This window comes from Thaumasiovibrio subtropicus (assembly GCF_019703835.1).
GTDB classification, from domain to species: domain Bacteria; phylum Pseudomonadota; class Gammaproteobacteria; order Enterobacterales; family Vibrionaceae; genus Thaumasiovibrio; species Thaumasiovibrio subtropicus.
Genome location: NZ_AP023054.1, coordinates 1729524 through 1844866, shown reverse-complemented (window position 1 = coordinate 1844866; position 115343 = coordinate 1729524). Strand labels below are relative to the sequence as shown.

Annotated in this window: 116 protein-coding genes and 2 pseudogenes (2 of these 118 cut by a window edge); 70 read left to right on the top strand and 48 right to left on the bottom strand. The window is 46.2% G+C overall.

Going from position 1 to position 115343, the window contains the following annotated elements:
* From TSUB_RS08315 to TSUB_RS08285, 7 genes are all read right to left on the bottom strand, one after another.
* Positions 1-290, bottom strand: partial view of a manganese-dependent inorganic pyrophosphatase gene (locus TSUB_RS08315; protein WP_087016081.1) — the beginning only. The gene continues 616 nt to the left of window position 1, outside the view; 290 of the gene's 906 nt are visible here — the first part of the coding sequence; it begins with the start codon at positions 288-290; the stop codon falls past the left edge of the window.
* Between the two features lie 130 nt (positions 291-420).
* On the bottom strand, positions 421-1929 hold the full coding sequence (locus tag TSUB_RS08310; RefSeq protein ID WP_087016079.1) for an EAL domain-containing protein: 1509 nt from the start codon (positions 1927-1929) through the stop codon (positions 421-423).
* Positions 1930-2002: 73 nt separating this feature from the next.
* Positions 2003-2641 (bottom strand): response regulator transcription factor, encoded by a 639-nt coding sequence (locus tag TSUB_RS08305; protein ID WP_087016077.1) that lies wholly within the window; start codon positions 2639-2641, stop codon positions 2003-2005.
* Positions 2638-3990: a cache domain-containing protein gene (locus tag TSUB_RS08300; RefSeq protein WP_087016099.1), complete on the bottom strand. Its 1353-nt coding sequence runs from the start codon at positions 3988-3990 to the stop codon at positions 2638-2640. The genes TSUB_RS08305 and TSUB_RS08300 overlap by 4 nt, the downstream gene beginning before the upstream one ends.
* Positions 3991-4138: 148 nt before the next feature.
* Positions 4139-5422, bottom strand: a complete 1284-nt coding sequence (locus TSUB_RS08295; RefSeq protein ID WP_087016075.1) for a TRAP transporter large permease — start codon at positions 5420-5422, stop codon at positions 4139-4141.
* A 12-nt stretch (positions 5423-5434) separates the two neighbouring features.
* Positions 5435-5959, bottom strand: a complete 525-nt coding sequence (locus tag TSUB_RS08290; protein WP_087016074.1) for a TRAP transporter small permease subunit — start codon at positions 5957-5959, stop codon at positions 5435-5437.
* Positions 5960-6075: 116 nt separating this feature from the next.
* A complete protein-coding gene (locus tag TSUB_RS08285; protein ID WP_087016072.1) occupies positions 6076-7155 on the bottom strand; it encodes a TRAP transporter substrate-binding protein in 1080 nt (359 codons plus the stop codon).
* A gap of 484 nt (positions 7156-7639) precedes the next feature.
* Between TSUB_RS08285 and TSUB_RS08280 the strand changes: the two genes are divergently transcribed.
* Positions 7640-8239, top strand: coding sequence for a GTP cyclohydrolase II (locus TSUB_RS08280; protein ID WP_087016070.1), 600 nt, complete (start codon positions 7640-7642; stop codon positions 8237-8239).
* Between the two features lie 122 nt (positions 8240-8361).
* Here the strand turns inward: TSUB_RS08280 and TSUB_RS08275 are convergent, their stop codons facing one another.
* Together TSUB_RS08275 and efpL are read right to left on the bottom strand one after the other, a co-directional pair.
* Positions 8362-8685: an HI1450 family dsDNA-mimic protein gene (locus tag TSUB_RS08275; protein WP_087016068.1), complete on the bottom strand. Its 324-nt coding sequence runs from the start codon at positions 8683-8685 to the stop codon at positions 8362-8364.
* Positions 8686-8772: 87 nt separating this feature from the next.
* Positions 8773-9342 carry an elongation factor P-like protein EfpL gene (gene efpL, locus TSUB_RS08270; RefSeq protein ID WP_087016066.1) on the bottom strand — a complete coding sequence of 190 codons (570 nt, stop codon included), beginning with the start codon at positions 9340-9342 and terminating at the stop codon, positions 8773-8775.
* A gap of 261 nt (positions 9343-9603) precedes the next feature.
* Here efpL and TSUB_RS08265 point away from each other — a divergent pair, with 261 nt between their 5' ends.
* From TSUB_RS08265 to TSUB_RS08210, 12 genes are all read left to right on the top strand, one after another.
* Positions 9604-9747 carry a hypothetical protein gene (locus TSUB_RS08265; RefSeq protein ID WP_159064737.1) on the top strand — a complete coding sequence of 48 codons (144 nt, stop codon included), beginning with the start codon at positions 9604-9606 and terminating at the stop codon, positions 9745-9747.
* A gap of 3 nt (positions 9748-9750) precedes the next feature.
* Positions 9751-10011 carry a hypothetical protein gene (locus TSUB_RS08260; RefSeq protein ID WP_087016065.1) on the top strand — a complete coding sequence of 87 codons (261 nt, stop codon included), beginning with the start codon at positions 9751-9753 and terminating at the stop codon, positions 10009-10011.
* A gap of 94 nt (positions 10012-10105) precedes the next feature.
* Positions 10106-10684 (top strand): nucleoside deaminase, encoded by a 579-nt coding sequence (locus TSUB_RS08255; RefSeq protein WP_087016063.1) that lies wholly within the window; start codon positions 10106-10108, stop codon positions 10682-10684.
* A gap of 128 nt (positions 10685-10812) precedes the next feature.
* Positions 10813-11238: a GFA family protein gene (locus TSUB_RS08250; RefSeq protein WP_087016061.1), complete on the top strand. Its 426-nt coding sequence runs from the start codon at positions 10813-10815 to the stop codon at positions 11236-11238.
* Positions 11239-11344: 106 nt separating this feature from the next.
* Positions 11345-12151, top strand: coding sequence for an AraC family transcriptional regulator (locus TSUB_RS08245; protein ID WP_087016059.1), 807 nt, complete (start codon positions 11345-11347; stop codon positions 12149-12151).
* Between the two features lie 105 nt (positions 12152-12256).
* The gene (locus tag TSUB_RS08240; protein ID WP_087016057.1) at positions 12257-12871 is read left to right on the top strand and encodes a LysE family translocator; all 615 of its coding nucleotides are present in this window, start codon (positions 12257-12259) and stop codon (positions 12869-12871) included.
* Between the two features lie 140 nt (positions 12872-13011).
* On the top strand, positions 13012-13482 hold the full coding sequence (locus TSUB_RS08235) for a GNAT family N-acetyltransferase (protein ID WP_087016055.1): 471 nt from the start codon (positions 13012-13014) through the stop codon (positions 13480-13482).
* 157 nt (positions 13483-13639) lie between these two features.
* Entirely contained in the window at positions 13640-13981 is a 342-nt protein-coding gene (locus TSUB_RS08230) for a zinc ribbon domain-containing protein YjdM (protein WP_087016053.1), read from the top strand.
* Between the two features lie 491 nt (positions 13982-14472).
* Positions 14473-15222, top strand: a complete 750-nt coding sequence (locus TSUB_RS08225) for a hypothetical protein (RefSeq protein WP_087016051.1) — start codon at positions 14473-14475, stop codon at positions 15220-15222.
* A gap of 93 nt (positions 15223-15315) precedes the next feature.
* The gene (locus TSUB_RS08220) at positions 15316-16257 is read left to right on the top strand and encodes a DMT family transporter (RefSeq protein ID WP_087016049.1); all 942 of its coding nucleotides are present in this window, start codon (positions 15316-15318) and stop codon (positions 16255-16257) included.
* 119 nt (positions 16258-16376) lie between these two features.
* On the top strand, positions 16377-18725 hold the full coding sequence (locus TSUB_RS08215) for a DNA polymerase II (RefSeq protein ID WP_087016046.1): 2349 nt from the start codon (positions 16377-16379) through the stop codon (positions 18723-18725).
* 61 nt (positions 18726-18786) lie between these two features.
* Positions 18787-19050: a DUF1289 domain-containing protein gene (locus TSUB_RS08210; RefSeq protein ID WP_087016044.1), complete on the top strand. Its 264-nt coding sequence runs from the start codon at positions 18787-18789 to the stop codon at positions 19048-19050.
* A 76-nt stretch (positions 19051-19126) separates the two neighbouring features.
* Here TSUB_RS08210 and rplY read toward each other — a convergent pair whose 3' ends face one another.
* The 3 genes from rplY to TSUB_RS08195 form a co-directional block, all read right to left on the bottom strand.
* Positions 19127-19405 carry a 50S ribosomal protein L25 gene (gene rplY, locus TSUB_RS08205; protein WP_087016041.1) on the bottom strand — a complete coding sequence of 93 codons (279 nt, stop codon included), beginning with the start codon at positions 19403-19405 and terminating at the stop codon, positions 19127-19129.
* A 105-nt stretch (positions 19406-19510) separates the two neighbouring features.
* Positions 19511-21292 (bottom strand): DNA repair helicase RadD, encoded by a 1782-nt coding sequence (gene radD / locus TSUB_RS08200; protein ID WP_087016039.1) that lies wholly within the window; start codon positions 21290-21292, stop codon positions 19511-19513.
* A 68-nt stretch (positions 21293-21360) separates the two neighbouring features.
* Positions 21361-21855 carry a GNAT family N-acetyltransferase gene (locus TSUB_RS08195; RefSeq protein ID WP_087016037.1) on the bottom strand — a complete coding sequence of 165 codons (495 nt, stop codon included), beginning with the start codon at positions 21853-21855 and terminating at the stop codon, positions 21361-21363.
* A gap of 223 nt (positions 21856-22078) precedes the next feature.
* Between TSUB_RS08195 and rsuA the strand changes: the two genes are divergently transcribed.
* The 3 genes from rsuA (at position 22079) to TSUB_RS08180 (ending at position 24866) form a co-directional block, all read left to right on the top strand.
* Positions 22079-22771: a 16S rRNA pseudouridine(516) synthase RsuA gene (rsuA, locus tag TSUB_RS08190; RefSeq protein ID WP_087016034.1), complete on the top strand. Its 693-nt coding sequence runs from the start codon at positions 22079-22081 to the stop codon at positions 22769-22771.
* A 258-nt stretch (positions 22772-23029) separates the two neighbouring features.
* Entirely contained in the window at positions 23030-24214 is a 1185-nt protein-coding gene (locus TSUB_RS08185; RefSeq protein WP_087016032.1) for a Bcr/CflA family multidrug efflux MFS transporter, read from the top strand.
* Complete coding sequence (locus TSUB_RS08180; protein ID WP_087016030.1) at positions 24204-24866, top strand: DUF2913 family protein; 663 nt, start codon at positions 24204-24206, stop codon at positions 24864-24866. Before TSUB_RS08185 ends, TSUB_RS08180 begins: the two co-directional genes overlap by 11 nt.
* A 65-nt stretch (positions 24867-24931) precedes the next feature.
* Here TSUB_RS08180 and TSUB_RS08175 read toward each other — a convergent pair whose 3' ends face one another.
* Positions 24932-26371, bottom strand: a complete 1440-nt coding sequence (locus tag TSUB_RS08175) for a DUF2867 domain-containing protein (RefSeq protein WP_087016028.1) — start codon at positions 26369-26371, stop codon at positions 24932-24934.
* Between the two features lie 362 nt (positions 26372-26733).
* On the opposite strand from TSUB_RS08175, the gene TSUB_RS08170 reads away from it, so the two are divergent.
* From TSUB_RS08170 to TSUB_RS08130, 9 genes are all read left to right on the top strand, one after another.
* Positions 26734-27405 carry an ABC transporter ATP-binding protein gene (locus tag TSUB_RS08170; protein WP_087016026.1) on the top strand — a complete coding sequence of 224 codons (672 nt, stop codon included), beginning with the start codon at positions 26734-26736 and terminating at the stop codon, positions 27403-27405.
* A complete protein-coding gene (locus tag TSUB_RS08165; protein WP_087016024.1) occupies positions 27386-29830 on the top strand; it encodes an ABC transporter permease in 2445 nt (814 codons plus the stop codon). The genes TSUB_RS08170 and TSUB_RS08165 overlap by 20 nt, the downstream gene beginning before the upstream one ends.
* Complete coding sequence (locus TSUB_RS08160) at positions 29827-30915, top strand: lipocalin-like domain-containing protein (RefSeq protein ID WP_159064736.1); 1089 nt, start codon at positions 29827-29829, stop codon at positions 30913-30915. Before TSUB_RS08165 ends, TSUB_RS08160 begins: the two co-directional genes overlap by 4 nt.
* 1 nt (position 30916) lies before the next feature.
* Entirely contained in the window at positions 30917-31300 is a 384-nt protein-coding gene (gloA2, locus tag TSUB_RS08155) for an SMU1112c/YaeR family gloxylase I-like metalloprotein (RefSeq protein WP_087016020.1), read from the top strand.
* Between the two features lie 168 nt (positions 31301-31468).
* Entirely contained in the window at positions 31469-33022 is a 1554-nt protein-coding gene (locus TSUB_RS08150) for an acyl CoA:acetate/3-ketoacid CoA transferase (protein WP_087016097.1), read from the top strand.
* Between the two features lie 176 nt (positions 33023-33198).
* Positions 33199-34833: a glycoside hydrolase family 19 protein gene (locus TSUB_RS08145; RefSeq protein ID WP_087016018.1), complete on the top strand. Its 1635-nt coding sequence runs from the start codon at positions 33199-33201 to the stop codon at positions 34831-34833.
* Positions 34834-34998: 165 nt separating this feature from the next.
* Positions 34999-35706 (top strand): tRNA-uridine aminocarboxypropyltransferase, encoded by a 708-nt coding sequence (locus TSUB_RS08140; RefSeq protein WP_087016016.1) that lies wholly within the window; start codon positions 34999-35001, stop codon positions 35704-35706.
* 181 nt (positions 35707-35887) lie between these two features.
* Positions 35888-36799 carry an N-acetylglucosamine kinase gene (nagK, locus tag TSUB_RS08135; RefSeq protein ID WP_087016014.1) on the top strand — a complete coding sequence of 304 codons (912 nt, stop codon included), beginning with the start codon at positions 35888-35890 and terminating at the stop codon, positions 36797-36799.
* Positions 36800-36954: 155 nt separating this feature from the next.
* On the top strand, positions 36955-38277 hold the full coding sequence (locus tag TSUB_RS08130) for a GGDEF domain-containing protein (RefSeq protein ID WP_087016012.1): 1323 nt from the start codon (positions 36955-36957) through the stop codon (positions 38275-38277).
* A gap of 97 nt (positions 38278-38374) precedes the next feature.
* On the opposite strand, the gene TSUB_RS08125 is transcribed toward TSUB_RS08130, so the two are convergent.
* The 4 genes from TSUB_RS08125 to TSUB_RS08110 form a co-directional block, all read right to left on the bottom strand.
* The gene (locus TSUB_RS08125) at positions 38375-39454 is read right to left on the bottom strand and encodes a ketoacyl-ACP synthase III (RefSeq protein ID WP_087016010.1); all 1080 of its coding nucleotides are present in this window, start codon (positions 39452-39454) and stop codon (positions 38375-38377) included.
* Between the two features lie 232 nt (positions 39455-39686).
* On the bottom strand, positions 39687-41057 hold the full coding sequence (locus TSUB_RS08120; protein WP_087016008.1) for an SLC13 family permease: 1371 nt from the start codon (positions 41055-41057) through the stop codon (positions 39687-39689).
* A gap of 204 nt (positions 41058-41261) precedes the next feature.
* Positions 41262-42044: a SanA/YdcF family protein gene (locus TSUB_RS08115; protein WP_087016006.1), complete on the bottom strand. Its 783-nt coding sequence runs from the start codon at positions 42042-42044 to the stop codon at positions 41262-41264.
* A gap of 263 nt (positions 42045-42307) precedes the next feature.
* A complete protein-coding gene (locus TSUB_RS08110; protein ID WP_087016004.1) occupies positions 42308-43996 on the bottom strand; it encodes an NAD-dependent malic enzyme in 1689 nt (562 codons plus the stop codon).
* Between the two features lie 735 nt (positions 43997-44731).
* Between TSUB_RS08110 and TSUB_RS08105 the strand changes: the two genes are divergently transcribed.
* From TSUB_RS08105 to TSUB_RS08095, 3 genes are read left to right on the top strand one after another with little or no spacing between them, the layout of a single operon-like run.
* A complete protein-coding gene (locus tag TSUB_RS08105) occupies positions 44732-45364 on the top strand; it encodes a hypothetical protein (RefSeq protein ID WP_221274583.1) in 633 nt (210 codons plus the stop codon).
* Between the two features lie 9 nt (positions 45365-45373).
* The gene (locus TSUB_RS08100; protein ID WP_221274582.1) at positions 45374-46009 is read left to right on the top strand and encodes a leucine-rich repeat domain-containing protein; all 636 of its coding nucleotides are present in this window, start codon (positions 45374-45376) and stop codon (positions 46007-46009) included.
* 35 nt (positions 46010-46044) lie between these two features.
* Positions 46045-47322 (top strand): leucine-rich repeat domain-containing protein, encoded by a 1278-nt coding sequence (locus tag TSUB_RS08095; RefSeq protein WP_159065054.1) that lies wholly within the window; start codon positions 46045-46047, stop codon positions 47320-47322.
* A gap of 95 nt (positions 47323-47417) precedes the next feature.
* On the opposite strand, the gene TSUB_RS08090 is transcribed toward TSUB_RS08095, so the two are convergent.
* The 5 genes from TSUB_RS08090 to TSUB_RS08070 form a co-directional block, all read right to left on the bottom strand.
* Positions 47418-49808: a helicase-related protein gene (locus tag TSUB_RS08090; protein WP_087026416.1), complete on the bottom strand. Its 2391-nt coding sequence runs from the start codon at positions 49806-49808 to the stop codon at positions 47418-47420.
* Between the two features lie 81 nt (positions 49809-49889).
* Positions 49890-50051, bottom strand: a complete 162-nt coding sequence (locus TSUB_RS08085) for a hypothetical protein (RefSeq protein ID WP_159065055.1) — start codon at positions 50049-50051, stop codon at positions 49890-49892.
* A 53-nt stretch (positions 50052-50104) separates the two neighbouring features.
* Entirely contained in the window at positions 50105-50275 is a 171-nt protein-coding gene (locus tag TSUB_RS08080; RefSeq protein ID WP_159065056.1) for a hypothetical protein, read from the bottom strand.
* Positions 50276-50526: 251 nt separating this feature from the next.
* Positions 50527-50985, bottom strand: coding sequence for a tellurite resistance TerB family protein (locus TSUB_RS08075; protein ID WP_087026420.1), 459 nt, complete (start codon positions 50983-50985; stop codon positions 50527-50529).
* A 137-nt stretch (positions 50986-51122) separates the two neighbouring features.
* Positions 51123-51962, bottom strand: a complete 840-nt coding sequence (locus TSUB_RS08070) for a helix-turn-helix domain-containing protein (RefSeq protein WP_087026481.1) — start codon at positions 51960-51962, stop codon at positions 51123-51125.
* Positions 51963-52073: 111 nt separating this feature from the next.
* Between TSUB_RS08070 and TSUB_RS08065 the strand changes: the two genes are divergently transcribed.
* The 13 genes from TSUB_RS08065 (at position 52074) to TSUB_RS08005 (ending at position 67507) form a co-directional block, all read left to right on the top strand.
* Entirely contained in the window at positions 52074-53474 is a 1401-nt protein-coding gene (locus tag TSUB_RS08065; RefSeq protein WP_087026423.1) for an MATE family efflux transporter, read from the top strand.
* A 635-nt stretch (positions 53475-54109) separates the two neighbouring features.
* A complete protein-coding gene (gene mbhE / locus TSUB_RS08060; RefSeq protein WP_246616451.1) occupies positions 54110-56632 on the top strand; it encodes a hydrogen gas-evolving membrane-bound hydrogenase subunit E in 2523 nt (840 codons plus the stop codon).
* Positions 56632-56985 carry a Na+/H+ antiporter subunit C gene (locus tag TSUB_RS08055; protein ID WP_087026429.1) on the top strand — a complete coding sequence of 118 codons (354 nt, stop codon included), beginning with the start codon at positions 56632-56634 and terminating at the stop codon, positions 56983-56985. The genes mbhE and TSUB_RS08055 overlap by 1 nt, the downstream gene beginning before the upstream one ends.
* Positions 56986-56987: 2 nt before the next feature.
* Complete coding sequence (locus TSUB_RS08050) at positions 56988-58481, top strand: proton-conducting transporter transmembrane domain-containing protein (RefSeq protein ID WP_087026432.1); 1494 nt, start codon at positions 56988-56990, stop codon at positions 58479-58481.
* Positions 58478-58954 (top strand): Na+/H+ antiporter subunit E, encoded by a 477-nt coding sequence (locus tag TSUB_RS08045; RefSeq protein WP_087026435.1) that lies wholly within the window; start codon positions 58478-58480, stop codon positions 58952-58954. The genes TSUB_RS08050 and TSUB_RS08045 overlap by 4 nt, the downstream gene beginning before the upstream one ends.
* Entirely contained in the window at positions 58947-59225 is a 279-nt protein-coding gene (locus TSUB_RS08040) for a cation:proton antiporter (protein ID WP_087026438.1), read from the top strand. The genes TSUB_RS08045 and TSUB_RS08040 overlap by 8 nt, the downstream gene beginning before the upstream one ends.
* Complete coding sequence (mnhG, locus tag TSUB_RS08035) at positions 59225-59548, top strand: monovalent cation/H(+) antiporter subunit G (RefSeq protein ID WP_087026441.1); 324 nt, start codon at positions 59225-59227, stop codon at positions 59546-59548. Before TSUB_RS08040 ends, mnhG begins: the two co-directional genes overlap by 1 nt.
* 99 nt (positions 59549-59647) lie before the next feature.
* On the top strand, positions 59648-59980 hold the full coding sequence (locus tag TSUB_RS08030) for a DUF4144 domain-containing protein (protein ID WP_246616424.1): 333 nt from the start codon (positions 59648-59650) through the stop codon (positions 59978-59980).
* Positions 59981-60099: 119 nt separating this feature from the next.
* Positions 60100-60948 carry an AraC family transcriptional regulator gene (locus tag TSUB_RS08025; RefSeq protein WP_087026444.1) on the top strand — a complete coding sequence of 283 codons (849 nt, stop codon included), beginning with the start codon at positions 60100-60102 and terminating at the stop codon, positions 60946-60948.
* 123 nt (positions 60949-61071) lie between these two features.
* A complete protein-coding gene (locus tag TSUB_RS08020; protein ID WP_087026447.1) occupies positions 61072-61821 on the top strand; it encodes an AzlC family ABC transporter permease in 750 nt (249 codons plus the stop codon).
* Positions 61818-62135, top strand: a complete 318-nt coding sequence (locus tag TSUB_RS08015) for an AzlD domain-containing protein (protein WP_087026451.1) — start codon at positions 61818-61820, stop codon at positions 62133-62135. Before TSUB_RS08020 ends, TSUB_RS08015 begins: the two co-directional genes overlap by 4 nt.
* A 170-nt stretch (positions 62136-62305) precedes the next feature.
* Complete coding sequence (gene hrpA, locus TSUB_RS08010) at positions 62306-66202, top strand: ATP-dependent RNA helicase HrpA (RefSeq protein ID WP_087026454.1); 3897 nt, start codon at positions 62306-62308, stop codon at positions 66200-66202.
* Positions 66203-66580: 378 nt separating this feature from the next.
* Positions 66581-67507 (top strand): alpha/beta fold hydrolase, encoded by a 927-nt coding sequence (locus TSUB_RS08005; RefSeq protein WP_087026458.1) that lies wholly within the window; start codon positions 66581-66583, stop codon positions 67505-67507.
* A 252-nt stretch (positions 67508-67759) separates the two neighbouring features.
* On the opposite strand, the gene TSUB_RS08000 is transcribed toward TSUB_RS08005, so the two are convergent.
* From TSUB_RS08000 to TSUB_RS07985, 4 genes are all read right to left on the bottom strand, one after another.
* On the bottom strand, positions 67760-68176 hold the full coding sequence (locus TSUB_RS08000) for a hypothetical protein (RefSeq protein ID WP_246616423.1): 417 nt from the start codon (positions 68174-68176) through the stop codon (positions 67760-67762).
* Between the two features lie 256 nt (positions 68177-68432).
* On the bottom strand, positions 68433-69206 hold the full coding sequence (locus TSUB_RS07995; RefSeq protein WP_087026461.1) for a heme ABC transporter ATP-binding protein: 774 nt from the start codon (positions 69204-69206) through the stop codon (positions 68433-68435).
* Positions 69203-70249 (bottom strand): FecCD family ABC transporter permease, encoded by a 1047-nt coding sequence (locus TSUB_RS07990; RefSeq protein ID WP_087026464.1) that lies wholly within the window; start codon positions 70247-70249, stop codon positions 69203-69205. Before TSUB_RS07990 ends, TSUB_RS07995 begins: the two co-directional genes overlap by 4 nt.
* A complete protein-coding gene (locus TSUB_RS07985; RefSeq protein ID WP_087026466.1) occupies positions 70246-71136 on the bottom strand; it encodes a heme/hemin ABC transporter substrate-binding protein in 891 nt (296 codons plus the stop codon). The genes TSUB_RS07990 and TSUB_RS07985 overlap by 4 nt, the downstream gene beginning before the upstream one ends.
* Before the next feature lie 316 nt (positions 71137-71452).
* Here TSUB_RS07985 and hutW point away from each other — a divergent pair, with 316 nt between their 5' ends.
* The 12 genes from hutW (at position 71453) to TSUB_RS07925 (ending at position 83293) form a co-directional block, all read left to right on the top strand.
* Positions 71453-72808, top strand: coding sequence for a heme anaerobic degradation radical SAM methyltransferase ChuW/HutW (hutW, locus tag TSUB_RS07980; RefSeq protein ID WP_202819790.1), 1356 nt, complete (start codon positions 71453-71455; stop codon positions 72806-72808).
* A 100-nt stretch (positions 72809-72908) separates the two neighbouring features.
* A complete protein-coding gene (hutX, locus tag TSUB_RS07975; RefSeq protein ID WP_087026472.1) occupies positions 72909-73430 on the top strand; it encodes a heme utilization cystosolic carrier protein HutX in 522 nt (173 codons plus the stop codon).
* Positions 73427-73957 (top strand): heme utilization protein HutZ, encoded by a 531-nt coding sequence (gene hutZ / locus TSUB_RS07970; RefSeq protein WP_087026476.1) that lies wholly within the window; start codon positions 73427-73429, stop codon positions 73955-73957. The genes hutX and hutZ overlap by 4 nt, the downstream gene beginning before the upstream one ends.
* A gap of 149 nt (positions 73958-74106) precedes the next feature.
* Positions 74107-75906 carry an ABC transporter ATP-binding protein gene (locus TSUB_RS07965; RefSeq protein WP_246616422.1) on the top strand — a complete coding sequence of 600 codons (1800 nt, stop codon included), beginning with the start codon at positions 74107-74109 and terminating at the stop codon, positions 75904-75906.
* A gap of 205 nt (positions 75907-76111) precedes the next feature.
* Entirely contained in the window at positions 76112-76873 is a 762-nt protein-coding gene (locus TSUB_RS07960; protein ID WP_087021019.1) for a DUF3450 domain-containing protein, read from the top strand.
* Positions 76870-78216, top strand: a complete 1347-nt coding sequence (locus tag TSUB_RS07955) for a MotA/TolQ/ExbB proton channel family protein (protein ID WP_246616421.1) — start codon at positions 76870-76872, stop codon at positions 78214-78216. Before TSUB_RS07960 ends, TSUB_RS07955 begins: the two co-directional genes overlap by 4 nt.
* Positions 78213-78779 (top strand): MotA/TolQ/ExbB proton channel family protein, encoded by a 567-nt coding sequence (locus TSUB_RS07950; protein WP_087020965.1) that lies wholly within the window; start codon positions 78213-78215, stop codon positions 78777-78779. The genes TSUB_RS07955 and TSUB_RS07950 overlap by 4 nt, the downstream gene beginning before the upstream one ends.
* The gene (locus tag TSUB_RS07945) at positions 78770-79174 is read left to right on the top strand and encodes an ExbD/TolR family protein (RefSeq protein WP_087020968.1); all 405 of its coding nucleotides are present in this window, start codon (positions 78770-78772) and stop codon (positions 79172-79174) included. Before TSUB_RS07950 ends, TSUB_RS07945 begins: the two co-directional genes overlap by 10 nt.
* Positions 79175-79810, top strand: coding sequence for an energy transducer TonB (locus TSUB_RS07940; protein WP_087020971.1), 636 nt, complete (start codon positions 79175-79177; stop codon positions 79808-79810).
* Positions 79807-80970 carry a tetratricopeptide repeat protein gene (locus TSUB_RS07935; RefSeq protein WP_087020974.1) on the top strand — a complete coding sequence of 388 codons (1164 nt, stop codon included), beginning with the start codon at positions 79807-79809 and terminating at the stop codon, positions 80968-80970. The genes TSUB_RS07940 and TSUB_RS07935 overlap by 4 nt, the downstream gene beginning before the upstream one ends.
* Before the next feature lie 253 nt (positions 80971-81223).
* The gene (locus TSUB_RS07930) at positions 81224-81754 is read left to right on the top strand and encodes an NADPH-dependent FMN reductase (protein WP_087020977.1); all 531 of its coding nucleotides are present in this window, start codon (positions 81224-81226) and stop codon (positions 81752-81754) included.
* 210 nt (positions 81755-81964) lie between these two features.
* Positions 81965-83293, top strand: a complete 1329-nt coding sequence (locus TSUB_RS07925) for an MATE family efflux transporter (protein WP_087020980.1) — start codon at positions 81965-81967, stop codon at positions 83291-83293.
* Between the two features lie 69 nt (positions 83294-83362).
* Here the strand turns inward: TSUB_RS07925 and TSUB_RS07920 are convergent, their stop codons facing one another.
* Both TSUB_RS07920 and TSUB_RS07915 read right to left on the bottom strand, forming a co-directional pair.
* Positions 83363-84070 carry a DUF445 domain-containing protein gene (locus TSUB_RS07920; RefSeq protein WP_087020982.1) on the bottom strand — a complete coding sequence of 236 codons (708 nt, stop codon included), beginning with the start codon at positions 84068-84070 and terminating at the stop codon, positions 83363-83365.
* A 13-nt stretch (positions 84071-84083) separates the two neighbouring features.
* A complete protein-coding gene (locus TSUB_RS07915; protein ID WP_087020985.1) occupies positions 84084-84437 on the bottom strand; it encodes a hypothetical protein in 354 nt (117 codons plus the stop codon).
* A 383-nt stretch (positions 84438-84820) separates the two neighbouring features.
* Between TSUB_RS07915 and TSUB_RS07910 the strand changes: the two genes are divergently transcribed.
* Positions 84821-85285 (top strand): GNAT family N-acetyltransferase, encoded by a 465-nt coding sequence (locus tag TSUB_RS07910; protein WP_087020988.1) that lies wholly within the window; start codon positions 84821-84823, stop codon positions 85283-85285.
* A gap of 225 nt (positions 85286-85510) precedes the next feature.
* Positions 85511-86431, top strand: a complete 921-nt coding sequence (gene argC / locus TSUB_RS07905; protein WP_087020992.1) for an N-acetyl-gamma-glutamyl-phosphate reductase — start codon at positions 85511-85513, stop codon at positions 86429-86431.
* Between the two features lie 349 nt (positions 86432-86780).
* Here argC and TSUB_RS07900 read toward each other — a convergent pair whose 3' ends face one another.
* On the bottom strand, positions 86781-87137 hold the full coding sequence (locus tag TSUB_RS07900; RefSeq protein WP_087020994.1) for a hypothetical protein: 357 nt from the start codon (positions 87135-87137) through the stop codon (positions 86781-86783).
* Between the two features lie 113 nt (positions 87138-87250).
* On the opposite strand from TSUB_RS07900, the gene TSUB_RS07895 reads away from it, so the two are divergent.
* From TSUB_RS07895 to TSUB_RS07860, 8 genes are all read left to right on the top strand, one after another.
* On the top strand, positions 87251-87526 hold the full coding sequence (locus TSUB_RS07895; protein ID WP_087020997.1) for a hypothetical protein: 276 nt from the start codon (positions 87251-87253) through the stop codon (positions 87524-87526).
* Positions 87523-89463, top strand: a complete 1941-nt coding sequence (locus tag TSUB_RS07890) for a replication endonuclease (RefSeq protein WP_087021000.1) — start codon at positions 87523-87525, stop codon at positions 89461-89463. The genes TSUB_RS07895 and TSUB_RS07890 overlap by 4 nt, the downstream gene beginning before the upstream one ends.
* A 99-nt stretch (positions 89464-89562) precedes the next feature.
* Positions 89563-89874, top strand: a complete 312-nt coding sequence (locus tag TSUB_RS07885; protein ID WP_087021003.1) for a hypothetical protein — start codon at positions 89563-89565, stop codon at positions 89872-89874.
* 9 nt (positions 89875-89883) lie between these two features.
* Entirely contained in the window at positions 89884-90168 is a 285-nt protein-coding gene (locus TSUB_RS07880; RefSeq protein ID WP_087021005.1) for a hypothetical protein, read from the top strand.
* Positions 90165-90374, top strand: a complete 210-nt coding sequence (locus tag TSUB_RS07875; protein ID WP_087021008.1) for a major capsid protein — start codon at positions 90165-90167, stop codon at positions 90372-90374. Before TSUB_RS07880 ends, TSUB_RS07875 begins: the two co-directional genes overlap by 4 nt.
* 80 nt (positions 90375-90454) lie before the next feature.
* A complete protein-coding gene (locus TSUB_RS07870; protein WP_087021010.1) occupies positions 90455-92110 on the top strand; it encodes a hypothetical protein in 1656 nt (551 codons plus the stop codon).
* Positions 92111-92118: 8 nt separating this feature from the next.
* Positions 92119-92517, top strand: coding sequence for a DUF2523 family protein (locus TSUB_RS07865; protein ID WP_087021013.1), 399 nt, complete (start codon positions 92119-92121; stop codon positions 92515-92517).
* A 9-nt stretch (positions 92518-92526) separates the two neighbouring features.
* Positions 92527-93822, top strand: a complete 1296-nt coding sequence (locus TSUB_RS07860; protein ID WP_087021016.1) for a zonular occludens toxin domain-containing protein — start codon at positions 92527-92529, stop codon at positions 93820-93822.
* 574 nt (positions 93823-94396) lie between these two features.
* On the opposite strand, the gene TSUB_RS07855 is transcribed toward TSUB_RS07860, so the two are convergent.
* The 9 genes from TSUB_RS07855 to TSUB_RS07815 all read right to left on the bottom strand — a co-directional run bounded on the left by TSUB_RS07855 (position 94397) and on the right by TSUB_RS07815 (position 100737).
* Positions 94397-94969, bottom strand: coding sequence for a hypothetical protein (locus TSUB_RS07855; RefSeq protein ID WP_221274581.1), 573 nt, complete (start codon positions 94967-94969; stop codon positions 94397-94399).
* A 178-nt stretch (positions 94970-95147) separates the two neighbouring features.
* Positions 95148-95948 carry a restriction endonuclease gene (locus tag TSUB_RS07850; RefSeq protein ID WP_221274580.1) on the bottom strand — a complete coding sequence of 267 codons (801 nt, stop codon included), beginning with the start codon at positions 95946-95948 and terminating at the stop codon, positions 95148-95150.
* Positions 95949-96223: 275 nt separating this feature from the next.
* Entirely contained in the window at positions 96224-96520 is a 297-nt protein-coding gene (locus TSUB_RS07845) for a hypothetical protein (protein ID WP_221274579.1), read from the bottom strand.
* A 302-nt stretch (positions 96521-96822) separates the two neighbouring features.
* On the bottom strand, positions 96823-97158 hold the full coding sequence (locus TSUB_RS07840; RefSeq protein ID WP_221274578.1) for a DUF2726 domain-containing protein: 336 nt from the start codon (positions 97156-97158) through the stop codon (positions 96823-96825).
* Positions 97158-97436, bottom strand: a complete 279-nt coding sequence (locus TSUB_RS07835; protein WP_221274577.1) for a hypothetical protein — start codon at positions 97434-97436, stop codon at positions 97158-97160. Before TSUB_RS07835 ends, TSUB_RS07840 begins: the two co-directional genes overlap by 1 nt.
* A 93-nt stretch (positions 97437-97529) precedes the next feature.
* Positions 97530-98099, bottom strand: coding sequence for a hypothetical protein (locus TSUB_RS07830; RefSeq protein ID WP_221274576.1), 570 nt, complete (start codon positions 98097-98099; stop codon positions 97530-97532).
* Between the two features lie 549 nt (positions 98100-98648).
* Entirely contained in the window at positions 98649-98957 is a 309-nt protein-coding gene (locus TSUB_RS07825; RefSeq protein ID WP_414718376.1) for a DUF6985 domain-containing protein, read from the bottom strand.
* Positions 98958-99649: 692 nt separating this feature from the next.
* Positions 99650-99919 carry a hypothetical protein gene (locus TSUB_RS07820; RefSeq protein ID WP_221274574.1) on the bottom strand — a complete coding sequence of 90 codons (270 nt, stop codon included), beginning with the start codon at positions 99917-99919 and terminating at the stop codon, positions 99650-99652.
* A gap of 530 nt (positions 99920-100449) precedes the next feature.
* The gene (locus TSUB_RS07815) at positions 100450-100737 is read right to left on the bottom strand and encodes a VOC family protein (RefSeq protein ID WP_246616420.1); all 288 of its coding nucleotides are present in this window, start codon (positions 100735-100737) and stop codon (positions 100450-100452) included.
* 870 nt (positions 100738-101607) lie between these two features.
* Here TSUB_RS07815 and TSUB_RS07810 point away from each other — a divergent pair.
* Positions 101608-102273, top strand: coding sequence for a hypothetical protein (locus TSUB_RS07810; protein WP_087021090.1), 666 nt, complete (start codon positions 101608-101610; stop codon positions 102271-102273).
* 283 nt (positions 102274-102556) lie between these two features.
* Here TSUB_RS07810 and TSUB_RS07805 read toward each other — a convergent pair whose 3' ends face one another.
* The 5 genes and pseudogenes from TSUB_RS07805 to TSUB_RS07790 all read right to left on the bottom strand — a co-directional run bounded on the left by TSUB_RS07805 (position 102557) and on the right by TSUB_RS07790 (position 104867).
* Positions 102557-102976, bottom strand: coding sequence for a pentapeptide repeat-containing protein (locus TSUB_RS07805; protein WP_087024429.1), 420 nt, complete (start codon positions 102974-102976; stop codon positions 102557-102559).
* A gap of 78 nt (positions 102977-103054) precedes the next feature.
* Positions 103055-103465: a GNAT family N-acetyltransferase gene (locus tag TSUB_RS07800; protein ID WP_087024427.1), complete on the bottom strand. Its 411-nt coding sequence runs from the start codon at positions 103463-103465 to the stop codon at positions 103055-103057.
* A gap of 199 nt (positions 103466-103664) precedes the next feature.
* Complete coding sequence (locus tag TSUB_RS25020) at positions 103665-103949, bottom strand: bacteriocin immunity protein (RefSeq protein WP_281422931.1); 285 nt, start codon at positions 103947-103949, stop codon at positions 103665-103667.
* Between the two features lie 15 nt (positions 103950-103964).
* Positions 103965-104345 (bottom strand): annotated as a pseudogene (locus TSUB_RS25015) (NUDIX hydrolase); the annotation flags it as partial.
* Between the two features lie 151 nt (positions 104346-104496).
* Positions 104497-104867, bottom strand: a pseudogene (locus TSUB_RS07790) (nuclear transport factor 2 family protein).
* Positions 104868-105307: 440 nt separating this feature from the next.
* Here TSUB_RS07790 and TSUB_RS07785 point away from each other — a divergent pair.
* The 4 genes from TSUB_RS07785 to TSUB_RS07770 all read left to right on the top strand — a co-directional run bounded on the left by TSUB_RS07785 (position 105308) and on the right by TSUB_RS07770 (position 110047).
* On the top strand, positions 105308-106297 hold the full coding sequence (locus TSUB_RS07785) for a sensor domain-containing diguanylate cyclase (RefSeq protein WP_087017668.1): 990 nt from the start codon (positions 105308-105310) through the stop codon (positions 106295-106297).
* A gap of 237 nt (positions 106298-106534) precedes the next feature.
* Entirely contained in the window at positions 106535-108061 is a 1527-nt protein-coding gene (locus tag TSUB_RS07780) for a phospholipase D-like domain-containing protein (RefSeq protein WP_221274572.1), read from the top strand.
* Positions 108062-108079: 18 nt separating this feature from the next.
* Complete coding sequence (locus TSUB_RS07775; RefSeq protein ID WP_087017671.1) at positions 108080-108421, top strand: hypothetical protein; 342 nt, start codon at positions 108080-108082, stop codon at positions 108419-108421.
* Positions 108422-108628: 207 nt separating this feature from the next.
* Positions 108629-110047, top strand: a complete 1419-nt coding sequence (locus tag TSUB_RS07770; RefSeq protein ID WP_087017673.1) for a GGDEF domain-containing protein — start codon at positions 108629-108631, stop codon at positions 110045-110047.
* On the opposite strand, the gene TSUB_RS07765 is transcribed toward TSUB_RS07770, so the two are convergent.
* The 3 genes from TSUB_RS07765 to matP all read right to left on the bottom strand — a co-directional run bounded on the left by TSUB_RS07765 (position 110044) and on the right by matP (position 111658).
* The gene (locus TSUB_RS07765; RefSeq protein ID WP_159064811.1) at positions 110044-110754 is read right to left on the bottom strand and encodes a PilZ domain-containing protein; all 711 of its coding nucleotides are present in this window, start codon (positions 110752-110754) and stop codon (positions 110044-110046) included. The two genes, TSUB_RS07770 and TSUB_RS07765, sit on opposite strands and share 4 nt — an antisense overlap.
* Before the next feature lie 158 nt (positions 110755-110912).
* The gene (locus tag TSUB_RS07760; protein ID WP_087017677.1) at positions 110913-111209 is read right to left on the bottom strand and encodes a DUF3634 family protein; all 297 of its coding nucleotides are present in this window, start codon (positions 111207-111209) and stop codon (positions 110913-110915) included.
* 2 nt (positions 111210-111211) lie between these two features.
* Positions 111212-111658: a macrodomain Ter protein MatP gene (gene matP / locus TSUB_RS07755; RefSeq protein WP_087017679.1), complete on the bottom strand. Its 447-nt coding sequence runs from the start codon at positions 111656-111658 to the stop codon at positions 111212-111214.
* Positions 111659-111937: 279 nt separating this feature from the next.
* Here matP and TSUB_RS07750 point away from each other — a divergent pair, with 279 nt between their 5' ends.
* Both TSUB_RS07750 and fabA read left to right on the top strand, forming a co-directional pair.
* Positions 111938-113587 carry a S16 family serine protease gene (locus tag TSUB_RS07750; RefSeq protein WP_087017841.1) on the top strand — a complete coding sequence of 550 codons (1650 nt, stop codon included), beginning with the start codon at positions 111938-111940 and terminating at the stop codon, positions 113585-113587.
* Positions 113588-113659: 72 nt separating this feature from the next.
* Entirely contained in the window at positions 113660-114175 is a 516-nt protein-coding gene (gene fabA, locus TSUB_RS07745; RefSeq protein WP_192867822.1) for a bifunctional 3-hydroxydecanoyl-ACP dehydratase/trans-2-decenoyl-ACP isomerase, read from the top strand.
* Between the two features lie 287 nt (positions 114176-114462).
* Here the strand turns inward: fabA and rmf are convergent, their stop codons facing one another.
* Together rmf and TSUB_RS07735 are read right to left on the bottom strand one after the other, a co-directional pair.
* Complete coding sequence (gene rmf, locus TSUB_RS07740; protein WP_087017683.1) at positions 114463-114636, bottom strand: ribosome modulation factor; 174 nt, start codon at positions 114634-114636, stop codon at positions 114463-114465.
* 162 nt (positions 114637-114798) lie between these two features.
* Positions 114799-115343, bottom strand: partial view of a DUF3466 family protein gene (locus TSUB_RS07735; protein WP_087017685.1) — the final stretch only. 1282 nt of this gene lie beyond the right edge of the window; only the last 545 of its 1827 coding nucleotides appear in the window; its start codon lies off the right edge, out of view; its stop codon occupies positions 114799-114801.

The window sequence follows — 115343 nt, the reverse complement described above, 5'->3', positions numbered from 1 at the left end:
CCAAGGCGGTGGTGATCAACGATACCTAGAATCTCAGCTTGTGCGATATCGTCTGGGCCTTGTGCCAGATCTGAGTAGTCAACCAACCAAATGTTCTCACCAGCCACTTCCGTGCGAAGCTCAGGTTTATCCATACCTGCTTTCTCGAGGATGAATTGCGTTTCGCGGTTAATTTCACCTTGGCGAATCGCTTTCGCTTCCAAACCACGTGCTTTAAGTAGTGCTTCTGCCACTAGAGCAGAACAGATGCTGTCACTATCTGGGTTTTTGTGTCCGACAACGAGAATCATTTTGTGTCCTTTGTTTGGGTGGGCTTTCGCCACTTAACTCAATTTTAATCGGACACATTCTAGAGGGACGCCCTTAAATAACAACTTTTTTCGTAGGGTATTAGCGTCAAAGGGCGATTTATGGTGGCTTTTACGTCGATTGCGAATGAAACTTTGCGAAGTCGTTAAAATTCATCGGTTTGGCAAAGTAGAAACCCTGCATAAGCGTTACGCCCTGCGCAATGAGATAGTCGACTTGTTGTTTTGTCTCGACGCCTTCTGCAATGAGCGTGAGGTTTGCAGTATGACCAAATTGAATGATTGATTGAAGAATGTTGCGCTTCAAATCTTCTGTGCCAACGGTATCAACAAACATTTTGTCAATTTTCAATGTTTGAATAGGCAGTGTCTGAAGATAGCTAAACCCGCCATAGCCTGTGCCTGCGTCGTCCAACTTAATTTCGATGCCTTTCTTGTCGAGGCGATTCATCGCTTCTGAAGCGGCACTTATGTTTTTGAAGGGTGTCCGTTCCGTCACTTCAATCGCGACGGCAGAGGCACGCATCTCATGCTTGTCGATAATACTGAGCACATAGCTAATAAACTGTGCATCTTCTAATTGTGCTGGAGTGACATTAATACTGGCGAACAGGGTATTGTTTTCCCAGTTTAACGAAGAGATATCGCTCAGCACTTGCTGAAACAATGACTCAGTGATGGCGGCAATTTGCCCATTCTCTTCTGCAAAAGGAATAAACGCATTGGGTGGAATGAGTTCGCCATTGGGTTTAATCCAACGAACTAGCACCTCACAACCGACCATGTCACCACTATTGGCATCCACAATGGGGTGGTAGTAAGGGACAAATTCGTTGTTCTCAATCCCTAGCTGAATAAGTTCTGCTAATGATTCGGCTTTTGAGCGAAAGAGCGCCCAGAGTCCACATACTAGAAACGACGCCGCCAACAGGTACCAGAAAAAGCGTTGTTGTGGTCGCCCCGCGTAATAGTGAACAGCATCATCGTTGGCTTCTACGAGCAGATCAAAACCTGTCACCAATGGTAAGTTTGCCAATACCTTATATTCTCGGGCGCTATGTTTTGGATAAATAGGCAGCGTGTTGCCTGATTCATTGACTAAGGTAAGGCTGACGCACGCGGGACAGTCATTATAATCAATGAAAATGTGCGGAAACGGATCGGTGAGTACCCGATATAGGCGGTCGCCAAACGTGAGTTCGATATAAAAGCGTTTGTCATGATACAAACCAAGCCGATAAGAAATGGTTTCATCCTCGTCGAAGGATGCCACGACGACTTGAGGGTCAACGACGGGCGTCAAGCCATATTGATTACAGATACCGTTATTCATCACCACTTCAATCATCTTTATGCCAGATGACGATTCGCTGACGTCACGGATCATATCAACGGTGTTAATCATGCACTCATTAGGGAGCTGTTGATCAAGCGCTTCCACTTCGTCATAGATGGAACTGAAACGCCCTTGATAAAAGTAGGTGAGGGCATCGAGTTTCGATTTTACGTCTTGCTTTAAGACATAGTTACCATATGGCTCTTTGGTGAAGTAAAGAGTCAGCGTACAGAGTAGCAATAGCCCTAGCGCTTCAAGCCAACGGCGATAATTCCGGATTCGCATGGCAACCTATTGAAAGTAAGACGATACCTAAGTCTACTGAATTTTCACTGATTGTTCTATTTGTCGGCTGTATTTATTCGGTTAAGCCATGTTTTGACGCATATTGGGCGAGCTCCGCGACTGACTGAATATCCAGCTTATGACGGATATTTTGTCGATGGGTCTCAACGGTACGGCAACTGATCTCTAAAAGCTGTGCGATTTTCTTATTGCTTAGCCCCTTGGATACCAGAGCAAGAACCTTTTCTTCCCTGCGGCTGAGTGGTGTTGCTTGTCGTGTGGGTTGCGTTGTCACATTGGGTTGAAAAAGTGTTTTTGTGACCGTTTGGCAGAAATAAGTCGCACCTTGGTAGACCGTTTGAATCGCGTTTACCATCTCTTCAGCAGAGATCTCTTTGAGAATGTACCCCATCGCGCCTGCTTCCATGACTTGGACAATGTACTCGCGATTATCATGCATGGTGAGCATGAGTATTTTGATATCGGGTTGCGTTTGCTTGAGGTGTTTCGTGGCTTCGAGTCCATTCATAACGGGCATGCTAAAGTCCATCAGCACGACATCGGGCTGATGTTCTGCTACCGCTTCAATTGCCTGCTGCCCGTTGTTGGCAGTGGCCACAACGTCGATAGAGGCTTCGTTGGTTAATCGCGCAACAAACCCTTCTAGCACTACCTGATGGTCGTCAACGATGAGCACACGGATACTACTCATAAGGCCTCCTTTTCTAATTCTAATGTCACGGTGATCTCTGTACCGTAGTTTGCTTCTGTGACTATCTCAAACTCGCCACCGATAAACTCAATACGTTCTCGCATATTGCGTAAGCCAATACCGTCGCCATCTAAGGCTTGGCTCAGTGAGAATCCGCGTCCATTGTCGCGGATAATCAACTGTAGTAGCTCCCCAAAGCGTTCAACGATCAGTTCGACCTGTGTCGCTTGGGCATGCTTCTGAATATTGGACATGGATTCTTGTATGACACGATACAGGGTCGTGACCCAATCGTTACTCAAGGGTAAGGGGGCATCGGTCAGCATTAAGTTGACTGGCAGTTCCGTATGGGCAGAGAAATCGTCAGCGAGTGTCTTGATCGCAGCGGCGAGACCGATGTCATCAAGGGAACTGGGACGTAAGCTGTGAGAAATTTGCCGAAGATCTGTGATGGCTCGAACGAGTGCATGTTGACCTTTTTCAAATGCGCTGTGATCGAGTTCGCCATCAAGTTGTTTTTGATAAAGCTCGAAATGGCATTTACTGGAGATAAGCAGTTGATTAATTCCATCATGTAGCTCGCGGGCTAAGTGCTTTTTCTCACTTTCTTGAAACATGACTGTTTTGTGGGCGAGCGCCTTAAGATTGCTGTCTGCCAAGCGATGTTCGTGCAGATTAATGGCCAGCGTCACCACGATGATGACCAGTACGGTAACCCCGAGTAAGGCACACACCGTGACGAATGTTGTGCGAATATTACTCTTTACCGTGGTGCGAATATCATCGAGCTGCTCATGAATATCTTCAATGTATAGGCCAGTGCCTATCATCCAGTTCCATTCATCGAGCCAGCGTGCATAACTGAGTTTTGTGACAACGTCACCTGTCGACGGCTTTCGCCATTCATATTGATGAAAACCACCGCCTTCACGAGCGGCCTCAATAAGATACTGGATGAGAAAGTTGCCTCTCTCATCCTGCAAGTCATACAGATTTTGCCCTATGAGTTCAGGCATGATGGGGTGAACGAGATTTTTTCCTTGCTCATCGTAGACAAAGAAATAGCCATCTTCACCATAACTCAATGAATTGAAGACCTCTTTAACAGCCACTTGCGCTTCGCTATCGCTTAGGGAGGGGTCGGTTAAAATGTGGTTGATGCTGTCAAAAGCTAAGTCGAGATGATCTTTAAGTGCTTGCTCGCGATTGGCGAGCAGGTTTTTTTCGAAGGTCGCGATCTCTTTTTCACCTAGCTGAGAAATTTGGTGCACAGCGATCCACGCCACGGTGAGAGAAATCAACACCAAGGGGAGTAGGGTTAGCACAATAAGTTTCAGCTTAAGTGACATTTCAAACGACCAAATTCCACTATTAACCATTATTTAACAATTTCTTGCGGTGGGATGCTACGACTGAAGTTACAAAGCGTGACTGCGGTAGTGATGAACTAAAAGCAGGAGCCAAGAGTGGCCTCCTGCTTTTTGTGGCAAAGGCGTGTTACATGCCGAAGAAACCCGGGAAGGCGAGTAGCGACGCGACAACCAAGACTTGCAGAATGATAAACGGCATGACACCACGGTAAATATGGCGAGTGGTTACCCCTTGAGGCGCGACACCTTTCAAATAGAACAAACTAAAGCCGAAAGGGGGTGTTAAGAACGACGTTTGTAAGTTCAGTGCGATCAAGATGGCAAACCATGTCATGTTGATATCGAGGATCTGTGCAACAGGTGCCAAGATGGGCACGATGATGAAACAGATCTCTACGAAATCGATAAAGAAACCGAGGATTAAGATAACCAGCATGGTGATGATGAGGAAGCCCCATTTCTCACCTGGGATAGATAGCATCCACTCTTCTACCAAATAATCGCCGCCTGTGTAGGTGAACGCCATCGAAAAGGCGGTAGCACCGAGCAAGATCGCGAAAACCATGGCAGTCACTTTCACTGTCTCATACGCACTGTCATAGAGCATTTTGAACGAGAACTGCCTGTAGACGAGAGCCAAAATGATCGCGCCGACGCCACCAAGTGCGGCTGACTCGGTAGGGGTGGCGATGCCCGCAAAAATTGAGCCGAGTACGACAACAATCAAAGCGAGTGGAGGAATGATCGCCTTTAACGCTGTTTTTACTTCTTCACTGCGGCTGATACTCTCATCGCGTGGAATCGGCTGCGCTGCCTCTGGATTGAAATGGGCATAGATCATGATATAGGCAATGTAGACCCCCACTAACACGAGACCAGGAATAACCGCGGCTTTAAATAAGTCGCCAACAGGGATACCGAGTACGTCGCCGAGTAAGATCAAGACAATAGAAGGAGGGATGATCTGGCCTAATGTGCCCGATGCACAGATGGTACCGCAGGCTAATCCTTTGTCGTAGTTGTACTTCATCATCACAGGCAGAGAGATGAGCCCCATGGCGACGACAGATGCACCAACAACACCGGTAGAGGCCGCTAAAAGAGAGCCAACTAGCACCGTTGAGATAGCTAAACCACCGCGAACACCACCAAAAAGGCGTCCCATTGAAACAAGGAGTTGTTCTGCTAGCTTGGTTTTTTGCAGCACCAAACCCATAAAAATGAAGAGAGGAACCGCCATGAGCACGGTGTTTTGCATGATGCTCATGATACGGAATGGCATAAAGGCGAAGATGTCTGGCCCTTCAGCCCAAACACCGAAGAGTAGGGCGATACCGCCGAAGGTAAACGCAACCGGGAAACCCAGCAGTAGAGCAACCAGTGCGACGATAAACATTATGATACCAACCATGGTAAGAACTCCTTATTTACCGTGCATCAGTTGCGGGTTGAAAATGCGATTGAGCGAATGAAGTAACAGGCCAATGCCGCTAATCGCCATTGAGATAAAGGCCACAGGAATCATGGCTTTGATAATCCAGCGATATCCCAGACCACCGGGGTCGCCGCTCGACTCACCAAGTGCATAGGATTCTTTTGCAAAATCAATCCCATACCAAAATACCAGTAAGCAAAATGGCAACAAGAAGAAGAGGGTGCCGAGGAGATCAATAATGGCTTGTGCTCGATGGCTCAAGCGTTCATAGATGAGGTCGACCCTGACATGTCCCCCTGCTTTCAAGGCATAGGGGACGCCGAGCAAAAAGACCGTAGAAAATAAGTGCCACTCCATTTCTTGGAGAGCGATAGAAACGCTACTGAAGGCGTAGCGTGCGATCACGTCGTAAGTGACATTGACGACGAGAAGCAGAAAAAGCGTGGCTGAAATCCAGCCTAATAGGTCAGAAAAACGGTTAAAGAGCCGCTCTAACATCACCAAATTTCGCATTGAACTTCCTTAATTGCGACACTGGGGTCACTGTTATCCGATGTTGTCACGTTGCGCTAGCAACGATTGCGGTGAGAGATGAAAAAGGGGGCGTTGCCCCCTTTGGTTTGCGGTGTTTATTCGCTGTCGAGATAGGCTTGGGTTGAAATTTCTGTCCATTGACGGATAGTTTTCAAGTATTCAGCTTGAGACTCTAAAATTTCTTTAGCGAGTGGGTCAGCAGCGGCGCGTTCTGCCAATAGCTCATCGTTAGCTTTGCGAATTGCCGCCATGACTTCTGCTGGGAACTGCTTCACTTTAATATTCGGATACTCTTCAAGCATTGAAGCCCAGTTCACGCCGCTCGCATGATTGTTGTGGGTGTACATGTCATAGGCTGCGGTGCGCATTGCCACGCGAAGGATCTCTTGGAGATCTTCAGGTAGGCGCTCCCAAGTACGCTTGTTGACCAAGAATTGCAGTTCGGTCGCTGGCTCATGCCAACCAGTGTAGTAGTACGGCGCGATCTTGTGGAAACCCATGCGAAGATCAAGACCAGGACCGACCCATTCGAGTGCGTCAATCGTACGGCGCTCTAGTGATGTGTATAGCTCGCCGGGAGCGATGTTTGTTGGGCTTGCACCAAGTTTAGCCAGTACTTCGCCTGCAAAACCCGGGATACGCATTTTGAGACCTTTCAAGTCATCCACTGAGTTGATTTCTTTTTGAAACCAGCCGCCCATTTGTACACCTGTATTACCACCAGGGAAGGAAAGTAGGTTGTGAGGACCATACACCTTCTCCATCAGTTCCATTCCACCACCGTGGTAGAACCAAGCGTATTGTTCAGAGGCGACCATACCGAATGGCATAGTGGTAAAGTAAAGCGTATTCGGCACTTTACCTTTCCAGTAGTAAGACGCGGAGTGGCCAAGGTCATATTGACCTGCTTTTACCATGTCAAACACACCTAACGGCGCTTTGTGTTTGTTAGCAGAATCGATACGGATTTGAAGACGTCCATTTGACATCTTTTCGGCCATTTCAGCCATGTTTTTTGTCGCATCACCAAAGATAGGAAAGTTGGGGCCCCATGTTTCGGCAAGTTTTAGGCGGTACACTTTGTCCGCCGCCATCGCGGTTGCAGAGGTGAGTAGAGCGGCACAAGTGCCAAGGGTAATCAGAGTTCGCTTAAGCGAGAAACAGCTAGTTGTCATTGTTATGTCCTTTTGAGACTCGTTATTCGCGACTAAGAATGGGCAATTAATCAGCAATGCGATACCCGCAACAACACGTAGTTGTTAAGAGATTGTTATCGCAATGATAGTCTTTGGTCGTACGTAGTTTTGAGGGTTTTGTACAGTCTGGTCGACGTATCTTATTGAATAAGTGAAATCAGGCGCTAGAAATCAGTACTTTTTGCGCGGTAATTACGTACGTAGTGTTAGCACTCGCTTTGTAACTAAAGTGTGATCATCTTAGAAAAAATAATTGTTATGTTATAACAATTACTGGTTGCGGTTAGGGTGTGATTCTGGTCTACTGCGTATGGAAGTTAATGTCTCAGGCCCCATATAAAAGAAGTGGTTATTTGCTTACCTCCTAGCGTAACTCGTAGAGAAGTTACTTGGGAAAACAGCACCTTTTCGGTATTATCACTCTCTTCTTTTTAGAGTGGCCCTCAGTAGTTTTAGGTAAGTCATGGCAAATGTAAGGGCGCGCGTCGCCTTCAAAGTTGGTAAAAAAAGTCACATTCCCGCAGAGCTTTTGTCCTTTAACGGTCTAGCAACGGACAAAGAGCATGTTGCTATTATCTTTAAAGAAGCAGATAAGTCTGATCAAGCGCCGCTGGTCCGAATGCATTCAGAGTGTCTAACTGGAGACGTATTTCATTCATCTCGATGTGATTGTGGCGAACAACTTGATGAGACGATTGAACGCATGGGTGAGCATGGCGGTATTTTGCTGTACTTACGTCAGGAAGGGCGTGGTATCGGCTTATACAACAAAATTGATGCCTATAAACTGCAAAGCCAAGGTATGAATACGTACGAAGCGAACAATCATCTCGGTTTTGGCGATGATCTTCGTGATTTTACGGAAGCCGCGCAAATGCTACAGGCATTGAGCGTCGACAATGTGCGATTGATTACCAATAACCCTAAGAAAATTCGTGAGTTACAAGAGCATGGCATTGAGATTGATGAAGTTTTAGGGACGCTAGCTCACGTCAAAGACGGTAACGAGCACTACTTGAAAGCAAAAGCGTCTCACGGTAAACACAGACTTAAGTTTGATTAATATACGCTATTACCTCACGTTGCTTGCTCACGCGACTTCTCAGCAAAGCACTTTTTTGAATATATATCGACAGCTTTAAATAAAAAAACCGCCAATTGGCGGTTTTTTTATGCTGGGTGATATCAATCGCGCTTCCACAGGATGTGGCAGAATTTTTCGTCTGGCGTGCGGCTGATCAGCAAGCGAGCAAATACATCATCCAATTCGTCGGTTTCTTCATTAACAAGGCCGATACGGACTTCGCTGTATGCTTCAGCATCGACTTCAAAACCCACATGTTGTGGCCAGTCGGCGCCGGTTTCAATCATTTCAGCGGCACCACGCTCGTCAAACTGTAAAGTGAACAACGCGACATCGGCTGCTTCTAAGTTGTCCGGTGCCATTTCCAAGAAAATGTCGTAGGCAACGTCGATGACTTCATCAACGGATAGTAAATTTTCAGACATAGTAAAGCCTTTATGGAATTGAAACCCCATTATACGCAAGTCATATCAAGATGCACGATGACTTACTTTTGACGGATGAGAAATGCGTTAGTCAGCTCGACTCATGAACTTACGCTCGCCGGTATTAATGCGCACTTTGTCGCCTGTGGCGATATACTCAGGCACTTGCACCGTAAGGCCAGTGGAAAAGCGAGCAGGTTTGGTACGCGCACTGGCAGAGGCCCCTTTAATCGAAGGATCGGTTTCTTCAATCACCAGTTCAACTGACGCGGGTAGTTCTAAACCCACCGCTTGATCGTCGATAGCGAGCACCGATAACCCTTCGATGCTTTCGGTGATAAACAGCAGCTCTTCTTCGATATCTTGGCCGTTGAGCGTGTATTGGGTGTAGTCTTCGACATCCATGAAGATGTACTCTTCGCCATCGATGTATGAAAAGGTGACTTGACGACGATTTAAGTCAACAGCCTCAATCATATCGTCGCCCTTAAAGCGTTCTTCTACTTTGGCTCCCGTTGAGACGTCTTTAAAACGCATCCGATAGAGCGTGGCAGCACCACGTGCGCTCGGGCTTTGTACGTCGATACTCTTCACAATCAGCAGTTTACCGTTGTGAGTCACAGCGGCACCCCGTTTAATTTCACTGGCTTTAGGCATACAAATGTCTCGTTATCATTGAATGGGTCAGACACCGCATCGGGTGTGTGAAACGACAGAAATTAGCATGAAAGCAATTGGCTGCCAATTGTCATATACGTATTTCAACTCACGTTTTTTCAATAACATAGCTCGAAGTTTATCAAAGGTAATCGCCACTATGGTTAAAAATTTCAACCATATAACATTCAGGTATGGTTCATCGTTTTCCTCATAGACTTCGCTGTAACACTCTTCGTCAGTCAAAAAGGATAATTGAAAATGAAAATATGCCTATTACTCACTTTATCACTTGTGCTTGCCAATGCGGCTTATGCCGCATCACGCGATATATGTGGGGAGTTTCAACGCGCAGGAGAAGAGCAACAGTCCCTCATCAATGTGATTGAGTGTCGCAGGAGGTAACAAGTGAGAAGAAAAGGTCTCGCGGTTGGTATCTTATGTGTTGGTATCGTCGCTGGGGGCATGACAGAGGCTAAGTTAGCGCAAGCGAGTGAAAGTCCTTTCGTGGTGTTAAAAAAAACGGCAACGGCACACTATACTGCGCTAATAGAAGCACCTAATGCTGATCCCCATCTTGTTAAAGAAGCAGAGTTACACCTTCTCGCTGCGATGGCATGGCTCGGACTATCTGAATCCAGTCTTGTGATCGGCGGAACAGTGAAGTAATGCCAATTGGGCATTCTTTAGCGTGTAAGTTTGAGTCTCTAGAGAATGCCTGATAAGTTTATCAATTCAGGCTCTAATGAAATGAGAAAGAGTAATGCCGTTACTTTCTGCTGATGCAAAGATTGATGATATTGCGCTCAACGCGATAGCCCACATGCCAACGACGAGTTTATCGGTGCTAACAACGCCTGAATTTAATCGAAAGCTGAGTGACCGAGACTTCATGCGTATTGCCGTTTTGTTAGCGCAAAAAAGTTACGATGAAGGAGGCTGTCCGATAGGGGCAATTATCGTTGATAATGACACTCAACGTATTCTTGGCAAAGGGCACAACACCTTGGTACAAGAAAACCATCCCTATAACCATGGAGAAACGTCGGCGATTCGTGATGCCGGGCGAATTGATTTCAGTAAGACGACACTCTACACCAGTTTGAGTCCATGCGATGTGTGCGCCACGTTACTCTATATGCGTGGTTTTTATCGTGTCGTGGTGGGGGACGTGACGAATGCGTCTGGCAATGAGCCCATGCTGCGCGACAAAGGCCTAATCGTTGACATCCTTGAAGATGAGGTAGGGATTGCGCTTTACGGAAAGTTTCGTAAAGAAAAACCCGATCAAGATATGGAGGACTGGCAAGGTCTGGCGGCGGTATCAAAATCATCCTCCTGACAATACCTGACATTGGACGCCGATATCCTGTTCATGCTGATACTCAAATCTAAAAACTCTCGCTGAACAAGTATCGAGAGATGGTTTGAGCATCCACATCAAAGATAGGGCAAATAAGGGATTGAGCGATGAATAATACAATTGAGTTGAAAGGACAATGCATGTGCGGCAAGGTAAAGGTACATGCACGCCAAGCTAATCCTCACTACACCGTCTGCCATTGTAGTATGTGCCGAACATGGGGAGGTGGCCCTTATTTCGCCATACAGTGTGGAACAAACATCACCTTTGATGGTGAGGAACACATCGTAGAGTACGACTCATCAGATTGGGGAAAGCGAGGGTTCTGCCAATCTTGTGGTACGCACCTTTATTACTTTTTCAAGCAAACGGCGAGTTACAATGTCCCGCTGGGATTAATGGAAGAGAATGATGCCCTTGTAATGTCCATGCAGTACTTTAGTGACCGTCGTCCTGACCATTACTGCTTTACTAATCAAACATCAACACTGACTAGCGAAGAGATCTTTGCCTATTTTGCGGATAAGAGTTAGTCAGTGTCGGACGGCATGGTTCTCTATGAGTCACTATGCCTTCAAGGGTATTCATTGAGCGCGGTGGCATGAGCGTATAGCGCATTAGGGAGAGAGTCGACTTTACGTGTTGAGAGAAGAATCTAAAATCTGGCGCAACCCAACCTTTGAAGGCGTTGAGTTGCTTTCAGCGCATTATCAAACCTTTTCTTTTTCTAAGCACTGGCATGATGAACTTGCTATCGGTGTTATCGAGGACGGGGCGGAAGGGCTATTTTATCGTGGTCAGAATATTGTGATCCCGAAAAGGCAGATTGTCGCAATAAACCCTGCCGAAGTGCACACGGGGTTTTCGGGAGGCTCGGATGGATGGCGCTATCGCATGTTCTACTTTGATCTCTCGGCCTTAGAGGCGCAGTTTCAACATCGTGATTTGCCGATTAACCCCGTGATTGAGGCGGTACAAATTGATGATTCAGCGCTATTTGATACTTTACTTCAGCTACATCTTTCACTAGAGCAATCTGCTTTTGAAATCACTAAGGAGTCGCTTTTCACGCTCGCTTTGGAGAGGCTCTTTACGCAACACGGCAGCAGCAAAAAGACCAATGACAACGCATTTTGCGCTAAGGCGGGTTATCTAGCACGCGATTTTTTGCGGGATAACTTTCGCGAAAACCCATCGTTGACCGAGTTGGAACACTTGACTAACTGTACAAAGTTTCAACTGATAAAGAGTTTCAAGCAGCTGTTCGGCGTGACTCCGCATCAATATTTGCTGCTGACAAAGGTTAACCATGCCAAACGATTATTGTCACAAGGACAGAGTTGCCTTGATACGGCATTAGCCTGTGGCTTTTACGACCAGAGTCATTTTAATCGTAACTTTAAAAAGGCCTTTGGGATTACGCCGACTAACTTTCAAATCCTGTAGTTCGAAACGATCAATTTCATACAAGACCCTTAGCGTCACTCTCCTTACCATCATGTCTCTCACACAGTACAAGGTAATGTGCTTAGGACTATAAAGGAGAGAAGTATGAGTCTGTTTGTTGTCTGGGTTGGGGTGATGTTCCCTTTGGTTTTTAGCCCAGGTCCCGCCAATATTGTATTTGCTGCATCTGGCGCCAAGGTGGGTGTTAAGCGCTCGCTTCCATTGATCGCGGGTGTCGATACCGTCTTTTTGCTGAAATCAGTGATGGTGGGCTTTGGGTTGGGTGAGTTGCTATCGCGTTTCCCAAATACGTTGAATGTGATGCAACTGTTAGGGTCGCTGTACTTGGTTTATATGGCGATTCAGTTTGCTAAACCGAATACACAAGACGCACGAGAAACGAGGTCATCGCTAGGGTTTGTCGACGGCGTCATCGTACAGGCCTTGAATAGCAAAGGTTGGCTTATGGTCCTACTCATGTTCACCCTCTTTTCTGAGCAAGCGACAAATGAGTTTGGACAATACGGCATCGTAATGCTCATTGTATGGCTGGCAATATTGAATATTGGTACTCATATCATCTGGGTTGCATTAGGGGATTTGTTGTCCAGAGTGTCTCAAAGCCCACGCTATGAGAAAGGCTTGAACTATGCCTATGCCACGTCACTCTGCTTGGTGAGTGGGTGGCTATTGTATGAAAACCCGTTATTTCAGCATTAACGAGAGAAGTAAATTATTGCCACAGGTTTTCTGTGGTAATAACATCGTTCTAATTATAATTCATTGATTATATTGGACAGAGCTTTCCCTTGTTGTGCTAGAGTGAGTGCGGATGTTTGATGTCTGAAGTAGGAGAGAATATGACTTTAAGCTTTCGAACCGCGAAGTCTAGCGACCTTGACGCACTTGTTTCATTACTGGCCAATGATGTCTTAGGCAAACAGAGAGAAGATATCACTGAGCCTCTTAATGCGCGCTATGTGTCCGCGTTTGAGGCTATTGAGCGCGACCCTAACAATCAGTTGCTTGTTGCCGAAAAAGCGGGCCGCGTTGTTGGTATGTTGCAGCTGACTTATATTCCCTACTTAACGCATATTGGCAGTTGGCGCTGTCTTATCGAAGGGGTGCGTGTTGCTGAAAATGTCCGTGGAGAGGGCGTGGGTGAAGCGCTATTTAAGTACGCGTTTGGCCTCGCTGCGGACAAAGGTTGTCGTCTTGTACAACTAACGAGTGATAAGCAGCGCCCCGATGCGATTCGGTTTTATGAAAAGCTAGGTTTTACAGCAACGCATGAAGGCCTAAAGTATCCACTTGCAATTGAAGAGGAGTAAGCCGTCGAGAGCGTTGTTTTCACAAGCGTTGCGTGACACGGGGATCGGGCTGTCTAAAAAATGTGCGAAAGCGGTAAGATATTCCGGTAAACTCTCGCGAAATGGACATGAAACGATTACCATAGCGGCCCAAATAAACTCGAAGAAGTAGAAGCGTATGTCATTACCTCCTTGTCCTCAGTGCCAGTCTGAATATGTCTATCCTGATCAAAACAACCTTGTTTGTCCTGAGTGTGCGTTCGAGTGGAACCCGGAAGAGCTAGCAGCTGAAAAAGAAGCGAATGCGATTAAAGACGTAAACGGCGCGGTGCTCGAGTCAGGTGATAAGGTCACATTTATCAAAGATCTCAAGGTCAAAGGTAGCTCGCAGGTCCTAAAAATTGGCACGAAAGCGATGATTCGTCGAATTGTTGAAGGCAAGGATCATCAGTTAGATTGTAAGTTAGATGGCGGCGGTGACATGATGGTAACGGCGAAATACGTAAAGAAAGCAAATTAAAGCAATATACTCAAACCACCTCAAGATGCAGGATTCAGAAGCGGCCTAGCGCGTCGAGTTCAAGGCAAAGGTGTGAAGGAATGGCTTCCCCCTTTCAAACACCTTTAACGCAGAAATCGGGGCGCTAGTCGCTTCCCGAAGGGCGAGTTTTCTAGGCTCGCCACCGTCGTCACTGTTTTTTGATTTAGTCCACTAGATCTTCAAAACAGTGTCTTGTTGACAAGCCTAGAAACTCTCGCTGAACAAGCATCTTGAGGTGATTCGAGTATATATTGAATCCATCTCGATATGCAGGATTCAGAAGCGCCTAGCGCGTCGAACTCAAGGCAAAAGGGTGAAGGAAAGGCTTTGCCCTTTCAAGCATCTTGAGGTGGCGTGAGTAAAAAGTGCGAATGAGCGGGTTTGCCGCTTTTTCGTAAAACGCATATACTCAAGCAATCTTAAGTCGCTTGAACTTATCCCGAAACCGCTGTTTTTATTCATTTATCATCATGACCAATGCGCCTTTTCAACCTGAATATATGCCCATCTTGACCTTGGCGGTTAAGCAGATCAATAGTGGTTTATCCTCGGTTATTCATAGTCTCTATCTCAATGGCAGTGTGATGCGGGGAGAAGCCAAACCTGGTCAATCCGATGTTAACATGACCCTGCTGCTAAAGCGGCCGCTCAATGCGCAAGAAGAGAGTGTGCTAAAGTCTATTCAGCTACGCATTGAATCCCGATTCTCATATCTAAAACGGCTCTCATTCAACCATACAACCCTGAATCAAGTGTCTGATATAAAAAATATTTTTTATTGGGGCTTTTGGTTTAAACACTGCTCACTTTGTTTAAGTGGTAGCAACATAGGTGAAGAGTTTGGGAGCTTTGAACCGAGCTGGGAAGTGGCGAAAGCGTTTAATGGTGATGTTGAAGAGTGGATAACAGAGTACAAGGCTAAGATTCAAGCTGCGACGATTACTGGGCCCTACTTAGAGGCGTGTCATGAAATTGCGAAAAAGCTGATTTTCTCTAGTTTTTCGCTCGTGGCACATAGGGATAAATGCTGGGCATTTACCATCGAAGAGTGCTTAGAGCATTTTCTGTTCCGTTATCCAGATAAATACGTCGAGACTGAGCGCCTGTTGATTCTCTATCACCGCAAAAAAGTCCCAAAGCGAGCCGCGTTAGGTCTACTTAACATGTATGGCGATTGGTTGGTCAATGAGTTCAAACGAATAGATAGAAAAATAGGCTAACATTGCTCGCTAGAGTGGCTAACGTTGCAATATTTCTCAGTTGGGTGCGGTCTTTGATTATGTTCGCCAAAATCAACTCAATAGTGATGAAACATGAAGCCATTAGCCGAGGTTGTCACCTTGTATCCAAAAGCGCCGACAGAAACACGTATTGCTTGGCCATTGCTGGTCAAAACCTTCATTGCGTTACTCTTCTTTGCGGGAAACTCGATACTCTGTCGTTGGGCAATCAAAGATGAGATTATCGACCCCTCGTCGTTTAGCGCAATTAGGCTACTTTCTGCCGCCGTCACTCTCGTCATTCTATACCTGTTACGTTTTAAACAGTGGAAACCATTAGTGACAGATAACAGTATTGAGCAATGGCTTGGTGCTGGGTTACTGTTTCTCTATGCTGTTTGTTTCAGTTTTGCCTATCTCAAATTAGATGCCGGTCTAGGGGCATTGATTCTGTTTAGTTGTGTTCAGTTAACCATGCTGGTCTATACCTTTTCACATGAAGGAGGTTTGAACAGTCGACAGTGGGTGGGTTTGATCATCGCCATGGCGGGGTTAGGGTATCTATTGTCGCCTTCAGCCATGCGCCCTGATATTCAGGGGGTACTCTTGATGGCGACTGCTGGAGTGGCGTGGGCAGGTTATACGTTGCTTGGCAAACGCGCGAAGGTCAGTGCAACATTGCTGACCACTAAGCAGTTCTTGCTCACCCTCTGTTTAGTCGTGCCATTTTTTATTCTTAACTTACCTATGATGATGTTATCGCCAAGCGGGGTGGGACTTGCTATCGTCAGTGGCGCTGTCACCTCTGGCGTGGGTTATTTAGTTTGGAATAGTGTGCTACCACAACTGCAGGCTTTGACGGCGGGTGTGATACAGCTGACTGTCCCTGTCATGGCCATGCTATTAGGCGCAATCATGCTGACTGAATGGCCGTCGCTTCACAACTTACTCGCGAGTATCGTGATTATCATTGGGGTGGGCTGTATTGTTTGCGCCAATGTAAGCTTGGGTAAGCGAGCGCAACGCTCTGCTTAAAGGGGCGTAAATTTAGTCAATTACTGCCAGTCTTTGTCAGGAGTGTATCCAGTAACGTAGCGATTGAATCGCGCTCGCGGTAAAATTGGTAGGTTATTACATGATGTTATGGTGCACTTTTGGTACAAGACGGGTTTATTTTATCTCGCCATTTTAGGGATAGAGGGCAGCAAACTGAGCTGGTGTTTTGGGTTAAAACCGATCAAGGTCCAGCTAAGTTAGTCATTGAAGGGGAGCAGCCTGTTTTTTTTGTGTTGCAGAAAGATCTCCCCCAAGTTCGTCCATTGCTGCCAGAAGCGCGCATTGAGTCAATCGCCCTCAAGACGTTTGATGACGAGCCTGTTGCCGCGTGTTATTTCTCGACACTCTCAGCATCACAAGCCGCTATCCAAAAGTTAGAGTTGGCCGAGATTGTCTGCTTTGAAACCGACATTCGACTCGCAGATCGATTTCTCATGGAGAGATTTATTTGTGGGGGGATCACTTTCACTGGTCACCCTCGCCAACAGAAAGATTTCATGTTGGTGCATGGGGCGAAAGCAAAAGCGGCAGACTATCAACCGACCTTGTCTGTTGTATCACTGGATATCGAATGTTCTGAAAAAGGTGTGCTTTATTCTGTCGGCTTGGATGGTGATGGCGAGAGTGTGGTTTACATGGTTGGTGAGCCACAGCCCGATGCGCCAGATTTTATTGAGTGGGTACCGCATGAAAAGGCCTTGCTCCAAGCGCTTGAGCGATGGTTCGAACGCGTTGATCCCGATGTGATCATTGGTTGGAATGTCATCGATTTTGATATGCAGTTGCTCGCCAAGCGAGCGAACGTTCATCGTATGTCACTTCGAATCGGCCGCGGAGGAGAAGCGCTCTATGTTCGCCAATCGCCACAGCAACAAACCTTCGTCACTTTACCCGGTCGCGTGGTATTGGATGGTATTGATAGCCTAAAAACGGCGACTTACGGTTTTCGCTCATGGTCACTGGAAGCGGTATCGCAAGAGTTACTCGGCAAAGGCAAATCCATCGATAATCCTTATGACCGCATGGAAGAGATTAATCGTCAGTTTCGAGAAGACAAGATCGCCTTAGCCACATATAACTTGCAAGACTGCAAGTTAGTGAATGAGATCTTTGATCATACCCATTTGCTCGAGTTCATTATCCAACGCACCCGTCTGACAGGGGTTGAATTAGATCGAATTGGCGGCTCTGTCGCTGCTTTTACCAATCTCTACCTCCCGAAACTGCATCGCGCTGGGTATGTTGCGCCTAATCTGTCGAAAGATGACTGGATTGCCAGCCCCGGCGGCTATGTCATGGATTCAAAGCCGGGACTCTATGAGTCGGTATTGGTGCTAGATTTTAAATCACTTTACCCCTCTATTATCCGCACATTCAAGATTGACCCTATGGGGTTGATAGAAGGCCTTAAGCAAGCGGTTGGCAAAGAAAGCCATGAGGCTATCGCGGGCTTTCGAGGTGGTCAGTTTCATCGTGAACGTCATTTTTTACCCGCGTTAATTGAGCAACTTTGGACGGCCCGCGATGCAGCTAAACGTCAAGGAGAGAAAGCCTTTTCCCAAGCGATTAAAATTATCATGAATTCCTTTTATGGCGTACTGGGCTCTTCCGGGTGTCGATTTTTTGATTTTCGTTTGGCGTCATCGATCACCATGCGAGGGCATGAAATCATGAAGCAGACCAGTGTGTTGATACAAGAGCAAGGTTATGAAGTCATCTATGGTGATACCGATTCGATATTTGTCGCGCTACATAAAACGTGTACTCAACAAGAAGCTGATCTGATTGGCGTTAAACTTATGCAAGATATCAACGCGTGGTGGCAGGCGCATCTCGCTGATGAATATCAAGTGGATTCCGCTTTAGAGCTAGAGTACGAAACCCACTACCATCGATTTTTAATGCCGACCATCCGCGGGCAAGAAACCGGTAGTAAAAAACGTTATGCAGGTTTGCTCGGATTTGGTGAACAAGAAACCTTAGTCTTTAAAGGATTAGAAACGGTGCGTACCGACTGGACACCGTTGGCGCAACACTTCCAAAAACAGCTTTATAGTAAAGTGTTTCATGATGAGCCGGTGCGCGAATTTGTTCGAGAGTATGTCGATAAAACGCGTAATGGTGAGTTAGATGATCAATTAATCTACCGTAAACGACTGCGTAGGAAGCTGGTCGAATACACGAAGAATGTGCCTCCCCATGTACGAGCAGCGCGTTTAGCGGATGAATACAACCGCGCACATGGTCGCCAAGAGCAGTATCAACGAGGCGGATGGATTGAGTATCGTATGACGACGATTGGCCCAGAACCTCTTGAGATAGCGAAGAGCCCTATCGATTACGACCACTATGTTGAAAAGCAGATCAAGCCCATTGCTGATGCAATTTTGCCTTTTATTGGTGAAGACTTTGACAATTTAACCCAGCCGCAGTTAGGCTTATTCTAAAGGTCAGAAATATAGGCAGTATTCTTCATTCCAATTAAACTGACCTGAGGAAGGATGCAGTTTGGAGCAATTGGATTTTTTCGCGGTTCCGAGCCCATGTCGGCGGATCTGTGTAGTGAACAATCGGGGATACTGCAAAGGGTGTTTTCGCAGTCGCGAAGAGCGCTTCGAATGGCTGAACCTGACCAATGAGCAAAAACGCAACGTGATTCGCTTGTGTGAGTTACGCCGTAAACGTGTCGAAAGCCGCCGATATCAGCAAGCCAATGCAACCAATGAACCGACCTTCTCTCAGGGCGATCTTTTTAGCGAGTCAGAAGAGTAGGGTGTCGGACTAAGGAATGCACAAAGACAAAAAAGCGCCATGAAGGCGCTTTTTAGTACAGTCAAGTATCCAGCAATTAGATGCGGATGAAGTCCATGTGCTGAACTTTTGGCTTGTAAGCGTGACGTTGGATGTCTTGTGGCTTAACTTTAACTTCTTGACCGTCGATAACAAGAATGATTTCTTGGTAGAACTCAGGCTTGTCGATTTGGTTGATGATTTCGCTGTGGTTCAGAACGATAGCGACTGGCGCAGCTTCGCCACCGTAAACGATTGCTGGGAACTGTTCAGCGTGACGTAGGCGGCGGCTCGCACCTTTACCTAGATCTGTACGTACAATTGCTTCAAATTTCATAATAGATTCACTCTATAAGTTATGCACTATGCAATGCGACCTTGCACAATGTCGTTTAAATCGAGCGCGGATATTATATTGGCATTGCTTAAAAAGCAAGGGATATTAACGCGTTCGGAACATTTCCAGTGCGCTTGACTGATTTTTCTCCATTTCATTGACTTCAACGGCGAAAATCTTGCTGCGCAGTTGCCAAAAACGGCCATTTTTCTGTGCTACAATAATGGCTGGTGGCTGCAGCCGATGCGCTTGCTTGCTGACTTTCGAGGGAGCAGTATCCGTGAAAGGGCGATGTCTGTCGACTAGCATAGGTTGGATAAACTGATTCAAGAACGTCTCTTTCTGCTTTTTTGTACTTAACTGCCAAACTTCCGTAAGCGGGAAGTTAGCTTCAGTTTCGTAGCTGACTTTGAGTTGTGGTTTGCCGTATTGGTTTTTGCCCGCTTCTAACTGCATATCATGACACAGCAGCATCATCGCGTCTTTGAGGTTGAGGGCATCCCGAAGCTTTTTGTCCGGATCGACAAGTATGTGATCGCATTCGTGACAGCGTCGTGCTGCAATGTCATTGTCAGCGCCACACATTTCACAAAACTTGGCACGAAAGCGATAGCCACAGATTTCTCTTTCACCATCGTCCTCCTCGAAATAGCCTTGGCATTGTCGACCATAGTGTTCAATTAAAAAGCCATTATCATCCAACTTACCCCAAAAATTGTTGTTAAATCCGCATGCAGGGCAGGGAACGGTGACAATCTCACTACTGCTATCGGGTTTAGGATCGCCGACTTCCGGCTGATAAAGGTCGAACTTATTACCTGCATAATCCAGCACTAAGCAATCCGTTTTGCCCTCTGCCAAGCGGAGGCCTCGCCCTACAATTTGTTGATACAAGCTGACGGATTCGGTCGGTCTGAGGATCGCGATGAGATCAACATGGGGTGCATCGAACCCTGTGGTCAATACGGAGACGTTGACGAGGAACTTAATTTCTTGCGCTTTGAAGGCGCGAATTAACCGATCTCGCTCCTCTCCGGGGGTATCGCCAACGATCATGGCCGCACTCTCGTTAGATAGGTAGCCCATGATTTCTTCAGCATGGTGGACGGTTGAGGCAAAGATCATCACGCCTTTGCGTCCTTTTGAACGCTGTATGACTTGGGCGATTATCTGCGGCGTGACCCGCTTGGCTTTGTCGATCACCGTGTCTAACTCGGCTTCTCGATAGTTCCCTGAGGCTGTCGGTGTGAGTGATGAAAAGTCATACCCTTCTACCGCCATATCGAAAAGTTTAGGCTCAGTGAGAAAGCCTTCGTCGAGCAAGTAACGGATGGGCAGTTCAAAAATGCAGTCGCGGAAAAAACGCGGTGTGGTAGAGCGAACTTGACCACGCGTATGATATTGGTAAAGCCAACCGAGCCCAAGACGATAGGGTGTTGCGGTAAGCCCGAGCACTTTTAACCCAGAGTTCACTGATTGAAGGTGGCTGATCACGCGGCGATAGCTACTCTCTTTGTCTTCTGGGACACGGTGGCACTCATCAATCACAAGAAGAGAGAACTGGTTTGCAAACGCGTCAAGATTACGGACAACGGATTGCACTGAGGCGAAGACCACTTTTTGCTCTGACTCTTTACGGCCTAACCCGGCAGAAAAGATGCCACCAGTGAGGCCATAGCCTTCATATTTTGCATGGTTTTGCTCAACGAGCTCTTTTACATGGGCAAGTACCAGCACCCGTCCGCGAGCCAATCGCGCGAGCTCAGCGATGACAAGGCTTTTTCCCGCGCCCGTAGGCAGCACAATAACTGCTGGATCACTACGTTGACGAAAGTAATGGAGAACCGCATCGACGGATTGTTGTTGGTAGTTGCGCAGGGTATACATAGAGGTCGCTAGAATAGAAAAAACGGCAGCAGTGTAACACTGCTGCCGTTTCGGAAATAGGGGCGTTGTTAAGAGACCATATCAAGATCAGGTGATGGAACCGTGATGGTTTTCGCCATGATACAGTGCTGCCTGCGAGGGACATAGCCCATGCGCTCATAAAAACGGCGAGCGCCGGCATTGCCAATGTTCACTTCCATTGACAGTGCGTCGATACCTTCTTCTCGCAAGGCAGCTTCGACGGCAGGAATGACGAGTGTACCGACGCCCTGAGATCGCCAGTCTGGATCGAGATAGAATTGATCGACGATAGCCACTCGGCTTGCTAGCTCTAGGCTGAAACTGTAGCTGAGAGCGATGTGTCCAACAACGGTGTTTTTACCGTCTTTATTGACTTCGATAAGCCAAACCTTGCCCATTGCAGGACTGTTGATTAACAGATCCAACGCCTTTTGAATCTTCGCTGCTTCGTAGGCGAGCACCTCATGCTCAAAGAACTTTTCAACGAGGTTCATTAAAGTAGGGAAGTTGGCAGGGGTGGGAGTCAACAGAGAAACGTTCATTACACTTGACCTTTGATTACGACGTAAAAGCATTACGTATTGAATGCGCCAATATTTCATCATTGAGACAACAGGAACATGAAATTGTTCTACGAAATATCACTGCTTTAAGCTTTAGTTATAGTGCCGATGTCTGCAACGCGCCATCAATTGTAGCGGAAAAATAGGCGAAGACTTGAGAGCTAGTTATAATGCGATGCTTCAATACCTGACATTGATCACTATGAGACTCGATAAGTATCTGACAGAAACCCTAGGGGTGACACGAAAACAGGCAACTAAGTTGCTTAAAGCAGGCGAAGTTACCGTCGATGGCGCGGTAGTTAAACAAGGCGCGACAAAGCTAGCAGACGACAGTGAGGTGGTTTTTCGAGACCGAGAGCTAAACTTAACTGGGCCTCGTTATATTATGCTGAACAAGCCGAGCGGGTTTGTTTGTTCCCACGTTGATGACTATAACCCAACCGTCTTCGTGCTTTTGGACGAGGTAAGTCCAGAGAAGCTACATGTCGCAGGTCGTTTAGATGGCGATACGACAGGCTTGGTTCTAATGACGGACGACGGACAGTGGTCACATCGAATCACCTCACCAAAACATGTCTGTGAAAAGACCTACTTTGTTGAACTCGCAGACCCAGTGCCAGAAGAAACCATTGCGACCTTTGCAGAGGGCGTGATGCTGCGTGGGGAAAAAGAGCTGACGCGTCCAGCAAAGTTAGTGCTGATTTCCGAGACGGAAGCGCGCCTTACGATTACTGAAGGCAAGTATCATCAGGTGAAGCGTATGTTTGCGTCGGTCGGCAATCGCGTGATTGGCCTGCATCGCGAGCGCATTGGGGCTATCGAACTTGATGACGCGCTAGAACCTGGCGATTATCGAGAACTGACCGAAGAAGAAGTCGCCTATTTTCTGTAGCAGGCGCGTGATTTGTTGGCTAAGCACCGATTTTAGCTGATTAGTTTGTTGTTAGGGCTTCCTTATGGGAAGCCCTTTTTCGTTGAGGTCTGCTAAGAAAGCATACCTAAAACTGTTAGTTTGAATGCTATTGATTCATCCAGGATATTCGCAGCGAGTTATCTCCTAATTCTTTGCAAAAAATTGTAATTTTAAGGTGCTATCAAGCCAATACGGGGTATGATGTGTGACTTGCCGCACGCTTTTTGGAATGTTTATATGCGCACCTCTCCGCACTTTATCCTGATTTTTATTTTAGGTGCAATTTCAGCGTTAACACCGCTGGCTATTGATATGTACCTGCCAGCGATGCCAACCATTGCTGACGATCTTGGCGTTACTGCCAGTGCCGTTCAAATTACCCTAACAACCTATACTGCCGGTTTTGCTATCGGACAGATCTTTTTTGGTCCTTTAGCGGATACCTTTGGGCGTAAGCCAGTCCTGATTGGTGGTATCGCCTTTTTTGCGGTAGCGAGTGTCTTTTGTGCCTTCAGTAAAGGGATCGTAGAGCTTACTTGGATTCGAGGCATACAAGGTTTTGCTGGCGCAGCCGCCGCTGTGATCGTTCAGGCATTAGTGAGGGACATGTTTGAGCGGGATGACTTTGCTCGAACCATGTCTTTTATTACCTTAGTAATGACGGTAGCGCCGCTTATTGCGCCGCTTATTGGTGGCTATGTAGCCGTATACCTCGGCTGGCAGGCGATTTTCACAGGTTTGGCGCTCTTTTCTTGTGTCATCATTGTTGCGGTAATTATCAAAATTCCTGAAACATTAAGCGTTGAAAATCGACAGCCCCTGAAAATCTCGACCACATTACGTAACTACTACTATTTGTTGAAGAGCCCGGTGGCTATCGGCTACATCTTTTGTGGGGCGTTCTCCTTTGCGGGTATGTTTACTTTTCTTACCGCAGGCCCGTTCGTTTATATCGACTATTACGGAGTGTCACCAGAGCACTTTGGTTATTTGTTTGGCCTTAATGTGGTTTGCTTAATCATCTTTACCACCTTCAATGGCCGAATGGTCAAGAAGCTCGGCTCACATAACATGCTGCGTATTGCGCTTACGATACAATTCACTGCGGGTGTCTTGCTGATCCTTGGTCAGGTTTTCGAGCTCGGTTTATGGGGTACTGTGATTCCTGTCATGATGTATGTGGGGATCATTTCCATCATAGGTAGTAACACCATGGCGTGTTTGTTGAATGGCTACCCTCAGATGGCAGGCACCGCCTCTGCGATCGCGGGGACATTACGCTTCGGTACGGGAACTGTCGTCGGGGCGATTATTGCGATCATTCCAGATAGCACACCGCTACCAATGGCATTGACAATGGCAATTTGCGCACTAATATCAGCAGGTTTTTATTGGTTATTGGCATTACGATATGAAAAGTGAACCACGCGTGTTTAATCAGCATTTGTTAACCATGGTCGAACTTGGCCTTGGTGAGTTGCAAGATTCTATTGAGAGTGGCAAAACATCGGCAACGCCCGTCAGTGAGACCTATTTCCTGAGTAGTTGGGTAACGAAAGCGATTAAACAGCAACGTTTTCACCCTTGCTTGAAAGCTGTGCTTCTGCAATGGCAACAGCAATCTCGTAGTATGGGTAAAAATGCAGCACTTAAAAAACAATTTGCTGATATTCAGACCGCATACCGCCAGCAGTTAAAAGGGCGCGAGGCGTTTGAGCCACTGAAAGAGGCGCAACTACGTGCTTTATTTGATGAGTTAGTGCAGCTAGATTGGGAAGTCACGCTTGAGTACCCAGTGTTGCGTAAAGTCTCACATTTTACCGAAGGGCAAGCGTCCTTAGTGGTGTGCTGTGAACAACAGACCGCTGCTTTTAAGGACGGAGAGGTGATAAAGCCATTATCGCTCTACGTACGCGGTGATAAGCATCAGTTAATCGATCTCGCTGCGAAACATGATGTATTGTTGCACAAAGTGACCGATTATAAGTCCAAGGTGAAATATCACGGCGAGTACTTGGTGTATCCAACGAATGATGGCCCGATTATCGCCGAGCTTCCTTCGATAGCAGACTAATCAAGAAAAAGCAGCCTCGGCTGCTTTTTTACTCTGCTTGTTAGCATTCCCAATGGATTGCTTTTTCAATGCCCCGATTGCTCGGCGCGCTCACACACCGCCTTCACCATGCCTTTAAAGATAAACAGATGCGCGGGCATCATGGCAAACCAGTAGAGGAGCCCCGGAAACCCCGCAGGATGCCACCAAGCACGGATATCCAAACGTCGTTTATCGCCTTCATCAGAAATCGTAAACTCGAGGCGGCCAAGACCGGGTGCTTTCATACCGAACAGTAGCGATAAGAAACGATTTTCCTCGACAGCAATTACCTTCCAAGAGTCTATGTAGTCTCCGATCGCGAGTTGATTTTTAGCGGTGCGCTGTCTTTTTCGCGCACTACCACCGATGGCATAATCCATCCACTCACGAATGCGCCATAACGCGTTGGCATAGAAGTAGCCCGGTTCCTCGCCGAGCTGATTCACAATGCGCCAAAGCTGTTCTGCGGAGGCATGTGTTGTGTGAGAAAACCCCGCGTTTTTAGGGTAATAGCCATAGCCTTTATGCCAGCGCTGTAGGGCGTCTGGATCAAAGCCCCACACGTCACTGCGTACGACATCTTCTTCCTGTTCTAAGGTTTTTGTGACGGCGTCACGATAAGTGATCAGTGTTTGTGGGAAACGCTCGCGAATCGCTTTGTCATCGGCTGGTAGATGGTAGCGCAAGCCGCTAACAAGGGCCTTGGCGATATTGGATGGAACCGAGGTAATAATGCCGAAGAAGTGCGCGGTCATTTCTGGGGTTAAAAAAGGTAGCTTGATGAGGTGGACTTTCTTACCCATCGCATCACCGAGTTGCATCATTTGCGATTGATAGGTGAGGACTTCAGGGCCAGCAATATCATAGATTGGATTACCCGTTGTCGGGTTATCGACAAGTTGAGTGATGTAATACAGCAGGTTATCCAAAGCTATGGGTGAAGACGTAGAGTTAACCCATCGCGGTGTAAACAGCAAAGGGAGGTGATAGATAAAATCACGCATCACCTCAAATGCCGCTGAACCGGGGCCAACAACGATGCCGGCACGTAGTTCGACAATCGGCACCTTTGATTTACGTAATTCTTCGCCGGTCTTTTGGCGTGCAACGAGGTGCTCACTGGCGGCATCCGTTTGAGGCTGGAGCGCACCAAGATAGATGACTTGCTTTACTTGGCTCCGATCTAACGCCTTGCGCAGTTGCTGGGTAGCGTTGAGTTCATAATCGATAAAGTCATGGCCATGGGCCATACCATGAACAAGGAAGATGACGATATCAATGTCCTCAAGTAAAGGCGTGATATCGTCAGAAATCAGATCCAATTGCTTAAGGGTAATGTTTTCCGCATCACCCCAAGCGCGCTTCTTCAACACGCGCAAAGCGCGTCCCGTCGCCGTAATTTCATGGCCACGTGCAGCGAGGTGGGGAACGAGGTGATTACCAATATAACCAGACGCGCCAACAATGAGAATTCGTTCTGTCATAGCGCAATGCTTCCTTGATTGCGAAAGAGGGGCATATGAAAAGCTTAGAGAAGTATAACGAATTTGTATTGATTTCAAATGGCTTTCATTGATATCTCGATGGCATTGCCTGACGATTGGCGCCCAAAATGATCAATGTTTATGGTGAATAAGTAATTTAATAGAGAGCAAACTAGAATCCTAGCAATTTCCCTGCACGCGTAAAAAGCGCAGAAAGTGGCGCTTTTTGCGTTGAAATAGCGGCTGTTAATTGATTCGTTACATGATTTCCTCAATTCTCTCTGTGTGACCTCTTCCGCAAAAAGTGCGAATAGGGTAAATTGCCTAACTGTCAGAGTGTTACCCGGGCGACGGAACGAACAATGTTAATTATTAATCGGCTTTGTAAAGGGTATCGAGATGGAGATGATTTCCATCCGGTGTTACAGAGCGCTGAGCTACATATAGAGCGCGGAGCGCAAATCGCCTTGATGGGGGAAAGTGGTTCAGGAAAAAGTACGCTGCTTAATCTTATTGCTGGTTTGGATACCCAAGATTCAGGCGAAATTTGGTTCGATGACCTGCCTCTTCACGAGCGAACAGAAAGGGAGCGGACACATATTCGTCGTGAGAAGATAGGGATGATCTTTCAGCAATATAATTTGCTGCCGACGCTAACGATCGCCGATAACATTCGGTTTTGTCGTCAGCTACGTGGTTTGCCCGAAAATGACAAAATCTGGCGCCAAATCCTCTCTAACCTCGATTTAATGTCGCTCCTTTCGCGCTATCCCGAAGAGCTTTCGGGGGGACAACAGCAACGCGTTGCGATCGCCCGTTCACTCTATATGGAACCAAAGTTGCTGCTGGCGGATGAGCCAACGGGCAGTTTGGATGAGAAAAATGAAGCGGCTGTGATGCGCTTGTTGATCAGCTTAGCGAAGGAACTCCGTTGTACCTTGTTGCTCGTCACGCATAGTGCGACAGTCGCGAACTATATGGAAGGTCAAGTTCGACTGCAGGGAGGCTGTCTCGATGTTCGTACCGGTAGCTAATGCTGTCTGGGGACACTATCGAAAGCACAAACTGCAATTAGTGTTAGTCTGGTTTGGTTTGACGTTAGGCATCTCTCTGCTGGTCGGTGTTTTAGCCATCAATTACCAAGCGCGGTTGAGTTACACCCAAAATGCGCAAATGCTAAACAATCCTTTCCCCTATTACGTCGTTAACAAGCAGCTCGGCAAGCGTGTCGAAGACGCGACCTATATTGCGATGCGCCGCGAAGGGTTCTCACAATGTGTGCCGTTGGAACGGACTATAGTGTCGTCTGAGGGGCACGTGCTAGAAATACTCGGCCTAGATCCTGTCGCGCTATTGAACATGCCTTCTGTCAATACCGCCCAGTTTAACCCAGCAGAATTGATTCAATCGCCTTATCCCATTCTTATTAGCCATAGCTATGCCAGTTTTTTGCAGATTGAATCGGGGCAGTATCTTGTCACCAACCGGGGAGAGATAGGCCCATTCCAGATTGTCAGTGATAACCTGCTCGGTGGCGCCCGTCTGATCACCGACATTTCTATGGTGAAGTCGCTCAACCATGCCCGCGGATTATCCGCAGTGGCGTGCGGCGAAATGACCGATGAGCAGCTTGCTAGGCTTAACGCCTTTCTGCCTGATTATCTGCGATTCGAGATACGCACCGGGGATAAGCTGGCACCCTTGACGCGCGCGTTCCACAGTAATTTGTTAGCCATGGGGTTACTGGCCTTCGTGGTGGGTATGTTTATTTTCTTTCAAGCAATGTCGTTGAGCTTTACGCAGCGCCAACCGTTAATAGGTCAACTGCGACAACTTGGTGTAGCAGGGCGTCAGATCTTTGCAGTATTGACGGTTGAAGTGATGACATGGCTAGTCATTGCGGTGATCAGTGGCAATATTTTCGGGTTATTCCTTGCTAATCAATTGATGCCCTCTGTCGCCAACACCTTGAGTGACCTTTATGGTGCATTAGTACAGAGCCGGGTGGAATGGCATTGGCAATGGGGAGTTTCCAGTATTGGTGTCGCCTTTGTGGGGACGATTTGCGCCTGTGGTTGGCCAATGGTTCGCTTGCTCCGCACGCCTCCGGCACGATTGTCTCGTCAGTTGTCTTTGCATCGCTTCAGCGGAAAAGAGTTTCGTTGGCAAGCCTTAATGTCGATTGCGTTAGCCTTGGTTGCGTTGGTGGTTTACCAACAGCCCGCGACTGAGGCATCGGGTTTTGTGCTGATTGGCTTAACCTTGCTTTCGGCTGCGTTAATCATGCCGTATCTCATCTGGTTGCTTTTCTCATCGCTTGCTCTGCTTTTGCCGAGTCCCAAACTGCGCTGGTTTTTCACCGATGCCGCAGCGAGTTTGAGTTATCGTGGTGTGGCTTCGATGGCATTCATGTTGGCGATTGCTGCCAATATTGGTATGGATACCATGGTCGGTAGCTTTAGAGAGGCAACCTCAGACTGGTTGAAGGCACGCATCGTTGCTGACATCTATGTACGCCCAAACCCTTCACAAGCGGAAGAGATCAGCCGTTGGCTACGTCAGCAAAATGGCGTTCAGGATGTATGGTGGCAATGGGTAACAGAAACCAATAGTGAACAGGGTGTGCTGCAGGCGATCAGTGTTGGCACAAGTCGGGCCGAGCGTGAAGCCATTACGATGAAAGTCTCCGCACCCGATTTTTGGTTTGAATTTCACAGTGGCCGTAGCGTCTTGGTCAGCGAATCACTGGCGCTAAAGTGGGACTGGAAGCCGGGGCAAACGGTCCACTTACCCGCGCCATTTGAAGGCCTATGGCACATCGCAGGCATTTATTACGATTACGGTAATCCCTATGGGCAGGTGATGCTACCGCATAAACGCTGGCAAGAAACGTACGGCGCGCAAGGAAGAGTGGGGTTAGCGATTTTATTGAGTGATGATCGCGTCTCTCACCCCATTACACAGTCGCTTAAAGCGCGTTTTAATCTCAATGATGGCCAAACCATCAATCAACATGCGTTACTTGAGCAAGCCATGAAAGTCTTTGAGCACACCTTCAAAGTGACGGATGCACTGGGGGCGCTCACACTGATTATTGCGGTAACGGGACTCTTTTTTGCCACAACCGCAGGCGAGCTGTCGCGAGCCAAGCAGTTTTCACTACTGCGTTGCATGGGGATGTCGGGTAAGGAGTTGGTACTACTCGGGGGTGGGCAGTTGTTAGTCATAGGTTTACTGACCGCTATTATCGCCTTACCGCTAGGGATCACACTGGCTTATCTGTTGATTGAGCGCATCTTAATGCACTCCTTCGGGTGGACTATGGACCTCATTTTATTCCCACTGCAATACGGATTTATATTAGGTATTTCACTGCTCTCGTTGTTGTTGGCTGGGGGATGGCCCGTTGTGAGGTTAGTGAGGCGCTCAGCAATTCGTTCATTCCGGGAGGCTCAATGAAGAAAACCTTGTTGCTATCTACCAGCGTTGTCGCCGCCGTTGGCTTCGGTATTCACTATCGTCTAGAAGAGTCAAAAGCAACAGGGTTTGTTGCCCAGCTTGATAGCGTCGGCACGCAGCAACAAGGGTTTGAGCGTGTCAGTCGAGATAATCCCGTCACATTACCTCGCGATCATGGTGCGCATTTGGGTTTTCGTAATGAATGGTGGTATTTCACTGCCAATCTAAACGACGACAAAGGAAATCAGTGGGGTGTTCAATGGACACTCTTTCGCTATGCCTCATCGTCCAAATCGGATACCGGTTGGGACAGTCCTCAACGCTATATGGCACATTTCGTTTTATCTGGGCGCGAAAATCAAATAGCCCTGCAACGTTTTGCGCGTGGTGGGATTGGGCAAGCAGAGGTGCAAAGTGAGCCCTTTGAAATGTGGATTGACAACTGGCTTTGGCAGGGAACAGATCAATCTCCTTTTCCGGGCCAGCTGACCATTGAAGAAGAGAATGTCTCTGCCCATCTCGATATTGTTGATTTAGGAAAAGCGGTCCCACAAGGGGATCAGGGGTATAGCCAAAAGACCGCCAATGGCGACCTTGCATCGCATTACTTTTCTCATCCACACCTCGCTATCGACGGTAACATTTCGTGGCGTGGTTTTCACTATCAGGTCGAAGGGCAAGGTTGGTATGACAGAGAGTGGAGTTCTGACCAATTAGTACCGGGCGCCGAGCTGGGTTGGGACTGGTTTGCGCTCCACCTATCAGATGACGAAAAACTAATGGTGTCTCGCGTTCGCCAAGGTAAATCACACCATTACATTGGTGCATTGATGACTAAGGAAAAGACGTACCATCTTCAGCATGAAGACATTCGATTGCTGCCAGTGCGCTATCATCGTGTTGATGGGACGTTGTGGCCGATGGTATGGGGAGTTCAGGTCGATAAGCTCGGCATTAAGCTCACGGTTACCGCATCAAAAGCGTATGACTCTTTGCCTTTCGCGATCGCCTATTGGGAAGCGCTAGTGAGTTTTGAAGGTAGCCATAAAGGCCAAGGGTTTATGGAGCTCACGGGGTATAAGTAGCATGTTAAAGGGCGTTCATCATGTCGCGATAATTTGTTCTGATTACGCGAGATCGAAACACTTCTACACGAAAGTTCTCGGATTGGACATCGTTCATGAGGTCTATCGTGAAGCCCGTGATTCCTACAAACTCGACCTTGCATTACCCGATGGCAGTCAAATAGAGCTGTTTTCCTTTCCGCTTGCGCCTTCGCGTCCGAGCTATCCAGAAGCCCAAGGCTTACGCCATCTCGCATTTTGTGTCGAAGATATCGACGCAGTGGTGTCCAAGTTGGTTGCTCGCGGTGTGGCTTGTGAGCCTATTCGGGTGGATGAATATACACAACGCCGTTTTACTTTTTTCGCTGATCCTGATGGCCTGCCGCTAGAGCTCTATGAGTCTTGAACTTCAGTTTCGCCTTGCTGACCCGCCTATTTTTCTAACCACGCCTGCTGTTAAATTTCTGTTAATGTGATCTCGGTGAATATTGCCTCCTGATCAACATCTATACTCAACGTTGAATGTTCGATGACAAGTGGAAGAACAAGGAGTGTTCCATTGGAAAAGCCAGTCATGTCCGCGCCTGAAGCGGTCGAGATGATCAACGACGGTGATGGCGTTTTTTTAGGGGGATTCATCGGGTCCGTTGTCGCGGAAAGCTTGGCGAAAGCGGCAGCAGAACGGTTTGAAAAAAGTGGCCACCCCAGACAACTGACCTTGGTCTTTGCTGCTGGTCAAGGTGATGGCGAAGGCAAAGCAGCAAATCATTTTGCGCTTCCTGGCATGATTAAACGCGTGATTGGCGGTCATTGGGGCTTGGTGCCCAAACTCCAACAACTGGCCTTAGATGAACAGTGCGAGGCCTATAACTTACCGCAGGGTATTATTTCTCATATGCTGCGAGATAGTGCGGCGGGTAAACCCGGCACCTATTCTCATGTTGGCTTAGATACCTTTGTCGACCCCCGCATCGAAGGGGGCAAAATCAATGCCATATCTAAAGACGACTTGGTCAAAGTGATCGAAATAGAAGACCAAGAGTTTCTGTTCTACCACCGCTTAGACCTTAATATCGCGCTTCTTCGCGGCACGACGGCAGATCCTCAAGGCAACATCACCATGGAAGAAGAGTGCTTGGTGGTTGAAAACTTAGCCGCAGCACAAGCAGTAAAAGCCAATGGCGGGAAGGTGATTGTGCAAGTAAAGCGCATGGTAGGCCGGGGGGAGTTGTCGCCGCATACCGTCAAGATCCCCGGTATTCTTGTCGATGCCATCGTGATTGCGCATCAAGCGGAAGAACACATGCAGACATTTGCGGAGTTATACAATGAAGCGTATGTCGGACTTGGAGAGCGTCATTCACATCAACATGTTCATCGAGACTTAGACCCAAAGAAAGTGATTGCCCGTCGAGCTGCGCTATTTTTGCAATCTAATGCCGTTTTAAATCTAGGGATAGGTGCACCAGAGGTGATCTCTAACGTGGCGGAAGAAGAGGGTATCATCGATGACTTTGTACTGACCGTTGAACCCGGAGGCATAGGCGGTGCGCCTTCTGGTGGTTTAAGCTTTGGTGCCAGTGCATTTCCTGATGCCATTATCACTCAAGATCAACAGTTCGATTTCTATGATGGCGGTGGTGTTGATCAGGCATTTCTTGGTCTGGCGCAATGCGATATCCATGGCAACATCAATGTGTCACGCTTTGGTAGCAAAATCGCCGGCTGCGGTGGGTTTATCAACATCACACAGAATGCCAAAGCGGTGTATTTTTGTGGCACTTTTACGGCTGGGAAACAAGATATTCAAGTTCAAGAGGGAAAACTCGTTATCCATCGTGATGGTGAGGCACTCAAGTTTGTTGAGCAAGTCCAACAAATCACCTTCAGCGGCCGTCGCGCGATGAAGCATAATAAGCCAGTTTTCTATATCACAGAGCGTGCGGTATTTCAGTTAACAGAGCTGGGTATGACACTGATTGAAATTGCGCCAGGGGTTGATCTTGAGCGAGATGTATTAGCGAAAATGGCCTTTAAACCGCACTACCAATTACCGCTGAAACTCATGGATGAGCGATTATTCAAAACGATTCCAATGGGGCTCAAGTTGGAACCCACCTCACGCTAGGAAAAGGGGGAACAGGAGTTGTAACAAAATGTTCCCCTGAACCAGCGTCTAATTTACTGAAAATAAAGCGTATTTTACTGATTGTTTGCTCACGTCATAGCCAACTTATTGACGAAACGCTGACGTAATTTAATTAGGCTTGGTAATAACAAATTGTTTTCCAAGGAGAGTTATTTATGTTCCGTTTCGGAAGTGCGCTGAACTCAGCGTTTGTTGTCTCTGCAATCGGCATGTCTGTTTCGGCGTTTGCGAGTTATCCTAATTACAGCGACAGTGCGGTGTATGTGGGTGGGGATCAGGTTGTTTATCAAGGCGATGTTTATCGAGCGAAATGGTGGACACAGTATGAACCACCTGTCAGCGAAAACCCAACGGGTGTCTGGGAGTATGTCGGGGCGAATGTGCCTCCGTCAGAGCCGCCGATTGAGCCACCTATTTATCTACCTCCCGAGAGTGCGCCAGCCTATGACGACAGTAAAGTGTATGTCGCGGGCGATCGTGTCTACTACGAGAGCAGCATTTATGAAGCAAAATGGTGGACGCAAGGTGAAGCGCCTAACGCGGAAAATGGTACAGGGGTTTGGGATCATAAAGGCGATGGCTCTGATGGTGGTGATGGCTCTACACCGCCTCCTGAGGATTCAGATAACGGTATCATAGGCCAGAATCCGGATGGCTCTTACATCATGAGCGCTGAGTTCCTTGCTAACAAAGAAGCGGAGCTGACAGACTCTCCAGAGTTTGACGCGGTGAGAGCATCTATCGCAACGCGTGACAATGCCATTGTTGAAGCGGTGCGTCCCGGAGCGGCAGGAAATCCTGAGAATGTCCGTCGCGTTGAAGAGATGATCGACCAGTCAAAGTGGGACTACTTATTCCCGGAGCGCGATGCTGCTTACACTTACGAGAATTTCCTTAAAGCCATTGCCAAGTTCGAAGGCTTTTGTGCGACTTATACCGATGAACGCGCCGCTGAGTCCGATGCGATTTGTGCTAAATCGCTGGCGGTTATGTTTGCGCACTTTACCCAAGAGACCGGCGCACATAATCCTCATTCACCCAATGAAGAGTGGCGACAAGGGCTTTACTTTGTCAGAGAAGCTGGCTGTGGCGATGATCCTAACAGTTGCGGTTATAACAGTGAATGTGCCGTCGATAATTGGCAAACTCAAGCTTGGCCATGTGGCACAACACCAGAAGGTCATTATGTGAAATATTTTGGCCGCGGTGCCAAGCAGCTTTCATATCACTATAACTACGGGCCTTTTTCTGATTTTATCTTTAACGATGTGAAAGTGTTGCTCGAGGATCCGGAGCAAGTGGCCGATAGCTGGCTAAACTTAGCATCGGCGATCTTCTTCTTCGTCTATCCGCAACCGCCTAAACCATCAATGCTGCATGTTATCGATGGTACATGGCAACCGACAGAACAAGATATCGCGGAAAAACGCGTGCCGGGCTTTGGGGTCACAACCATGATCATTAATGGTGGGATTGAATGCACGGAAGAGCAAGAGAAGCCGCAGTCGGTGAATCGAATCAAATATTACCGAGGTCACGCAGCCGCATTGAGTGTCGAGATTCCAGCTGACGAGCAATTGGGGTGTGCTGGTATGAAGCCATTCCGAAATCAAGGTGACACAGGATTTGGATTGTACTGGGAAAATGATTGGTCTTATGTGGCCGACAATCCGGAAGGCGCGAGCTTTGCGTGTAAAATTGTGAGCGGTTATCAGACGGCGCATACCACCCTGAAAGAGGGTGATTACGCGAAATGTGTTCAGGAATATTACGGCGTTACGGTCGAGTAAGGATATTAACAATAGAGGCATAACAAAAAACCGATGCATTGGCATCGGTTTTTTGTTTCTATGCTCGCGCTATCCCTAGAATGTTTGTTCTATACGCACGCTGAAAGTGACTTGCATAGCGAGTCAGCGTATGATGCCGCGGTTATTTCGAAATAGAGTTTTACCATGCGTATCCATGCCATTCATCGTCTTCACAAAGCGCGTCTTGCCAGAGCGACTAAGCCTTTCAATGCGAGGGGAGGCAGCGTAGATCGCTGTGAGTTTTGCATGGTTAACCGTCATCTTTGCATCTGCGAGCATAAACCTAGTTTAACCTCTCAAGCGGCGTTCTTATTAATCATGTTTGATGATGAAGTCCTGAAGCCCAGTAACACAGGGCGCTTAATTGCGGATTTATTTGAAGATAGTTTCGCCTACATTTGGCATCGCACTGAACCCGACTGCGATATGCTCGCTGTGTTACGTGATCCGCAATGGCAACCCTATCTTATTTTTCCGTCGGAATATGCGCCGGAGAGAGAAGTGACGAACATCCACGTGCAGCACGGCAAGCGCCCGCTCTTTGTTTTGCTTGATGGTAGCTGGAAAGAAGCAAAAAAGATGTTCCACAAAAGTCCATATCTTGCTGATCTGCCATTGCTGTCAATATCCCCGCAAGAAATGTCACGTTTCAGATTACGAGAAGCAAGTAAGAAGAACCAACTCGCAACCGCAGAAGTGGCAGCCAAGATCGTTGCTCGCTATGGTGAAACCCATAATGCACAGTTACTTGATTTGTGGTTTGATGTGTTTCGCGAGCATTACGAAACAGGTAAAAAGCAACGCCAATTACCTGTGCCGGGCGCGTTAGAACGACTAAAATCGGCTCAGTAAAGGTGTATTTTGGTGACGGCGTCACGTATATGGCGGTGAAATGTAGTTGCTTTTTAACCAACTAAGCTATGTTGTGATAAATAACCACAGTTTCTTTGCTGTTCATCACGGACTGTACAGAGTCACTTAGCGATAATTGTCACAATTTTTTATATTTTGCTTATTTTTCAGGGAGAACAGGATGTATTACGGCTTTGATGTCGGTGGAACAAAGATTGAGTTTGGCGCATTTGATAACGATCTAAATCGTGTCGCGACTAAGCGTGTTCCAACCCCTACAACAGATTACCAAGAATTGATTGATACATTAGCGACACTCGTCCGTGAGGCGGATGAAGAGTTCGGTGTTGAAGGTAAAATTGGTATCGGTCTTCCTGGAATGGAAGAAGCGGAAACTGGTGCGGTACTCACGGTAAATATCGGTGCTGCAAAAGGAAAAACGCTTCGCAAAGATCTAGAAGCAGAACTTGGTGGCCGACATGTTGCACTAGAGAATGATGCAAACTGTTTCGCCCTGTCTGAAGCGTGGGACGAAGATCTCCAGCACTACCCATCCGTTGCAGGCCTTATTATGGGGACTGGCTTTGGTGGTGGTTTGATTTACAACGGCAAAGTTTTTTCTGGCAAGAACAATGTTGCTGGTGAGCTCGGCCATATGCGTCTCCCCCTAGATGCATGGTTACACCTTGGCGAAAATGCGCCGATGTTTGACTGCGGATGTGAAAACAAAGGCTGTATTGATAATTATCTATCTGGCCGCGGGTTTGAAATGCTTTATGCACATCAGTATGGTGAGTCACTTAAAGCGATTCAGGTGATTGAAAACTTTTATGCGGGCGAAGAAAAAGCCGTCGAGTTTGTCGATATGTACCTCGAGCTGGTTGCCATCTGTTTCGGTAACATGATGACGGCACTCGATTCGCACGTAATTGTGCTGGGTGGCGGTCTATCAAACTTTGATGAAATCTATCGCCAAGTTCCTGAGCGTATGCAGAAACATTTATTGTCTGTCGCAAAGCCACCCGCGATTTTGAAAGCGAAACATGGCGACTCAGGCGGCGTACGTGGTGCAGCCTTTTTAAACATTGAGTAAACAAATGTTTGTATATTGATTGATAGGAAGCCTGCTGTTTGCAGGCTTCTTTGTTTGCTATCACTAAAATCCGTAACAGTTATGGAAACCATTGCTTAACTTATTGTTATCTGAGATTATTTTATTTAGGTAGTAAAGGAACATTTGGATGAGTTATGACTGAGTTCGTACCTATGTCATCACAGGGTGTTTTCAAGAAGCTGATATTGACAATGCTGGTCGTGTCGATCTTCTTGATCGGTTGGCATCATATGGGTGGGGCGAATCGCGATTTACGTGTCACTGTGCCTGACTGGCGTTTTGAGAAGGTGGATGACAGCCTTCAAGGCGGGAAGACGGAAGTCAGTATCGTTGAATGGAAGGAAGGGGCGAGTATCACTTGCCGTATTGTAAATGCTGCACCATACCCTTTTTGTGAGATTGCCATTTTTCCGCAGCAAATCGGCGAATCCCTCGACCTGACTAAGTATCACTCGGTCAGCTTAGATATAGATTATCACGGTCCTCTGCCGGAAGGCCGTGTGCGTGTCTATTTACGGAACTCCAACCCTGCCTATACCGATGAAAGTGACCCTGTATCCTATAAGTTTAACGCGATTGAATATGCGCCAGGGATTAATCAAGGCCCGCTAACCATTCCACTGAAATCCTTCCATGTCCTGTCGTGGTGGATTGCAGATTACAACATCGACCTTGATCATGCAGGTGTCGATCTTTCCAATATCGTTCATATTGAAGTTGCAACGGGTAGTCATGTTGAAGAGGGGGAATATACTTTAACCCTGCGAGAAATGACGTTTCATGGGTATTGGATAACGGAAGCAGAGCTATTTAAGCTCGTCATGGGGATGTGGATCCTTGCCGCGATATGCTATCTCGGTTACGAGTACATTTTAGTTCGCTATCAGTATCAAGTGGCATCGCGCCGCGAAGAACGTTTGCGTAAAAACAATATCACTTTGAGCTTACAAGCGAAGAAATTTGCCGCACTGGCCGAGCGCGATACCCTGACGGGGGTAAAAAACCGCGCTGCTGTACAAGAATGGGTGGCGCAAGCGGTGAAACAAAGTCAACGATATCAGCGTCCATTCTCTGTGGTGTTCATGGATATTGACCACTTTAAAGAGGTCAATGATACCCATGGTCATTATGTGGGAGATGATATCCTTCGCGCGTTTAGCCATTTGGTAGTGGAGTGGTTGGATATTAACGATGTTTTTGTGCGTTGGGGGGGCGAAGAATTTATTATCTTTTGTCCAGACAGAAACATTCAGTCTGTTACCGATCTGGCGGAGACGATTCGCTACCAAGTAGAAAGTGCCCATTGGAGCCATGATGCGAAAATCACCATCAGTGCCGGTGTCGCCCAGCTCGAAGACGAAACGCCAACGGAACTGATTCAACGTGCAGACGAAGCGCTTTATAAAGCCAAACACGCGGGCCGGAATCGCGTCACGATTTCATCGCCATATCGATAATCCAGTGTGTGAATACATTAGAAATATTGCTTAACGCGCGGTTAGTCATTCCAACAAATCCCCCTTTCATGGGGGATTTGTCATGTTTAAGGCCAAACTACTGTGGTCGCGAGAGACACTTTTCGATCGATTCGGCAAGGAGCTCTGTGGCAGTTTGCTCGCAAGGTGGCAATGTTGAAGTGTTTTGACTGATTGGTGTAACCCTGTCACCCCATTGAATAAGCCCCGCTCCCCAAGTTAAACCTGCGCCAAATGCTGCGGTGAGTATTTTACTGTTAGGTTGGATATGACCTTGTTCCACCGCTTCACAGAGTGCGATAGGGACAGTTGCCGCAGACGTATTTCCATAACGAGAAATATTGACAAATGCCTTCTCAACAGGGATTTTTGCATAGTCACACAAGGCTTCAATAATACGTAGGTTCGCTTGGTGCGGTATGACAACATCAATGTTTTCGCTACTGAGCTGCGCTTGGGTCAGTACGTTGTGCGCGGCACTCGTCATGCCTTTTACGGCGCGTTTGAATATCTCACGGCCGATAAAATTGAACTCGAAATAGCCGCCTAGTGGGTCAAAGCGATCCATCGCGGTACCGAACTTAGGAATGGCTAAGATATCTCTACCTTCTGCATCACAGCCCAGTTTTGCCTGCTGTAGGCCGAGAGGTTGCTCGGTTTGGCTAAGAACAACCGCCCCCGCGCCATCACCAAACAGCACTGCGGTATCGCGCTTACTCCAGTCTAGATACCAACTTAGGCGTTCCGCGCCTATGACTAAGGCGTGCTTGTATTGCCCGGCTTGCACCATGCGGGTTGCGGTTTCAAGACCATAAAGAAATCCCGTACATGCGGCATTTTGATCAAAAGCGGCAGCCTGTGTGGCACCGAGGGCAAGTTGAACCTTTGATGCCACGTTGGGCAGTAAGGTATCTGGAGAGCAAGTTGCCACAATAATCAAATCAAGCTCTGAGGCGTCAATCCCTGCACATGCGAGTGCATCCCGTGCAGCGTACTCTGCAAGTACCGAGGTATCGACATGGCTAATGCGACGTTCGGCAATCCCAGTACGAGTACGTATCCATTCATCGGATGTCTCTACAAATTGGCTGAGCTCGTCATTGGATAAAACAGTGGGCGGCAGGCATTTCCCCCAGCCGCTAATATTGGCATATTTCATACTTATTCTTTTGGTTAACGTTTTGAATATCATGCTGCCAACCAAACGAAAACACAAGCCTATATACTCAAGCCACCTCAAGGTGCTTGTTCAGCGAGCGCTTCTAGGTTTGCCATCGAGGCACGGTTTGGAAGATCTACTGGACTAAATCAAAAAGTGTACGCAAGAAAAATGCCCGCTCCGGAGTGATAGAGCGAGCATTGGGGGGAGGAAAAATACGCTGGCGCGTTGCTTACCAGAAAATCTGAGTAAAGAGCGTTAGCGCTACGATACAGGCTACGTTGAGATAGAGGCCGACTCTCATCATCTCTTTCTGTTGAATATGCCCAGAGCCAAACACGATGGCATTCGGCGGCGTGGCGACAGGCAACATAAAGGCACACGATGCTGCGATAGCGATAAGTGCCGATAAAATCACTGGAGACACACCTAGGGCTTCTGCAATCGTAGCGAAAATAGGCACAAGTAATGCAGCAGAAGCGGTATTGCTGGCAAACTCAGTCAAAAATACAACGAATGCCGCAACCGTCATAATGGTGAGGAAAAGCCCTGCTTGCTCTAGGAATCCGCTCAAGCCGTGGGCAAGGAAGACACTAGTCCCCGTTTCTCTGAGAATATTACTCAAGCAGATACCACCACCAAATAACAATAAAACACCCCAGTCCGTCGACTTTTCAATCTGTTTCCAGTTTACAACGCGAGAAATGCCCAGAGCGACGATGGCAGAGAGTGCAACAAAGGTGTCGAAGCTTTTCACTCCACCAAGTGCCGCATTTAGCGGTTTACTGAAAATCCAGCACAACACGGTGAGGAGGAAAATGACCAAGGTGGCGAGCTTAGCGTTGTCCCATTTTACTGGTTTATGCTCCATCTCAAAGGTATGGTTTAAATCAGGTTTCACAACCCAGAACAGTAAACAGATCGCGAGTGGCAGCAAGCAAATGGTGATAGGTAAGCCTAACTTCATCCATTCAGCAAAGGTAAGCCCGACCTCCGCAGCCGCAATGGCATTTGGGGGGCTGCCGACGATGGTGGCAATACCACCAATACTTGCGCTGTAGGCGATACCCAATAGGACAAAAACGTAGGTCTTGCGCTGAGATTGCGCATTCACTTTGTTAAGAATGCCTAATACCAGTGGCAGCATCATTGCAGTTGTTGCGGTGTTACTTATCCACATTGAAAGCCCAGCGGACACACCAAACAGCATCAGTACCGCGACAGACATTTTACCTTTCGCAAAGACCAGTACTTTATCGGCAATCGCTCTGTCTAACTCCTGGGCATGAAGTGCTGCAGCTAGTGCGAACCCGCCTAAAAAGAGAAATATCGTCGGGCTTGCAAAGTTGCTGAGGGCTTTGCCGGTATCGAAAATGCCGAAACCGATCGCAAGCACAGGCACGAGCAATGCCGTGATACTGACATGAAGCGCTTCGGTTAACCAAAGTACTGCGATAAAGATCAGAATTGATAAGCCAATCACGACATTTTTATCGAAAGGGAGCGTTGTGTAGAGTAGGGCAAATAACAGTATGTTGCCGATAAGGATCAGGCTGTTACGTTCCATCACCCAATGGCGTAGGGCCAGTGTAAGCGCTGTCATCATTATCTTCCTTTTGTAGGTTGTTATGTTGCACATATGTTAGAGCGCAATAAAGAACAAAGGAGTGAGAACGATCACCAAAAGCTTTTATTAAAGAGAGAGTTACGAGAAATGTGAAACGGTTATTTGTAAATGGGTAGTAACCTACCCATGGGGATTTTCGCCAATATGCATCACAAAGCAGCTAAGGAGCCAGTAGAGGAATCAGTTTGCTTCTGTCACAGTTGTTGCTGCGGATGAGGCTGCCTCATTGACCGTTGAAGCTGCTGAGGAGCTTGTCGCACTTGCCGACGAAATGGTGTTGACGGCAGAACTTGATTCCGCTTTGGCGTGCGCTAAGACCGGGGCGGCATCAGGCTCAATCGGGTGTGGAGGACCGAGAAACTTAGGTTGCTTATTGAGAAGGTAGACGTCGACAACTGCATTGAAGCGAGCTAAGACTTCGCGGCCGCGAATTTTCCAACCACTTAATCCGCCGGGCATGGGCGCTGCAAAACAGATCGCATCAATGTTGTTGTGTTCAGCTAAAAACAGCGCCCGTTCGCAATGAAAACGTTGTGTGATGACAACAAGATCATTGGCTTCGAAGATTTTATTGGCACGTACTATGGAATCTAAGGTGCGAAAACCTGCGTAATCAAGGACGATGTTCTCATCCGGTACACCCGCGCGCATAAAGTCGCGCTTCATGGTCCAAGGCTCGTTATAGGAGCGATGCGCGTTATCGCCGCTCAATAAGAGTACCGACACTTTTTCCGCATCATAGAGTTTCAGGGCGCTATCGATACGGTGTTGATAAAACCAGTTGAGGGTCTTACCAATGTATTTACTGGTACCAAGCACAATGCCGACGCGGCGTTCAGGGATGAGTTGGACATCATTATAGATGTCGTTGCGGTATCGAAATGAGATCCATTGATCAATCGCGACGAGCGAAAAAGCGCACAAAACCAACAGGGAAATCAGTGTGAGAAAAGCCTTTCGCATTGATAGCTCAGTGAGTATGGAACATTGGCTTAATTTGCCTTAATTGTATGTGTTTTACAATATAAGCAGCTGATTTTTAGATACATAAGCAAAAAACTGACATAACAGGTTACAGAGCACGGCAAGATAAGCGGTTAAAGCACCGTTTAGGGAAGCAAGCGCTTGGATAGACATGAGATGTTAAACATTTAGCAACGGTCAGAGAAACAAAAACCGCAGCAAGCGCTGCGGTTAGTGTTGATGCCTTGTATCACATGCGAGGGTTAGAACGAAGTACGCTTGTAGCTGCGATATTGTGGCTTCCAGAAGTTCTGCTCGATCTTCTCTTTAATTCGCTCATCCGTGTTCTTGGAGGTTTTACCTTGCAACATCGCTTGCTTGGCGACAGCGAAAGCGATGTGTTTCGAGACATGGTGAATATCTTCAAGCGGTGGTAACAAAGCGCCTTCGCCAGACAATGCCATTGGTGAGCACTCTGCAAGGGCGCGGCTGGCTTCCATCAGCATTTCATCTGTGACGCGGCTAGCATTCACAGCCAGCACACCTAGGCCAATCCCCGGGAAAATGTAGCTGTTGTTACATTGGGCAATTGGGTAAGTTTTACCATTGTAAGTAACGGGCTCAAATGGGCTACCCGTCGCAACCAGTGCATTTCCGTCAGTCCAACGAATGATGTCAGCAGGTGTGGCTTCAACACGGCTTGTTGGGTTCGACAGTGGGAACACAATTGGTCTATCACAATGAGAGTGCATCTCTTTGATGACTTCCTCACTGAAGAGTCCCGGAACGCCTGACACGCCAATCAAGACAGTTGGCTTGGCATTGCGCATCACGTCGATGAGAGAAATACCGTTCTCATCAGATGCCCACTCGCTGACGCGTGCATGGTTTTGACCGAGCTTTTTCTGGAAATCTAGCAGGTTAGGCATGTTGTCTGTCAGCAAGCCCCAACGGTCAACCATGTAAACACGCTGACGCGCTTCTTCATCGCTAAGACCTTCAGACATCATTTGAGCGATAATGGCTTCAGCAATACCACAACCTGCAGAACCGGCACCAACAAAGGTCACGACTTGGTCAGAGAGTTTTTTGCCTGCTGCACGGCTTGCTGCGAGCAGTGAACCAACAGAAACCGCAGCGGTGCCTTGGATGTCATCATTAAAACAACAGAAGCGATCTTTATACTCTTCAAGGAGAGGCATCGCATTCTTCTGCGCGAAGTCTTCGAACTGGATTAGGGCTTCAGGCCAGCGACGTTTCACTGCACGCATAAATTCTTCAACGAATGCTTTGTACTCTTCGCCGCTGATGCGAGTGTGTCGCCAGCCCATGTACATAGGGTCTGACAAACGTTGCGGGTTGTTTGTACCTACATCAAGTACCACTGGCAAGGTGTATGCAGGGCTAATACCACCACAAGCGGTATAAAGTGCAAGCTTACCAATTGGGATACCCATACCACCGATACCCTGGTCACCCAGACCAAGAATACGCTCACCGTCTGTGACAACGATGACTTTCACGTTTTGGCGTGAAGCGTTATTTAGCATGTCGTCGATGTCGTGACGGTTAGGGTATGAGATAAACAGACCGCGACCACGACGATAGATACTAGAGAAGTTTTCACACGCTGCGCCGACCGTTGGGGTGTAGATAATCGGCATCATTTCGGTGATATGGTTTTGAATTAAACGGTAATAAAGCGTTTCGTTCGTGTCTTGGATATTGCGCAAATAGATGTGCTTATCCATATCATTGTCAAACTTTTGGTACTGCTGGTAAGCACGCTCTGCTTGCTCTTCAATAGATTCAAAAGCTTCAGGCAATAGGCCTTCGAGATTAAAGAACTTACGTTCATCAGGAGAAAAAGCACTGCCTTTGTTGAGAAGCGGCGTTTCGAGCAGGGCAGGGCCTGCATATGGGATATATAGAGGACGTTTAGAGTTATTCATGAAGACACGTTATCAATGTGGAACAAGGAAGCAAGATGGTAACGCTAATCCTTTGTTATTAAAAGTGACCATTCGCGTATTTTATCAATAAAGTCAAAAGAAAAACGCAGTGTGAAATGACACACAAAAAAAGGGTAGAAAAATACCCTTTTTGTTAACCTCTGACGCACTCTCAAGCAGTGATTTGTTCACCAAGCTGAATCTCTACTGAATGCAATGGTGTTCATACGCTTATGTTAACCCCTTACCTAAGGGAAAGCATTGTTTCTACCCGGCCTAGGAGTGGATACCTCGTGGTTGAAATCATCACCAAGATGAACGGCTAGAATGCTCCGTTGTGTGAGTACACCAATGACCAACTTTTCACTCGAATCTTAGAGCTGTTTCACCTCACTTTACATGCAAGTTGCATGGCTTAGTAAAAAACTTTGATTTGGCCCTACCGAAGTGAAGGCGAAGGTTTGAGTATTCATGACATCTGAATAAAATAGCAAGTGATAACATCCGCGTAGAGATACGATAAAGACAATGGATACGCAGTGCGTTTTTTCTTTATAATCAAAACGTTGAACGATGGTCAACTGTTTATTCTTGGCCTTACTCCGACAACGCGCTTTTTCGACAGTTAAGTTGAATAGTAGCCTTTTGTTGGATTTGGCTATCAAGTCTGAAACAGAAAATAAACAGACTGAATTGATATGATTTTTACTATGTTGACTATGTACAGGTAAAATAATGAAGAAATTAGTATTATTGTTATGGCTTGTTACATCAAGTGTCTTATCCTTTGAGCTGAGCCCCCGAGACAAAGAGATTGTTGAAAAGTCGGAACACTACGCGTTGATAAGTAAACTATATAACCAAGGGGTGATTGATTCACCGTTAAGAGTGTATGTTGAAAGTGATGAGACAACCTATCGTCTCTGGCAAAACAAAAGCCGATTAGGTTATTCTGAAATTTCAAATCCCAACTGTCAATTAATACTTGGAAGTAAAGTCAGGCCGTGTAAATCAAATCGAAATGAAATAGTTATTGATCAGGATGGTAATGCAATTATTGTAAACTTGAGATCAGATAAAAATTTTGACTTTAATTTATTAAGAAGTATAGGAAGCATAAAAGTATTAATGATTAAGTTAAGTGGACAGAGGCCGGGTTATGAAAAGATTGACCTTTCATTTTTATCCAACCTTGTTCATTTAGAATTAAACTCAATGTCCACTCAGGTCATGATCCTGCCCGTTTCCAATAACTTAGAAGTAATAAAATCTGTAACTTTTAAAGCAAACAGTATAGACAATATCGATAATAAAGATAAGCTTGTTTATTTCGAAATGTATGGAGAGCTTAACGGTTTGGAAAAATAAATAATAGTGATGATCTCATTAGTTCTAACTGCTACTGACAATGAAAGTGCGATTGGGAAAATTGAACTTGGAAAGTTTAAAAATTTACAGTACTTTGCCCTCAAGAATGGAAAAGAATTTTTCTCTCTTCCATTCTCAGACCTCACTTCTTTAAAGGCCTTGCATGTTAATGGATATGATGCCAACCTAGTTGATCTACCACCATCACTGGAATACCTAGAGATTGAAGGTTTAGAGAACAAAAAAATGCCAAATTTATCGGCGCTTAGACAATTAAAGACACTAAAAGTTGTTTATACAAACATTGATGAAATTGGTGATTTGAGGAATAATACGAATCTTCGTACCCTTGAGGTTTCTTCTAGTCATGTATCCAAGATACCGAACCTTTCCTTCTTAGAAAATCTGTATCAACTCGATCTTGCCGGTAACAATATTTCAGTTGTTGAGAATTTGAATGATCTTAAGGGGATCAAGGATATCGTTTTGATAAATAATCCGATTGAGAAATTCGAACTCAGTGACATAGATAATCTGAAATTTGTGAACATTTTACATAACTATACTCATCCAACAGATCCAGATTTTAGATATAAAGTAAGAAACCTAAAACGCTTTGGATCATTTGAACGACCAAAGCGCTAGTATGTTATGAGCAGGGCTTAGGTAACGGGTAATGAATGATGAAGTTATTAGTAATTTTATGGTTTATAGCATCAGGTGCATTAGCGGTCGAGCTAAGCCCACAAGAAAAAGAGATTGTTGAGAAGTCAGAACAGTACGCGTTGATAAGTAAACTATACGGCCAAGGGATTATTGACTCATCGTTAAGAGTGTATGTTGAAGATGAAGATACAAGCTATCGCATTTGGAATGACACACGTAAAATAGGTGCATCATACTTAATAGAGCCTAAATGCGAGTTTATACTGTCGGACAAGACTCGCCCATGCAGATCAAACCGTACTGAAGTATTTCTTAATAAATCTGGTGATATTGAAGTTCTAAGCATTAAGTCAGAGAAGATTCTAGATCTTGAATTTATTAATAAATTCAAGGATCTAAAATCCCTCATGATCACACTCGATCGAGATGTTTCTCCGCTAAAAGTAGTCGATATATCAAGCCTTAACGAATTGATTTACTTAGAGTTGAACTTAATTGAGTCAGACAAGGTAGTGTTACCTAATCCGAGTAAGTTAAAATCAATCAGCTCGGAAACTCTAATCGCACATCGTTTGAATAACCTGTACAATCAAGTCAATTTGGAATATTTTGCGGTCAACGGTACGGTTAGCAACTTGCACGAGATGACTCAGAGTAAGAATCTCCAGGTTTTGGTTGCTCCAAGTTATGAAGTGCCGCATGCAAACTTTCATCTTTCAAGCTTTCCACATCTTAAATATTTAAGGCTCAAACCAGAAAAAGAGTTTTACTCTCTACCATTCTCTGAACTTAATGATTTGAAGGCGTTACATGTCCGTAGTTACGATGCTACTCAAGTTGACCTACCATCATCACTGGAATACCTAGAGATTGAAGGTTTAGAGAACAAAAAGATGCCAAATTTATCGGCGCTTAGACAATTAAAGACACTAAAAGTTGTTTATACAAACATTGATGAAATTGGTGATTTGAGGAGTAATACGAATCTTCGTACCCTTGAGGTTTCTTCTAGTCATGTATCCAAGATACCGAACCTTTCCTTCTTAGAAAATCTGTATCAACTCGATCTTGCCGGTAACAATATTTCAGTTGTTGAGAATTTGAATGATCTTAAGGGGATCAAGGATATCGTTTTGATAAATAATCCGATTGAGAAATTCGAACTCAGTGACATAGATAATCTGAAATTTGTGAGTATTTTGCATAACTATACTCATCCAACAGATCCAGATTTTAGATATAAAGTAAGAAACCTTAAACGCTTTGGATCATTTGAACGACCAAAGCGCTAGTATGTTATGAGCAGGGCTTAGCAGGCGCGTTAAGCCCGCAAATAAAGACAGCGCTTAAGAAGGCTATCGTTGGCTCTTAATTGAGCGTTTGTCCGCTATTTCACATCAATCACTCGACTCGCTTTTTTATAGCGGATACGCCAGCCTGACCAACTGGGTAGTTCCCATCGTTTGGGGGCGTCTTTGCGACCGCCACTGAAGTAGTGGACGGTGATGCGCTTTCCTTTTGGATGATATTCGACCGTTAGCGTCAAGTCAGCGAGATGTAGACGTCGAGGATAACGTGCGTCGAACTCGTCGCGTTCCCATTCGGGGATTCCGTCAAAATGAAAATCGTCATCATTAAAAAGGGCCAAGTCATCAAAACTTTCGATGCCTAGAGCTTCGAGTTGATCAATTAGCCAAGCCTCAAGCGTGACACCTTGCGGAGCGGAAGTGTCAGTGGTGGGTTCTAGTTCGCCATAAAGCGCCCACTGCGCCATATCATGGGCAAGGCGCGATGCGAGGCCAGGAAATAACTGCTCTTCAATAATCATTTTTGCTACTGCTTGCACAAGTAAAGTGTCGTCAGGCGCCGCTACTTCTGAGGCAATGAGGCGACCCGCAAACCAGCGTTGTTGTGTCATCTGAATTTGACCATCAACCACATCGCCTTCAACAAGGGTTGTCTCACCAAACTCTTTTTCAACCAGCATCGTGATCGGTAACGGAGAGCAACAGGTCGCAAGGTTGAGTGTTTGTTTCTTACCCTTACCGGGAAGATGGAACTGGTCAAAGACAATAAAGGCGATGTCATCACTTTTGGTGCGCTGTTCACGCCCTAGGATGACTTCAGCATAACCATTGCCAAGGGCCTCATCACGTCGTTGGCGACGGACAAAAACCAGTTCAGGTGTTGCATCCGCGACAGCAGATAGCCATTGTTCCCGAGGGATACGAGAGGCGACGTCTAAGTGTGGAAGCGACAACGCTTCCCGTATCTGCTGGGCATTTTGTTGTGATTCTTTTAAGGCTTCTTCATTTATGGTGAGTGCATCACATTGAAGCCCTCGTACGAGCTGAATCAACATGTTGGCATCACAGTGCAAGGGCTCCCAGCGCGAAAGCGCCTCAAGGCGTTCTTCATCTTTCGGCAAAGTCGCAACTCGCTGCGGTACTGAAAGTGCACTCGCGAGATCCACCATGGCTTCTTGAGTCGCCTTATTGGGCATGGCGGTAATCAAATGGGCAAAAAGAGGGTCAATCGGCAGTGGATAGAGTTTTTTGCCATGCTCTGTGACATTGCCCGCTTTGTCGATCGCGGCCATGTCAATAAGGCGCTGTTGAGCCTGTGAAAATGTTTTATCAGGTAACGCTTCGATGAAATCTAAACGGGCCAAAGGCTTACCGCAGCATGCGGCGGCAAGCATTGGTTCGATCAGTTCTTCGCGGAGCATATCCGGTGGGGTCACGGCTTCCAATGGCGCTGCGCTGCCATAAAGGCGCACACATTGCCCGTCCATAATCCGACCCGCTCGGCCTTTCCGCTGCTCTGCGCTGGCCTGTGAAATCGCATGTAAGCTCAGCACGGTACGCCCATTGCGTTGATGCGTGCGGCGCTCTAAGCCACTATCAATGATGAGGGTGATCCCGGGAATGGTAAGCGATGTTTCGGCTATGTTGGTTGCAAGTATGATTCTGCGTTGCTTGCTGGTGTTGAGCGCGCGATGGCGTTCATCATCACTCACACTCGCATGTAAGGGGATCACATCGAAGCGATGTTCTTGAACAAAAGCATGTTGTCGCAACCGCGACAGTGTTTGTTGAATCTCCTTACGCCCTGGAAGGAATACGAGAATATCACCATTCTGCTCGCCATTAACGTCGTTATTATTACCCCAATCAATGACTGCATTGGTAACGCGCTCTTCTAAATTGCGCGCATCAGGACTATGGCGTGAATCCGTCGCGGCATGAGTCACCTCGACGTGAAATCGTCTGCCTTCAGCTTTTAAGACGCTGGCATCGAGAAAGTCAGCGAAACGGCGGCTATTCAAGGTCGCAGAGGTTAAAACAACACGGTGTTGTTGATGGTCTTTCAGCAGGGAAAGCAGCAGATCCGTATCCCAACGGCGAAGATGCATCTCATCAATGATGATCACATCAAAGCTTGCGAGTTTATCTTCACTAAACCACCGTAGCGCAACACCCGGTGTCACAAATACCGTCTTTGTTTGTTCCGTGTAATGATGTTCAAACTTTACCGCATAGCCAATACTGGCACCGACCTGTTCTCCTTGGTATTCAGCAAGGTAGCTCGCTAAGGATGTACAAGCAATACGACGTGGTTGAACAACAAGCACACGTCCCATGCATTGAGACCAGATGGGAAGACGCGTCGATTTACCCGATCCTGTTTCGGCTTCTACAACGAGGTGGTGATTTTTTAACGCTGACTTGTATTGTGTTTCGATAGTATCGATGGGGAGGCGGGTTGCGTCGTACATAAGGGCAGAGTGTGCTTGAAGATAAAGAGGCCAATTGTAACGTAACCAGTAAGTGAAGATAAGTGATTGTGTCAGCCTTGACTAAGGATCAATGTCGACAATGCGACCGATGAAGCTGGAGATGTCGTGAAACAGCGCTTGATGATGAGCTTTCATTGCACTCAAGGCTTCAACTTCGGTGAAGTTGACAACATAAAAGTAAGCACAGAAAAGAATGAGACCGATCCGAAACAACTGCTTCATGACACCTAGACTAATGGCGACGACACCTTAAGATGTTTAGCAGGGTTCCTTTTTTACTGCCAGTGGTTCGGGCGAGTGTAGAGGGGTATTTTTGTCAAGTCTTGGAATTGACGCACAATTTCTTGCTTTGAATCGGTAATGACACGGCTCAGTAGCGTTTGGTCAATATCTGAGGCGAAGACAAACACGATTGCTGAAAACAGTGCATATCGAAACAATCGCATGGTCAGACACCTTTACTTAACCCGAGAGTTGAACACGGTGCAAATGGCATACCGACCTTAACAAGGCACACTATGATTGTTGGGCACGAAGATTGACTGAGTAGTTAGCCAAAGGTCAAAAAAACTGAGTAGATGTATAGACAGACCGTCGAGGTGTACGGGTGTTGAGTTTGCCAAAATCGCAAAATGCAAATTAATTTGCGATCTTGGTTCAACTTATTAGAGCAAGAGGACGAAAAGGGATTGGGTGGCTAGGATGATGCGGCCTGCTGAGCCGACAACTTCGCGCGAATGAACTCGGTGTGCTCGACATAAATAAGTTCAGAAACTTGGCGAATCACGGCTTCTTCTAGTGGGTCGATTTCACCATCGGCGTAGGCGACTTGCCACATTGCTTCTATCAGAGAAATGCGTTCGTGGGCCTCAAGGCTTCTGAGCTTGGAGGTAAAGTCATACAGAGAGACAGCCTCATCGCTCGCTTTTGTCGCCTTCTCTAGCAGTCTATCAGCTTCTTCTCCCTCTACGTCGAGTAAAGAGGAGAGCAAGTGGCGTTTGGCTGCGTGTTCTCGTGGGTCAAGACTGCTATCTGCGCGTGATACTTCGCAAAGCAGCCCAGCCATCGCAAGATTGAGTGCTGGCGTGTCGATGATCCCGCCTTCACCTCCTTCCGCAGTGAGTTGTCGAAAAAGCACTTTCAATTGTTTAAACATAAATCTGCACGACCTTTTTTAGTTCTCATATTTGATTAGTGTGGGCAACGACCAAAAGATTCAATCCATACTGAGAATAAACTTAAGCTGATGCATTGCGTGCGTTGGGCTAAATGTCATCTAAGGCGAGCCGCTGTTTATTGAACAAAACGTTTGCGGTACTCGCGTGGGGTTAAGGTGCTCCACTTTTTAAATCGCGTACTGAAGTTGGCAGGGTTAGGGTAGCCCACCGCTTCGCAAATCTGTTGAATAGACATATCAGAGGTTGAAAGAAATCGCGCGGCTTGCTCCATGCGCAGTTTAGTCAGGTGCGCGATCGGAGAGTGGCCAAGGTAAGTTTGGCAGAGTCGATGAAAGTGCGGTTCTGAGCAGGGATGGAGTTGCGCCAGTTCATCCACACTCCAATCTTTGTGTAGCTGTTGTTGAACTCGCCGAAACACGCGTTCTAAGCGAATTTGATTTGAAGTGACGCTACTCGGCAGCATGTGATTGACCAATAACCGCAATTGCTCAACCTGCAAAGCGAGCAGTTGATCAGCCAAGGGGTAAACCGCGACTTGGCTATGATGAATACAATCAATGATCTGTTTCACCAGTTCAGCGTTTGCACTTTCGCGAAAGGTGAGCTGGCTGGGTAAACGGTGCTTCCATTCGCTATCTGGCTCAACGGAAATCCAACAAAAGTCCCACTTCTCGCCTCTAAGATTGATTCGATGCGGCGCAAAAGGGGGAATGTACGCCACCTGATTGTCTCTCAAGGATTGGGTGCAATCCGGCGTCGAAATTTCCCCTTCACCACGAATACTGAATAGCACGATTTGCTTTTCTGAGTACCGCCGAGAAATATCGAAATTTTCTCTCGCATAAGCATAACCGACTTGGACGATTTGATTTGTTTCGAGGGCATAAAGCTGCTCTTGATCGATAAACAGCTGGCGCGATTTTTCCGAAATAGAAAAGTGGTCAGGCCATGGCATATGATAGTCTCGCAAAAGTATTTGATGAGATAGCATAAGAGTATTTGTTTCATCAGCGGTATGATCTCCATCACACCAAACGAAAAATAAAAATGAAGGAGGATAAACATCATGCATACGTGGAAATCTGCCGCTGATAAGCAATTTTGGCAAAAAACGTTGCGACTCGCACTACCGGTTTCGGTCCAGTGTATGTTGTTCTCGGTACTAGGCTTGGTGGATATCTTAATGGTCTCCCAATTAGGCGAAGCACAAGTTGCTGCCGTGGGTGTCGGAAACCGGATTTTCTTTTTCAATTTGCTGATGATTGTCGGAGCGAGTGGCGCAGTCAGCGTGCTAGCTTCGCAGTTTTTTGGCGCAGGCAATATAGCAGGGGTAAGACGTACCTTGTTGCAAACTTGGGTCTGTGCCATCGCATTCTCAATCCCGTTTGCGATTCTATATAGTTTGATGCCTCAGCAAATTGTGCAATTTGTCACAGATGACAGCGCCTTTGTAGAACATGCCACTCAGTACCTATTAATAACTGGCTTTAGCATTATTGCCACGGCGATCGTTGTGCCGCTAGAAGCGGCGATGCGCTCAGTAGGCGAAGCAAAACTACCAACGCGGATCGGCTTTGTCGCGGTGGGTATTAATGCCGCACTTAACGCCTTGCTTATTTTTGGCTTATTTGGCTTTCCTGAGTTAGGCGTAGCTGGTGCCGCAATTGGTACTACGGTGTCGCGCTTTGTGCAATCGGCGATGCTGCTGTGGGCTGCGAAGCGTTATCACCCACAGATTTTGCCTCGTCGTGATGAGCTAGGAGAGGCGTGGAAGCCAACAGCGCGCAAAAAGTACATGAGTGTCGCCATGCCGATGATCATTCATGATGCGGGTTGGGCCGTGGGTATTTTGGTATACAACCTGATTGTTGGTCAACTTGGCGTTACAGAGCTCGCCATCATCAGCTTGTTATCGCCAATTGAAGGGGTGTTGATCTCAGCCTTTATTGGATTTGCGGTGGCAGCGGCGACGCTGTTAGGCCATGAACTCGGTGCTGAAAACTATAATCGCGCCTTCTTCCAATCATGGTGGCTGCTCGCTTTGTCGGTCTCTTTGGCACTGCTGGTGGCGTTAGTGGTGGGATTATTGAGTAATCAGATCGAGTTTGCATTGTCACTCACAAACATCCCTGATCTTGATATGGCGCTGAAGGTGACGTTAGTCATGGCATTGGGCTTGTCCCTAAAGGTCTTTAACATGGTGGGGATCGGTGGCGTCTTGAAAAGTGGTGGCGATATCAAATACACCATCTTTATCGACTTGTTTGCGCAATGGGGCGTAGGGATTCCATTAGCCTTCTACACCGGACTTGTACTGGGATGGCCGCTTCATATGGTGATGATGGTGATTTTAGTAGAAGAAGTCGTAAAGATAGGCTTAACCGTTCATCGCATTTACGGTAAGCGCTGGTTGAAGAACTTAGTCAGTGATGAAATCCACGCTGAGCCTAATGCGCTTGCTGCCTAAACACCACGTCTAATGACAAATGACCCAGCCAACGAGCTGGGTCTTTTTTTGCCTGCAATTCAGTTTGTAATGCCTATTTACACTCTTTTTCTTATCACTTTCACTATATTTGGTTAATGTTGTGTGTTTATCTTGTTGATTTTGTGTTCATCGAGAAGGGTGGTGGGTCGGTTTCTATCGACCATCGTTATTCATCGACAGTAACGCATGTCTAAGAATGTCATCTCGTTCTTAGTCAACAATAGGTACATTGGTCTAGTTTGTACGCTTAGCGCATTGGCTAAGCATATGGCTCTCATGTCGTATATTAATTGCACACCTAATCGTGACAATGTCACAAGAAGTGTATTCTTTTTAACTAGCGGTTTTTATTCGCTTTTTTATCGCCAGAATACATGGATTTTTGTTGTTATAGGTTAGCAAGTTGTAAACGAATCGAGTAGCATACGTGTTTGATATTACGTTTGGGTAAGTTGGATATTATGGCAACAACACCTTCTTTAGGTAAGCAATCCGCATCTGCATCGCCGCCCTTGTTATGGTTATATGCACTGTTTCCAGCCGCTTTATTGCTGGGCTTCGCAGTCGCCTATGAACCACAAGGGGTGAGCTTTGTCTGGTCTTGGGTTCCTTCGATGGGCATCGATCTGAGTTTTCGCATTGATGGCTTGTCGTTTCTTTTTGCAGTTCTGATTTCAGGTATCGGCTGCTTGGTTCAGATCTATTCGCTCTCTTATATGAAGAGCAAGATCAACAAGCGTTCGTTTCACCTTTATCTCACCTTGTTTATGCTCTCAATGCTCGGGGTGGTGCTGAGTGATAACATCTTATTGCTGTTTGTTTTTTGGGAACTGACGACCATTACCTCTTATCTATTGATTGGTTTTAACCATGAAGATGAGACGTCCCGTAAAAACGCGTTGCAAGCCATGCTTATCACCGGCGCAGGGGGATTAGCCTTACTGGGTGGCTTGATCATGCTCGGCGAGATGGCAGGCAGTTATCAGATGTCTGAGATCTTGCAACAAGTCGAGACCATCACTGAACACTCGCTATTTTTGCCGTCAATGCTGCTGGTACTCTTGGGCGCATTTACCAAATCAGCCCAATTTCCATTTCATTTTTGGCTACCGGGAGCCATGGCGGCGCCGACACCTGTGAGTGCCTATCTACACTCGGCAACCATGGTAAAAGCCGGTATCTATTTGATGGCACGACTATCACCTGTCTATGCCGCCAGTGATGTGTGGTTCTATCTCCTTGTAACGGCAGGTAGCATTACTGCTTTTTGGTCAGCACTTTTGGCTTTGAGACAAACGGATCTCAAGTTGATGTTGGCAAACAGCACCAACATGGCGTTGGGCAAATTAACGGTATTACTTGCCTTTGGCACTGAGTATGCGGTTGCAGCGGCATTACTTCTGATCGTGGCACATGCTTTTTATAAAGCGTCTTTGTTCATGGTTATCGGTAATGTGGATAAGTCGACAGGCACGCGTCAGTGGCATAGTTTGTCAGGCTTGAAAGACCCTTTGAAGCTGAGTTTTGTTGCCGCGGTGCTTTCTGCGATGTCGATGGCAGGATTACCGCCGTTGCTCGGCTTCCTCAGTAAAGAGTATCTCTACAAAGCGAGTTTGGAAGTAGGCATAGTACCGACAGCCATTCTCTTGCTGGCGAATGCTTTGATCGTGGCGATGACACTGTTACTGATGCTGAAGCCTTTCTTGGGCAAGAAAGATGAACACAGTGTTGCTGCGAAATCCATTGAGCATGAAAAAGGGCTTTGGCTTCCTCCAATGCTGCTCGCAGTAGGGTCATTTGCCGTGCCTGTACTTGCGCTTGGTTACTTGCAAAATGCCGTTATCGATCCTGGTAGTCTAGCGATTTTCCCACAAGGGACACCAAAAACGGTGTATATCTGGCAAGGCGTTAACTTGCCGCTGATACTGAGTGTGGTCACGTTAGTATTGGGTGTGCTGATTTACCGTAGCCATGCTGTCTTCCTCAAGGTTACGGGGACACTGTTGCGATTCCTCCCTCAGGGCAACAAGGTTTATCAACGTGGTTTAAATGGCTTAATGGCCGTGGCTAACTGGCAGACAGGTTTGCTTCAACACAAACATCTGAGTTTATATGGCCTCGGATTTTTCACAGTACTGGCGCTACTCTTGTTGCAGCCAACACTTGCCGTGTTTGGTGCAGTGCCTGTTGGTGTGTTGTCTGAGATTCACGAAACACATTTCTATGAGGTGGCACTGGCCTTATTACTCGTGACATCCGTGGCCGCTTGTCTCGTGGCGCGTTCTAGTCTTCTTGCGGTGGCAGCGCTGGGCATGGTGGGCTTTATCTCTACGTTAGTCTTTATGCTCTACAGTGCCCCTGATGTTGCAAAGACGCAGTTGCTTGTTGAGATATTGGTTGTGGTTATTGTCGCCTTGTTGTTGCGACACTTACCAAGCCTGACCAGCGTACCGTCCCACTCACTGTCTCGCCGTACAGTGCATGCCATTGTCGCCAGTGTTTTAGGTTTGGCTGTGACCGGCATTTTGATCGCAATCACACATACGCCGCTTGATATGACGCTCAGTGAGTTCTTTGCTGAAAACAGTCTACCGGGCGGGCATGGGCGAAACATCGTTAACGTGATTCTCGTTGACTTCCGTGCGTTCGATACCTTAGGAGAAGTGGTTGTGGTTGCCATGGCTGCGGTGGCGTGTCTTGGTTTGTTTACCACTAAGAATCGAGCGAAAAATCGTATCGAGTCGATCATCTTCCGCAGTACGGCCCACATTGTTGCTGTGCTGATGCTGGTGTTCTCCGTTTACTTGCTTATGCGCGGGCATAACTTGCCGGGAGGGGGATTCATTGGTGCACTTATCGCGGTGATTGGTTTTGCGTTGCTGATGTTGGCGGAATCCGCAGGCTATGTGAGAGAAAGGCTACGCTATTCTCCGTTGAAGATAGCGATATTTGGTGTCGCACTCGCGCTGCTCGCCGGTGCCATTAGCTTCCCACTGGGCTTACCTTTTATGACGGGTCTATGGTGGAAGGAAATTCTGCCCCTTGGCACACCGTTGCTGTTTGATGTGGGTGTCTATCTCGCGGTGTTTGGCGCCGTGCTAGGAATACTGTTGCGAATTAATGAGGAGCTAGATTGATGGAAACGCTCTGGAGCCTAATGGTAGGTTTACTGGTCGCGGCAGGAGTCTATCTCTTGTTAGAGCGACATATGTTACGTGTGATGTTTGGACTTATTTTGCTCAGTAACGCTGTGAACCTTGCGATATTTGTCGCAGGTCGTTTAACCCGTGGCGAGCCGCCATTGATTGCGGAGAATGCGGTGTTGCCACCCGATGTCGCAGCAAACTCGTTGCCACAAGCCCTGATCCTAACGGCAATCGTGATCGGCTTTGGTTTGTTGGTCTTTGCCTTAATACTCTGTTTCCGTGCTTATCAAGAAAGCGGTACTGCAGATATGGATAGTATGCAGCGTTCGGAGGCACAGGAGTAACAATGAGCGATATGTTGTTAACTTTACCGGTGATTATTCCGCTCATCGCGGCGACCGCTGGATTTTTTATTCGTCACTCTCATTCATGGGCAACCCGTGTCGGTATTGGTGCTGCATCACTTTCGATGTTGGCTGCGATTGGTTTGATGTTGGAAGTGCTCAATCATGGGCCACAAGCTGTTGCCTTTGGTAGCTGGTCTGCGCCCTTTGGGATTGTTTTCGCGGCGGATATTTTGGGCGCCGCGATGGCATTGATCACGACGATCATTGGCCTTGCAACAGTGATCTATGCCTCTGCCGACCTTAACCAAAAGCCAAGTTACGGCATGTATCATATGCTGTTTCAGGTGCTACTGGCCGGGGTGAGTGGGGCGTTTTTGACTGGCGATATCTTCAACCTATACGTTTGGTTTGAAGTGATGCTCATCGCCTCTTTTGGCCTTATGGTGTTGGATGCGAAAGGCAAGCAGATTGATGGCGCTGTCAAGTATGTGGTGTTGAACTTGGTCTCGACACTGGCATTCTTACTGGCGATTGGTTTGCTCTATGGGGCAACAGGCACCCTGAACCTTGCTGACCTATACAGCAAAGCGGCATTGATTCCATCCACAACAGCCACTTTCTTGTGTGCGCTGTTCCTGTTTGGTTTTGCAATTAAGTCTGCCTTGTTTCCTGTTTTTGCATGGCTGCCAGCGTCATACCACACGCTACCTAGTGGGGTGGTCGCGCTATTTGCGGCGCTATTGACCAAAGTGGGCGTTTATGCCCTCATTCGCTTGTTTACCTTGGTTTTCCCACTCGATCAAAGTGGTATGCAACCGCTGTTGCTTGTCATTGCGGGCTTAACCATGTTGACCGGGGTATTGGGGGCGGCGAGTCAATTTGCTATCAAACGTATTCTTTCGTTCCACATCATTAGTCAGATAGGTTATATGGTGATGGGGTTGGCGCTGTTCACGCCATTGGCGTTAGCCGGGATGATTTTTTATTTGATTCACCACATTATCGTTAAAGCTAACTTGTTCCTGATTGGCGGTTTCTTAGCGCGTAAATTTGGTAGCGATAATCTGGGTAGGCTTGGCGGTATTTATAAGAGTAAACCTTGGCTGGCGGTACTGTTCTTAATCCCCGCGTTTTCACTGGCAGGCTTCCCGCCATTGTCAGGTTTCTGGGGTAAGTTTCTTGTTATCAAAGCGAGTTTCCAAACAGAGCACTATTTGCTCGGTGCGACGGCATTACTCGTTGGTTTGTTGACTGTTTTCTCGATGACAAAAATTTGGAACGAGGCGTTTTGGAAAGCCGCGCCAGAAGAGCCAACTGAAACGCTGACCCATAGCGAGCGTGTGTTGTACATCGTACCGATGGTGGTACTCGCAGCGCTTACTGTGACTATCGGTTTAGCGGCGGAGCCTTTCTATCAAGTTGCGGTAGAGTCGGCGGAGCAATTGCTCGATCCAACACCCTATATTCAAGCGGTACTGGGGGTAACACCATGACTTATTTCTTGTTGAACTTGTTTCTCGCTTTAGTCTGGATGCTGATCAATGCGGGATATAATGGTCTCGATTTTGTGATTGGCTTTATGGTGAGCTTTCTTGCACTGGCATTAAGCCAACCCTTTGGTTTGGATACCAGTTACTTTAAGCGCGTGAAGGCGGCCTTTGTGTTGTTTTTCTACTTCCTCTACGAAGTCATCGTCTCCGTGGCGCGTGTCGTATGGGATGTGATTACACCAACCCACTTGAGTGAGCCCGATATTGTTTATGTGCCGCTGGATGCAAAAAGCGACTTGGAGATCACCTTGCTAGCTAACATGGTGTCGCTCACGCCAGGCAGTTTAAGTTTGGATGTATCAGAAGATAAGAAATTCTTGATCATTCACGCCATGTTCGCGCCAGACCACACTAAGGTCATCGAAGATATTAAATCTGGCTTAGAGAAAAAGCTGTTGGAGGTAACCCGTGACTGATTTTCTCGCTACCTGTGTTGCGGTTGCCTACGCGGGTTTGCTGCTGAGTTTCGCGATTTCGCTTGTGCGATTGATTAAAGGACCCACCCTTGCTGATAGGGTGGTAGCTCTGGATCTCATTGCCTTTTTAACTATTGGTTTTATCGCAGTCTATACCTTAGATAGTGGCAAGAAAGCCTTCCTTGATGTTGCTATCACCTTGGCCCTCGTGGCGTTTCTGAGCACCATTGCATTTGCTCGCTTCATTGCAAAAAGTGACAAGGAGGAATGATGGGAGAGATATTTGCCGGCATCTTTTTGCTGTTAGGAACCTTCTTTGCGGTTGTCGCAAGCTTAGGGATTTTACGCTTACCCGATCTCTTTATTCGCATGCATGCAGCCACCAAAGCCGGCACGGTGGGGCTGGCTTTCTTGCTGCTGCCTGTGGCTATCATGCTGCAAGAAATCGCGGTTATATCAAAAGTACTGGGCACCTTGTTCTTTATTTTGATCACCGCCCCGGTCGCTGCTCACCTGCTTGGGCAGGCGATGGTGCGTAAAGGGTACAAGATTTGGCGAAGCCCTTCGGCTAACCATGCAAACAAAAAACCGTAGTCCTCAAGGCTGCGAGTATTGGAAAGCCCAGCCTCCGTGCTGGGCTTTTTTATCGTGATAAATGAAGGTAGTCGATATGTTAATCGAGGAGACCGTTGAGTGATTGGGACACCACAATGGCCTTGTATTCTTAAGTTGGAAGGCGACGATGAGCTTTTGTATCTTCACGATGCGCAGACGTTTGTTGATGAATGCAAGGCGCTAATGACCACGGCCGGCGATAGGGTTATTGACTCGATGGGGCAGAGTTACAGTATCGACCTCAATGGGGAAGATACACCGATCTTATCACCGTTAAAAACTGTCTATACGGCCTATCAGTTGAGTCAACTTATTCAGGCGCATGAGTTTTCGAAAGCGCAAGTTTGTCTTACTAAAATTCAGTTTGCTGCCGTTGCTGATGCCATTGCGGCGTTAGCCTTTTCTGAGTAAAGGATGTGAAGAGGGCAAGATTATACAAAGCCTTTGAGCCGTTATCCGTTATATACTCGCTTAACGAGCATCTTGAGGTGGTTTGAGTATGTTGAAGAGAAGAGTCAGGGAGGGGTAGGATGCAAAAAGAGCGCGCAGTGATCAATTACGCAGAAGAACTAGGTGGCGTAGAAGTGTTACAAGCGACCTATCATACCCAGACGTTTTCTCGTCATAGTCACGAAGGCTATTGTGTCGGCGTTATCGAAGAGGGCGCGCAATGTTTTTATCGCACTGGCGGCAACCATATCGCCCCTCAAGACAGCATTATCCTGGTGAACGCGGATGAGGTGCACACTGGCCATTCGGCGACCGAAGAGGGTTGGTCCTATCAAGCCCTTTACCCATTGCCAGAGATGTTTGAAAGTGTGTCAAGAGGCAGCGAATCAGGCACATTTGCACCTTACTTTTCTGATCCCGTTGTTTACGACCCAGAGCTAGCGCAGTTGTTGCGAATGGTGATAAAGGCGCTAACGGAATCGCAAAACCGCCTTTATCGCGAAACCCTGCTGCAAGGCGCGATGTGGCAGTTGATGAATCGTCACGGCAAGCAACGCGGCCAACTCACCGCGCCATCGACCCATACCAAGCGCCAAGTACAGCGAGTGAGAGCCTTCTTAAAAGACTGTCCGGAAGAGAATGTCTCTCTGACCGAGCTCGCCAACTTAGTTTCGTTGAGTCCGCACTATTTGGCGCGGCGTTTTAAAGTCGAGGTGGGCATGCCTCCTCACGCCTATCAACTTCAAATGCGACTACGTAAAGCGAAAGCGCTATTGAGAGAGGGATTGAACGCAGGCGAGGTTGCAATAGAGACTGGTTTTCATGACCAAAGCCATTTTCATCGTCATTTTAAGGCAGCGATGGGTGTTACGCCGAATCAATATCGCACCGGTGCGTTGCACTCACGTCGTGTCGTTTACTCTCATTAAGCCCTTACATCCTGCAATCATGCAATCCCGCAGCAATATTGTACAAGAAAACCTGTTGTTGCCACGCTAAGGTAGTTTAACTATCAACCTCTGATATATAGGAATGATGTACAAGGAATGAAGATGTCAGATATCGTAGAACAACGTGGTAACGATAACCGAAGTCTAATGTGGCAAGGCACAGTGGCGATGATGCCTTTGAGTATTGCGGTGGTGCCTTGGGGTTTGCTGGCTGGGTCGTATGCAGTCGAATCAGGTTTGTTGGTGATAGAAGCGCAAGCACTGTCGGCCATACTCTTCGCCGGGGCGGCACAGCTCGTTGCCATTGGCATGTTCAACACAGGCGCAAGTCTCGTCACTATGCTCATCACCACGTTTTTCATCACATCACGTCATCTGTTATACAGTGTGGCGATGCGAGAAACCATCAGCCCGTTGCCTCTAAGGTGGCGGCTCACGCTAGGCTTTTTGTTAACGGATGAACTCTTCGCGCTCATTGGTCACCGACAAACGAGTTTCAATCGCTATTATGCGTTAGGGGCGGGGCTGAGTTTTTATCTGATTTGGAACTTGGCCTCTTTCGTGGGGATCATTGGTGGGAGTGTGATCCCAAACCTCGACTCACTGGGTTTAGATTTTGCTATCGTGGCAACCTTTATCGCACTGGTTGTGCCGAATGTGAAAACCAAACCCGTGTTGCTCACCGTTTTGGTCGCGCTGGTCAGTTCTGTGGTTCTCCATCGACTGCAAGTTAATGGCGCGCTAATGATTGCAAGCTTAGTTGCCATGATCGCTGGCTATGCCGCTGAGCGCTATGGTGTCGGAGTATCTACTGAATCCAGTCAAGATATCGATAAGGAGAAACGAGGATGATCTTACTGAGTATTCTTGCCATGACCTTGGTCGTTTTCCTCAGTCGCTATCTGTTTCTAGCACCGACGCTTCCATTGAAACTTGGCTCTGAAGTGAAGCGATTTTTGAAATACTCGAGCCCGGCGATTCTGACGGTCATTCTTGCGCCGATTATGTTCTTAGAAGGGGAGTCTCAGCAATTGATGCCATTGGTGAATCCCTATCTGATTGCCGCTGTCATCGCGACTTTGCTTGCATGGAAGACGGCAAATGTGTTGTTGACTACAGGGGTAAGTTTTGTCGCGTTTCTTTTGATGAATGTGTTTTGGGGATAACTTTTGGGTTATCACTTTTCTAACGAATCCGAATGCTTAGAGAGGGAATGACGACGGCGAGTAACTGATCGATTTGGTTGATTAATGCGTAAATCCTTTTCCGTAAGTTTGCGGCTTTATGGTAAAATCCCGCCAATTTTTCTATCAGTAACAAGTAGTCAGGAATCATTTTGAGCGATTCTGTACAGAATAATGAAAAGACGTTGCGTGCAGCATTGAACGACTGCATGATTCGCGATCGTTTTCGCCTCTCTAAGCGTATTCAAGGCGCTAGCCGAATTCGCAATCCAGAAGCCAAGCACAAGGTGTTTGATGAAATTGCACTCGACATGGCTAAGTCGATGCAAACGGCACAATTGCGCGAGACAAATCGTCCAGCGATAACCTATCCAGAACAGCTACCCGTTAGTCAAAAGAAAGACGACATTGCTGAGGCAATTGCTCACAACCAAGTGGTTATCGTCGCGGGTGAGACCGGTTCGGGTAAAACGACCCAGCTACCCAAAATTTGTTTGGAGTTGGGTTTAGGTAAGTTTGGTACGATTGGCCATACTCAGCCACGTCGCCTTGCTGCACGTTCGGTTGCAAATCGTATTGCTGAAGAGCTTGATACCGAAATGGGGTCGCAAGTCGGCTATAAAGTGCGATTTAACGATCAAGTTTCCGATCAAACCCAAGTCAAACTGATGACAGACGGTATTTTGCTGGCCGAGATTCAAAATGATCGTTTCTTGAATCAGTATGACACCATCATTATCGATGAAGCGCACGAGCGTAGCCTCAATATCGACTTTATCATGGGGTACTTGCGCGAACTTCTGCCAAAACGTCCTGATCTTAAAGTTATCATTACCTCGGCAACCATTGATCCTGAGCGTTTTTCAAAGCACTTCAATAATGCACCGATCATCGAAGTTTCAGGACGTACGTATCCTGTTGAAGTGCGTTATCGTCCAGTAAGTGAAGACGGTGACGATACCGACCGCGATCAAATGGAAGCAATCTTTGATGCGGTAGATGAGCTTTGTGATGAAGGTATGGGGGATATCCTCATCTTCATGAATGGTGAACGTGAGATCCGTGATACTGCGGATGCACTAAACAAACGGAATCTTCGCGATACCGAAATTTTACCGCTTTATGCGCGCCTTGCGGCAAATGAGCAAAATCGTGTGTTCCAAACACATCGCGGGCGTCGTATTGTCCTAGCGACTAACGTTGCTGAAACCTCATTAACTGTTCCGGGAATCAAGTACGTTATTGACCCGGGCACGGCGCGAATTAGTCGCTATAGTTATCGCACTAAAGTGCAACGTCTGCCGATTGAGGCCGTGTCTCAAGCGAGTGCCAACCAGCGAAAAGGACGTTGTGGTCGTGTCCAAGAGGGCATCTGTATCCGCCTCTATTCGGAGGAGGATTTCCTCTCACGTCCTGAGTTTACTGATCCGGAGATCCTGCGTACCAATCTCGCCTCTGTTATTTTGCAAATGACCGCGATTGGTCTCGGCGATATTGAAGCCTTTCCGTTTGTTGAAGCGCCGGATCGTCGTCATATTCAAGATGGTGTTCGTCTTCTTCAAGAGCTTGGTGCAATCAATGAGAAAGCAAAAGATCCCCGTAAACGTCTGACTAAACTCGGTGTTCAGCTTTCTCGTTTACCCATTGATCCGCGTCTTGCCCGCATGGTTCTCGAGGCCCCTCGCTATGGCGCCTTGAAAGAAGTGATGGTGATTGCGGCCGCGCTGTCTATTCAAGATCCGCGTGAACGTCCGATGGAGAAACAACAGGCGTCCGATGAAAAGCATCGTCGTTTCTATGATAAAGAATCGGATTTCCTGACCTTTGTAAACCTTTGGGACTATGTTCAAGAGCAGCAGAAAGCGCTATCCGGTAATCAGTTCCGCAAACAGTGTAAGAAGGACTACTTAAACTACTTGCGTGTCCGTGAATGGCAAGATGTCCATTATCAAATTCGCCAAGTTGTGCGTGAGCTAGACCTAAGAGCGAATGATGAAGCCGCGAGTTATCAAGCCGTTCACACCGCGTTGTTGGCCGGTATGCTGTCTCACATTGGTGTGAAAGACCAAGAGAAAAACGAGTATCAAGGCGCGCGTAACGCTCGTTTTAACATTTTCCCTGCATCCGCCATTTTCAAGAAACAACCGAAATGGGTCATGGTTGCCGAGCTGGTGGAGACATCGAAGCTTTGGGGACGTATTGGCGCTAAGATCCAGCCTGAATGGATAGAGCCACTCGCCGGGCACTTGATCAAACGCAGCTATAGTGAACCGCATTGGGAAAAACGTTCTGCCGCGGTGCATGCTTTTGAAAAAGTGACACTTTACGGTATTCCGATTGTGCCTAAGCGTAAAGTGAATTACGGCAGTATTGATGCAGCCGTTAGTCGTGAAATCTTTATTCGTTCGGCACTTGTTGAAGGGGATTGGGAAACAAAACACGCCTTCTTTAAACAGAACCGCAAGCTGCTACAAGAAGTGGAAGAGCTCGAACATAAATCTCGTCGTCGCGATATTTTGGTTGATGACGAAACCTTGTTTGAGTTTTACGATCAGCGCATAGATCTGAAGATCGTTTCTGGTCGTCATTTTGATAGCTGGTGGAAGAAAGCGCGCCACGAAGCGCCAGAACAACTCAACTTTGAAAAAGAGATGTTGTTCCGAGGCGATGCAAGCCATGTGACCGATCTGGATTACCCTAATTTCTGGCATCAAGGTGATCTTAAACTGAAACTCAGCTATCAGTTTGAACCAGGCGAAGATAGTGACGGTGTCACCGTTCATGTACCACTCCCAGTGCTTAACCAAGTAGAAATGGATGGTTTCGATTGGCAAATTCCCGGTTTACGTCATGAGCTCGTGGTTGCCTTGATTAAGTCACTACCTAAACCGATTCGTCGTAATTTTGTGCCTGCACCAAACTATGCGGATGCCGCGTTAAGCCGTATTGACGCGCTCTCTATGCCACTGCTTGATGGCTTAGAAAAGGCGTTGAAACAGATTACTGGCACGACAGTATTACGCGAAGACTGGAAACTGGACGCTGTCCCTGAACATTTAAAGATCACCTTCCGAGTGGTTGACCATCGCAATCGCAAGCTGAAAGAGAGTAAAGACCTTTACAGCTTGAAAGATGGCTTGAAAGAGAAGGTGCAAGAGACCTTATCGAAAGTGGCCGATGATGACATTGAACAGCAAGGACTGAAACAGTGGTCGTTTGGTGAGCTCCCTGAACGTTATCAACAAAAACGGGGTGGTTTTGATGTCAAAGCGTACCCTGCGATTGTTGATGATAAAGACTCGGTGAGCATCAAACTGTTTGAAACGCCTGATGAACAGCAAAGTGCGATGAAGCAAGGTCAGCGCCGCTTGGTGTTACTGAATGTGCCATCACCGATTAAGTATCTCCATGCGAACTTGCCAAACAAATCTAAGTTGGGACTCTATTTCAACCCGTATGGCAAAGTGCTCGATTTGATCGACGATTGTATCGCTTGTGGTGTTGATAAACTGATTGAATCGCAAGGTGGCATCGCTTGGAACAAAGACCAGTTTGAGGCGCGTAAAGAGTTCATACGAGGCGAGTTGGGTGACACGGTAGTAGATATCGCCAAGCAAGTAGAAGCTATCCTTACCACCGCTTTTCAGATCAATAAAAAGCTGAAAGGGAAGGTGGATTTATCGATGGCATTTGCCTTGTCTGATATTAAAGCGCAAATTGAAGGATTGATCTTTAAAGGCTTTGCGACCGAGTGTGGTTGGCAACGACTACCGGATATTTTGCGTTACATGAAGGCAATCGAGCGCCGTATGGAGAAGCTGCCGATCGACCCCAACCGAGATCGGGTACACATGATAAAGGTGGAGTCGGTAAACAAAGAGTACAAAGAGTTGCTTAATAAGATTCCGAAAGGCCAACCAGTACCGGATGCAGTGAAAGAGATACGTTGGATGCTTGAGGAGCTTCGAGTGAGCTACTTCGCGCAGCAACTTGGTACGCCTTATCCAATCTCTGATAAACGGATTAAGAACGCGATTGAAGCGTGCTAATTCAATACGACAATGATAAAAACCCGCATTTTGGCGGGTTTTTTATTGAAAGACAATCTGCCCACACCATACGTATTCTCGATGCATTCACCCGCGACACAGTAAATGACGCTTTCGCATAAAAAGGAATTACAAATTAGAACAATATTAGGTTCTGATCGACCTAATGCGCTGGCTCGCGGCTAGCCATAAGATAAAGTGAATAAAAAGAGAAGGTTAAAGTTACGGGGAGGGACTAACACTTTTTTGCAACTTTCCTCTGTTGTGGTTGGACAGGGGGCGACTCGAGAACTTTTTAAGTTCACTTTGCTCTGAGTATATGCTCACGCTCCTTGAAGGAGGTGAAGCATTTAATCATGGACATGAGGAATTCGTATTTTGAACAAGTTCGCCTTTTTGCTCAGCGCATTTTTGTTTTTTCCCTTGCATGCCGCAGAGCCAACGTCAACTCAGGGAGAGAGAACATTAACCCGTGCTGATGGCTCAACACTGATCTACTACTTACTTCCCAAACAAAGTCGTCAACTTCTTATCTTGCTGCAAGGCTCAGATTGCAATAGCGTAAGCCACAACCCGAAAATAAACGGTGTGTTTTCTTCCGTGATTCCTGATGCGGATCTGCTTTTAGTTGAAAAATATGGCGTTAATAGAGATCTCGAATGGCAGACCACCTCTGATCGTGAGGATTGTCCAGCCTCGTTTGTGAGCAATGACTCTCCTGACCAACGAGTTAGAGATATAAAACTCGTGCTAAACCAGTTAGAGAGTCGCTATGATTCCGTGATTTTACTTGGGGGCAGCGAAGGGGCGGTAGTAGCCGGTATGCTGGCTGCGAGCGAACAACGTATCGATGCGGTGGTCGCGTTGAATGCGGGTGGTCGATTCTTCATTGATGACGTACTCTACAATATGCAGTCGACGATGCCCCCTCAAGCATATAATGACGCATCGAAAGGGTTTAAAGGCTTCGCCAATGCCGTCCTGTCACAAGCATCGATGGACATAACATCGGGAATACATGGTTTTCGTTGGTGGAAGAGCATGCTAAGTACCGATCAACTCGACATTTACCAGCAGATTGATGTGCCTGTTCTTTATTTACAAGCGGAGTTGGACATCAACGTCGATCCTAAAAAAGCACACGCAATGGCTGAAGCATTGAATCTCGATAAACCACTGTTTGAGTATCAGGTCTTAGCTGGACTTGATCATGGCCTACATGATGTAAATGGTGCCGATCAATCTGAACAGGTTGTCGATAAAATACGGGATTGGCTTAGACGCTTAGACATCAAAACTGAGTAGCTGGGTTTTGACGCATATTGTGATTGGTATGTTTTTGTGGGTTATTTTGTTTGTTGGTATATCACTAGTCTAGCGCACTATAACTAGTGATTATCGATATAAACAGACAACTCAATTCAAACCAAAAGTTAACAATGTAGGGCTTAATAGATAAAAGCGAGGGGTGTTACAACGTCTAGGTTCAATAATAGCGAGCCTTTTAAGCTCGCTTTGTAACAAGTTGCTACTTGAAGTAGTTTAACGCATTGAAAATTAAACAATAACATTTTTGAACTGTTTCTTTTTTCTTTTCAAGTAGTCAAGATCTGGCGGGAAGTCTTTGTTCGATTTCGCATGCTTCATCATATCGAACACAGTAAATTCGGTCAGAATGGCAAAGTCATAACCGCTGAATGCGTCATCTTCAATTTGAAGGGTAGGGTCAAAATAACGCTCGCCTTTGCGAATAATGGCATGGTCTACCGGCGGCATCTCGCCTCGGAAACCCAGTACATAACGTTCACCTTGGCCATAAATGACATTCATATAGCTGTTGTAGAAACATTCACCTTCTTTCGCGGTGCAAGCTTCTAACTCTTCGGCAGACAAGGCTTCAACACGCACGATACGCATCTTGTCGCCAACAAAACCCATTGAGGTCAATTGATCACGAAACTCTTTTTCAGTCACGGTTTACTTCTTATTGATGATGGAGTGAAAAACGGCGAAATGATACACCAAAGTTCGATTTCAAGCCATGCTGTGGTGAGAAACACAGATCACCGATGCTGCCTATTCACGCTGGCTTCAGGATAGTGGTTCGTCATGTCTGCAGGTACGCCGCTGTTTTGGTGTGCTGAATCAAAGATCGCTAATTCAGGCGGATAAAGATAACGCGCTTCAAAAGCGCGCATCTTGAGGTGAGTTGAATATAATTTATGCTCTATCAGCGGCTTATAATTAATGGATAGCCTTTTTTAGGATGGGGAATAACATCCACTTGCCACTGGTACACCTCTTCTATCAATGGAGAGGTCAGCACATCCAACGGGCTTCCATCTGCCACTATGCCCCCTTGATTAAGCACAATGAGACGGTCGCCATACTGCGCGGCAAGGTTGAGGTCATGAATCACTGCGACCACCGCAGCACCTTCAGACGCCATTTGACGAGCGAGTGATAGAGTTCGATGTTGATGTGCTAAATCAAGAGCTGAGGTCGGTTCATCGAGCAGTAGCGCACGTCGTTCATGACTTTGAGCAATTTGAGTGAGCACACGGGCCAAATGCACCCGCTGCTTTTCACCACCGGACAGACTTGTATAGATGCGATCAGCAAGATGAACGACATCTGTTAACGCCATGTTTTTCAGCGCTACTTGTTCAATCTCTTTTTGCGACATCAGCAAGTTTAAACCACCGAGTTCGACGACTTCGCGCGCAGTGAAGGCAAAGGTCAAGTTACTGTGTTGCGGCAATATACCGAGATGATTAGCAAGTTGCGCGGGCGACCATTGCGCCAATGCGGTGCCAAAGTATTCAACATGGCCTTGCGTTTTCCATTCTCGGCTAATTAACTTGAGCAGGCTACTTTTTCCCGTTCCATTTGGGCCAAGTAGAATCGTAAACTCGCTGGCATGAATAGAACGGGAAACATCGGCGAGAATCGTTTTATCACCCAATGTTAAGTTCAATCCTTCGAAAGCAATTGCACAACTCACTGCAGACGTCCTTTTTGTTGAATCAATAACCAGATAAAGAAGGGTGCGCCCAAAATGGCGGTGATGATGCCCACTGGCATATCCAGTGGAGCGACAAGGGTTCGAGCTAACATGTCTGCGACCAATAACAACAATGCACCTATCAAAGTTGCTAATGGTATCAATGTCTTATGGTTAGGGCCAGCAATCATCCTTCCTAAGTGCGGCACAATTAAGCCAATAAACCCTATCATACCAGCGAGTGACACCGTCACCCCTACGCCAGCAGCTGTCAGCAAAACCAATCGGCGTTTTAACTGCTGTACATCTATGCCCATGTGGTTCGCTTCGGCTTCACCGAGCAGGAGGGCATTCAATTTGTTAGCATCACGATAAAACAGTACAGACAGAAGTATGAGGCTGGTAAAGCCTAGGACTAACCCTTTCCAAGACGCACCCGCAAGTGATCCCATTGACCACAAAGAGAGATCGCGAAGCGCCTGATCATCAGCAAAGTAGTTCATCAAACCCAGTCCAGCCCCCGCCAATGCACTGATAGCGACGCCAGCGAGCAGCATCATGGTGACGGAGGTGCCATTGGCACCTGTCCCCATCTTGTAGACAGTGACTGTTGTGATAGCGCCGCCTAAGAACGCGAAAACGGGCACAGTGCCAAACATCATTAACGTAGGGAATGTCTCGGCTAGGCCGCCAAAAAGCACAATCGACAACGCCGCACCCAGTGAGGCTCCGGCTGAGACACCAATGATGCCCGGGTCCGCAAGCGGATTTCGGAACAACCCCTGCATCACTGTGCCACACAGCGCTAATATGGCCCCAACTGCCACGCAGAGTAGCGTACGGGGCAAGCGTACATCTTGAATGATTAATAGCACATGTTTCGGCAACGTATGGTCACCGGGCCATATCGCTTTTAAACTGTCAAAAAAACTGATGTTCATTGGCCCCATAGTGATAGAGGCAACAACAGCGACAAACAGTAAAAAAACACCGCTAAGCAGCAACAAGCTTAGCGGCGGGCGTTTGTTGTTCGAAGCGATCATTGGGTGACGCTGTCCGAAGAGAATGTTTGTTGCAATGTTTCGGCAAGCTTGAGGCTACCCAAACCGAAACCACCGACAATTGCAGGCCCCGGAATAGGGATGAATTGATTCTTTTCACCTGCTGGCGTCGCAACCAACAGCGGCATTTTCGCCAAAATACCTTCAGCACCGCCCATGCTGCGCCAGCTGCGCGAAGCCACCAAAATGTAATCGGGTTGTAGCTCAATCAAGGCTTCCACAGACATAGGCTTGTAGCTCTCAAACGCGTCTTGCGCTGGATTAACCGCGCCCGCTAGTTCAATCACAGTATCGACAGGGGTTTTGTTGCCTGCGACTGTCATTGGTCGTCCTTCCGCTAACAGCATAAATACCACTTTAGGTGGGTTCTTGAGCTCTGTTGCTGACAGTTTCTCCATTTGAGCGGCAACATCAGCCTTGAGGGTTTCGGCTTTCTCCGCCGTCCCCGTCAACGCGGCGACTTGGTCAATTCGCAGATGAAGGTCCTCAAGACCGAGACCAGAAGTCACGGTTTCAACGTCAATGCCTGCCTCTGAAAGCGTGTTGAGGGTCTTCTCTGGACCCATTTCATTTGAGCCAACCAGCACCGTTGGTGCAAGCGCCATTAAACCTTCTGCTGATAGTTGGCGGTGATAACCCACCTGAGGGATATCGGTGCCCATCACAAAGCCCTTGCTAGTCAGATCCACTGCGACAAGCTGCGACTCGGCTTCCAAGGCGAATATCAGCTCAGTAACGGCAGAACCTGCGCTAATGATACGAGGCTCAGAAGAGATTGTTTGGTTCGATTCTGGTGCGGGAGTGGCCAACGCGGCTGTTGATAGCGAAAAACTGAGGGCGCCAAGAAGCGCTAGCGAAGATAAATTCATTTTTTATTCCATTTAATTTTGAGAGAGCAAAGAGCCCAAATGAATAACTTTTAAGACAAAATGCACCATTCCATACGCAGATGCGATAAACGCCTAATATCGAATACACCTTGAATTTAAAGGGATATTGGCGCAACACAAGGTCGCTAGGATGTTAAAAAATTAGGCGATGTCTTGTTTCAATTGATTATCCACTCATTCGATAATAAGATCAATTATCAATTGCATTATCACTACACTAAAGTATCATTCACTAAGTCGTTGATACTCAAGTATTAACTGTTTAAATTTATGTAAATGACGTGTGATAAAAATGATGGATTTAAGCGATGTATCCCTGGTAGGGAGTGCGACACCCGATCCTTTACGCTTTGCATTTTCACGCAAAAAAATGGCACATGCCGGCGGAAATGTTAATCGTATAGCGCCCGAAAATACGCAGCAGGAATTAAAGGATGTATTGAATTCTATACCATTAGCGCAGCAAAGCCGATGCTTATACATCCACATTCCTTTTTGTCGGGTGCGATGTACTTATTGCAACTTCTTCCAGTACGCATCCAGTAAGTCGTTGATTGATAGTTACTTTGAAGCGCTAATGAAAGAGATTCGCTTCAAAGCGTCACAACCATGGACGCAATCTACATCATTTCGCGCAGTGTATGTTGGCGGGGGCACGCCAACGGATATCTCTGCTGCACAGATTAAGCAACTGGGAGACGCAATACGTGCCTATTTCCCTCTGACACCAGATTGTGAAATCACGCTTGAAGGGCGCATTAATCGTTTCAGTGATGAAAAATTTGAGTCGGCGCTAGAAGGCGGGTTTAACCGTTTCTCTTTTGGGATTCAGAGCTTTGACACCCATGTCAGACGCAGTGCTAAGCGACTTGATGATGGGGATGTAGCGATGAAACGCATCCAAGAGATGGTCGCTTATGACGCCGCGCCAATTGTGATCGACTTACTGTTTGGGCTTCCCTATCAAACCGTCGAGATTTGGCAAAAAGATCTGGAAGGTTATTTGGAATCAGGCGCCCACGGCGTCGATCTTTATCAGCTCATTGATATGCAAGGGCTACCCATGCATCGAATGGTGGAGCAAGGCAAGCTCCCTCATCCAGCTGATACACCCACAAAAGCCGGCATGTTTGAAACGGGTGTGAACTTTATGGCGAAGCACCATCAACGTCGTCTTAGCGTCAATCACTGGGCACATGACAATAGAGAACGCAGCATTTACAACAGCTTAGCTAAAACGACCGCAGACGTATTACCGCTTGGTGCCGGGGCAGGTGGTGCGATTGGCGATTTACAGATGATGCAACACCGCAAGATGGAAGACTACATCGCAGCGATTGATGCGGAACAATACCCAGTGCCAATGCTGATGCGAAGCAGCCCTCTGCGAGAGATACATGCCCATATTAAATCCGCGTTTGATCGCGGTGTGCTGTCGCGCTTGAAATTGAACACATTGGCAGGCAAACCCTTGTATGAAGCGTTAATGCCGTTGTTTGAAGCGTGGCAAAGCAACGGCTTAGTGAGGCTAGAAGGTGATTACCTTGTTCTGACACTGGCCGGTGAATTTTGGAATGTGACATTGTCACAAAATGTAATCAGAGCAATGATGGAAAGCCAACACCCTAGCGGTAAAGCTCACGTTGCTTGATTACTGTGTTTGCTTACAACGTGACTCAACACAGGTTGTGAGTAGATGCATTTAACGAAGAAAGCTGCCATTCATAGGTGGCCATTTAAGGAGAAAATCGATGTACAACACACGTACATACGAAGAAACGCAAACTCGTGTTGCTGCACTGATCGAAAATGACCCTTCGATCTCAGTACCCGATTTAGCGTCAACACTGGAACAAACTGAAGCGGAGGTGAGCCTTGCGCTCCCACCTGAGATGGTGACGCCAGTAGAAGGTGCTCACGCCGAAGCGATTTTGAATCTTTTACCCGAGTGGGGCCCGGTCACCACGATCGTTATCTCTCATGGCTCGGTATTTGAGGTAAAAGCGCCATTTCCTAAAGGAAAGTTTGGCCGAGGCTATTTTAATCTCATGGGCGAAAACGGCGAGTTACACGGTCACTTAAAATTAGACCTAATTACAGACATCGGTCTAATCAGCAAGCCTTTTATGGGTAAAGAGAGTCACCACATCGCGTTTTACAACGGCGAGGGCGCTTGTGTATTCAAGGTATACCTCGGTCGTGATGAAAAAAGAAAATTATTACCAGAACAATTAGTGAAGTTTCAGCAGTTAAAAAAGGATTTTAAAAAATGACCGATAAAGCCGAACGACTACAAGGCCGCCTATTGCCAGAGATGAAAGAGTTGCGCGAAAATAGCCAAACGCTTCAACTGGCAACCATCAACAAAGAAGGCAAGCCGACCGTAAGCTATACGCCATTCGCGTATACTGACGACGCCTTTTACATTTTGATCAGTGACATTGCTGCTCATGGTCAAAACTTGAAGCTTAACAATGATCTCTCATTGATGCTGATTGAAGATGAATCTGCTGCGAAGCACATTTATGCGCGCCGTCGTCTGTCGTTCGAAACATCGGCTACGCTGATTGAACGTGACACTGCAACGTGGTCTGAAGGCACCGAAGCACTCAAAGCACGTTTCGGTGAAATCATTGGTAACTTGACCAACATGGAAGACTTCCGCCTCTACCAAATCAAGCCAGAGAACGGTTTGTATGTGAAAGGCTTCGGTCAAGCTTTCAACGTTCAAGGTTTTGATTCTGTGGAAGTTGTCCATCTAGATCAAGGTCACGTTGAGCGCCAAAAGCAGAGTGCCTAACTCTGCTGTTGTTAGCGCAATTTTTCACTGTTTCAAAGTGATTCTTATGCCTGCTCATGGTGAGCAGGCATTTTTTCGCCTATCCGCCACCGATTCCCATTCTGCTACGTATACTCAAAGTATTGTTCCGACGCATTGGGCCTCTTCCTTTGAATACCACCACCTTACAGTCTCTTTCTCCACGCTGGCTTTATCAACAAGCTCTTAAGCACAAAAAGCGCCTGATCATCGCCAACTTGATCGCTATTGTCGCCACCGCCATCAATGTGCCTATCCCCCTGATGCTGCCACTCATGGTCGATGAAGTCTTATTGAATCAGCCCGCTGGCGGTATTGCGGCAATGAATCAAGTATTGCCTGTCGCGTGGCAGCAACCCGCAGCCTATATCGTCTTTGCCCTAGTGCTTATCATTTTTATGCGCACGGCGAGCCAAGGATTGAATATTCTGCAGAGTCGCCAATTTACCCTAGTGTCAAAATCGCTTACCTGCGTTATTCGTCAAGCCTTGTTGGATAAGCTTGGCCGAGTCAGCATGCGTCAATATGAAGAGAAAGGAAGTGGGGGCATTACGTCGCATTTAGTGACTGACATTGAAACTATCGATAAATTTATCGGCGACACATTGAGCCGTTTCATTGTCGGCTTGCTGACCATTGTTGGCACCGCTGCGATTCTGTTGTGGCTGGATTGGCGACTAGGTTTGTTTATTCTGCTGCTTAACCCTGTGATTGTTTACTTTTCCAAGCTATTAGGGCAACGGGTAAAATCGTTGAAAAAGAAAGAAAACCAGTCATTTGAACGCTTCCAACAGCGACTGGTTGAAACGCTAGATGGCCTTTATCAACTGCGCGCCGCCAATCGCGAGCGCGAGTATCTGCACAGCTTAAAGCAAGACGCAGAGGCAATACGAGAAGACGCGGATCGCTATGCGTGGCAATCTGAGGCTGCAAACCGTTTGTCATTCTTGCTGTTTTTACTCGGCTTTGAGCTCTTCCGTGCAGCAGCCATGATTATGGTACTGTTCAGTGACCTCACTATTGGGCAGATTTTTGCGGTGTTTGGCTACCTCTGGTTTATGCTGTCGCCCGTTCAAGAGCTGCTGGGTATTCAGTTTGCTTGGTTCAGCGCGTCCGCTGCTATCAATCGCTTGAACGGCTTACTCGAACTGGAAGAAGAAGCGCGTCCCGAACCAAGCGTGGATCCTTTCAATCAGGAGAAGGCCGTCGAAATCTGTTTTCGCAACATTGAGTTTGCCTATGATGATGAAAAACGGGTTTTAGATGGCTTGTCGTTGCTGGTTCCCGCTGGAAAGCGCGTTGCACTTGTCGGGGCATCGGGTGGGGGAAAATCGACCTTGATTCAACTATTGATGGGGATTTATCAGAAGGATCGCGGCGATATCTTTATCAACGGTGAACCGATCGAAGCGGTCAGCTACGAAGCACTGCGGGATCGCATGGCAGTTGTACTGCAACATCCGATGATCTTCAACGATACTCTGCGGCAAAACTTGACGCTGGGTGATACCTCGTACAGCGACGAAATGTTATGGAAAGCGCTAGACGTTGCTCAATTAGGGGATGTCACCAGTAAACTTTCCGAAGGCTTAGCATCGCAATTAGGACGACAAGGCATTAGGCTGTCCGGAGGGCAAAGACAGCGCCTTGCAATTGCCAGAATGATCTTAACTAACCCTGAGATCGTCGTATTAGACGAAGCAACTTCCGCATTGGACACGGCAACAGAGGCAGCTCTGCATCAAGCACTTAACGCCTTTCTTGCTAATCGAACCACCCTCATCGTTGCACACCGACTCTCTGCAGTGAAACAAGCCGACCTCATTTATGTGCTAGAAGATGGCAAAGTTACCCAATCCGGCAGCCATTCTGAGCTAGTTTCTGAGCCAGGCCTCTATCAAACCCTTTATGGCAACCTCCAAGCCAGTTAGAAAAAATCCTTTGATTACATATCCATAGTGATTTCACTGTGAAATATCATTGCTCTTTACGAGGGCAATGTTACTTTTTTACTACAACGTCTTGTGGATTTGCGTATTAACCACGGGAATGTGCATTTTTAACTTTTAATGATAATTGATTTCATTTAGAGTAACGGAAGTTTTGCTCTTATCACATTTTAACCTGTTGGATATCATGACATTAAATAAACGTCTCTTGCTTGTCGCGATGTTAGGACTGACGTCGGCAACAAGCTACGCTTCTCTCGATGGTGCCCGAGGCATTGAATCTCGTAGTCAAAAGGATGCGGTTGCGGCTCAAGGTAAAGTCAATACCAGTGCAGAAAATACGATCCAGTACCGTGCGGAAATTGAACAGCTCAAGAAAGAGATAGAAAATCTCTCTGTCTATCGCGAGCACTTGACGGCTTTGACCGACAATCAAGCACAAGAAATGGTCAACCTTGAACTTCAAATCGAAGAGATAAAAGACACCCGACAAGGCGTGGTTCCCTTGATGTATAACATGCTGGCAGGACTGAAAACCCTTGTCGAAAATGACCGTCCAATTCGTGCTACTCAGCGTCAAGAACGTATAGCAAAACTCGATACCATGATGACAGATGCCAATGTCGCGGATGCGGAGAAGTTTCGTCGTATTCTCGAAGCGTGGCAGATAGAGATGGATTATGGCACCAAAATTGGTACGTATCAGGCCGCTGTCGATATTGACGGACAAACTCGCCAAGTAGACGTCCTTTACTTAGGCCGCATCTCTCTTGTTGCCCGTAGCCTTGACAACAGCCACTACTGGGCTTGGAATGACCAGAGCCGTCAATGGCAGTCTGTCGACATCACTGTGGGACAGGGCATTGATCAAGCATTTGCGCTGGCATCCCGTCAAATTGCACCCACTATGCTAACCCTGCCTGTTTCTGCCAAGGAGACTGAGAAATGATCAACACACGTCGTCCTTTAAAAGTGCTCATGGCAGCCATGTTAGCCACAACCTGTTTTACGACTTTCTCATCGCACGCGTTACAGTCTGCAACTCAAGCCGCAGCGAATGATGAGCGAGTGATTAACAACGAACGCGTTACCGAGTTTTCTCAAGAAGAAGCCAAGTTCAAACAACAACGCGATGCACTATTGGCACAGAAAGCACAACTCGATGCGGATATCGAAGTTTTAAGCAACACCTTTAGCGACAATGAACAGACCCTCGCGGAGTTAGAAGAGTCTTTGCGCCTTGAAACCGGCAGCCTCGGTGAACTATTTGGTGTAGTGCGTAAATCCGCGAAAGAGTTACAACTTGAGTTAGAAACCTCTGTCACCGCATTCGATAAACAGAGTCACAATGGCGCGATTGATGACATTATCGCAGCCCGCAAACTGCCAACCATAGAGCAACTCACCGCCATGTGGGCAGCGATGGAAGAGCAGGTCATTGCCAGCGGTGAGATCACCGCAGTCGAAATCCCCGCCGTTGGGGGTGATGGGGTGGCGACAACACTTAATGGTATGCGTCTTGGCGCAATCGGTGTCGTCAGCGATAACGGCTACATGAGTTGGAATGGCAGCAATGCCCAGTATTACCCACGCCAGCCTGAGAACACGCCAACTCGTTCAAACGTCAAAACCGATGGCGCTATTCAACAGCTACCGGTAGACCCTTCACGTGGTGAGATTCTAACGAGACTCGCGGATGTCCCTGATCTTAAACAGCGTCTAGAGAATGGTGGCATTGTTGGCAAAATCATTCTTGGATTGTTGGGCTTTGGGGTCATCATTAGCCTTTATCGCGGTGTCGAGCTAACCATGATCTCGACCAAAATCCGTGCGCAGCTAAAGAAACCGCAAACGCCAGGAAATAACCCGCTAGGGCGTATCCTCTCTGTTTATGATGCAGAGAAGAATCGTTCGGTAGAAGCGCTCGAACTGCGCTTATTAGAACAAGTCATCGATGAGCAACAGGGGCTTGAAAAAGGGCTATCAATGATCAAACTGCTTGCCGCCATTGCACCCATGCTTGGGTTATTGGGTACGGTGACAGGGATGATTGAAACCTTCCAAGTCATTACTCAATTTGGTAATGGTGACCCAACCATCATGGCAGGTGGTATCTCTATGGCACTGATTACGACTGTCTTAGGCTTGATTGCAGCAATGCCACTGCTACTTGCACATAATCTGTTGAGCACAAAAGTGGACAACATCAAGAGTGTGCTTGAAAAGCAAGGTATCAGCTTGGTGGCTGAGCGCGCTGAAAGCGACGATCAAATCGAATTGGCGGCCGCATGAACGTAATTGAAGCAACCTTATTATCCAATCCATTAACAGAAGGGTGGTGGGAACGCCTCTCCGCCTTTATGTCTCAGGGTGGTCAGGTGCTTTGGGTGTTGGCGGCCGTTGTCGTCATCACTTGGCTGTTAGTCTTCGAGCGCATTTTGTTTCTCTCTTTTTCTTGGCCATCACTGCGCAATAAATGGCTGGGAGAGTGGCAAACACGGCGTAACTTCGAAAGCTGGCATGCCCATGCCGTTAAAGCGGGCATGTTAAGTCAGGCCCATATTGCCCTGAATCAAAACATGAACTTGATCAAAGCGCTGGTCGCCATCTGTCCGATGCTTGGCTTGTTAGGGACTGTCACCGGGATGATTTCTGTCTTTGACATTATGTCAAGCCTAGGCAGTAGCCAACCCAAACTGATGGCGTCTGGGATCTCAATGGCCACACTTCCTACAATGGCAGGGATGGTCGCCGCGTTAGCGGGAATGTTTGTTCACGCTCGACTCATGAAAGCGTGTGACATGCGAGAAATCAAAATGGAAAAATTACTCAGGAGTGGTGAACAATGCGTTTAAGCCGACCTGCAAAACCGCGTGAAGAAGCGCAAGTTGACTTGACCTCCATGCTGGACATCGTTTTCATCATGCTAATCTTCTTTATCGTGACGAGCTCATTTGTGAATGAGTCTGGTGTTGAGGTCAATCGTCCGCAAGCAAGCCATGCGGTAAGCCAAAAAGATGCGGGTATCTTTGTTGCTATCACCGCCTCTAACGATGTCTTTATTGACAAGCGAATGGTTGATGTTGAGCGTGTTCAAGCAACACTCGAACACCTCTTAATGGATAAGCCTGAAACCTCACTGGTGATTCAAGCCGATGAACATGCCTACAACGGTACGGTAGTGAAAGTGATGGATGCGGCCAAAGCCGCGGGGATAGATAGCATTGCCTTGGCAGCGGAGAAGATGTAAATGAAGCGTCTATTGATGGCTTTGCCCATCGCCGTGATATCGACGCTTGGGTTGTTTACCTTTATGGCTTGGATGGTCAACCCGGTGCAAAACAGTACCGCTGAACGTCGTGCACCGCTCAGTTTCAACATGGTGATGTTGGAAAAAGAAGAAGCGATTCAACGACGCCAGCGAACCGTACCTAAACAACCGGACCTCCCTGAGCCACCGCCAGAGGCAAAACCGACGACCACGCAGCAAGTGGCAGTCAGTTTAAATGCGGCGCCAGTCACCCCAACGCTTAACCTAACGACGGCGATATCCGGTATCAATGTCTCGGTACCGAGTTTCGGTAAAGTCGGCGTGATTGCTTCAACCAACAATCAACAGGTGATGCCGCTGCATCGGGTTAACCCCAATTACCCAGCGAAGGCGCAGCGACAAGGTATCGAAGGTAAAGTGGTGCTCTCGTTCACGATTGATGAACAAGGGCGACCAACAGATATCAAGGTTGTGAGTGCAACGCCAAAGCGTATCTTTGAACGGGAGGCGATGCGCGCTCTGCGTCGTTGGAAATATCAACCTCAGATCATTGACGGTGTTGCGGTAGCGCAACCAGGCAAAACGGTCACCATCGAGTTTAGGATGCCAAAATGAAGACAGTGATTCTCATCATCGCACTCTCACTCGGATTGAGCTCAACCGCGTGGAGTGCAGAGCTAACACAACAAACCGCAACCCGTGTCCAGCGTGCTCAAAAGCTCCAGCAAGACGATAAAATTCGTGAAGCCATTGATGTGCTGAAATCGGTCTCACCATCTCGCGCGTTTGATAAAGCCTATGTTGATCGCATGCTGGGCATTCTCTATTGGCAAAATGACCAACCTAATCAAGCGGTCACTCGGTTAACACGCGCCATCAACAGTGGGGAGCTGCCAAAAAAAGAAGTACCGACGACACGTCAAATGGTCGCGGATATTTTGCTGATGCAACAGCAATACCGAAAAGCGCTACCGCATTACTACAAACTCACTTCAGAGTATGCGGAACGAGCAAAACGTTCAATGGCATGGTTACGTATTAGTCAAAGCCATTACCAGCTAGAAGAGTGGGAAAAGGTGTTAGCGGGCTTAAAAAGCTATCGTGCTAACAATGGCCGAATGAAGGTAGAGCACTACCGCATGACACTCGGCTCTCAACTCCCACTGAAGCACTACAAAGGGGCTGCCGCCACGCTGGAAATCTTAATCAAGATAGAACCTAAAGAGGTAATGTGGTTCCAACGCTTGGCCGGTATTCAGATGCAGTTGGGACGCTATAAAGGCGCAATGCAGACGCTCGCGATTGCCCATCACAATGGGTTAAACCTGATGCGTCAGGATAAGCTCACCTTAGTCCAGCTGTATGGCCAACAGGGGATGCCAGAGCGCGCTGCTCGCCTTTACACAACACTGAACCCGACCTCTTCGCGAGAACTCGCCACGTTGGCCACATATTGGCAGATGGCGAAAGAGTGGGACAAAGCCATCGCTGTATTTGAGCGTGCCGCGGCGAAAGACAACAAGCATCGCTTGAAGCTCGCACTGTTACAGATGCAGCAGCGTGATTTTTCGGCAGCGCTAAGTAACCTCAATCGGGTCAATAACCCCAATAGTGAACAGGTCTTGATGGCAAAGATTCAGATTTTGTATTCGACTGGAGACATCAGCGGCGCACTGCGTGTTGCTCAGCAGGCGTACTCTAAAACCGCATCCAAGTCATCACAGAGCTGGATTAAGTATCTGTCGAATCTCGACACACAAAGCTCATCTGTATAATTGTTCTCAATCTCTGTTAACCTCGGACAAGCAACCTCAATCAGCTTGTTCGAGGCTATCAGAGTCCTGCATTAGTTTCGCTTTTTCTCGATTACCGCAATCTTAGCCCTCGTCCTTTCTCTTTTCTCCAAGGTTTGCACCTCATTGTCGACTCTATCGAAAATCTTGATGATCTTGGTTGAACTAGCAACATTTTATTAACAGATTGCTGAGGTTATAGTTTGACCATCAGACATCGAGAGGGAATAGAACAATGAAAGTTATCGCATTTGGTGCCACTAACAGCCGCAACTCCATCAACAAACAACTCGCTACCTATGCCGCTCAGCAGATTCAGGGCGCAGATATCGACGTACTTGATCTCAACGATTATGAAATGCCGCTCTTTAGCGTCGATAGGGAGGCAGACATCGGTCAGCCTCAGCTTGCGAAAGATTTTCTCGCCAAAATCGATGAAGCCGATTTAGTCATCATCGCCTTCGCAGAACATAACGGTTCATACACCGCAGCGTACAAGAACCTGTTTGATTGGGCGTCACGTGTTCGTATGAAAGTCTACGAAAACAAGAATGTGATTATGCTCTCAACCTCACCCGGTCCCGGTGGAGCAAACAGCGTCCTGACTGCGGCCACCGGCTCAGCCCCTTACTTTGGTGTAAATCTTATCGGTTCGCTTTCAGTACCTTCATTCTTCGACACATTCGATGCTGAACACGGGGAGTTTCGGGACGCTGAACTCAAAGCGAAATTGGCCGCCATCATCGCAGAGGTTGAACAACCTTAAGTCTCATGCCCGTCGCGTTACCCGTTAATCGGCACACCTCATAACCGAACAAGTGACTCACTTGTTCGGTTCTTTTGTCTGGCAAAGATAATGAAGGTAATCAATAGGGGGTATACATTCGATGAATATATGCTACAGTTTTCCTCTACCTAACACACCATGCATTTCAGCGCGTTTCTGCGCACCTAAGAATTTAAGGAACTTTACCCTATGAGCGAACCTCGATCGTTGGGGCGTCAGTTATTTACAATGACTTGGCCAATGATGTTTGGCGTACTTTCACTCATGAGTTTCCAGCTTGTCGATAGTGCGTTTATCGGTCAGTTGGGCGTATTACCACTGGCGGCTCAAGGCTTCACCTTACCGATCCAGATGATCATCATCGGCATTCAAGTGGGCTTGGGGATTGCGACGACCGCAATTATCTCCCGCGCTCTTGGCGCCGAACAACACGAATACGCCAAGCAACTCGGTGGCTTGATTATCACGATTGGTGCCATTGGCGTCGCGCTAATTGGACTGGTCATTTGGATGCTCCGTACGCCAATTTTACAGCTATTAAGTGCCCCTGAATCCGTCTATCCAATCATAGATAGCTATTGGGTTATCTGGTTAGTCAGTGCATGGGTCGGCGCTATGCTCTATTTTGGCTATAGTATTTGTCGCGCGAATGGTAATACCATGTTGCCCGGCACCATGATGGTGGTGACCAGTGTTATCAACCTTGTGCTTGATCCTATCTTCATCTTTTGGCTGGATATGGGCATCAATGGTGCGGCCCTAGCCACCATTTTAGCCTTCGGTATTGGTTCACTCATTGTTTACCCAAAAGTCATTTCAAAACAGTGGCTGAGTTTCAATTGGAAGACCATCAGCATTTCCAATAGTGTCGGGGAGATCGGCCGCATTATGGGGCCGGCGATGATGAGTCAGCTATTGCCGCCTGTTTCCTCGATGCTAGCGACAAAGCTGATTGCTGGTTTTGGGACAGCCGCGGTGGCGAGTTGGGCCGTCGGCTCACGCTTCGAGTTTTTCGCTATCGTTGTTGTTTTAGCTTTGACCATGTCGATGCCACCTATGATTGGTCGCTTATTAGGGGCAAAGAAGTTCAACGATATTGAACAGCTCGTCACGATTGCGACGAAATTTATCCTCGTGTTTCAGTTTTCTATCGCCATTGTCGTTTTCTTTATCGCGCCCGTCTTAGCCGATTGGATGACCAGTGAAGAAGCGGTTCGCTCGGTGCTCGACATGCACTTAACCATTGTCCCTTTCAGTCTAGGACCACTGGGCATTTGCATGTTAATGGTGTCTGTCACTAATGCGCTGGCGATGTCGATGCGAGCCTTGATAATCTCTTCTCTGCGCCTTTTTGCCTTTTTCTTACCCTGCTTATGGGTAGGGGCAACACTCGCTGATCTTTACGGGCTCTTCTGGGGTGCATTTGTCGGCAACTGTCTAGCTGGATTAACCGCCTGGATGGTATATAAGCGCGCGATTCAGCAGCTTTCACAGCGTCACTACGCCACTGAACAATAACCCTAACAACAACCATAGAAAAGGGCAGCGAGTTCGCTGCCCTTTGCATCTACAATTCGTCAGGGTAGGTTAAATGACAAATAACGCGGAGATAACCCCAATCACACCACCAAAGATCCCGCCCCAAACAACTAACCAACCTAAATGTTGGTGAATCATTTTTTGCACCATCTCTTTGACTAGTTGCGGCGTCAGTTCATTCAAACGCTGCTCAATGATTGCATCGATCTTTTCTTGGATATCTGCCATCATTTCAGGCTGTTCGAACTGGGCAATCAAGGCTTTTTGAACCGCTGGTTGTTGTGTGAGAGTCGTCAACTCTTGCTGCATTCGCTCGATGAAAGGGGCTTTTAACGGTTCCAAGGCTTCAGCGCCGCCAACCATCGCCAGCATACCGCCAAACTGCGATTGATTAATCACATCCACCAAACTATCAAACGTCGAATCAAAATTGACTTGCTCGAGGATCGGTTCAACGTTGAGGTTAACCGAACTGTTCATCTCTGCCTTTAAGAAACGATCGATGTTTTCTTTGGTGAAGAACTCATTCATCATCAACGTCTTGATCGCGACTTTGAACTCTTCAAATCGAGCAGGGATCACCCCAGAGCCGTAGAGTCCCGGCACTTTTTCAAACAGCATATGCACCGCTAACCAATTGGTTAGTGCACCAGAAAGGGCAAATAAGCCTGCATAGTAAAGCAGAGTATGATCAAGCTGCCAGCCAACAATAAATAAGGCTAGGGCGGCCAAATTGGTGATTGAGCTTTTGTTCATGCCACTTTCTCGTTTATTTGAGCTTTTTAGGCTGTACAAGTCGAATGCCTGCCGCCGCGTAGGTCTCTTTATCTTTGATCTCGAATTGTGAATAGAAGAACCACGCAATAAAGACGATCAGCTCGTCGCCTTCATTCATCACCCACTCGGCAAACTCTTCTTCTTCACCCGCTTCATTGACTTGGGTAAAGACATGATAAACACGGTTTTTACCTTCCATCTCTGCGAGCTGAAACTTACCTTGAAGGCCTTGAGCGGCTTCGGCAACTTCTGCTTCTTTATTTGCGGCAAGCGCTGTTAACACATCACCGACACCATTTAATGCGACCAGTTTTTTTACCAGTGCTTCAAAATCTGTCTGTTCCATACCTAATAAGTACCTCAATTTGTTGTTGAGCGCATTCTATCAGATTGGATCAATTTGTCTCGTTATCTCCCGATTTCGGATGAAGTATGATGTCGATTTCGTTGCAAAGGGTGTACGCGCTCGAGGTTAATCCGTAAAAGCGCCAAAAACAGATTAAAAATCAATCACATCAAATATAATCTTCCGACATGATTTTATACGGTGTTGCCTTGGTGTACAGGCAGTTTAAGAAGCAGCGCACAACCTTCACATTCAGACTTGCACAAGCTCATGGACCTATGAAAAAGTGAGAACTGGTAGAAAGACAATGTTGACGTGCTACATATTTATACTCATGCCACCCCAAAGCGTATGGACTGCTTGGTCATTCGAGAAGGAACACGATGATTAAACTTAAGCCTTACACACAGCAGCTACACCAGGATGTTGTAGCGCTGAAAGTGAGCGACCATCAAAACGCATTTGTCATCCCAGTTGATGAAATGCTGGCACTGAGAGAAGTCGATCTCTCTCATCACGTTATTGAGTATCAGGACCGCAATGTCGGTTTCTTTATCCTCGACCCTCACTTCAAAAAGCGCATTCCAGACGCCACCTCTTGGATTGGATTACGTGGCTTTTTTATTGATCAACATCATCAAGGGCAGGGGATTGCCCGTGAAGCGCTCAAAGTGCTGCCTTCTTATATTAAATCGCATTACACCGAGTTCGACTCGCTAGGCCTTACCGTTAACCTGCGCAACCTAAAGGCAAAACAGCTCTACCTTAAAGCGGGCTTTACTGATACTGAGCAACAGTATTTAGGAGGCCCATCTGGACCACAACACGTCTTCAAACTTCCACTATAGTCAATACCACGCTGCCTCTCATCACTCTGTGAGGTAGCCTAACCGCTAGGTGTTGATCCTCTCATTCTCCCATTGCAGCGAAGAAGAAAGTAGAGGAGAGATGCTCATCTGTACAAAATGTTCTCCATCACACACCGACCGCTATTGCACGCTTCACAACGCCCACTTCTGTGTTATTATTCAAAAATAGAACATATAAATTCACCATTTTGGTTTAAGGACGTTATGTACAAGGTATTTATTGACGGTGAAGAAGGTACAACCGGCTTACAAATAAAAGAAAGGCTCGCGAATCACAACCAAATAGAGCTCGTCTCTATTGATCCCGCACAGCGCAAAAATGATGAAGCCAAAAAAACGATAATGGAGGCTGTCGATTTAACGGTACTTTGCCTACCTGATGAAGCGGCAAAATCATCAGCAAAATTAGCCGCATCGGTTGGTTGCCGTGTTCTCGATGCAAGCTCTGCACATCGTATTGCAGATGGCTGGGTTTATGGCATGCCGGAGCTTAACGCTGAACAACGCGATAAAATCAAGTCAGCTCAACATGTATCGAACCCGGGTTGCTATGCCACAGGTGCTATTTTACTGCTTAAACCAGTCATCAACTTGATCGACAGCGACAACATCACCATTAATGCTGTTTCAGGTTATTCGGGCGGTGGCAAAAACATGATTGCGCATTTCGAAGAACATGGTGAACCTTTCGGGCTTTACGGTTTGAACATGAACCACAAACACATTCCAGAGATCACCCAGTGGGCTAACTTGACAGCAAAGCCGATTTTCATTCCGTCGGTCGCTAACTATGCGCAAGGCATGCTGGTTTGTATCCCAGTTCAAAACCGTCATAAAACGCCGATCCATGTTATTGAAGAGCAGTATAGGAAAGCGTACGCGAACGAAGACTTCATCAACTTTCACGGTGTGAATCGTGACTATAGCGATCAAACATTTTCGCTAGCGACGCCACAACGTCTTAATGGTACAAACCAAGTGGATATCGAAATTTTCAGCAGTGATGAAGACAGATTCGTTTTGGTTGCGCGCCTCGATAATTTAGGTAAAGGCGCCTCAGGTGCAGCCGTGCAAAACCTCAATTTAATGTTGGGACTTGAAGAAAGCACAGCGACAGCATTGTAAGAACTGTAAAAGCGGTTTGTTCAAAATCGACAGGCCTCAGCACGCGCTGAGGCCATTCTTTTAGGGAAATACCCACAAACTCACGCAGATTTCACGTAGCGCACGCCAGTTTATTCATCGATCAGCACAACAAAAACACTTCAATGCTAATTAGCAGCTTTTTGTCATACAGAGAGCATTCGCGAACGGATGACAAATAAGATGTTTATTAGCTATTTTATGGTAAATAGCGCGCACTGGTTAAATACACAGTATTTTTGATAGCCCCGTAAAAATGGCACTTTAAGGGGAGAGAATGGCGATGTAGTAGACAAGTTGATGCATTCACCATCAATCCCCAATACCTTATTTAACATAACATACATAATGCGCACTGAGACGTTGTAACGCCCAGTACAGTAATCCCTGTAATAACATGAGCATATCGACTAATCCTTGTCGCCTTTAGCTTTTCCATAATGCCTTCAATGATTTGCTTCGCTTCGTAGTTCTTTGATTTGTCAGCGGCTAAACCAAGCAATGCTTGCTCAGAATCGATTTCTGCATTTTTAGCTAGAAAAAGTGCTTCAGTCTCAGTGAGATATCGACGACCTTTGCGAATTTCAGTCATCTTCTGTGGCGAGATATTCAAATCATGCGCAATTTGCTTGTCTTGTACGTAGTTTTTGGCCTGTTTGTAGGCATCTAAAAGATAATTTGCATACATCACCAATCCTCCTTTTTCCTGATTTTAGCTTAATAACACTCAAAAAACGGGATTTACAATCCGGATTTTAGAGTACTAGACTACACAAAAGTCAGGATTTCAAGGAGCCTATCATGTCATGGAGTGATTTCGTTGTTATCAACATAGAGAAGCATTTGCGCCTGCTTGGCTTGCCTCGTGCGGCGGCGACTCACTACGCGGCTATTGGTGGTGATTACTACCTTGAACAGATTGGCAACTCTCAGAACCCCTTCAAAGAAACCTTGGATTATGTGGGCAAGCTCGCAGAGCAAAATGTCAAAGGCTTCAAATACACACCGCCCAAAACAGCCCGTCGTTATCGGTCTAAACGTCCGCCTGAGCTCTTTGATTTTGGAGACATGTCATGATGACGGCCGCCCAAACTCACCTGACTGAGCCTGATTTTCTTAAGGCGTATGGCTACCCACAAAGCTGGGGTGTCAATCAATGCGATCAGCCTGTTGATGGCTCTTACGTGGTGGTGCCTAAGTCCCATCGTCAGTGTGAACTCTACGACATGATCACTGATTTCAATCTCACCGAGCATAAGTTCAGGCTGAAAAACTGGGCGAAACCTGTTTATGAGGCCGTGCGTGGTCATGGTTCGTTTGCGCCTAAGATGGTGCGTTCGTTCCTTGATATTGTGAAACGCCGTGGTTATCTGGAAGCTCTGCACGCCGTTGAAGCGGCCGATCAACGGTTGCGATCCCCTGCCCTTAAATGCTCGATTTCCGATGATGAGATCATTCAACTGGCGGCTACCGGCTCGCATAAGTGCTCGGTCGCGGTACTTAAGTTGGACGGCTCAACTGATGACAAATTTCAACTCGTTCAAGACATCCTCCGTGATTACGACATTGCGTTTAGTCACGCTGAGTATGAAGCGCGTCTAAAGAAAGATGATTTCAACGGTACAGACATCGAAGTGCTATCACTGGTCAATCGGGCGTGTTCGGATGTGTGGTGGCGCCGTCGATTGCGCCGTCATTGCAACATCACCCTAGAGCGCGTGGCGCGAGATTTGGAGCTGGTGCATAAACGCAAATCGGCTTACTGCTCACCAGATTCCGTTCATCGTGTGAAGTATCGCCGCGCCATGAACGATGATGTGTTGAAGCGTTTGGTGGCGGTTGACAGTGACGATGATGATGTCCATTTCACCTTAAAAGAACTTGCCGACAAATCTGTCAGCAATCCCGAGGTGCGCCGCGCTGAAATGTTTGTACGCATTAAGGGCTTTGACATGATTGCCGAAACTTCCGGCCATGCCTGTATGTTCATGACATTGACCTGCCCTAGCCGCTTCCATTCGCACAAAACCAGCGGTGAGGTGAATCCGGCATGGTTGCAGGCTGCAAAGCCTAATACCACTGATGCGCAGCAATACTTGATTGGGGTCTGGAATGCGATCCGAAAAGATCTCGATAAAGCCAGCATTCGCATTTATGGCATGCGCGTGGTGGAGCCCCATCATGATGGTTGCCCACACTGGCACCTCTTAACTTACTGCTTACCCGAAGACGCTGAAACGGTCGAAACCTGCTTTCGCAAGTGGGCATTGGCCGACTCGCCCGATGAAAAAGGCGCGCGTGAACATCGCTTTAAGATTGAGCCCATCGATTTCAAACGCGGCTCTGGCGTTGGCTATGTGGCGAAATACCTTTGTAAAAACATCGATGGTGAGTTCATCACCAAAGATAAAAACACCAACCTGCAAGCGACCGATGCGTCTGAGCGTGTGCTGTCATGGGCGCGGGTCAATAGCATTCGTCAGTTTCAATTCTTTGGGGGCCCGAGTGTCACTATCTGGCGGGAGCTGCGTCGCTTAAAAGTTGATATGGAAGAGAGCAATGCTATGAACAAATTTGATGATGTGGAGTGGTTCATTCTGGAATCTGCTCGCCGTGCTGCGCATGCCTCTGATTGGGCGGCGTTCTGTTATGCCATGGGTGGGATTTTTATCAAACGTACTCAACGACCCATCAAACCCCACTATCACACACCGCACCTCTTTGATGAGTTGCTGCAAGATTACCGCCCGTCGAATACCCGTTACGGGGAGATGGCCGCTCCCAGAGTCAACGGCCTGATGTTTCACTCTGTGTTCATCCTTACCCGTTTCAAGACGTGGAAAATCAAAGACATCGAATCCATTAAAACCAAGCAACAAAACATTATGAGTGAAGTCGTTGATGTGTTCGACCTGTTAGAGCAAGTCGAGCGCTACGAAGCCATGGCCGACGCTCAGTACGAAGCAATGCAAGCCTTTGTGGACTACTGCGAAGAGATGCTGTGGATGGAGTGACGACGAAGGCTGGCAGGAGTGTGTGCGCAGCGCGCCACCCCTGCCGCCCTTGGACTTGTATCAATAACTGTCGAAAAAAATAAACCAAAGGAAAATACCATGCAAATCAAAGGCATTATCTTAGATGACGAAGACATTGAAATGCGCTCATCCACCAACCCTCAAACGGGTGAAGTCAGCAATAAGGGCTCATTCAAATTACAGGTCATGAAACCCTCTCAAATCCTGACCGTGAATGTCACCACCCAGCAAGTGAAATCCGGCTTTCTCGATGAACTTAAAAAAGCCGTTGGCCTGCCCCTTGAGTACTTCATCGAGTTCACCGAGTCCAAGTTCGCGGGCGACAAAGGCCAACACGTCAGTTTTACGGGCATGCGCTTGTTCAAGCTGCCTGAGATGAAAGCGAAGTAAGGGCGGATTATGTATTGCGGCACGGTTAATCAAACGACGGGCGCGATCACTCTGACTCAATCGTTGGATCTTTCTAACACGCCATCGCAGGAGCTGTTTGCCCGATTGGCTGAGTTTTGCCCCGACAATCACACGCTAGTGATGACGATTAACGATGTCCCCGCCCTGCTTCCTTACGCGCAAAGCCAACTGGATGCGGCCACGGTTGGTGTGTTGTTTGTGCTGGCAACGGGTGTTTATACCGTTGCATTCATTGGCCGTTTAATCCTTCGACAATTTGGAGTATTCCGATGAAATTTTTCAACAACGTCAAAAAGTACGGCCTAGGTATCGCGTTGGTGGGTGGCACCACCATGAGTTCAGCTCACGCTTACGATCTTACCGCCGTGAAAACCACCATCACTGAAGGTACGTCCACCATTCAAGAAGTGCAATTACTGGTGATTGGCCTTGCGGCTGTTGCCATGATTGGGACTTGGGTCAAAGCCACCTTCTTTTAATCCACTTGGTGTGGGGTGTCATCGCCCCACCCGTTTTCCTTCAAAGGCTTCTCAATGTTACTGACAGTGGATGACATCATATGGTTTTTCGTTCTGTTCGTGTTGGTCGATGCTGTCAGGCGCTCTATGTTCTGATCGCGCTCTGCCTCTCATCGCCACTTTGGGCGATATCCCAATCCCCGCACTGTGTGGTTGGCTCTCTAAAGCACATTAATTTAAGTGGTTATCGCGATGGTTTGGCCGATGAGATGAGGACTATCAAGTGTATATCTAGCTGCTCGGTTAAGTATGAGTATTGGCGCTACGTTGAAACATGCCCTTATCTCCCCAATGGTGACGTTGATATTTATAATTGTGCCGCACAGGCTGATTTTAGTGTGCTGAGTAAGGATACGCATAATTGTGCAGGCTATATCATTGATTCTTCGATGCCTGATTCGGGCTCACTCGATAACAACCCGTATGAAGACCAACTTAACGATTCAGGCTTTCAGCCACCGGACACGCAAGGGCAAAGCAATATGCCCCCTGCCTTGCTGATCGATCCCCATGTGGCAACATTGCAAAGCTGCTCAGGGAACGATTGTTCCAGTGCGATTAACACCAACATCAAAAGCCAAATCTTTCAAAACGATGTTATCCAAAAGAACATGATCCGCTCGCAACAGGCGAATGAGAAGTTCTATGCAGAGAATCTGAAGTTTCTCGATACGGTACAACACTGGGCGCAAGCGACCGCATTGGCTGTCACCTCCTTAAATCAACGCACGGCCGCAGTCGCTAAAGATCAACTGTGGTATTCCACCATGATAAACAACAGCTTAAATGGTATCGAGCAACGCACCAATGAGAGCCACGGCACCTTACATAGCATTCTTGGTTTACAACAGATGATTGGGCAAGCAGCGGTAGCCATGAATCCTAATGTGGAAGACATTCGTAACGAAACCCGCACCCATACCACTATCTTAAATTCACAATCGAATAAGCTCTCTGGCGTTGAGTTCAACACCAACAAGATACGTCTAAATTCTTGGTCGATACGTACCGATGCCAAGAAAATTCTTGCTGAAGCGAAAGTGACTAACTCTGAGCTAGCCGAGCTCGTCAGTGACAATCAAGACATCAAAGGCTCACTGTCCGATCTTGTCACTTCTAACAATCAAATCGTTGAAGGGCTCGATAATATCTCGTTCACGGGTGACGTGAATGTCGATAACTCAGATGTGATTGCGGCTATTACGCAAGGGAACGCTGACATTGTTGAAGCGATTAACAACATCACGATATCCAGTGCCACGGGGACACAGAACACCATTGATGCATCGAGTTGTGCCGCCTTTAGTTGCAGTGGTGATGCCCATTCCTGCTTCATGGCGCGTCGCATGTGGGAAGCCGATTGTGCGGCGGATGAGATAGATGGCCTCCCCGCTGCGGGCGCATTCGGCACCATGACGGGCAATGTGGAAGCCAAACTGGAAGAAATCGCCGATGTGAAAAGCGATTTAGAAGCCGTTTATGAAGAGTATTCGGTGATAAACCTATTCGGCAAATACGCCGATGGTGAGGGTTTAGATTATCAAGCGAGCTGCCCTGATCCTGATGTGATCGATGTGCTCAATGGTGAGGTGCATGTTAGTTATAGTGCGCTGTGTGAAAGTGCTGGCCTGCACAAAGCCTTGTTTATCAGTTTTGCCTTCCTCTCTGCGGTTGGCATGTTCGTGAAATACATGTAGGAGGTTCTATGTTACCTGCAATTCCTTTACTTGCCACGGCGGCGGGTTGGATCATCCGGATTTTTGCTTGGCTACTCCCAACGATTACGGTGTGGCTAGGTCCTGTGGTGATGGGCTTCATTGCTCGCGCGTTCTTGTCGATGGGTGGCTTTGGTGTGGTGTTTTCGGGCATGAACTTGCTGTTCTCTCAAGTGATTGCGCACTTGGTTTCGATGATGGGCGCCATACCTGAAATCACGTTTAAGCTGGTTGTGTTAATGGGGATCCCTGATGCGCTCAATATCTACTTGGGTGCGCTGTCAGCGCTCGCTACATGGAAAGGCACCACTAAACTAGGTAGCGCGGTCAATACCATGACAGGCAAACCAAAACTCTCGGGTGGTTATTTCTTTACTGGCAAGCCATAGGGTTAAATCATGCTAACACTGATCACAGGTAAACCAGGGGCATCGAAAACCCTGCATGCACTCACCGAGCTTGTCGAAAGTAACGATGGCTCTCGCCCTATCTACTACAACAACATTTCTAATTTGATGTTGGATATGGAGTTCATCGCAACTTTTCGGGGGTTCTTCTATGGCTACTACCTGAGACGCAACAAGATTGAAGGCAAGTTAAAGCGCATCGTCGATGGCCGTCATGGTCAGAACATGTTTGTTGAATTTGAAGATGTGCTTTGGTTGCAAGGTCAGTTTGAAGCCTATGACCCCGTGGCGAACTGGTGTCACTACGTCGAAAAAGTCTATCCCAAGAAACAGTTACAACGTTACTTTGAGCTGCGGGAGATGTCCGAAGGCGAGTTGACCTTTTCGATGTTAAAGCCGCTGAACTTGCACTTCACCCATTTCAAGAATCCATTGCAATGGTATGAGCTCCCTACCCAATCGAAAATCTTGATAGATGAGTGTCAGCAGTTCTTCCCGCCGCGCCGTGTGGGCAGTGATATTCCGCAGGCCATTGCAGAAGTGGAGACGCACCGCCACAAAGGGTGGGATCTGTTCTATATCACCCAAGATCCAAAACTCATCGATGTGAACTTACGGCGCCTAACCGGTTGCCATGTTCACTACCATAACAAGCTCGGTGGTAAGCGGGTTGTACGGCACCAGAAACCGGAGGTGTTTGCGCCTGATGACTGGATGTCGATGAAAAGTACGGTGAAGACCTACCCCAAACACAACAAGAAAATGTATGGGGTGTATCACTCGGCGTTCAAACACACTCATCGCTTAAACATTCCCTTCATTGCGAAGGTGGCAATGCTGTTCATTGTGGCCTTCATTGGCTTTGGGGCATACAAGGCCATGACCTTTGGTGATGACATAGTGACCGCGCCGGATGGTTCAGTCATGGTTATTGGGGATAGCCAAACTCAATCAGTACAAACCAAACCCATTCAAAAGAGTCACCAACCGATTACGGATTACATGTCAGAATACGTCTCAACGCTGGTTGAGGGTGTGTTTATCACGGGGTCAGTCAAAGCCCTAGTAAACAACTATACCCGTTACAGCTATGTGTTTAGCTATGAGAACGGCGATGTGTTCTATCCTGAGAATGTCGGCATGAAGGTCATCCCCATCAATGACTGCTTTGTTGAGCTAGCGTTCGCAGACTACAGGACATTTGTAACCTGCAATCCGGTGAAAAAGTATGAGCAGCCCGAGCAAGTTAAAGATAATGAGCTTGAATTGGCAAATACGCTATTTTAACTAACCTCACTATTTAAATTATTAAATCAATTGGAAATATATAATTTAACTGGCACAACAATTGTCATGTCAATATATTTTAAACTTCAATAAAATAACATTTAATTACTTGATTTTGACGTGATTGACGTAATTACACAAGAGTTTCAACATTTAGTAATATTGCTCACAAATAGATTTGTTTTTAATGTATCACTTTAAATGATAAATATATTATTGGTTATTGCAATTATAGTTTTCAATTTTTCTCATAGTAGCGACGCGTTAACACCCTACTCAGGATGTTAACTGAAAAAGCGCGCTTCATCGTCGTTTCATTTTTCGATGCTGTCACACTGCGGGTTTGAATGACGTTGGTGTATCTCATCTTCGCAGCAGGAGCCACTCTAACGTGTCTGAGTGACTCTGTGACAGGTTATACTTACCTCTTATTAACCAGCTGCTTCTGTTTTATGTGGTAACGCCCAATCAAGGTGTGAAGCATGCGACACAAAACTGAATTTGACCGCCATAAACACTGAACTCGACCCAAACCAAAAATGCCAAGTGTGCTTAATCACTCTTAAATTGTGTGTTATGAGCGTGATCGAGAAAAGAGAAATTTATAATAAAACTCTCGGCAATCTGAAATTGTACACTGCAGTCGCCCTTGTTCTAGCTCACTTAAACAGCTATCGAGAACAGCAAGCACCAGAGTTTGAAACGCCTTTAGGTTTATTAGAGTAACATGGTTAGTTAAGTCATCGTCATATATGCCATTCCAAGGTACGGTTGGCCTTTGTATAACAACGTTAGTATCCGTTTTCATCCGGAATATTACATCAGTACCTGTATTTTGATTTCGGCTTGTCAGACTGCCATCATGGAATAATCCATGACGAAGAGTGACCAAATCTTCTATTTCATCAGCAGTCATCGTTGTGAAAGATTGCAATGCCCTCTTTATACCATTTGTCGCCCTTGGGTTATTATCTTGAATATGATACAAGCTACCAATTTGATCTAGAATGGCAAATGAAGTCATTAAGGGAACATATTGAGCGGTACGCTTATTGATAAATGAAGCGGATAATGTTTGAGTTAAGTCATGTAAGCACGACGTTAAATAACGTCCGTTTATCGAAACAAATTCATCCTGATACTGCAAATGAATTACATTCAAATCTTGAATAGTGAGTTGTTCGAGGTTTTTCCTACCAAATAATTATATTGGTCCATTCCATTAATGCTTGCTAAGTTCATTTTTACCTTATAAGTTCATAATACCCAATTAAGGTGTGAAGCACGCGACCACAGAGTTTAACTTAACCACGTTAAATTGTTTGTTAGCCGTTTCCTTCAGTCATGTATATACCTTTTGCCATAACCTTAGAAGGAGTTACATCATCACTCGTATATAGAATACAGTCTGGGTTGTACTCTCCGTTTTGGTGCATTTCCCATTCAGCTGCAAGCAACTTACTTTCAAAATGATTAAAATTGAGATTGAACCAGTTTTGTAGTTGCTGAAAGTTGTCAGCCTGCATTTCCCCTTGATGCTCTTCATGCATCGTGTCTAGAATAATTGGATATTTCCGTACAGTTGCAGCCATTAGTGCTTTTCTCGCAACACCCAATAACATTTGTCCCGTAAATTTGAGCTGAAAGTCCATTAGGTGATGTCGAAGCCCATATTTAATTCGAATTTCTTTCGAGTGAGACCAATATCTATTTTCCAGTAAGTCCAAGCGGGCTTCATAGGTTTTAAGTATTTCAGATTCGATAAAACCTTTAGTTTCCTCTTTGAGTTCGTCAAGTGTTAAGAGCTTAATGTTGGTATTCTTCGCAGCCTCAATTGCTCCAGATTGAAATCCACTGCTAGAAACAATAAATGCTTTGTCTACCCCTAGATCTTCTGAAATGCTGCGAAGAGCTAATACGTGACCTTTGTTTATCTTACGTTTCCAGTGCTTTGCTTCAACAATCCATTTTAGGTCGATGCCCAAAAATTTAGTTTTTACAAATACATCAACATCATGGCTTGTCCTGACACCAGTTAAGCTGACATTTGTTTCAGCTTCTGCTCCAATAGCGTTGAAGTGTTCGCATATTTCCTCTTGAAAGATAAACCAATTTTCTTGACGCATTAATCACCTTCAATACTCATACTTTGCCGAAACAGCTAACGCCTCAAACACCGGCTTGGTGAAGATGGCGAATTTTTTGGAACAAAAAAGGTGACAGCTTTGCCGAGACCGCGTGCTTTGACTTGTTAGTTGCTATCGCCAAAATTGCCACCATTTTTTAAGTGATGCTTGACGCATAGTTTCGCCTTCTGCTTTTAGTTCCTGCCAATTAGACCGACCATCCTCTCCGTATATCTCGCATTCTTCGCCCTGAACTTTTGCACTTAAAGACTCTGCTATTTTGTACATTTTTTGATAATTTCATCATCAGGATTCTTAACTTTGATATTACCCTCAAAATAATCAAACCATGCCATATTCCCGTCTTTTTCATGGCAGGAATATCCAGTCCAAACAGATAACCCTTCGCTTTCCACTCTAAGAGTACCGTTCGGAGTTTCTATTTCAGCAAAACCGTCCAATCTCATATCGGAAGAGGATTTAACAAAATTACACCATTCATCGAGGGTTATTTCATCGCCATCTTCATCAAACCATTCAGATTTTCTAGTAATGTGAAGATCGTATCCCATTGAGCCTCCTTGGGCAGCGTCTTGAACTCGTTAGTTTTAGTCATTATTAAACAATAATTTACATCAGATCATATGATCTTGCGAGTCATACTATGCGGAAAATATCCACATATCCAGCGATCTATGTGTTGCCGCTGGATAGAAACCAATGTTGCACTCTACAACCGACAAAAGGTATAGAATACGCATAGCTTTCCATACTTTACCTATAGTGCAAGTTTTCATATACATGAAGTGAAAAATATTAGACATTGCGCATATTGTTAGAGTCATGAAAGAAAGAGAGTTAAGACACCAAGACTTCACTGGTGAACGAGTATGCCTGCGAGTTTTTCATGTACTTTGCTCATTGTATAGCTATGTTTTACTTGGAATTCGACAAATGGTAGCGCGGCGTTTTTACAGATTTCACGAACAAATTCATCGCGCTTTTTGCGGTTTTTACGGTTGTGGGATTTGTCGTTTAACTCGATGGCGCATACTATGGTCAACTCCTCTCGGTCGCAGATGACGAAATCAAAGTGCTTTGCAGAAATACTATTGAATGCTCGTTGCCATTTACTCTTATCCGGCGTGGACTCTGGAGTAAGCACGTCTGCGATTCGCACCTTGCTGAAGATCGTGTATTTCTCTTCCATTACCACTTTTGTAGTATACCGTAGAAAGAACGTTCTGCTGGTGACATTAATGTATTGATTCGTTTATACGGATGAAATGTTTCTTCCTTTGGCGCAGCGCTTACACCCTCTTTGAAATTGGTGATTGTGTTACTTGGTTGAGGTGTGCGCTTTATTGGTGTGTGCTTTACTGGTTTGATGGTTGGTGTTTTTTTAAGGGCTATCGTACTGGGGTTATGTGTGCGCATCAGCAATGCGACGATGAGAGCGATGATGATTAAACTCAAGAACCAAAACATGACGACTCCTTGTTAATGCAAGCAAAACTAGTGTGCCATGCTATAGAGATTAGCGAAAATGGCATGTGTTTTGAATCGCTGTTAAACAATTTGTTATATGTGTTCTTGTTTAGGGTACAACTGATTTAAAAAATCCGCACACACACAGATGTGATGGTAAAAGTCTGGAACTAATAAGGTTGAGCCATGTGCTTGTGAGTTACGCAATCTAGAAATAACATCGATCATGCTTCGGCACCATTCATTAGTTGAACTTGGGTTATCAATATGTCGAAAGCCACTATCAGTAATCCAACCTTTATCTACAGCAAGAGTTAGCAATTTTTTAAGCATTAGTGGTCGATTATTTTTTCCACAAATACCAACTTGCTCTGCTTTTAGTCGTAAGGCTGACTCGATAATTGTATAAGTTTTTAGCTGAATTTCTGGAGCAAGAGCGTAGAAAAAGTAGCAGTAAAGCCCCATGTTCTTCGCTACATTAAATTGACCTCTAATATCCTCTGGGACTTCATCATTTAAGGTAACTTCTGAGAGATCCTCATGAATTATTTTGAGATCTGGTATATAGCCAGTAAGTTGACTAATCGATCGATGCTTTTCATCAAGCTTTGTGATATCAACAAATTTTTTGAACTCTTCCATGCTGCCAAACTCCAAAAGCATATAACGTCCATATAAGACGCCCATTACACGCTTGCTATTCTTTTAAGACTCACGCCCACCCAGCAAGCGTGTAATAGGTCGGCTTCAATGTGATTGTTAAGTGTTTTCAAGGATATATTTGGCGTGCTCGAATGCGCAACCGTTTAGCCTTGAAAGTATAGACCATATAGCTTTACTCGGTAGCTGCAGATCATGGCGGCTAAAGACTGAGTGTGACAGTGCATTTAATATGCTCTCTAGAACGATATCACTTTTCTCGTACTCTAGACGTGAGCCCAACTGATCAATGATTTCTTGTAATCTAACAGAACTTATAACTTCAGCCTCAAGGAGATCACCAAGATACTCTGCTGCTAGATCTCGTGTAGGTTGATCCTTAGATCCTAAGTCGGTGAAGTACTTTTCTAGTCGCTTGCTTTGATTCATTGCTTCTTACACTTTACGCCTGCTTAAGCCGCTGCCAACGCAATACAATGGCTACCGCATTGCGCTTTAAACACAATTATTACAAAACAAATAACAGTTTTGGCAGTTGGTTGCAGTGTCTTGTTATGCGCCACTTTTTACGTAATTATATGTGCTAGGATTTTCCGGGTTTTCATGAAATCCATTGCTAATAAATGAGCCAACATAGAGAACTTGGTTAAATTCATTCACATCGATCTCTAATCCATGCTCCTGTTCCCATTCACAGCTTCCGTTTGCCATAGCGTAGTATTGCTCATCATGAGAAAACAATGTGATGGTTCCAATCCGCAAAAACTTCCAAATATCTTCGCTCATTTGGATAGCAGGATATTTTTCTCCATACATGGCTAAAGTTACATCATAATAGGCAAAAGCATCGGCTCTAACGATTTAAAAATTCCGAATCCCAACACATTACACTCTTTAGAATATTTTCAAAGCCTTGTAATGACTCATCATTTCCAAGCTCTATTATGATATCAACCTCATATTTCAAAAATCAAAATAGAAACTTTTCTCTTGGATCTCTCTAAAATCTGAAATCTTCATTCAACTTCCTTTGCGCATAACGCTTTAGATACGGATTATTTCCGTATAACTTCCCTAAGTTTACTTCCGCATAGCATGCATACCTAACTTGGGATTGCTGACTTTAGTTACTTATAAACAATAACTTACATTAAATCATATAATCTTGCGAGTCATATTATGTGGAAAAGAATCACATATCCTGCGAACTATGTATTCCAGCTGGATAGAGCAATATCTATCCTAAACATATCTACTCACTCTTAGGAGGTTTGAGCCTAGGAAATCGTATCGTTAACCTTGTTTATAATGCGTGAATTATGGATAAGAAGGCAACCCACAGAAGTTGATTTGGTGATGAGATGCAAATTGCCGGGACAAAACACGACTTGATATCTGCGCTAAACGAGAGAGAGGTCTCGTCTAGCGCCGTGTGTTGCTTCGCGTGTGATGATCTTTTCTTACCACCTGAACCTACCCGCGCCCTACCTCGCCCGCTCTTAGTGCGCGCTGTAGAAAGGTAGCCTAATCTGCCGTTTTCATTGATAGTGCACTCATTTATCTTGGGTTGATATACTTCGTTGCCAAAAACTCGTTGATCTCGATAGATTGAGAGAGTAACCAATTTCAACAAATTCACCCACTAACGTGTCATTTTGGACTTTACCTTCAAATTTGCCCATCACTTCCGATTCAAAAGTAATGTTATCTGGCGAGCATTCGAAACAGTCAAGTAACTCTGGTTTCTTAGGCCATCCTTCGAAAAGTTGAAAGAGAATTGAGACACTATTCAAGTCAGATTGACCATTGTTAAGAATTAGCACTTCATAACCTGATGGTTCTCCGTGTTTAGAATTTACATTGCTGTAATAGCCATAGAGATCAGATGCCATTATGTTTGTTGAAGTGACTGTGAGGAGTAGTAACAAAAACATCACTCTGATAGGTTGAACTTTATGATTTGCATGTTTGCCTGTAAGTAGAACATCACGGAACAAAGGTGACGTGAACTGTTTAAAGGCTTTGAAGCAACGAGTCACAACGAAAAGTAATAACAATAGTGAGAGAGCAAACTTGATGGGCGACCCCTTGTTATCTCATACTTGAAAGGCATATTGATTAACTTAGCGTAAAGTGTCTGAATAATCGATAAGAATGTAACCTACATAATCTGATTTAGTGATGGGATGTAAATTGCTGTGACAACATGCAACTTGATACCGGCGCTAAACGAGACTGAGGTCTCGTCTAGTGCCGTGTGTCGCTTCGCGTGTGATGATCTCTTCTCACCACCTGAACCCACCCGCGCCCTATCTAGCCAGCTCTTGATACTCTCAGCGTGACAATTCGCGCATCAATCATCACTAGCCTTTGCAAAAGCAATGATGTGGCCATCGATATCTTTGCTATAGCCCACTGTATGACCCCAATCTCTTTTTTTAATGCCACTAAGTTCTGTTCCCCCACTGATAAGACTTCTCCCGTGATATTCGTGAGGGTTGTCAACTTCGATGTAAAGCTCGGCACATGGGTTCTGATTGGCGAGTTCTGGCGCTGTGATTTCCTCTCCAAGTAGGCGGTGAATACTGCTGTAGGGCATCAATCCCAAGGTACACTCGTTACTTAAATGAAATTCCGTCATTCCCGGCACGTTTAACACCGGATTTGTACAAAACACTCTTGAATAAAACTCAGTGCTTTTTGTTGATCTTTTACATATAGAATAAGGTGTGAATACATGTCGTCCTTCCTTTGACTCTGTGTTTGATCCAAGTAATGATTCGAGTTTCAACCATTGTTCTAGTGACAAATAGCGTTCTACTTGTCGTCATTATTGTAGTGTAATAAAGGAGTGGTAATAATGTAGCTTGTGCTATCCGATATTTCAGAAATAAGTTCCATATTAAACGCTTCAAGCCTACTAACTCTATGATTTACAATGTCTATATAGATTGGTGTATTTTTTGAGTAACGATGCCATAGTAAGTATACTTCGCCTTTAATAGTTACTTGAAACCAAGACTCTGATACAACGCCTTTTTGAAAAGTGATTTTTAAACTCATTCTCTCTTGCTATTGCAATGTTTTTCCAAACATCAACTTGGCTCTCATATCCTTCTTTGACCTTAATAAGACCCGATGTTACGCCCATGAAAATACCTTATACTTTTTGAAGCCAAAGTGGTAATTTGGCGGAGATAATTATCTTTTCTTTTCATTCATATTGATATTAATAGCAGCATGACGTTACAGTTTAATTACAGGGTATATTTCATTATGGATGGCATACTTATTAATATATAGTCATTTACGTATATCTTAATATTAAGACTAAGTTTAAAGTTTTAAGAAAACCGTCACACTCTACAAAACAATTTTTGTTAATATAATAGCCATCACTAAAAGCGAAAAAGCAATGTCGAAATTAATCAATAAAATCAATAAATTACGCTAACTAATGTTAAATAATCAGTACTGATTTTGGCATATTGAGAAAAATTAGGTTCGTTTTATGGTGATAGTTACTGCATATTTTGATAAAGAGGCGTCAAGAAAAGTTTTCTTTGCGCTAACCAGTTCTGATTTGAAGCTAAATTTGCGCTATTTTAATGCTAATCAAAGAAATAGAAAGCGCCAGCGTCCTTCAGGTAATTTTGATTTAGACTACTACATGGGTGAAGGAGATGGTTTTTACCTGTATTCAGAAGTAGCATCAATTTACTTTTGTTACAAAGATGGCTTTTACAAGCTGAGAGCTGACTTCAGCCTTAAAGTACCATCAAACACCTATAGCCTGTTATTCAAGAAGATATCGCGGATATCCGGTGTTTCATTTGCTTTCTGTTGTGATCGAGACGAACTAGTTCATCGAAACAGAGTAAGCAATCAAACTGATAGTCAAGTTCGGACTAAATGGATTGGTCTGGATCCTAATAAACTCATACCAGGAATTTATTGGAAAACGTACATTTCAAATCAACTATTAAGCGTGCACAAAGTACATTGCAGACATTTAAGTTTAATCCCCTCATTTGACACCAAGGAAAATGAGAACGGCATACTGATTAGTGCTTTCCCAATATTCAGTGATTGGAAACGTTTTCAAAAACTGATTGATGAGGTTTTGTATAGGAATCAAGGATTTTTTTCCAAAATTAGATTCAATGAAATGTGTTAGACAGTAATCTAATTGTTATGTAAAGAAGTCGGTTTAGTACTAATAAATGAATTGTTGAGTAGTATCATGTCGGCGCTCAACGAGAGCGAGTTCTCGTTGAGCGCCATATGTTGCTTCGCGTGTGATGATCTCTTCTCACCACCTGAACCCACCCGCGCCCTACCTAGCCAGCTCATAATGCCCTCAGCGTAAGAATCAGGTGATGATGTCATCATCGGTGTTAGTTTGTAGTGGCATAATGCGCACTTAAGGGTGTACATGCAACATCTTCACAAAACCTGTATTAGCTGTCTGCTTGATAACGCATACCCGCAGATTTTGGGCTAAAACCTTCTGGAAATTCGGTATTTTTGTCGTAAATCGAGCCTTCAAAACTAGCCCCATCGATTTCAGCTTGGCCTCCCATATTATCTTTACCGAGTTTTGCGCCTCTAAAGTCACAGTTAGTCAATATTGCATTGATTAAAACAGACCCTCTCATATCTGCGTTACGGAAATCACATCCACTAAAGTATGAATCGGATAAGTTAGCCCAGTAAAGAATAGCCCCCTTAAAGCAACGACCACGCAAGCCCCTCTGCCCAATGAAACACAACCCTGACAAATCTGCGCCTTCATAATCACAACCAGGTTCTGCAATATACGCGGTTAAAATTGGGTTGCCGCTATCGTCTTCAATTAATAATCGAGTCTTCTTAGTCATATGGCTAACATCCTGTTATTAATGAGTTATACTAGAACCAAGCAGTCACAAACAACGAACAATACGGAGTTCAATTTTTTATGCGCGCGGTTTAAACTTCTTCGTCATGCCTTGGCTAGAGGGAGAAACGAGCCTGTACCCCAACTTTTCATAGAATATTGGCTCATCGGCGATCATCGAAACATAAGAGCCTTCCAAGACAACCGACGACAAATAGTCATCTATATGCTCCATGACTTTTCGGCCTAACCCTTGCCCCTGATAATTTGGATCAACCGCGACATCCACTACTTCAAAATTGCATGCACCATCTCCAACCACACGCCCCATGGCAATCAAGACACCACCATCTCGAACCGAGATAGCATACAGGCTGTTTGGTAAAGCAATCGTAGCTGCCTTTAGCGACTTTGGGGACAAACCTGCCTTCACACGCATTTCACAAAACTCTATTGGGCTGGGGACTTTCGCTTCGAATGTTAACATCATTATATATAGCTCCTTAGTTGACACGAGGAGCATACACACAAACACTGTGTAAATAAACAGTAAATTGTTTTATGAGTAGTATAAAACGCCATTCTCTATTGCCAACGCAGTGTTTTACTTCGCGTAAAATGATGTCGTCATCGGTTTTAGTTGTTAATAAAACGCAATGTTGCTCTTGCGGTTTTCATGAGTTCCCTGTTTAGCTCTTCCTAAAACAGGGAATTCGCTCAGCCTCACAGTGCCTTTTAATTTCGGTGATGAGTTTCTCAGGTGAGCTGTTTAGGTGAGGATGTTCAGTCGAATACATCAACCCAATATCAAGTGGATGTTGCACATCTCTGACGATAAGTGCCGTCATATGATCAGAGAGCTTTTCAAACTCATAATCTGTCAGCCCTATTTGTTCACTTACACCGGGCACCATTAGTAGCCTCATGGCTTCTAGAAACTCTGACTCGGTATATTCATACAAGTAATCGTACATATTAGTTTTTGCTATGTAATTCGGTAGGTATTGATGAATGAACTCTATGTCTGCGTCATAGAAGTCGGTTAACGGGATATCCGTAGGATCGAACCAATAGAAACTTTGTTGACGTTCAGGATCAAGAGCTTCTGGTTCAATGCCTGCCGAAGTTGCCATAAGAACATAGTGAATATCACCACCAAATTGGTTTGTAAGCGTGTGACTTCCTAATGCCTTAACGTTTGATATCCCAGTCTCTTCCCATAACTCACGCACTGCCGCCTGAACACCAGATTCTTTTGGATCCACTGCACCACCTGGAAATTCAAACACCATACCTTGATTATGTCGATAACGCTTTTGTACAAGAACACATCCATTCCTAACGACAACAGCCATTGATAAATTTTTCAAATCTATTGCTCTATCCTAACTCATACGATTACGGGTGTTACCGAGAAAACGTAGACAATTAACGGACCATCTAAACCCACCCGCGCCCTATCCCACCAGCTCATCAAACTCTCAACGAAATAATCAGTCATCGATACCTAAGAGAAATTAATCAATTTAACTCAAAAGGCGAGCATGGTGTGCCTTGGTGATATTTTAGTTGCCAAGATGAACCAGTAAAACCCAAATAGAACAGCGTTTAGCATAGCCACTGACCTCGCCTACCTCATCGACAATGGCTGACTTATACTTTAGCATTTGGACAGAGGGTTCAAGTTGAATGCACTCATAGGCTTGCGAATGAACTCGAGTATTTGACGGTTTTTCATTTTTCATCATTTCAATGATTGAGGCAAAGTCATAGCTGTTCCCAGATTTACCAACTTCTGAGAATTGTGGATGAATCAAACGTTTTCTATCCACGTCGTTCTGACGGATTTTGTACTGGTGAAGTTCAATTTCTTGTTCAACTAGAATATCCATATAATCTCCGAATTCGATAAGATTGATAGCGCTGCGATCGCTAACATAGATTTACGTGAATTTTAACTAAGATGGTGCTTTCTTCAGACCCAAAAATCCAACGATAGACTGCTAAGTTAAGGTGATTATTCAGATATTCACCCACCAAAAAAACTCAGGCCTAAAGTAAACGTCAGCCTTATAGACGTTGCTTCTAACAAATTTTTTAGCTCTGGGCTAAAAAAAAGATATTGTTGATCCATTAGGAACACTTTTCTACCTCTAAGATCCAAATCAGCGATACCACACTCTCTCGGTTTACTCGTGTTTGATCGTCGTGAGAGAAACGATACATCTAGCCCCAAAGGGGTAAATCAGATCGATGACCTCTGTAGAGTCCCCAGAAGACATGGGGACGCTCTATTATTGATAGTACACATGAGTTGATTGAGGTGGTATAGATGGCTGAAGAGAACTATCTGAAAGAAGAGCTTTATTCTCTTATCTCTAGTAACCCAGAAATCTTTGACTTTATCTGTGAAAGCTCACTTGATGGGATTTGGTATTGGGATGTAGTTGAAGGCAATAACGAGTGGATGAGCCCTGAGCTATGGCATCTTCTCGGTTATGATCCCGCAGACAAAGCCCACCTCGTCACTGAATGGCAAGAGCTCATCAATCAGGATGATTTGAAGTTAGCAACAAAGAATTTTTTGTTGCATTGTGAAGATCCAAACCACAAGTACGATCAAGAAGTAAGATACAAACATAAGAATGGCACGACTGTTTGGGTTAGATGTCGTGGAAAAGCAATTCGAGATGAGAATGGTAAAGTAATACGGTTGTTTGGGGCTCATACAGACATTACCGAGCTGAAAAGAACGCAGCTTGAGTTAGAGCGAAAAAATGAGCAGCTCCAACACATGGTTACACATGATAATCTTACCGGCCTTTTGAATCGCAAAGGCCTTTCCGATTGCTTGAGCGACGCTCTGAAGAAGACAGGTTGCGATCGCGCCATGATTGGCATGGCAGTCATTGATGTAGATAATTTTAAAGTCATTAACGACACTTATGGGCATGTTCATGGCGATCGCGTCTTAACGTTAGTTGCTCAAACACTCAAGAACTCTGTTCGAGATACGGACTACCTATCTAGATTTGCCGGTGATGAGTTTGCGTTATTAATGCTAGATAAATCTGAAGGTTGTTTTTTGAAGATCTTAGAGCGTGCGAAATCCGCTATCTCTGCAAATGCAGAACTCAGAAAAATGCATGTGACAGTGAGCGTTGGTATTAGTTACTTTTTGTTGGAAGAGATTAAGATTTTGAGTACCAGTTCAGAGGCAATCGATCCTGCCCCTGTTTTAAAGTCTCTTATTTATCGTGCTGATCAGGCTATGTATGAATCTAAAAGGATTGGTAGAGATACAATCACAGTCAGCAACTAAGCAAAGTACGTCACTGTTAACTCGGATCAGAATCAATACAATTCATCCACTTGCGTCGTAACATCGCATACAAATGCGTGACTTCATTGTCACTTGCCCGCTATCTTACCCATCCACTCATGATTAACTATCACTGGGGTGAATTAATTGTACTCGCTAGGACAGAACTTTGACCCAAACCAAGGGTTTGCCCACACTTTTGGTTAATAATGCTTTGATCCTAAGTGACGAGTGCCTATGAACCGCCAAACCTTGCCAGAGAAATTGATCACCGCCCTATTCAGCCACCGTGAGCCGTTGCAAGCTCATCATGCTGTTACGTCTTACTGTATTCCTACAGACAAAGCGGGAAAACTAAGAGACGCAGTTCAAAAGCAGCGTGGCAATCAGGCAGATTCGTTGACCGGGCACTGTTTACTACATGATCCTTTTGATGCGCTGGCGGCGCGAATCGCCCTTATTCGCAATGCCGAGTTTACTATTGATCTGCAATACTACATTTATCGCAATGATACGGTGGGTAAATTGCTTGCCGCGGAGCTGATTAAAGCCGCAGAGCGTGGTGTGCGTGTTCGCGCCCTGATCGACGATTTTGGTAGTCAAGGCCTTGATGATTCGATCATACACTTGCATGCCCACCCAAATATTGAAGTGCGGCTGTTTAATGCGTTTTGCCGAAAACAGAATCTCTATACTCAGCTTTTATTCGGGTTCGGGAATACCTCGCGCCGAATGCACAACAAATCCCTTACGGCCGATAACCAAGTTTCTATTATCGGTGGACGTAATATTGGTGATGAGTACTTTGGTGCGAATCCAAACGTTGTGTTCGATGATCTCGATGTGTTGGTCACCAACCCAGCAGCGGATGATATTTCAACGGCTTTTGATTCTTTCTGGAACAGCTCAAGGGCTATGGCAATATGTGACGTTATTAAAGAGGCAGGAAGCCATGCCGCGTTAATGGCAAAATTCACTGCCTATCAGCAACTTCTTGACCTCGAAAACCACAATTCATTCTTACGAACATTTTTTCGCAACCCCTTTCTAGCCGTGAATGATTTCTCGCAGCTCAGCTTTCACTGGGCAAACGCTGAAGTGAAAGCGGACGATGTTTACAAAGTTTCGTTACCTCGATGTCGTGAAGATGTCATGTTATCAGCCCAATTAATGCCTTTAATTGAGAGTATTGAACAACAGCTGGTGATTGTATCGCCCTATTTTGTGCCAGGCGAACAAGGGGTGGCGTTCTTTGAACATTTAACGGAAAAGGGGATCGAGGTCATTATTGTCACCAACTCTCTCGCCTCAAATGATGTTCCCATTGTGCATGCTGGTTATGCGAAGTATCGCAAAGCGCTTTTAAAGGCGGGAGTTAATCTCTATGAAATTGACGGCAGTGTCACCAATGAAAAACTGCGTAAATCCCTACCGAAGTGGTTTGCTTCTCGCTCCAGTCTGCATGCGAAGTTCTTTGTTTTTGATCAAGCGGCCACTTTTATCGGCAGTTTCAATTTCGATCCGCGTTCGTTTTTTGAAAACACTGAAATTGGCGTGACATTACACTGCCCAGCACTGGCCATTGACACCACGGATAAGCTCGTTGCCGCGCTTCGAAACGGCGCGTTTAAACTCTCTATTGAAAAAGGCTCTTTATCCTGGCGAAGAGGCCAACAGACCTGCACTAAAGAGCCGCATACGTCATGGATTAAACGCGTCTCTAATCGTTTAATGGGCTACCTCCCTATCGAATCTCAGCTGTAAATAAGAAATGGAAGCGAAATGGATATTCTTCAACACATTGATTCAGGCAGCCACGTTTGCTTATGTGGCAGTTTTAAATTCAACGACGCATTGCTAGAAACAGCGACGACACTGCGCGAACTGGGTTTTAATGCGATTTCAGTGCCTTCCTTCAATCCAGATATCGCGGCGGGGGTGCAATCTTGTTTTCAACGCATCAATGATGCTGACATTGTCATTATCGTAAACCCTTCTGGTTACATAGGTACTAGTGTCCTCATTGACCTCGGTTACGCTGTCGCCAAACAAAAGCCGATTTATCTCACCGACCCACATCCGGACGCAGCTGTTGGCAGCCTCATTCACGGTCTATTAGATTAACTGCGTACTACTCATACCCTGATAGCATTAAGCGTAAGATCTGTCTCCTATGTATAACTAGGCAGACAGTTACACTGCAACACCGATATAAATTCAATCAAACTGATCGACTGGATCGACAATTTGCACATTTTTCATTTACACCACTCATACTGATAGGTACATTTTTTTGATTTTTTGACGTCCCGTTGCAACGAATTTGAGGCCATGATTCCAAAAACTGATGCCAAATCTCCTTGGCTGAGCATAGTAATGATGGGTATTGCCTATTTCATTCTCGCTCGATTTGGTATGCACTTATTCTCACTGCAGCCAGAAAATCTCACCATGATCTGGCTTCCTGGCGGCGTCGGCTTAGTCATGCTTTTAAGGCATGGACTGAAAGCAGCACCAGTAATCTTTCTTGCGAGCTTTCTTGCTAATTTTAATGGACTCCATATCGGCCACGATATCTCACATAGCGTATTCCACACCTTTGTCGCCGCGTTCGGCGATCTACTCGCGCCGGTCTGGGGTATGAAGATGCTGCAAAAGTCGCTCCCCAACGGCATCCAATACAGCAACGATCTGTTTAAGCTTGGCCTATACGGCTGCCTATTTCCTACCTTACTATCCAGTTCCATCATCAGCGCGAACCTTTTTTTTGGTGGCTACATTCATTTCAATGAAGTACTGGAAACCCAGCGTATGCTGGTGCTTGCCGACAGCTTGGGTATTCTGCTCATCTATCAATGCTATGCCAATTGGCATAAACGATCTGACGACATCACCCCGCAACTCACCGACCTCGCCATACTTGTCGTGTTGATTTCGTCTATTTTAGTGTTCAGCATGAGTGAGGGTAACGATTGGATCGCTTTCTTAGTGCTACCTTGCTTGGTTATGGCGGCATTTCGGTTGGACGGTTGGTTAGCGTCTCTCATTAGTGCTGGTACGATGCTGTGCTTTATTTTGCTTACGGCCAACGGTCATGGCGCACTGGTTTCCTCGAGTTCTGTAGAGACTAACTCGGAAATGATGGCGTTTGTCTTCTCATGTGCGATTGCCGTGTACGGGATCACGCTGCAAAAAGCCCACCTCATCGAGACAGAAAAAGCGAAAGTCCATTGGCAATATGAAGCACAATTCGATTCCTTGACGCGACTACAAAATCGACGTGCCTTCTTCTCAATCCTGCACGATGAACATTTGCGCGCAGAAAAGAACCATCACCATGTATACGTTTTAGCGGCATTCGATATCGATAACTTTAAGCAGCTAAATGATACCTACGGCCATGCTAAAGGGGATATTGTGCTTAAAACGCTTGCTCGAACCATGCGGGATGCTTGCCGAGCAAAAGACACCGCAGCGCGTCTTGGTGGCGAGGAGTTCATTGTACTGATGCCATACTCCTCCATCGATGATGCAATGCTGACAACAGATCTGATTCGGGAAACCTTTTCTCACCGAGCCGAAGAAGAATGTGACGTTACGTCGAGTGTGAGTATCGGCATTGCACAATACCGACCGGGGCTGGAAGCAGAAGAGATCCTCAACGCGGCAGATAAAGCGCTCTACAGCGCGAAGTCTTCAGGGAAAAACCGTGTTGTTATCGCGCCGGAGTCTTTTGCTTCTCGCGTTTAACTAGCGGCAAAGACAAGCGCATCGCCATTGTAAGTAAGCTGTGACATGAGTTGACGCACGCCATCAGCGCTTTTGTCATTGAACTTTACGCCAACACGTATATCACCACTGCCTAACGTTCTATTTTTCACTTCGCCACTTAAAACAAACACTTGATTGGTTAAGTCATTCTTAACCCGGATTTTTACTTGCTGCTCTACTGAAAGCACATCATGCAAACGATTCAGCGCTAAGCCACATCCTTGCTTGGATAAATCAGTAATGAGCATAGGCACTTTCTTGTCACTGTTTGCCACAACACCTTTAATCGACGTGGCATAACGAGACTCACTGCGCAAGGTCTTCATTGTCACCGTATATGGCAACTCAATCGCAAGTAGGTCCAACTCATCAACGTAGCGAGTGATACGTGATTTGAATGAGAGCCTAGCGCCTTCACCCCGATCACAGATGGTATCCACTTGGACCCAATACCCCGCATTCAAGAAGTAACGTTTATCGCGAGGAGAAATATCCGGAGAGGCAAGAAAGATATGATTACCAAAGTCACAGCCTGTGAGGCGAGATTTACAACGTATCTTTTTTCCGAGCGCGGTAGTAATAGACAGCGTCACTTCAGCCGAAAGCGAGACGAGTTTAAAAGCTTCTGCTCCACGCAGATAACGGAGATCGTCTTCAATGTTGACGTTGACCGCAGATTCAGACACACAAGCTATCCCATAAATAAAAACAGCTTTCAGGCTAGCAGTATCGAATTCTGTACGCAAACGTAGATTGGTCAATAAGTATCAGAATATGCTAAGAAAATGATTGGTTAGTCCCAAAAATGGCAAACACTTTTGAGACATAACGTTTTGATGATGGTTTATTTACGCGCTTTTAACTTGGCTTGATGCGGAAAAACGTTACGAATGCGCTGCTTCACTTTAGCAGGCACCGATTTAGAAAACACGAGTTTGGTTGTAAAGCGGTTTTTATACACCTTAATCGAACCAGAAAAAGGCTGTTTGTGGCCGATCTCTTTGCAGTCATGCAAAAAACCGTGAGGGATATTCCCTTTGGACTTAGTGATATCCCCATCTTTAAACCACATTGCAATAATCGGACGGTCTATAAAAACAAAGACACAGACCGCAATGGCCAGTAACAATACGTAAAGCATAATCAATCATCCATGTTGAGAAGTTCACTGAGATCATTACGAATATCGGAGACACGCTGAGAGGCACGGTTAGATTCAGTCAGTAGATATTCGATGGTTTCCGAAAGCGTCGAGCCCATTTCCATCGACTTGTCGGCGAGCATCTTCCAAACTTTGTAGTCAAGGTCTATCGATTTCTTGCGGGTATGCTCCTGCTCGGCATTAAAGTGACGCTTGCGCTTCGCACGAATCGCTTGCTTAAGCTTATTTTCTAACGGCTCGGCCATGTTGGCATCGATCCACTCTAACACGAGCGTTGGTTCATGCTCTAACGCCAAAAGTTGCTCAACAGCTGCTTTATCTTCACTTGTGTCGATATAGCGAGTCACCTTTTCACCGTCACGATACTTTTTCACTAAGTATTTCCATTTCCAGCCGGCTTCGAGGTTTTCAAGCTGTTGATATTTCATGTTGGCGGAGTTCCATTTTGTCGTTTGCTGAGTCTCGGTGACAGTGTAATGCATTACCAAGTGGAGTGACAATATCAACGTGGCCCGAATGCGGGGTCAATCCGCAACTCTGTGAATTAACGACAAATTGCTGGAACCAGTACGCATTTTCACGCTTGAGGCTTTTTTTTACACAAATTGAGCTAAGTAACATCGCCAACCTGACTTAAACCTGCATTTTTACTCGTATGTGTATATAATCGACTCCTTTTATCCCTATTACTGATGGCCTTACTCATTATGCAAAACCAACACTGGTTGCAGTTCGAACCAGATTACGCTCGATTTGAATCTCCGCTTTCTCAACTCGCTTATTCGTCCTCTTTTCGTGAGGAACTGCAACCTCGTTTGAGTGACGCCATCAGCCGCTTTGTTCGTTTCACCCATCAGCCTCGCATTCTTCGCATCACTTCTCAGGAAAACATGCTTTACCGTGATGAGTTAATCGCAATGATCAAAGCAAAGGACGTGTGCAATATCATCGCGCCTTCTACTTTTAATGCGCAGAGTATGCTGGGTTACTGCTATCAAGATGCACAAGGTGATACACACAAAAAACCGGGGTTCTTGCACGATGCGGACAATGGCATCTTGTTAATCCCTGCGACTCAATTGCTCGCTAATGCATCACTTTGGCCAGAGATCAAAGCCGTCGTCGCTGGTGAGAAGCTGGCATGGCGTGCAATCGACAATAAAAAGCAACTCCCCTTGCCCGAGCCTGCGTCTCTCAATATTAAGCTGGTGGTTTACGGTGATCGTACTTCGATGGCTGATATTGAAGCCGGAGAGCCTGACGTCTTTTCTGGCCTTTGGATCTATGGCGAGTATGAGCAAGATGTTGAGCTCCATGAAGGCATGCTTAACGCCTATACCAGTATGGTCACCGATTGGTGTGAACGCTTAAATCTTCCGAAGATGGCCGATGACGCCTGGCCTGCACTGTTTCGCGCAGGCGCTCGTGAAGCCGAAGAGCATGATAAACTGCCGCTTTGTCCTCTCTGGCATGTAGGCGTACTGACAGAAGCGGCACTAGAAGCCAACGGGGATGCGATCACCAAAGACGCAATACAATTGAGTCGCGCTGCTATCGAGTTCCGAGAATCGTATTTACCTAACCGTGCGTTGGAAGATATTCACGGTGGACACGTCATCATCGACTGTAAAGGCAAAGAAGTTGGCCAAGTAAATGGCCTCACCGTGGTCGAGATGTCAGGCCATCCCAAATCGTATGGCGAGCCTTCGCGTATTTCCTGTGTGGTTCACTTTGGTGATGGCGACATTGCCGATGTGGAACGAAAAGCAGATATGGCAGGGAACATTCACGCCAAAGGCATGATGATTATGCAAGCCTTTGTAAGTGCAGCGCTCGATCTTAATCAACCATTGCCTTACTCCGCTTCCATCGTATTTGAACAGTCATACTGCGAAGTCGACGGCGACAGTGCGTCTTTGGCGGAATTATGCGCCTTTGTCAGCGCATTGAGTAAAGTGGAAATCAATCAACAGATCGCGGTCACCGGTGCCGTAGACCAATTTGGCCGTGTCCAAGCGGTTGGCGGCATCAACGAAAAAATTGAAGGCTTCTTCCACGTCTGTTCTCATCGCGGCCTGACAGGCGAACAAGGCGTGATTCTTCCGCAAGCCAATATCGTCAACTTGTGCCTCAATGACGAGGTGATGAATGCGATTAAAGAAGGTCAATTCCATCTTTGGCCTGTTGAAGATGTCCACCAAGCCCTACCTCTGCTTACAGAAGTGCCTTTTGATGGTGAGCGAGATCAAGAGACGCTGCTTAACAAAATTGGCCAACGAATCGACGAATTTCATGGAGACGATTTACCGCCAAGAGGGCTTATAAGTCGAATACTTAACTGGTTTGTCCAGAACTGATCCGAGTTGTTTAGCGTACACGTGTTCGCTAAATTGGCTGCACCACAATAAGGAGCTGTTAGAAGAACTATGCTGATGAAACGTCAATCATTTGAATACGAGGACCTCGTTGCTGCGGGCACTGGAGAATTATTTGGCCCGGGTCGTCCTCAATTACCGTCAGACAATATGCTGATGATGGATCGTATTGTCAAAATCACCGACGAAGGTGGTGAGTACGGTAAAGGTTTCATCCACGCAGAACTCGATATCAAGCCTGATCTATGGTTCTTCGATTGTCACTTCCAAAACGATCCAGTTATGCCGGGCTGTCTTGGACTTGATGCCATGTGGCAGCTTGTAGGCTTCTTCCTTGGTTGGAATGGCGGTGCGGGCAAAGGTCGTGCACTCGGTGTTGGTGAAGTCAAGTTCACTGGTCAAATCCTACCAGACGCGAAGAAAGTCACTTATGAAATCAACCTAAAGCGTCTCATCAACCGCAAACTCATCATGGGTGTGGCTGACGGTCGTGTCCTTGTTGATGGTAAAGAAATTTACGTTGCAAAAGATCTTAAAGTAGGTCTTTTCACCGATACCTCTACTTTCTAAGTCGATTAGAATAGTGACAAAAGCCACCCTCTGGGTGGTTTTTTGTTTTTAGACCGTGTTATCACCCTCAAATCCCTTCGATAAATCCCCTTTTCTCTTGCCAGTTGCTAGCTACGTGATGCTCCTACGCTCTCTGCTTTGAAAAGCTATAAATCATTGCGATGAGTAATTCATCGTGAGCTTTGACCCGAAAGTTTAAAAACAGATAAAGCTCATTAGTTATAGTGCGTTAGAATGGTAATGAAAAAGCCCCTTTTTGGGGGGCTTTATCCTTAAATCGAAGGGTGTTATTTGTAGAGACCGGTTTGTATATCTTCTCTGGCATCCCGCCAGCCACCAAGCCATTGAGTACGGGTATCTAAGGTTTGATACGGACAACTTTCTTGAGAGCGACCATTAATACCAGCTTGGTATCCACTCTTTTGCGCACGTTCTAGACGATCCCGCTTTTGTCTCTTCATAGTTCGTTCCTCATCCTTACAATGTGTGGTGCTTCATTACTATGACGTAATGATGGAGTTTTTATGACTCCTCAGTAAGAATTGACGAAATGCGAAGAGATCGCAATGAGATTTTCGCCCTACCGGTTAAATTGTGAACAGGAGCGAAAATCTCGATCTTTCTTATTGACGACGCTTGCGTAACCCCATCAAGGCCAGTAGAGAGAGGCCCAACCAGCCGAAGCTACCACCCTTGCGCTCAACGTTAGTCGACTCCTGAGGGCGGCTCGCAGGCTCACCTTCTGGATTTGGCATCAACTTCACGGCCACCAGCGTTTCAGTCCCTGAACACGTTGCATTCGAAGCCACTGAATCATAGCCACCTTCACACTTCAGCGCCGTCGCTGAAATAACGCCTGCGTCATTAATGTCGTGTGCCTGCGCGATACGGTACTGGTTAGATGGTGTGCCTGCACCATCGCCTGAGTTATAAGTCAGATCATCTAACAACCAGCCACGATTATTATTAAACTTTGCTAGGTTACGTGACTCATCACCATGAAGATAGATGAAGCCTCGCTGACGACGCTGGCGACCTGAGATTTCATTGACGATTTCAACGTCTGTCCAACCAACAATCTCACTGTGGTTGTTAATAGAAGACGCAAACGTGTGCACATTACTGAACATCCCGTTTAAACTTTCGAATAAAACCGTATTGTTCGCCT

Bases quoted from the DNA above. Each gene is read 5' to 3' on its own strand.
- TSUB_RS08310 (WP_087016079.1), bottom strand. From the start codon at position 1,929: ATGCGAATCCGGAATTATCGCCGTTGGCTTGAAGCGCTAGGGCTATTG.
- TSUB_RS08305 (WP_087016077.1), bottom strand. From the start codon at position 2,641: ATGAGTAGTATCCGTGTGCTCATCGTTGACGACCATCAGGTAGTGCTA.
- TSUB_RS08300 (WP_087016099.1), bottom strand. From the start codon at position 3,990: ATGTCACTTAAGCTGAAACTTATTGTGCTAACCCTACTCCCCTTGGTG.
- TSUB_RS08295 (WP_087016075.1), bottom strand. From the start codon at position 5,422: ATGGTTGGTATCATAATGTTTATCGTCGCACTGGTTGCTCTACTGCTG.
- TSUB_RS08290 (WP_087016074.1), bottom strand. From the start codon at position 5,959: ATGCGAAATTTGGTGATGTTAGAGCGGCTCTTTAACCGTTTTTCTGAC.
- TSUB_RS08285 (WP_087016072.1), bottom strand. From the start codon at position 7,155: ATGACAACTAGCTGTTTCTCGCTTAAGCGAACTCTGATTACCCTTGGC.
- TSUB_RS08280 (WP_087016070.1), top strand. From the start codon at position 7,640: ATGGCAAATGTAAGGGCGCGCGTCGCCTTCAAAGTTGGTAAAAAAAGT.
- TSUB_RS08275 (WP_087016068.1), bottom strand. From the start codon at position 8,685: ATGTCTGAAAATTTACTATCCGTTGATGAAGTCATCGACGTTGCCTAC.
- efpL (WP_087016066.1), bottom strand. From the start codon at position 9,342: ATGCCTAAAGCCAGTGAAATTAAACGGGGTGCCGCTGTGACTCACAAC.
- TSUB_RS08265 (WP_159064737.1), top strand. From the start codon at position 9,604: ATGAAAATATGCCTATTACTCACTTTATCACTTGTGCTTGCCAATGCG.
- TSUB_RS08255 (WP_087016063.1), top strand. From the start codon at position 10,106: ATGCCGTTACTTTCTGCTGATGCAAAGATTGATGATATTGCGCTCAAC.
- TSUB_RS08250 (WP_087016061.1), top strand. From the start codon at position 10,813: ATGAATAATACAATTGAGTTGAAAGGACAATGCATGTGCGGCAAGGTA.
- TSUB_RS08240 (WP_087016057.1), top strand. From the start codon at position 12,257: ATGAGTCTGTTTGTTGTCTGGGTTGGGGTGATGTTCCCTTTGGTTTTT.
- TSUB_RS08235 (WP_087016055.1), top strand. From the start codon at position 13,012: ATGACTTTAAGCTTTCGAACCGCGAAGTCTAGCGACCTTGACGCACTT.
- TSUB_RS08230 (WP_087016053.1), top strand. From the start codon at position 13,640: ATGTCATTACCTCCTTGTCCTCAGTGCCAGTCTGAATATGTCTATCCT.
- TSUB_RS08225 (WP_087016051.1), top strand. From the start codon at position 14,473: ATGACCAATGCGCCTTTTCAACCTGAATATATGCCCATCTTGACCTTG.
- TSUB_RS08220 (WP_087016049.1), top strand. From the start codon at position 15,316: ATGAAGCCATTAGCCGAGGTTGTCACCTTGTATCCAAAAGCGCCGACA.
- rplY (WP_087016041.1), bottom strand. From the start codon at position 19,405: ATGAAATTTGAAGCAATTGTACGTACAGATCTAGGTAAAGGTGCGAGC.
- radD (WP_087016039.1), bottom strand. From the start codon at position 21,292: ATGTATACCCTGCGCAACTACCAACAACAATCCGTCGATGCGGTTCTC.
- TSUB_RS08195 (WP_087016037.1), bottom strand. From the start codon at position 21,855: ATGAACGTTTCTCTGTTGACTCCCACCCCTGCCAACTTCCCTACTTTA.
- rsuA (WP_087016034.1), top strand. From the start codon at position 22,079: ATGAGACTCGATAAGTATCTGACAGAAACCCTAGGGGTGACACGAAAA.
- TSUB_RS08185 (WP_087016032.1), top strand. From the start codon at position 23,030: ATGCGCACCTCTCCGCACTTTATCCTGATTTTTATTTTAGGTGCAATT.
- TSUB_RS08180 (WP_087016030.1), top strand. From the start codon at position 24,204: ATGAAAAGTGAACCACGCGTGTTTAATCAGCATTTGTTAACCATGGTC.
- TSUB_RS08175 (WP_087016028.1), bottom strand. From the start codon at position 26,371: ATGACAGAACGAATTCTCATTGTTGGCGCGTCTGGTTATATTGGTAAT.
- TSUB_RS08170 (WP_087016026.1), top strand. From the start codon at position 26,734: ATGTTAATTATTAATCGGCTTTGTAAAGGGTATCGAGATGGAGATGAT.
- TSUB_RS08165 (WP_087016024.1), top strand. From the start codon at position 27,386: ATGTTCGTACCGGTAGCTAATGCTGTCTGGGGACACTATCGAAAGCAC.
- TSUB_RS08160 (WP_159064736.1), top strand. From the start codon at position 29,827: ATGAAGAAAACCTTGTTGCTATCTACCAGCGTTGTCGCCGCCGTTGGC.
- gloA2 (WP_087016020.1), top strand. From the start codon at position 30,917: ATGTTAAAGGGCGTTCATCATGTCGCGATAATTTGTTCTGATTACGCG.
- TSUB_RS08150 (WP_087016097.1), top strand. From the start codon at position 31,469: ATGTCCGCGCCTGAAGCGGTCGAGATGATCAACGACGGTGATGGCGTT.
- TSUB_RS08145 (WP_087016018.1), top strand. From the start codon at position 33,199: ATGTTCCGTTTCGGAAGTGCGCTGAACTCAGCGTTTGTTGTCTCTGCA.
- TSUB_RS08140 (WP_087016016.1), top strand. From the start codon at position 34,999: ATGCGTATCCATGCCATTCATCGTCTTCACAAAGCGCGTCTTGCCAGA.
- nagK (WP_087016014.1), top strand. From the start codon at position 35,888: ATGTATTACGGCTTTGATGTCGGTGGAACAAAGATTGAGTTTGGCGCA.
- TSUB_RS08130 (WP_087016012.1), top strand. From the start codon at position 36,955: ATGACTGAGTTCGTACCTATGTCATCACAGGGTGTTTTCAAGAAGCTG.
- TSUB_RS08125 (WP_087016010.1), bottom strand. From the start codon at position 39,454: ATGAAATATGCCAATATTAGCGGCTGGGGGAAATGCCTGCCGCCCACT.
- TSUB_RS08120 (WP_087016008.1), bottom strand. From the start codon at position 41,057: ATGACAGCGCTTACACTGGCCCTACGCCATTGGGTGATGGAACGTAAC.
- TSUB_RS08115 (WP_087016006.1), bottom strand. From the start codon at position 42,044: ATGCGAAAGGCTTTTCTCACACTGATTTCCCTGTTGGTTTTGTGCGCT.
- TSUB_RS08110 (WP_087016004.1), bottom strand. From the start codon at position 43,996: ATGAATAACTCTAAACGTCCTCTATATATCCCATATGCAGGCCCTGCC.
- TSUB_RS08105 (WP_221274583.1), top strand. From the start codon at position 44,732: ATGAAGAAATTAGTATTATTGTTATGGCTTGTTACATCAAGTGTCTTA.
- TSUB_RS08100 (WP_221274582.1), top strand. From the start codon at position 45,374: ATGATCTCATTAGTTCTAACTGCTACTGACAATGAAAGTGCGATTGGG.
- TSUB_RS08095 (WP_159065054.1), top strand. From the start codon at position 46,045: ATGATGAAGTTATTAGTAATTTTATGGTTTATAGCATCAGGTGCATTA.
- TSUB_RS08090 (WP_087026416.1), bottom strand. From the start codon at position 49,808: ATGTACGACGCAACCCGCCTCCCCATCGATACTATCGAAACACAATAC.
- TSUB_RS08085 (WP_159065055.1), bottom strand. From the start codon at position 50,051: ATGAAGCAGTTGTTTCGGATCGGTCTCATTCTTTTCTGTGCTTACTTT.
- TSUB_RS08080 (WP_159065056.1), bottom strand. From the start codon at position 50,275: ATGCGATTGTTTCGATATGCACTGTTTTCAGCAATCGTGTTTGTCTTC.
- TSUB_RS08075 (WP_087026420.1), bottom strand. From the start codon at position 50,985: ATGTTTAAACAATTGAAAGTGCTTTTTCGACAACTCACTGCGGAAGGA.
- TSUB_RS08070 (WP_087026481.1), bottom strand. From the start codon at position 51,962: ATGCCATGGCCTGACCACTTTTCTATTTCGGAAAAATCGCGCCAGCTG.
- TSUB_RS08065 (WP_087026423.1), top strand. From the start codon at position 52,074: ATGCATACGTGGAAATCTGCCGCTGATAAGCAATTTTGGCAAAAAACG.
- mbhE (WP_246616451.1), top strand. From the start codon at position 54,110: ATGGGCATCGATCTGAGTTTTCGCATTGATGGCTTGTCGTTTCTTTTT.
- TSUB_RS08055 (WP_087026429.1), top strand. From the start codon at position 56,632: ATGGAAACGCTCTGGAGCCTAATGGTAGGTTTACTGGTCGCGGCAGGA.
- TSUB_RS08050 (WP_087026432.1), top strand. From the start codon at position 56,988: ATGAGCGATATGTTGTTAACTTTACCGGTGATTATTCCGCTCATCGCG.
- TSUB_RS08045 (WP_087026435.1), top strand. From the start codon at position 58,478: ATGACTTATTTCTTGTTGAACTTGTTTCTCGCTTTAGTCTGGATGCTG.
- mnhG (WP_087026441.1), top strand. From the start codon at position 59,225: ATGGGAGAGATATTTGCCGGCATCTTTTTGCTGTTAGGAACCTTCTTT.
- TSUB_RS08025 (WP_087026444.1), top strand. From the start codon at position 60,100: ATGCAAAAAGAGCGCGCAGTGATCAATTACGCAGAAGAACTAGGTGGC.
- TSUB_RS08020 (WP_087026447.1), top strand. From the start codon at position 61,072: ATGTCAGATATCGTAGAACAACGTGGTAACGATAACCGAAGTCTAATG.
- TSUB_RS08015 (WP_087026451.1), top strand. From the start codon at position 61,818: ATGATCTTACTGAGTATTCTTGCCATGACCTTGGTCGTTTTCCTCAGT.
- TSUB_RS07990 (WP_087026464.1), bottom strand. From the start codon at position 70,249: ATGATCGCTTCGAACAACAAACGCCCGCCGCTAAGCTTGTTGCTGCTT.
- TSUB_RS07985 (WP_087026466.1), bottom strand. From the start codon at position 71,136: ATGAATTTATCTTCGCTAGCGCTTCTTGGCGCCCTCAGTTTTTCGCTA.
- hutW (WP_202819790.1), top strand. From the start codon at position 71,453: ATGGATTTAAGCGATGTATCCCTGGTAGGGAGTGCGACACCCGATCCT.
- hutX (WP_087026472.1), top strand. From the start codon at position 72,909: ATGTACAACACACGTACATACGAAGAAACGCAAACTCGTGTTGCTGCA.
- hutZ (WP_087026476.1), top strand. From the start codon at position 73,427: ATGACCGATAAAGCCGAACGACTACAAGGCCGCCTATTGCCAGAGATG.
- TSUB_RS07960 (WP_087021019.1), top strand. From the start codon at position 76,112: ATGACATTAAATAAACGTCTCTTGCTTGTCGCGATGTTAGGACTGACG.
- TSUB_RS07955 (WP_246616421.1), top strand. From the start codon at position 76,870: ATGATCAACACACGTCGTCCTTTAAAAGTGCTCATGGCAGCCATGTTA.
- TSUB_RS07950 (WP_087020965.1), top strand. From the start codon at position 78,213: ATGAACGTAATTGAAGCAACCTTATTATCCAATCCATTAACAGAAGGG.
- TSUB_RS07945 (WP_087020968.1), top strand. From the start codon at position 78,770: ATGCGTTTAAGCCGACCTGCAAAACCGCGTGAAGAAGCGCAAGTTGAC.
- TSUB_RS07940 (WP_087020971.1), top strand. From the start codon at position 79,175: ATGAAGCGTCTATTGATGGCTTTGCCCATCGCCGTGATATCGACGCTT.
- TSUB_RS07935 (WP_087020974.1), top strand. From the start codon at position 79,807: ATGAAGACAGTGATTCTCATCATCGCACTCTCACTCGGATTGAGCTCA.
- TSUB_RS07930 (WP_087020977.1), top strand. From the start codon at position 81,224: ATGAAAGTTATCGCATTTGGTGCCACTAACAGCCGCAACTCCATCAAC.
- TSUB_RS07925 (WP_087020980.1), top strand. From the start codon at position 81,965: ATGAGCGAACCTCGATCGTTGGGGCGTCAGTTATTTACAATGACTTGG.
- TSUB_RS07920 (WP_087020982.1), bottom strand. From the start codon at position 84,070: ATGAACAAAAGCTCAATCACCAATTTGGCCGCCCTAGCCTTATTTATT.
- TSUB_RS07915 (WP_087020985.1), bottom strand. From the start codon at position 84,437: ATGGAACAGACAGATTTTGAAGCACTGGTAAAAAAACTGGTCGCATTA.
- TSUB_RS07910 (WP_087020988.1), top strand. From the start codon at position 84,821: ATGATTAAACTTAAGCCTTACACACAGCAGCTACACCAGGATGTTGTA.
- argC (WP_087020992.1), top strand. From the start codon at position 85,511: ATGTACAAGGTATTTATTGACGGTGAAGAAGGTACAACCGGCTTACAA.
- TSUB_RS07900 (WP_087020994.1), bottom strand. From the start codon at position 87,137: ATGTATGCAAATTATCTTTTAGATGCCTACAAACAGGCCAAAAACTAC.
- TSUB_RS07895 (WP_087020997.1), top strand. From the start codon at position 87,251: ATGTCATGGAGTGATTTCGTTGTTATCAACATAGAGAAGCATTTGCGC.
- TSUB_RS07890 (WP_087021000.1), top strand. From the start codon at position 87,523: ATGATGACGGCCGCCCAAACTCACCTGACTGAGCCTGATTTTCTTAAG.
- TSUB_RS07885 (WP_087021003.1), top strand. From the start codon at position 89,563: ATGCAAATCAAAGGCATTATCTTAGATGACGAAGACATTGAAATGCGC.
- TSUB_RS07880 (WP_087021005.1), top strand. From the start codon at position 89,884: ATGTATTGCGGCACGGTTAATCAAACGACGGGCGCGATCACTCTGACT.
- TSUB_RS07875 (WP_087021008.1), top strand. From the start codon at position 90,165: ATGAAATTTTTCAACAACGTCAAAAAGTACGGCCTAGGTATCGCGTTG.
- TSUB_RS07870 (WP_087021010.1), top strand. From the start codon at position 90,455: ATGGTTTTTCGTTCTGTTCGTGTTGGTCGATGCTGTCAGGCGCTCTAT.
- TSUB_RS07865 (WP_087021013.1), top strand. From the start codon at position 92,119: ATGTTACCTGCAATTCCTTTACTTGCCACGGCGGCGGGTTGGATCATC.
- TSUB_RS07860 (WP_087021016.1), top strand. From the start codon at position 92,527: ATGCTAACACTGATCACAGGTAAACCAGGGGCATCGAAAACCCTGCAT.
- TSUB_RS07850 (WP_221274580.1), bottom strand. From the start codon at position 95,948: ATGCGTCAAGAAAATTGGTTTATCTTTCAAGAGGAAATATGCGAACAC.
- TSUB_RS07845 (WP_221274579.1), bottom strand. From the start codon at position 96,520: ATGGGATACGATCTTCACATTACTAGAAAATCTGAATGGTTTGATGAA.
- TSUB_RS07840 (WP_221274578.1), bottom strand. From the start codon at position 97,158: ATGGAAGAGAAATACACGATCTTCAGCAAGGTGCGAATCGCAGACGTG.
- TSUB_RS07835 (WP_221274577.1), bottom strand. From the start codon at position 97,436: ATGTTTTGGTTCTTGAGTTTAATCATCATCGCTCTCATCGTCGCATTG.
- TSUB_RS07830 (WP_221274576.1), bottom strand. From the start codon at position 98,099: ATGCTTTTGGAGTTTGGCAGCATGGAAGAGTTCAAAAAATTTGTTGAT.
- TSUB_RS07815 (WP_246616420.1), bottom strand. From the start codon at position 100,737: ATGACGGAATTTCATTTAAGTAACGAGTGTACCTTGGGATTGATGCCC.
- TSUB_RS07810 (WP_087021090.1), top strand. From the start codon at position 101,608: ATGGTGATAGTTACTGCATATTTTGATAAAGAGGCGTCAAGAAAAGTT.
- TSUB_RS07805 (WP_087024429.1), bottom strand. From the start codon at position 102,976: ATGACTAAGAAGACTCGATTATTAATTGAAGACGATAGCGGCAACCCA.
- TSUB_RS07800 (WP_087024427.1), bottom strand. From the start codon at position 103,465: ATGATGTTAACATTCGAAGCGAAAGTCCCCAGCCCAATAGAGTTTTGT.
- TSUB_RS25020 (WP_281422931.1), bottom strand. From the start codon at position 103,949: ATGTACGATTACTTGTATGAATATACCGAGTCAGAGTTTCTAGAAGCC.
- TSUB_RS07785 (WP_087017668.1), top strand. From the start codon at position 105,308: ATGGCTGAAGAGAACTATCTGAAAGAAGAGCTTTATTCTCTTATCTCT.
- TSUB_RS07780 (WP_221274572.1), top strand. From the start codon at position 106,535: ATGAACCGCCAAACCTTGCCAGAGAAATTGATCACCGCCCTATTCAGC.
- TSUB_RS07775 (WP_087017671.1), top strand. From the start codon at position 108,080: ATGGATATTCTTCAACACATTGATTCAGGCAGCCACGTTTGCTTATGT.
- TSUB_RS07770 (WP_087017673.1), top strand. From the start codon at position 108,629: ATGATTCCAAAAACTGATGCCAAATCTCCTTGGCTGAGCATAGTAATG.
- TSUB_RS07760 (WP_087017677.1), bottom strand. From the start codon at position 111,209: ATGCTTTACGTATTGTTACTGGCCATTGCGGTCTGTGTCTTTGTTTTT.
- matP (WP_087017679.1), bottom strand. From the start codon at position 111,658: ATGAAATATCAACAGCTTGAAAACCTCGAAGCCGGCTGGAAATGGAAA.
- TSUB_RS07750 (WP_087017841.1), top strand. From the start codon at position 111,938: ATGCAAAACCAACACTGGTTGCAGTTCGAACCAGATTACGCTCGATTT.
- rmf (WP_087017683.1), bottom strand. From the start codon at position 114,636: ATGAAGAGACAAAAGCGGGATCGTCTAGAACGTGCGCAAAAGAGTGGA.